At 59.2% G+C, this 109,615-nt stretch carries 118 protein-coding genes, 2 tRNA genes and 1 riboswitch (1 of these 121 cut by a window edge); of the genes, 55 read left to right on the top strand and 65 right to left on the bottom strand.

The features are described from left to right. Nucleotides 1-2: 2 nt before the first annotated feature. Both GRI43_RS01035 and GRI43_RS01030 read right to left on the bottom strand, forming a co-directional pair. On the bottom strand, nt 3-521 hold the full coding sequence (locus GRI43_RS01035; RefSeq protein ID WP_160729265.1) for a sterol desaturase family protein: 519 nt from the start codon (nt 519-521) through the stop codon (nt 3-5). Nucleotides 522-539: 18 nt separating this feature from the next. Further along, a complete protein-coding gene (locus GRI43_RS01030; protein WP_160729264.1) occupies nt 540-944 on the bottom strand; it encodes an acyl-CoA thioesterase in 405 nt (134 codons plus the stop codon). Between the two features lie 217 nt (nt 945-1,161). Between GRI43_RS01030 and GRI43_RS01025 the strand changes: the two genes are divergently transcribed. The 17 genes from GRI43_RS01025 (at nt 1,162) to GRI43_RS00945 (ending at nt 14,779) form a co-directional block, all read left to right on the top strand. Then, entirely contained in the window at nt 1,162-1,623 is a 462-nt protein-coding gene (locus tag GRI43_RS01025; protein WP_160729263.1) for a hypothetical protein, read from the top strand. Between the two features lie 73 nt (nt 1,624-1,696). Then, a complete protein-coding gene (gene leuC / locus GRI43_RS01020) occupies nt 1,697-3,130 on the top strand; it encodes a 3-isopropylmalate dehydratase large subunit (RefSeq protein WP_160729262.1) in 1,434 nt (477 codons plus the stop codon). A gap of 46 nt (nt 3,131-3,176) precedes the next feature. Further along, nucleotides 3,177-3,344: an isopropylmalate isomerase gene (locus tag GRI43_RS01015; protein ID WP_160729261.1), complete on the top strand. Its 168-nt coding sequence runs from the start codon at nt 3,177-3,179 to the stop codon at nt 3,342-3,344. Then, nucleotides 3,344-3,946, top strand: coding sequence for a 3-isopropylmalate dehydratase small subunit (gene leuD / locus GRI43_RS01010; RefSeq protein WP_160729260.1), 603 nt, complete (start codon nt 3,344-3,346; stop codon nt 3,944-3,946). The genes GRI43_RS01015 and leuD overlap by 1 nt, the downstream gene beginning before the upstream one ends. Beyond that, nucleotides 3,943-4,944 carry an NADPH:quinone oxidoreductase family protein gene (locus tag GRI43_RS01005; RefSeq protein ID WP_160729259.1) on the top strand — a complete coding sequence of 334 codons (1,002 nt, stop codon included), beginning with the start codon at nt 3,943-3,945 and terminating at the stop codon, nt 4,942-4,944. The genes leuD and GRI43_RS01005 overlap by 4 nt, the downstream gene beginning before the upstream one ends. Before the next feature lie 72 nt (nt 4,945-5,016). After that, complete coding sequence (locus GRI43_RS01000) at nt 5,017-5,340, top strand: DUF1476 domain-containing protein (protein ID WP_160729258.1); 324 nt, start codon at nt 5,017-5,019, stop codon at nt 5,338-5,340. A 4-nt stretch (nt 5,341-5,344) separates the two neighbouring features. After that, on the top strand, nt 5,345-5,581 hold the full coding sequence (locus GRI43_RS00995; RefSeq protein ID WP_160729257.1) for a BolA/IbaG family iron-sulfur metabolism protein: 237 nt from the start codon (nt 5,345-5,347) through the stop codon (nt 5,579-5,581). Between the two features lie 29 nt (nt 5,582-5,610). Continuing rightward, on the top strand, nt 5,611-5,940 hold the full coding sequence (gene grxD, locus GRI43_RS00990) for a Grx4 family monothiol glutaredoxin (RefSeq protein ID WP_160729256.1): 330 nt from the start codon (nt 5,611-5,613) through the stop codon (nt 5,938-5,940). A 321-nt stretch (nt 5,941-6,261) separates the two neighbouring features. Next, nucleotides 6,262-7,047 (top strand): NUDIX hydrolase, encoded by a 786-nt coding sequence (locus GRI43_RS00985; protein ID WP_160729255.1) that lies wholly within the window; start codon nt 6,262-6,264, stop codon nt 7,045-7,047. Nucleotides 7,048-7,196: 149 nt separating this feature from the next. Continuing rightward, on the top strand, nt 7,197-7,484 hold the full coding sequence (locus tag GRI43_RS00980) for a VirB3 family type IV secretion system protein (RefSeq protein WP_160729254.1): 288 nt from the start codon (nt 7,197-7,199) through the stop codon (nt 7,482-7,484). Continuing rightward, complete coding sequence (locus GRI43_RS00975) at nt 7,463-9,838, top strand: VirB4 family type IV secretion/conjugal transfer ATPase (RefSeq protein ID WP_160729253.1); 2,376 nt, start codon at nt 7,463-7,465, stop codon at nt 9,836-9,838. Before GRI43_RS00980 ends, GRI43_RS00975 begins: the two co-directional genes overlap by 22 nt. Then, nucleotides 9,838-11,043 (top strand): type IV secretion system protein, encoded by a 1,206-nt coding sequence (locus tag GRI43_RS00970; protein WP_160729252.1) that lies wholly within the window; start codon nt 9,838-9,840, stop codon nt 11,041-11,043. The genes GRI43_RS00975 and GRI43_RS00970 overlap by 1 nt, the downstream gene beginning before the upstream one ends. Further along, nucleotides 11,040-11,780, top strand: a complete 741-nt coding sequence (locus GRI43_RS00965; RefSeq protein ID WP_160729251.1) for a VirB8 family type IV secretion system protein — start codon at nt 11,040-11,042, stop codon at nt 11,778-11,780. The genes GRI43_RS00970 and GRI43_RS00965 overlap by 4 nt, the downstream gene beginning before the upstream one ends. Continuing rightward, nucleotides 11,777-12,496: a TrbG/VirB9 family P-type conjugative transfer protein gene (locus GRI43_RS00960; protein WP_160729250.1), complete on the top strand. Its 720-nt coding sequence runs from the start codon at nt 11,777-11,779 to the stop codon at nt 12,494-12,496. Before GRI43_RS00965 ends, GRI43_RS00960 begins: the two co-directional genes overlap by 4 nt. Continuing rightward, nucleotides 12,489-13,535, top strand: a complete 1,047-nt coding sequence (locus tag GRI43_RS00955) for a TrbI/VirB10 family protein (RefSeq protein ID WP_235903554.1) — start codon at nt 12,489-12,491, stop codon at nt 13,533-13,535. Before GRI43_RS00960 ends, GRI43_RS00955 begins: the two co-directional genes overlap by 8 nt. A 1-nt stretch (nt 13,536) precedes the next feature. Beyond that, a complete protein-coding gene (virB11, locus tag GRI43_RS00950; protein ID WP_235903553.1) occupies nt 13,537-14,520 on the top strand; it encodes a P-type DNA transfer ATPase VirB11 in 984 nt (327 codons plus the stop codon). 1 nt (nt 14,521) lies between these two features. Then, complete coding sequence (locus GRI43_RS00945; protein WP_160729249.1) at nt 14,522-14,779, top strand: TrbC/VirB2 family protein; 258 nt, start codon at nt 14,522-14,524, stop codon at nt 14,777-14,779. Between the two features lie 227 nt (nt 14,780-15,006). Here GRI43_RS00945 and GRI43_RS00940 read toward each other — a convergent pair whose 3' ends face one another. Next, on the bottom strand, nt 15,007-15,348 hold the full coding sequence (locus GRI43_RS00940; protein ID WP_160729248.1) for a hypothetical protein: 342 nt from the start codon (nt 15,346-15,348) through the stop codon (nt 15,007-15,009). Between the two features lie 175 nt (nt 15,349-15,523). Further along, a tRNA-Arg gene (locus GRI43_RS00935) sits at nt 15,524-15,600 on the bottom strand. Nucleotides 15,601-15,662: 62 nt separating this feature from the next. Between GRI43_RS00935 and GRI43_RS00930 the strand changes: the two genes are divergently transcribed. After that, the gene (locus GRI43_RS00930; protein WP_160729247.1) at nt 15,663-16,400 is read left to right on the top strand and encodes a queuosine precursor transporter; all 738 of its coding nucleotides are present in this window, start codon (nt 15,663-15,665) and stop codon (nt 16,398-16,400) included. 58 nt (nt 16,401-16,458) lie between these two features. On the opposite strand, the gene GRI43_RS00925 is transcribed toward GRI43_RS00930, so the two are convergent. From GRI43_RS00925 to GRI43_RS00870, 12 genes are all read right to left on the bottom strand, one after another. Then, entirely contained in the window at nt 16,459-19,353 is a 2,895-nt protein-coding gene (locus GRI43_RS00925) for a TonB-dependent receptor (protein ID WP_160729246.1), read from the bottom strand. Nucleotides 19,354-19,648: 295 nt separating this feature from the next. Next, a complete protein-coding gene (locus GRI43_RS00920; protein ID WP_160729245.1) occupies nt 19,649-21,181 on the bottom strand; it encodes a Ppx/GppA family phosphatase in 1,533 nt (510 codons plus the stop codon). Next, nucleotides 21,178-23,340 carry an RNA degradosome polyphosphate kinase gene (locus GRI43_RS00915; RefSeq protein ID WP_160730558.1) on the bottom strand — a complete coding sequence of 721 codons (2,163 nt, stop codon included), beginning with the start codon at nt 23,338-23,340 and terminating at the stop codon, nt 21,178-21,180. Before GRI43_RS00915 ends, GRI43_RS00920 begins: the two co-directional genes overlap by 4 nt. Nucleotides 23,341-23,473: 133 nt before the next feature. After that, nucleotides 23,474-24,484 carry a P-type DNA transfer ATPase VirB11 gene (gene virB11 / locus GRI43_RS00910; protein WP_160729244.1) on the bottom strand — a complete coding sequence of 337 codons (1,011 nt, stop codon included), beginning with the start codon at nt 24,482-24,484 and terminating at the stop codon, nt 23,474-23,476. Between the two features lie 19 nt (nt 24,485-24,503). Beyond that, nucleotides 24,504-25,622 (bottom strand): TrbI/VirB10 family protein, encoded by a 1,119-nt coding sequence (locus GRI43_RS00905; RefSeq protein ID WP_235903552.1) that lies wholly within the window; start codon nt 25,620-25,622, stop codon nt 24,504-24,506. Beyond that, nucleotides 25,622-26,395, bottom strand: coding sequence for a TrbG/VirB9 family P-type conjugative transfer protein (locus GRI43_RS00900; RefSeq protein ID WP_160729243.1), 774 nt, complete (start codon nt 26,393-26,395; stop codon nt 25,622-25,624). The genes GRI43_RS00905 and GRI43_RS00900 overlap by 1 nt, the downstream gene beginning before the upstream one ends. Continuing rightward, entirely contained in the window at nt 26,392-27,588 is a 1,197-nt protein-coding gene (locus GRI43_RS00895; protein WP_160729242.1) for a TrbL/VirB6 family protein, read from the bottom strand. Before GRI43_RS00895 ends, GRI43_RS00900 begins: the two co-directional genes overlap by 4 nt. Further along, nucleotides 27,585-30,026: a VirB4 family type IV secretion/conjugal transfer ATPase gene (locus GRI43_RS00890; protein WP_160729241.1), complete on the bottom strand. Its 2,442-nt coding sequence runs from the start codon at nt 30,024-30,026 to the stop codon at nt 27,585-27,587. The genes GRI43_RS00895 and GRI43_RS00890 overlap by 4 nt, the downstream gene beginning before the upstream one ends. Nucleotides 30,027-30,059: 33 nt before the next feature. Beyond that, on the bottom strand, nt 30,060-30,344 hold the full coding sequence (locus GRI43_RS00885) for a VirB3 family type IV secretion system protein (RefSeq protein ID WP_160729240.1): 285 nt from the start codon (nt 30,342-30,344) through the stop codon (nt 30,060-30,062). Between the two features lie 6 nt (nt 30,345-30,350). Further along, entirely contained in the window at nt 30,351-30,650 is a 300-nt protein-coding gene (locus GRI43_RS00880; protein ID WP_160729239.1) for a TrbC/VirB2 family type IV secretion system protein, read from the bottom strand. Further along, nucleotides 30,651-31,283 carry a lytic transglycosylase domain-containing protein gene (locus GRI43_RS00875; RefSeq protein ID WP_235903551.1) on the bottom strand — a complete coding sequence of 211 codons (633 nt, stop codon included), beginning with the start codon at nt 31,281-31,283 and terminating at the stop codon, nt 30,651-30,653. It abuts the gene before it with no gap. Between the two features lie 168 nt (nt 31,284-31,451). Next, complete coding sequence (locus GRI43_RS00870; protein WP_160729238.1) at nt 31,452-31,823, bottom strand: hypothetical protein; 372 nt, start codon at nt 31,821-31,823, stop codon at nt 31,452-31,454. A gap of 301 nt (nt 31,824-32,124) precedes the next feature. Between GRI43_RS00870 and GRI43_RS00865 the strand changes: the two genes are divergently transcribed. After that, nucleotides 32,125-33,708: a hypothetical protein gene (locus GRI43_RS00865; protein ID WP_160729237.1), complete on the top strand. Its 1,584-nt coding sequence runs from the start codon at nt 32,125-32,127 to the stop codon at nt 33,706-33,708. 110 nt (nt 33,709-33,818) lie between these two features. Continuing rightward, the gene (locus tag GRI43_RS00860; protein WP_160729236.1) at nt 33,819-36,503 is read left to right on the top strand and encodes a TonB-dependent receptor domain-containing protein; all 2,685 of its coding nucleotides are present in this window, start codon (nt 33,819-33,821) and stop codon (nt 36,501-36,503) included. A 116-nt stretch (nt 36,504-36,619) separates the two neighbouring features. Here the strand turns inward: GRI43_RS00860 and GRI43_RS00855 are convergent, their stop codons facing one another. Further along, nucleotides 36,620-37,291: a response regulator transcription factor gene (locus GRI43_RS00855; protein ID WP_338089990.1), complete on the bottom strand. Its 672-nt coding sequence runs from the start codon at nt 37,289-37,291 to the stop codon at nt 36,620-36,622. Nucleotides 37,292-37,441: 150 nt separating this feature from the next. Then, nucleotides 37,442-37,969 carry a flavin reductase family protein gene (locus GRI43_RS00850; protein ID WP_160729235.1) on the bottom strand — a complete coding sequence of 176 codons (528 nt, stop codon included), beginning with the start codon at nt 37,967-37,969 and terminating at the stop codon, nt 37,442-37,444. Between the two features lie 168 nt (nt 37,970-38,137). On the opposite strand from GRI43_RS00850, the gene ribB reads away from it, so the two are divergent. Then, a complete protein-coding gene (ribB, locus tag GRI43_RS00845) occupies nt 38,138-39,433 on the top strand; it encodes a 3,4-dihydroxy-2-butanone-4-phosphate synthase (protein WP_160729234.1) in 1,296 nt (431 codons plus the stop codon). 54 nt (nt 39,434-39,487) lie between these two features. Here the strand turns inward: ribB and GRI43_RS00840 are convergent, their stop codons facing one another. Then, nucleotides 39,488-40,276 (bottom strand): FadR/GntR family transcriptional regulator, encoded by a 789-nt coding sequence (locus GRI43_RS00840; protein WP_160729233.1) that lies wholly within the window; start codon nt 40,274-40,276, stop codon nt 39,488-39,490. A gap of 23 nt (nt 40,277-40,299) precedes the next feature. Beyond that, a complete protein-coding gene (locus tag GRI43_RS00835; RefSeq protein WP_160729232.1) occupies nt 40,300-41,463 on the bottom strand; it encodes an acyl-CoA dehydrogenase family protein in 1,164 nt (387 codons plus the stop codon). Nucleotides 41,464-41,566: 103 nt separating this feature from the next. Between GRI43_RS00835 and GRI43_RS00830 the strand changes: the two genes are divergently transcribed. Beyond that, nucleotides 41,567-42,442, top strand: coding sequence for an alpha/beta fold hydrolase (locus GRI43_RS00830; protein ID WP_160729231.1), 876 nt, complete (start codon nt 41,567-41,569; stop codon nt 42,440-42,442). A 480-nt stretch (nt 42,443-42,922) separates the two neighbouring features. Here the strand turns inward: GRI43_RS00830 and GRI43_RS00825 are convergent, their stop codons facing one another. The 3 genes from GRI43_RS00825 to GRI43_RS00815 are packed head-to-tail and all read right to left on the bottom strand — an operon-like array spanning nt 42,923 to nt 45,993. Then, complete coding sequence (locus tag GRI43_RS00825; RefSeq protein WP_160729230.1) at nt 42,923-44,065, bottom strand: acyl-CoA dehydrogenase family protein; 1,143 nt, start codon at nt 44,063-44,065, stop codon at nt 42,923-42,925. A 13-nt stretch (nt 44,066-44,078) separates the two neighbouring features. After that, nucleotides 44,079-45,227, bottom strand: coding sequence for a CoA transferase (locus GRI43_RS00820; protein ID WP_160729229.1), 1,149 nt, complete (start codon nt 45,225-45,227; stop codon nt 44,079-44,081). Between the two features lie 4 nt (nt 45,228-45,231). Then, the gene (locus GRI43_RS00815) at nt 45,232-45,993 is read right to left on the bottom strand and encodes a crotonase/enoyl-CoA hydratase family protein (RefSeq protein ID WP_160729228.1); all 762 of its coding nucleotides are present in this window, start codon (nt 45,991-45,993) and stop codon (nt 45,232-45,234) included. Nucleotides 45,994-46,140: 147 nt separating this feature from the next. Here GRI43_RS00815 and GRI43_RS00810 point away from each other — a divergent pair, with 147 nt between their 5' ends. Continuing rightward, complete coding sequence (locus GRI43_RS00810; RefSeq protein WP_160729227.1) at nt 46,141-47,406, top strand: acetyl-CoA C-acetyltransferase; 1,266 nt, start codon at nt 46,141-46,143, stop codon at nt 47,404-47,406. Nucleotides 47,407-47,434: 28 nt separating this feature from the next. Here the strand turns inward: GRI43_RS00810 and GRI43_RS00805 are convergent, their stop codons facing one another. The 5 genes from GRI43_RS00805 to GRI43_RS00785 all read right to left on the bottom strand — a co-directional run bounded on the left by GRI43_RS00805 (nt 47,435) and on the right by GRI43_RS00785 (nt 54,060). After that, nucleotides 47,435-49,057 carry an FAD-dependent oxidoreductase gene (locus GRI43_RS00805; protein ID WP_160729226.1) on the bottom strand — a complete coding sequence of 541 codons (1,623 nt, stop codon included), beginning with the start codon at nt 49,055-49,057 and terminating at the stop codon, nt 47,435-47,437. Nucleotides 49,058-49,206: 149 nt separating this feature from the next. Continuing rightward, nucleotides 49,207-50,148 carry a polyprenyl synthetase family protein gene (locus GRI43_RS00800; RefSeq protein WP_160729225.1) on the bottom strand — a complete coding sequence of 314 codons (942 nt, stop codon included), beginning with the start codon at nt 50,146-50,148 and terminating at the stop codon, nt 49,207-49,209. Nucleotides 50,149-50,178: 30 nt separating this feature from the next. Next, nucleotides 50,179-52,323, bottom strand: coding sequence for an FAD-dependent oxidoreductase (locus tag GRI43_RS00795; protein ID WP_160729224.1), 2,145 nt, complete (start codon nt 52,321-52,323; stop codon nt 50,179-50,181). After that, nucleotides 52,320-53,816 (bottom strand): NAD(P)/FAD-dependent oxidoreductase, encoded by a 1,497-nt coding sequence (locus tag GRI43_RS00790; protein WP_160729223.1) that lies wholly within the window; start codon nt 53,814-53,816, stop codon nt 52,320-52,322. Before GRI43_RS00790 ends, GRI43_RS00795 begins: the two co-directional genes overlap by 4 nt. Before the next feature lie 154 nt (nt 53,817-53,970). Then, a tRNA-Ser gene (locus tag GRI43_RS00785) sits at nt 53,971-54,060 on the bottom strand. A gap of 81 nt (nt 54,061-54,141) precedes the next feature. Here GRI43_RS00785 and GRI43_RS00780 point away from each other — a divergent pair. Next, complete coding sequence (locus GRI43_RS00780) at nt 54,142-55,224, top strand: peptidylprolyl isomerase (protein WP_160729222.1); 1,083 nt, start codon at nt 54,142-54,144, stop codon at nt 55,222-55,224. A gap of 6 nt (nt 55,225-55,230) precedes the next feature. Beyond that, entirely contained in the window at nt 55,231-55,548 is a 318-nt protein-coding gene (locus GRI43_RS00775; protein WP_338089989.1) for a DUF1905 domain-containing protein, read from the top strand. Here GRI43_RS00775 and GRI43_RS00770 read toward each other — a convergent pair. The 4 genes from GRI43_RS00770 to hemF all read right to left on the bottom strand — a co-directional run bounded on the left by GRI43_RS00770 (nt 55,545) and on the right by hemF (nt 60,874). After that, complete coding sequence (locus GRI43_RS00770) at nt 55,545-55,904, bottom strand: VOC family protein (RefSeq protein WP_160729221.1); 360 nt, start codon at nt 55,902-55,904, stop codon at nt 55,545-55,547. The two genes, GRI43_RS00775 and GRI43_RS00770, sit on opposite strands and share 4 nt — an antisense overlap. Further along, nucleotides 55,904-57,994, bottom strand: a complete 2,091-nt coding sequence (locus tag GRI43_RS00765; protein ID WP_160729220.1) for a RelA/SpoT family protein — start codon at nt 57,992-57,994, stop codon at nt 55,904-55,906. Before GRI43_RS00765 ends, GRI43_RS00770 begins: the two co-directional genes overlap by 1 nt. Before the next feature lie 68 nt (nt 57,995-58,062). Next, complete coding sequence (locus GRI43_RS00760; RefSeq protein WP_160729219.1) at nt 58,063-59,937, bottom strand: M1 family metallopeptidase; 1,875 nt, start codon at nt 59,935-59,937, stop codon at nt 58,063-58,065. 79 nt (nt 59,938-60,016) lie between these two features. Further along, nucleotides 60,017-60,874, bottom strand: a complete 858-nt coding sequence (hemF, locus tag GRI43_RS00755; RefSeq protein WP_160729218.1) for an oxygen-dependent coproporphyrinogen oxidase — start codon at nt 60,872-60,874, stop codon at nt 60,017-60,019. A 44-nt stretch (nt 60,875-60,918) separates the two neighbouring features. Here hemF and pdeM point away from each other — a divergent pair, with 44 nt between their 5' ends. Both pdeM and infC read left to right on the top strand, forming a co-directional pair. Further along, nucleotides 60,919-61,611 (top strand): ligase-associated DNA damage response endonuclease PdeM, encoded by a 693-nt coding sequence (gene pdeM / locus GRI43_RS00750; RefSeq protein ID WP_160729217.1) that lies wholly within the window; start codon nt 60,919-60,921, stop codon nt 61,609-61,611. A 148-nt stretch (nt 61,612-61,759) separates the two neighbouring features. Further along, nucleotides 61,760-62,281 (top strand): translation initiation factor IF-3, encoded by a 522-nt coding sequence (gene infC, locus GRI43_RS00745; RefSeq protein ID WP_160729216.1) that lies wholly within the window; start codon nt 61,760-61,762, stop codon nt 62,279-62,281. Nucleotides 62,282-62,351: 70 nt separating this feature from the next. On the opposite strand, the gene GRI43_RS00740 is transcribed toward infC, so the two are convergent. Next, a complete protein-coding gene (locus GRI43_RS00740; RefSeq protein WP_160729215.1) occupies nt 62,352-63,233 on the bottom strand; it encodes a hypothetical protein in 882 nt (293 codons plus the stop codon). 324 nt (nt 63,234-63,557) lie between these two features. On the opposite strand from GRI43_RS00740, the gene GRI43_RS00735 reads away from it, so the two are divergent. From GRI43_RS00735 to GRI43_RS00720, 4 genes are all read left to right on the top strand, one after another. Next, nucleotides 63,558-64,970, top strand: a complete 1,413-nt coding sequence (locus tag GRI43_RS00735) for an SLC13 family permease (RefSeq protein WP_160729214.1) — start codon at nt 63,558-63,560, stop codon at nt 64,968-64,970. Between the two features lie 139 nt (nt 64,971-65,109). Continuing rightward, complete coding sequence (locus GRI43_RS00730) at nt 65,110-66,429, top strand: cystathionine gamma-synthase family protein (protein ID WP_160729213.1); 1,320 nt, start codon at nt 65,110-65,112, stop codon at nt 66,427-66,429. Nucleotides 66,430-66,451: 22 nt separating this feature from the next. Continuing rightward, the gene (locus tag GRI43_RS00725; protein WP_202391563.1) at nt 66,452-67,333 is read left to right on the top strand and encodes an ATP-grasp domain-containing protein; all 882 of its coding nucleotides are present in this window, start codon (nt 66,452-66,454) and stop codon (nt 67,331-67,333) included. A 21-nt stretch (nt 67,334-67,354) separates the two neighbouring features. After that, a complete protein-coding gene (locus tag GRI43_RS00720) occupies nt 67,355-68,122 on the top strand; it encodes an SDR family NAD(P)-dependent oxidoreductase (RefSeq protein ID WP_160729212.1) in 768 nt (255 codons plus the stop codon). Between the two features lie 22 nt (nt 68,123-68,144). On the opposite strand, the gene GRI43_RS00715 is transcribed toward GRI43_RS00720, so the two are convergent. Then, nucleotides 68,145-68,681: a J domain-containing protein gene (locus GRI43_RS00715; RefSeq protein ID WP_160729211.1), complete on the bottom strand. Its 537-nt coding sequence runs from the start codon at nt 68,679-68,681 to the stop codon at nt 68,145-68,147. A gap of 181 nt (nt 68,682-68,862) precedes the next feature. Between GRI43_RS00715 and GRI43_RS00710 the strand changes: the two genes are divergently transcribed. After that, nucleotides 68,863-69,012: a hypothetical protein gene (locus GRI43_RS00710; RefSeq protein WP_160729210.1), complete on the top strand. Its 150-nt coding sequence runs from the start codon at nt 68,863-68,865 to the stop codon at nt 69,010-69,012. 59 nt (nt 69,013-69,071) lie between these two features. On the opposite strand, the gene pal is transcribed toward GRI43_RS00710, so the two are convergent. The 13 genes from pal to hisB form a co-directional block, all read right to left on the bottom strand. Continuing rightward, the gene (gene pal / locus GRI43_RS00705) at nt 69,072-69,584 is read right to left on the bottom strand and encodes a peptidoglycan-associated lipoprotein Pal (protein WP_202391562.1); all 513 of its coding nucleotides are present in this window, start codon (nt 69,582-69,584) and stop codon (nt 69,072-69,074) included. A 55-nt stretch (nt 69,585-69,639) separates the two neighbouring features. Next, nucleotides 69,640-71,019, bottom strand: coding sequence for a Tol-Pal system beta propeller repeat protein TolB (gene tolB, locus GRI43_RS00700; protein ID WP_160729209.1), 1,380 nt, complete (start codon nt 71,017-71,019; stop codon nt 69,640-69,642). A gap of 2 nt (nt 71,020-71,021) precedes the next feature. Further along, nucleotides 71,022-71,828, bottom strand: a complete 807-nt coding sequence (locus tag GRI43_RS00695) for an energy transducer TonB (RefSeq protein ID WP_160729208.1) — start codon at nt 71,826-71,828, stop codon at nt 71,022-71,024. A 9-nt stretch (nt 71,829-71,837) separates the two neighbouring features. Beyond that, nucleotides 71,838-72,317 carry an ExbD/TolR family protein gene (locus GRI43_RS00690; RefSeq protein WP_160729207.1) on the bottom strand — a complete coding sequence of 160 codons (480 nt, stop codon included), beginning with the start codon at nt 72,315-72,317 and terminating at the stop codon, nt 71,838-71,840. Continuing rightward, the gene (gene tolQ / locus GRI43_RS00685) at nt 72,318-73,037 is read right to left on the bottom strand and encodes a protein TolQ (RefSeq protein WP_160729206.1); all 720 of its coding nucleotides are present in this window, start codon (nt 73,035-73,037) and stop codon (nt 72,318-72,320) included. Further along, nucleotides 73,034-73,492, bottom strand: a complete 459-nt coding sequence (locus GRI43_RS00680; protein WP_160729205.1) for a YbgC/FadM family acyl-CoA thioesterase — start codon at nt 73,490-73,492, stop codon at nt 73,034-73,036. The genes tolQ and GRI43_RS00680 overlap by 4 nt, the downstream gene beginning before the upstream one ends. A gap of 81 nt (nt 73,493-73,573) precedes the next feature. Further along, nucleotides 73,574-73,951: an HIT domain-containing protein gene (locus tag GRI43_RS00675; protein WP_160729204.1), complete on the bottom strand. Its 378-nt coding sequence runs from the start codon at nt 73,949-73,951 to the stop codon at nt 73,574-73,576. Between the two features lie 11 nt (nt 73,952-73,962). After that, nucleotides 73,963-74,292: a phosphoribosyl-ATP diphosphatase gene (locus GRI43_RS00670; protein WP_160729203.1), complete on the bottom strand. Its 330-nt coding sequence runs from the start codon at nt 74,290-74,292 to the stop codon at nt 73,963-73,965. A 31-nt stretch (nt 74,293-74,323) separates the two neighbouring features. Next, on the bottom strand, nt 74,324-74,497 hold the full coding sequence (locus GRI43_RS00665; RefSeq protein WP_160729202.1) for a PEP-CTERM sorting domain-containing protein: 174 nt from the start codon (nt 74,495-74,497) through the stop codon (nt 74,324-74,326). A 68-nt stretch (nt 74,498-74,565) separates the two neighbouring features. After that, nucleotides 74,566-75,327 (bottom strand): imidazole glycerol phosphate synthase subunit HisF, encoded by a 762-nt coding sequence (gene hisF / locus GRI43_RS00660; RefSeq protein ID WP_160729201.1) that lies wholly within the window; start codon nt 75,325-75,327, stop codon nt 74,566-74,568. Further along, nucleotides 75,324-76,052, bottom strand: a complete 729-nt coding sequence (gene hisA / locus GRI43_RS00655; protein WP_160729200.1) for a 1-(5-phosphoribosyl)-5-[(5-phosphoribosylamino)methylideneamino]imidazole-4-carboxamide isomerase — start codon at nt 76,050-76,052, stop codon at nt 75,324-75,326. Before hisA ends, hisF begins: the two co-directional genes overlap by 4 nt. A gap of 13 nt (nt 76,053-76,065) precedes the next feature. Further along, entirely contained in the window at nt 76,066-76,692 is a 627-nt protein-coding gene (hisH, locus tag GRI43_RS00650) for an imidazole glycerol phosphate synthase subunit HisH (RefSeq protein WP_160729199.1), read from the bottom strand. Continuing rightward, on the bottom strand, nt 76,685-77,278 hold the full coding sequence (hisB, locus tag GRI43_RS00645; protein ID WP_160729198.1) for an imidazoleglycerol-phosphate dehydratase HisB: 594 nt from the start codon (nt 77,276-77,278) through the stop codon (nt 76,685-76,687). Before hisB ends, hisH begins: the two co-directional genes overlap by 8 nt. Before the next feature lie 106 nt (nt 77,279-77,384). On the opposite strand from hisB, the gene GRI43_RS00640 reads away from it, so the two are divergent. The 3 genes from GRI43_RS00640 to gmk are packed head-to-tail and all read left to right on the top strand — an operon-like array spanning nt 77,385 to nt 79,046. After that, nucleotides 77,385-77,888, top strand: coding sequence for an SspB family protein (locus tag GRI43_RS00640; protein WP_160729197.1), 504 nt, complete (start codon nt 77,385-77,387; stop codon nt 77,886-77,888). Between the two features lie 51 nt (nt 77,889-77,939). Next, nucleotides 77,940-78,350 carry a hypothetical protein gene (locus GRI43_RS00635; RefSeq protein WP_202391561.1) on the top strand — a complete coding sequence of 137 codons (411 nt, stop codon included), beginning with the start codon at nt 77,940-77,942 and terminating at the stop codon, nt 78,348-78,350. A gap of 60 nt (nt 78,351-78,410) precedes the next feature. Continuing rightward, nucleotides 78,411-79,046 carry a guanylate kinase gene (gene gmk / locus GRI43_RS00630; RefSeq protein WP_160729196.1) on the top strand — a complete coding sequence of 212 codons (636 nt, stop codon included), beginning with the start codon at nt 78,411-78,413 and terminating at the stop codon, nt 79,044-79,046. Between the two features lie 67 nt (nt 79,047-79,113). On the opposite strand, the gene GRI43_RS00625 is transcribed toward gmk, so the two are convergent. The 3 genes from GRI43_RS00625 to GRI43_RS00615 are packed head-to-tail and all read right to left on the bottom strand — an operon-like array spanning nt 79,114 to nt 82,260. Beyond that, the gene (locus GRI43_RS00625) at nt 79,114-79,920 is read right to left on the bottom strand and encodes an SDR family NAD(P)-dependent oxidoreductase (protein WP_160730550.1); all 807 of its coding nucleotides are present in this window, start codon (nt 79,918-79,920) and stop codon (nt 79,114-79,116) included. 15 nt (nt 79,921-79,935) lie between these two features. Further along, nucleotides 79,936-81,075 carry an acyl-CoA dehydrogenase family protein gene (locus tag GRI43_RS00620; RefSeq protein ID WP_160729195.1) on the bottom strand — a complete coding sequence of 380 codons (1,140 nt, stop codon included), beginning with the start codon at nt 81,073-81,075 and terminating at the stop codon, nt 79,936-79,938. Nucleotides 81,076-81,078: 3 nt separating this feature from the next. After that, on the bottom strand, nt 81,079-82,260 hold the full coding sequence (locus tag GRI43_RS00615) for an acyl-CoA dehydrogenase family protein (protein ID WP_160729194.1): 1,182 nt from the start codon (nt 82,258-82,260) through the stop codon (nt 81,079-81,081). Between the two features lie 192 nt (nt 82,261-82,452). Here GRI43_RS00615 and GRI43_RS00610 point away from each other — a divergent pair, with 192 nt between their 5' ends. From GRI43_RS00610 to GRI43_RS00570, 9 genes are all read left to right on the top strand, one after another. Next, nucleotides 82,453-83,298, top strand: coding sequence for an SDR family NAD(P)-dependent oxidoreductase (locus GRI43_RS00610; protein WP_160729193.1), 846 nt, complete (start codon nt 82,453-82,455; stop codon nt 83,296-83,298). Next, nucleotides 83,295-84,731 (top strand): MFS transporter, encoded by a 1,437-nt coding sequence (locus GRI43_RS00605; protein ID WP_338089987.1) that lies wholly within the window; start codon nt 83,295-83,297, stop codon nt 84,729-84,731. Before GRI43_RS00610 ends, GRI43_RS00605 begins: the two co-directional genes overlap by 4 nt. Nucleotides 84,732-84,760: 29 nt before the next feature. Further along, a complete protein-coding gene (locus GRI43_RS00600) occupies nt 84,761-86,092 on the top strand; it encodes an acyl-CoA dehydrogenase family protein (protein ID WP_160729192.1) in 1,332 nt (443 codons plus the stop codon). Then, on the top strand, nt 86,092-87,180 hold the full coding sequence (locus GRI43_RS00595; RefSeq protein ID WP_160729191.1) for a Zn-dependent alcohol dehydrogenase: 1,089 nt from the start codon (nt 86,092-86,094) through the stop codon (nt 87,178-87,180). The genes GRI43_RS00600 and GRI43_RS00595 overlap by 1 nt, the downstream gene beginning before the upstream one ends. An 11-nt stretch (nt 87,181-87,191) precedes the next feature. Continuing rightward, nucleotides 87,192-88,250 (top strand): phosphotransferase family protein, encoded by a 1,059-nt coding sequence (locus tag GRI43_RS00590; RefSeq protein ID WP_160729190.1) that lies wholly within the window; start codon nt 87,192-87,194, stop codon nt 88,248-88,250. An 81-nt stretch (nt 88,251-88,331) separates the two neighbouring features. After that, nucleotides 88,332-89,156 (top strand): 2,3,4,5-tetrahydropyridine-2,6-dicarboxylate N-succinyltransferase, encoded by an 825-nt coding sequence (gene dapD, locus GRI43_RS00585; protein WP_160729189.1) that lies wholly within the window; start codon nt 88,332-88,334, stop codon nt 89,154-89,156. 84 nt (nt 89,157-89,240) lie between these two features. Then, entirely contained in the window at nt 89,241-89,522 is a 282-nt protein-coding gene (locus GRI43_RS00580) for a hypothetical protein (protein WP_160729188.1), read from the top strand. Between the two features lie 57 nt (nt 89,523-89,579). After that, on the top strand, nt 89,580-89,807 hold the full coding sequence (locus GRI43_RS00575; protein ID WP_160729187.1) for a hypervirulence associated TUDOR domain-containing protein: 228 nt from the start codon (nt 89,580-89,582) through the stop codon (nt 89,805-89,807). Continuing rightward, complete coding sequence (locus tag GRI43_RS00570; RefSeq protein ID WP_160729186.1) at nt 89,807-89,992, top strand: DUF3008 family protein; 186 nt, start codon at nt 89,807-89,809, stop codon at nt 89,990-89,992. The genes GRI43_RS00575 and GRI43_RS00570 overlap by 1 nt, the downstream gene beginning before the upstream one ends. 77 nt (nt 89,993-90,069) lie before the next feature. Here the strand turns inward: GRI43_RS00570 and GRI43_RS00565 are convergent, their stop codons facing one another. Next, entirely contained in the window at nt 90,070-91,323 is a 1,254-nt protein-coding gene (locus tag GRI43_RS00565; protein ID WP_160729185.1) for a dipeptidase, read from the bottom strand. A gap of 158 nt (nt 91,324-91,481) precedes the next feature. On the opposite strand from GRI43_RS00565, the gene GRI43_RS00560 reads away from it, so the two are divergent. Then, nucleotides 91,482-91,880, top strand: coding sequence for a DoxX family protein (locus tag GRI43_RS00560; RefSeq protein ID WP_160730548.1), 399 nt, complete (start codon nt 91,482-91,484; stop codon nt 91,878-91,880). Between the two features lie 6 nt (nt 91,881-91,886). On the opposite strand, the gene GRI43_RS00555 is transcribed toward GRI43_RS00560, so the two are convergent. Continuing rightward, nucleotides 91,887-92,138 carry an SWIB/MDM2 domain-containing protein gene (locus GRI43_RS00555; protein ID WP_160729184.1) on the bottom strand — a complete coding sequence of 84 codons (252 nt, stop codon included), beginning with the start codon at nt 92,136-92,138 and terminating at the stop codon, nt 91,887-91,889. Between the two features lie 31 nt (nt 92,139-92,169). After that, complete coding sequence (locus tag GRI43_RS00550; protein ID WP_160729183.1) at nt 92,170-92,772, bottom strand: YbhB/YbcL family Raf kinase inhibitor-like protein; 603 nt, start codon at nt 92,770-92,772, stop codon at nt 92,170-92,172. Between the two features lie 278 nt (nt 92,773-93,050). Between GRI43_RS00550 and GRI43_RS00545 the strand changes: the two genes are divergently transcribed. Further along, nucleotides 93,051-94,514 carry a S41 family peptidase gene (locus tag GRI43_RS00545; protein ID WP_160729182.1) on the top strand — a complete coding sequence of 488 codons (1,464 nt, stop codon included), beginning with the start codon at nt 93,051-93,053 and terminating at the stop codon, nt 94,512-94,514. A 116-nt stretch (nt 94,515-94,630) separates the two neighbouring features. Here the strand turns inward: GRI43_RS00545 and GRI43_RS00540 are convergent, their stop codons facing one another. Further along, nucleotides 94,631-95,197, bottom strand: coding sequence for a fasciclin domain-containing protein (locus GRI43_RS00540; protein ID WP_160729181.1), 567 nt, complete (start codon nt 95,195-95,197; stop codon nt 94,631-94,633). A 161-nt stretch (nt 95,198-95,358) separates the two neighbouring features. Between GRI43_RS00540 and GRI43_RS00535 the strand changes: the two genes are divergently transcribed. Further along, entirely contained in the window at nt 95,359-95,808 is a 450-nt protein-coding gene (locus tag GRI43_RS00535) for a GFA family protein (protein WP_160729180.1), read from the top strand. 38 nt (nt 95,809-95,846) lie between these two features. Here GRI43_RS00535 and GRI43_RS00530 read toward each other — a convergent pair whose 3' ends face one another. Together GRI43_RS00530 and GRI43_RS00525 are read right to left on the bottom strand one after the other, a co-directional pair. Further along, a complete protein-coding gene (locus GRI43_RS00530; protein ID WP_160729179.1) occupies nt 95,847-96,089 on the bottom strand; it encodes a hypothetical protein in 243 nt (80 codons plus the stop codon). Between the two features lie 72 nt (nt 96,090-96,161). Then, a complete protein-coding gene (locus tag GRI43_RS00525; protein WP_160729178.1) occupies nt 96,162-96,368 on the bottom strand; it encodes a cold-shock protein in 207 nt (68 codons plus the stop codon). A 332-nt stretch (nt 96,369-96,700) separates the two neighbouring features. Here GRI43_RS00525 and GRI43_RS00520 point away from each other — a divergent pair, with 332 nt between their 5' ends. Further along, nucleotides 96,701-97,303 carry a hypothetical protein gene (locus tag GRI43_RS00520; RefSeq protein ID WP_160729177.1) on the top strand — a complete coding sequence of 201 codons (603 nt, stop codon included), beginning with the start codon at nt 96,701-96,703 and terminating at the stop codon, nt 97,301-97,303. Between the two features lie 43 nt (nt 97,304-97,346). Then, nucleotides 97,347-97,772, top strand: a complete 426-nt coding sequence (locus tag GRI43_RS00515) for an OsmC family protein (RefSeq protein ID WP_160729176.1) — start codon at nt 97,347-97,349, stop codon at nt 97,770-97,772. A gap of 17 nt (nt 97,773-97,789) precedes the next feature. Here the strand turns inward: GRI43_RS00515 and GRI43_RS00510 are convergent, their stop codons facing one another. After that, nucleotides 97,790-98,227 carry a COG3650 family protein gene (locus GRI43_RS00510; RefSeq protein ID WP_160729175.1) on the bottom strand — a complete coding sequence of 146 codons (438 nt, stop codon included), beginning with the start codon at nt 98,225-98,227 and terminating at the stop codon, nt 97,790-97,792. Between the two features lie 23 nt (nt 98,228-98,250). Continuing rightward, nucleotides 98,251-99,207, bottom strand: coding sequence for a hypothetical protein (locus GRI43_RS00505; protein ID WP_160729174.1), 957 nt, complete (start codon nt 99,205-99,207; stop codon nt 98,251-98,253). Between the two features lie 140 nt (nt 99,208-99,347). Between GRI43_RS00505 and GRI43_RS00500 the strand changes: the two genes are divergently transcribed. Beyond that, nucleotides 99,348-99,806, top strand: coding sequence for a YaiI/YqxD family protein (locus GRI43_RS00500; RefSeq protein ID WP_160730547.1), 459 nt, complete (start codon nt 99,348-99,350; stop codon nt 99,804-99,806). On the opposite strand, the gene GRI43_RS00495 is transcribed toward GRI43_RS00500, so the two are convergent. The 3 genes from GRI43_RS00495 to GRI43_RS00485 all read right to left on the bottom strand — a co-directional run bounded on the left by GRI43_RS00495 (nt 99,803) and on the right by GRI43_RS00485 (nt 102,191). Beyond that, nucleotides 99,803-101,284 carry a hypothetical protein gene (locus GRI43_RS00495; protein ID WP_160729173.1) on the bottom strand — a complete coding sequence of 494 codons (1,482 nt, stop codon included), beginning with the start codon at nt 101,282-101,284 and terminating at the stop codon, nt 99,803-99,805. The two genes, GRI43_RS00500 and GRI43_RS00495, sit on opposite strands and share 4 nt — an antisense overlap. A gap of 132 nt (nt 101,285-101,416) precedes the next feature. Further along, entirely contained in the window at nt 101,417-101,761 is a 345-nt protein-coding gene (locus GRI43_RS00490) for a hypothetical protein (protein ID WP_160729172.1), read from the bottom strand. Nucleotides 101,762-101,786: 25 nt separating this feature from the next. Further along, the gene (locus GRI43_RS00485) at nt 101,787-102,191 is read right to left on the bottom strand and encodes a GFA family protein (protein WP_160729171.1); all 405 of its coding nucleotides are present in this window, start codon (nt 102,189-102,191) and stop codon (nt 101,787-101,789) included. A gap of 266 nt (nt 102,192-102,457) precedes the next feature. Between GRI43_RS00485 and GRI43_RS00480 the strand changes: the two genes are divergently transcribed. Beyond that, nucleotides 102,458-103,060 (top strand): hypothetical protein, encoded by a 603-nt coding sequence (locus tag GRI43_RS00480; RefSeq protein WP_160729170.1) that lies wholly within the window; start codon nt 102,458-102,460, stop codon nt 103,058-103,060. A gap of 120 nt (nt 103,061-103,180) precedes the next feature. Next, a complete protein-coding gene (locus tag GRI43_RS00475) occupies nt 103,181-103,525 on the top strand; it encodes an alkylphosphonate utilization protein (protein WP_160729169.1) in 345 nt (114 codons plus the stop codon). 155 nt (nt 103,526-103,680) lie between these two features. Here GRI43_RS00475 and GRI43_RS00470 read toward each other — a convergent pair whose 3' ends face one another. Beyond that, nucleotides 103,681-104,073, bottom strand: a complete 393-nt coding sequence (locus GRI43_RS00470) for a DUF6632 domain-containing protein (RefSeq protein WP_160729168.1) — start codon at nt 104,071-104,073, stop codon at nt 103,681-103,683. A 189-nt stretch (nt 104,074-104,262) separates the two neighbouring features. On the opposite strand from GRI43_RS00470, the gene GRI43_RS14000 reads away from it, so the two are divergent. Continuing rightward, nucleotides 104,263-104,391, top strand: a complete 129-nt coding sequence (locus GRI43_RS14000; protein WP_268893562.1) for a hypothetical protein — start codon at nt 104,263-104,265, stop codon at nt 104,389-104,391. 121 nt (nt 104,392-104,512) lie between these two features. Further along, nucleotides 104,513-105,142 carry a DUF2726 domain-containing protein gene (locus tag GRI43_RS00465; RefSeq protein WP_160729167.1) on the top strand — a complete coding sequence of 210 codons (630 nt, stop codon included), beginning with the start codon at nt 104,513-104,515 and terminating at the stop codon, nt 105,140-105,142. A 204-nt stretch (nt 105,143-105,346) separates the two neighbouring features. Here the strand turns inward: GRI43_RS00465 and GRI43_RS00460 are convergent, their stop codons facing one another. From GRI43_RS00460 to thiC, 3 genes are read right to left on the bottom strand one after another with little or no spacing between them, the layout of a single operon-like run. Continuing rightward, the gene (locus GRI43_RS00460; RefSeq protein WP_160729166.1) at nt 105,347-106,396 is read right to left on the bottom strand and encodes a protein kinase domain-containing protein; all 1,050 of its coding nucleotides are present in this window, start codon (nt 106,394-106,396) and stop codon (nt 105,347-105,349) included. Next, the gene (locus GRI43_RS00455; RefSeq protein WP_160729165.1) at nt 106,389-106,847 is read right to left on the bottom strand and encodes a hypothetical protein; all 459 of its coding nucleotides are present in this window, start codon (nt 106,845-106,847) and stop codon (nt 106,389-106,391) included. The genes GRI43_RS00460 and GRI43_RS00455 overlap by 8 nt, the downstream gene beginning before the upstream one ends. A 23-nt stretch (nt 106,848-106,870) precedes the next feature. Further along, a complete protein-coding gene (gene thiC / locus GRI43_RS00450) occupies nt 106,871-108,775 on the bottom strand; it encodes a phosphomethylpyrimidine synthase ThiC (protein ID WP_160729164.1) in 1,905 nt (634 codons plus the stop codon). Nucleotides 108,776-108,827: 52 nt separating this feature from the next. Next, nucleotides 108,828-108,942: riboswitch (TPP riboswitch) on the bottom strand. Nucleotides 108,943-109,072: 130 nt separating this feature from the next. Here thiC and GRI43_RS00445 point away from each other — a divergent pair. Further along, nucleotides 109,073-109,615 carry the 5' end (the start) of an NAD(P)H-dependent flavin oxidoreductase gene (locus GRI43_RS00445; protein ID WP_160729163.1) on the top strand. It continues 576 nt past the right edge of the window, so the window shows 543 of its 1,119 coding nt (coding positions 1-543); it begins with the start codon at nt 109,073-109,075; its stop codon lies off the right edge, out of view.

The raw sequence follows: 109,615 nt of genomic DNA, 5'->3' as shown, positions 1-109,615 counted from the left end.
GATCAGCTGCCCACGCTCTCGCGCACAATCGCAATGCCTGCCTCGCGCTGTTTCTTGAGGTCAGCCTTCAGCTTCGCCGGATCGCGAGCGAGCAGGAAGCCAAAGCTGACGCCCCCTTCTTTTCCGATCGTGGCGTGATGCAGCTTGTGCGCCTGAACCAGCCGCTTGGCATAGCCGCGCTTGGGAACCCATTTGAAATAGCGCTGATGGACCAGACCGTCATGCACCAACGTATAAATGATACCGTAGGCCAGAATGCCGATGCCGATCCATGTCGCAGGCGGCCAGGCGTCACCGCCCAGCACCCATTCGCTGCCCAGGGCGAACATAGAAATGCTCATGACCGCGCCGACCACGCCGTATAGATCGTTCTTTTCCAGCAGGTTTTCATGCGGTTCGTGATGGTCGCGGTGCCATCCCCAACCCCAACCGTGCATGATGTATTTGTGGCTCGCCCATGCAACCCACTCCATCGCGGCGACGGTCGCAATTATGATCAGGATGGGGAGCAGGAATTCCATGGCCTCAGCCAATATAGTTTATTCCGGCTTGGAAAAGAAGAACCGGGAAATCTCTTCCCCGATGCGCGCCGGACGCAGAGTTTCCGCGTCGATGCAGCACCAGCTCGACTGGATTTCAGCCAGCACTTCTTCACCGCGCTGGATTACCGTGTTGTAGAATGCCCGAGCGCCCTTGATATGCTCAAGCACGGTTTCCGCAACCACATCGGTATCTTCAAGGAATGCCGGCTTGCGATAGGTAATCTCGTGCTTCAGCGCGACCCATGCGCGGCTCGCCACCGCATCTGCAGGCGCGATGTTGCGCCAGTGCGACAGCACGGCATCCTGTACCCATCCGAGATATCGGGCATTGTTCACGTGCCCCATGAAATCGATATCGGTTGGCATGATCTTGATCGGGAATGTGTAGGGCGCTGCTGACATGTTTGTCAGTTAGCCACTACAAGATGACTTTTCCATGAAGATGTTCACACACATCCTGCTCTGAAGGCGGGCTGTGACACAATGGCCGCTATTGCAGCATCCACATCATCACCCCGCTCCGATCATAACAGACACTGAAATCATGCATTCCGCTATTGTTCATATTCAGGGCCATAAACCTGAACAAACAGATGGCAGACAAACGAAAGGAGCCGCCATGACACTCTCGCTCAAGACATTGGCCCCAACAGCCGCAATGGCCCTTGCAATCGGTGTAGCAGCACCCGCTTATGCTGCCCCGGCAAACGGATGGTCGCAGCACCAGCAGACCACATATTCCGATGCCCGCTCCTATCGCGGATACGACCGCCAAGGGTATGACCGTCAGAGGTACAACCGGAAGGCCAACCGTATCGACCGCCGTATCGATACATTGAGGCAAGATTTCCGGCAGGCTCGTCGCAGCGGCGAACTCACTCGCGCAGAAACCCGCAGCGTCCGCGCACGGATCCACTCAGTTGAACGTGCATACGCCGCTTTCGCACGCAATGGCCTTTCGCGGCAGGATCGCAGCGCACTCAATTGGCGGATCGAACAGGCATATGATGCATTGAACCGCGCACAATACAATCGTAGCGCCCGTTACGACCAGCGCCGATCATATCGCAGCCGGTACTGACCGCTGATATCCATTGAGAGGGGTCAAGTTTTCCTCTCTTGCCCGGCGGGGGCGGCCAGCCTAGGCGCAAGTCATGGCCAGTCGCCCCCGCACCTTGTATGAAAAGATCTGGGATGCCCATGTCGTGGAAACCCGCGACGACGGGACCAGCCTGATCTTCATCGATCGCCACCTCGTTCACGAGGTCACCAGTCCGCAGGCATTCGAGGCATTGCGCCTTGCGGGCCGCACGGTCCGCAGGCCTGACCTGACGCTTGCAGTGCCCGATCACAACCTCCCCACGACCCCGCGCGTCGATGCTGCGGGCAACCGGATCCCGATTGCTGACCCACAAAGCGCAGCGCAGCTGGAGGCGCTTGAAACAAACGCGCCATCTTTCGGCATTCGCTATATCGGCGCGACCGCTGCAGAACAGGGAATCGTCCATGTGGTCGGACCCGAGCAGGGGTTTTCACTGCCCGGATCGACGATCGTTTGCGGTGACAGCCATACCGCGGCGCATGGCGGCGTTGGCGCGCTCGCTTTCGGGATCGGCACCAGCGAGGTCGAGCACGTGCTCGCCACGCAGACGCTTCTGCTGAAACAGTCGAAGACGATGGAAGTCCGCGTGAACGGCGAATTGGGGCCGGGTGTAACCTCCAAAGACCTGATCCTCCATATCATCGGTGTTATCGGCACTGCCGGCGGCACCGGGCATGTGATCGAGTATCGCGGCAAAGTGTTCGAGCGCATGAGCGTGGAAAGCCGCCTGACGGTATGCAACATGTCGATCGAAGGCGGCGCCCGGGCCGGTCTCATCGCACCTGACGAAACGACATTCGCCTATTTCAAAGGCCGTCCGCTTTCCCCCACAGGCGAGGATTGGGACAAGGCGGTTGAATGGTGGCGCGGCCTACATACCGATGATGGTGCGGTGTTCGACAAGTCAGTAACGATTGATGCCGCAGATGTGGAGCCCACCGTCACCTGGGGCACTAGCCCGGAAGACACCTCTGCAATCGGCGGCAGCGTTCCGGATCCGATGAGTTTCGCAGACCCGAACAAGCAGGAAGCCGCCCGCAAGAGCCTGTCTTATATGGGCCTCGAACCGGGCCAGAAACTGTCCGATGTCGAAGTCCAGAATGTCTTTATCGGCAGTTGTACAAACAGCCGGATCGAAGACCTGCGCGCAGCGGCCGATGTTCTGCGCGGACGCAAGATTGCAACCAATGTAAAGTGGGCGATTGTCGTGCCGGGTTCCGGCCTGGTGAAGCAGCACGCAGAAGCGGAAGGGCTGGACAAAATCTTCATCGACGCGGGCCTCGAATGGCGCGAACCCGGCTGTTCTGCCTGCCTCGGCATGAACCCGGACAAGGTGCCCGCCGGGGAACGCTGCGCCTCCACCAGCAATCGCAATTTCGTGGGCCGGCAAGGTCCGGGCGCGCGCACCCATTTGATGAGCCCGGCAATGGCCGCCGCCGCGGCGGTTACAGGCAAGCTGACTGATGTCAGGGAACTGGTGAAATGAGCCGAATGCCCTTGCCACGCCGCGCTTGCTTCACCATTGAAAAGTCATGACCAAGAAACTTCCAAAATCGCTCGGCGGGAAAGCCGCACTCGGTGCCGCCGCCATTGGTTCAGCAGCAGTTGCCGCCGCCTTGCTTTACGCATCCAAGCGCAAGGAAAAGAAGGCCGAGCAGCCCGGCACAATCCCTTCGGGCGAAAAACCGGAAACCGATTGATGGATCCTGTTTCCTCGATCGAAGGGCGGGCCATTCCTTACGGCGCGAAGAACGTCGATACCGATGTTATCATTCCCGCTGCTTGGCTAAAAACCATCAGCCGCGACGGGCTGGCGCAGGGCGCATTCGAAACCGTTCGCGCCCAGCCCGGCAACGTGATCGACGACCCGGAATATCAAGGCGCCCCAATACTGATCGCAGGTGACAATTTTGGTTGCGGATCCAGCCGCGAACATGCCGCCTGGGCACTGCTCGACATGGGCGTGACAGCTGTGATCGCGCCTAGTTTTTCCGATATTTTCTCAGGCAACGCCTTCAAGAACGGCATCCTCACGGTTGAATTGCCGCAGGAGCAGATCGACCGGCTGATGGAAGTCGCGAAGACCGATCCGATTTCCGTCGATCTTGAAAGCCAGACTGTCACGACTCCGTTCCAGGATCGCTTCACCTTTGAAGTCGATCCGTTTCGCAAGGATTGCCTTAGCAAAGGGCTCGATGAAGTCGGCCTCACACTCGAACGCAGCGATGCGATTTCGCAATATGAAAAGAACCAGGCACAAACGATGCCGTGGCTCGCAAAAGGGACGGAGATTGCCGCATGAAAGCACTGTTATCGAAAGAAGTAGGCGGGCCGGAAACTCTGGTCGTCGAAGAAATTGATGCGCCAACACCGGGCAAGGGCGAAGTCCTGATCAAGGTTGCCGCCTGTGCGATCAATTTCCCCGACACGCTGATCATCCGCGACATGTACCAGTTCAAACCACCCCGCCCGTTCGCACCAGGCGGTGAAATCTCCGGTACGATTGCAGCACTTGGCGAAGGCGTCGAAGGCTGGAAAGTCGGTGACAAGGTTCTCGCCGGGATCGGCAATGGCGGCTTGCAGGAAATGGTCGTTGCACCGGCGAACAAATTGTTCGCTGTGCCTGACTTCGTTGACCTGCCCGAAGCCAGCGCGCTGCTGATGACTTACGGTACAACCATTCACGGGCTGAAGGACCGGGGTGACATCAAGCCGGGTGACACCATGCTTGTGCTTGGCGCTGCTGGCGGTGTCGGCCTGTCCGCGGTTGAGCTGGGCAAGGCCTACGGCGCGCGCGTAGTCGCTGCGGTTTCCAGCGAGGAAAAGGGCGAGGTTGCCCGCAAGGCAGGCGCGGACGAGGTCGTGATTTACCCGCGCGCTCCGTTCGACAAGGATACTTCAAAGGCGCTGTCGAAAGCGTTCAAGGATGCGGTCGGGCCCGACGGTGCCGATATTGTCTACGACATTGTCGGCGGCGATTATTCGGAACCTGCATTGCGCGCGATCGCATGGGAAGGCCGCTTTCTTGTGGTCGGGTTCCCTGCTGGTATCGCCAAAATGCCGCTGAACCTCACTCTGCTGAAAAGCTGCGATATTCGCGGCGTCTTCTGGGGCGCTTTCACAATGCGCGAACCGCGCAAGAACGAAGCCAACATCGCAGAACTGTTCCGCCTTTGGAAAGAAGGCAAGATCAGCCCGCTGATCAGCGAAACCTATCCGCTGGAACGCGCCCACGAAGCGATCTCGAAGCTGGAAAACCGCGGAGCAATCGGGAAGCTGGTCGTCACCATGGATAGCTGATCCGGGATTTCGCGGCTTGCCGCGACTGACCTCCATGCCTATCTGCCATAGGTAACGATTTAAGAGGGACTTATGACCGATTTCAAAGACCGCGAAAAAGGCGAAGAAGCGAAATACGCTTTCGATGAAGAAAACGCATTCAAGATCGCTGCACGCCGCAACCGTCTGCTCGGCCATTGGGCTGCGGAAAAGATGGAACTGACCAGCGAAGAAACCGAAGCCTATGCGAAGGCCGTGGTTCAGGCCGATTTCGAAGAAGCCGGCGACGAGGACGTGATCCGCAAGCTGCTGGGCGATCTGACCGCTGCTGGTGTCGACATCGATGAAAGCGGTGTTCGCACTGCGCTCGAGCAAAAATCTGTCGAGGCTCGCCGCCAATTGATGGGCGAGTCCTGATCCGATGCCGATGTCCGGCACCGAAATCGAAACGATGATCAAATCCGCCCTCCCCGGCGCAGAGGTCGTAATGACCGATCTGGCCGGGGATGGTGATCACTGGGCAGCCAAGGTCACCGCACCGCAGTTCGCCGGCAAGAGCCGCGTCCAGCAGCACAAACTGGTCTACGAAGCGCTCGACGGAAAAATGGGCGGCGTCCTGCACGCCTTGCAACTGACGACGGTCGTTCCCACCTCCTGACCAGATAAGAATTACCCGGAAGTAGAAATATGTCTGAAACCAACGATCGCATTTCCAAAGTCGTAGGCGAAAACGATGTCGTCTTGTTTATGAAGGGCACCCCGCTCTTCCCGCAATGCGGCTTCTCCAGTCGTGCCATCGCGATTCTCGATCATTGCGGCGTGGGATATGAAAGCGTTGATGTGCTGCAGGACATGGAAATCCGCCAGGGTATCAAATCGTATTCCGACTGGCCGACCATTCCCCAGCTTTACGTCAAAGGCGAATTCGTCGGTGGCAGCGACATCATGATGGAAATGTTCGAAGCGGGCGAATTGCAGACACTGATGGATGAAAAAGGCGTTGCCAAGGCAAGCTGACCATCCATCCATTCGGTAGCAAAAAGAAAAAGGCTCCACCGCGATATGCGAGTGGAGCCTTTTCTTTTCGGGGAGGCCGAACCGGGAGACCAGGAAGGTTCCGCCTCATATCGAAGACCATTTAGACATGGAACATAATGCACAGAGCGTGCCAGTTTCATGCAGCCCCTCGATTGTACGCCTCACAGTGGTTAACAGGGATTAGCCGGACGGCGACGTGTAAACTCTACCGACACTCAACCAAGCACTTTGCATCAAGCGTTTCTGCAGCCCCGATCCATGGCACTTGGCAATAGTCCCAGTCTGCGGCACATGACTTACATGACCAATCAGAATGCGAACGAAGCGCCAGACGGCATCCCTGCAGCAACAGTCGTGGTATTTCGCCGCTCTCCTGATGGACTGCCGCCCGAAATCCTGATGGTCACCCGATCCCGTTCCATGTCATTCGCCGGCGGTGCCGCAGTGTTTCCGGGCGGCCGGGTGGACCAGGAAGACTTCGATCTGGCCCGAACGCTTGCCACCGATCTTGACCCGGACGAGGCCGCGCACCGTGTCGCAGCCATCCGGGAAACACTGGAGGAAACCGGGCTTGCCATCGGCATCCATGGCGAGGTCGATGCCGAACGCGCGAAAGCCGCGCGCAACCTGCTGCTGGAAAAACGCGAACTCGCCCCTGTCCTCGACGCTATGAGCTGGAAGATCGATCTGAATGAGGTCGTCCCGTTTTCACGCTGGTTTCCCAAGAACGAGAAGCTTCCACGTGTGTTCGACACCCGCTTCTACCTGGCCGATCTCGGCACCGGCGCGGTCGACATCACGGTAGACGAAACCGAGAATACCAAGCTTTACTGGATCACTGCCCAAGGAGCGCTGGATGCGGCGGCGGCGGGCGATTTGACCATCATTTACCCCACCAGACGCAACCTTGAACGGCTGGCCCAATTCACCAATTTCAGTGACGCTGCTGCTGATTGCGCGCGTCATCCGGTCAAGACGATTACGCCCTTCACCGAAGAACGTGACGGCACCCAGTGGCTGTGCATACCCGATGACGCCGGGTATCCGGTGTCGGGCGAACCGCTCGGCGATGTGATGCGCGGATAGATTTCGCGCCTTCGTGATTTAAGGTCAAGCTGTCCCGCGAATGGCCACAAGGGAGTAATCACATGACTCCGCGCGCGCCACGCGCTACCCCTGTTGCTTGAGGGCGAATCCAAGAGATTCCTAGAACCGGCTAATCAGAGGGGGCGCTGATGAGTGATGGATTGCGGCAGGATACACTGTTTGTGGCGTTAACGCGTCCGCAGATGTTCGCCGGTGTGACATACACATTCTTTGTCATCAATCTTATCGTTGCGGTTGAACTGTTTCTGGTTTTTCGCAGCATCTGGGTGCTGCTTGCTGCGCTGGTGCTGCACGGGATCGGTATGCTGATGTGCCTCCATGAACCACGTTTCTTCGACCTCTGGATCACCAAGGTGCGCAATTGTCCGCGCGTGAAAAACTACGATCTGTGGCGATGCAATTCCTACCGGCCCTGACCCGCGACCCCAAAGTTGTTGCGCGCGAGGCCCCTGCCGGCGCGCACCTTCCCTATGCACGGCATATCGATGACGTCACGATCGAGACACGCGACGGCCTGTTGATGCAAACCATCCGGCTGGGCGGCTTGCTGTTTGAAACGGCCGACAGCGATGAACTGAATTACCGTGCGGAATTGCGCGACGCGATGCTGCGGGCTGTGGGTACTTCTCGCTTCGCCCTGTATCATCACGTGGTACGCCGCCGCGCGGACGTGGCACTGGACGGGGAATACCGCGACGATTTTTCGCAGCGGCTCGACAAACGCTGGAAAAACCGGCTCGGCTCCAAGCAGCTGTATATCAACGAACTGTTTCTGACTCTCGTACGCCGGCCTTTGCAGGGCAAGATAGGTCTGGCGGACCGCGCGCGCAGCTGGTTCGCACGATCATCCTCCAACAAAGCCGCCAGTATCGCGATCGAGAAGCACGCGCTGGACAATGCCCGCGAAGCTCTGGTGGCGGCGCTCGGTTCATACGATCCGCATCTGCTATCTGCGTATGAAACGGACGATAGCCGGCGATCCGAACCGCTCGAATTCCTGTCCTATCTGTTCAATTCCGACATGCGGCCGGTCGGCATTCCGCACGGGGATCTCGGCCATCACATCCCTTCGCGCCGGCTAAGCTTCGGGCTCGATACGGTCGAGCTTGGGCGTAACGGCGATCAGCCGCGCAAGTTTACCGCGCTTGTTTCGATCAAGGATTACCCGGGCCGGACCATGCCTGGAATGTTCGATGAACTGTACCGGATGCCGTTTGAGCTGAATGTGAGCCAGAGCTTCGCATTCGTGGAACGCAGCGAGGCACTTGGCCGCATGAATCTGGCTCTGCGGAGAATGCGGTCGGCGGAAGATGAAGCGCTTTCGCTGCGCGATGAACTCTCTGTCGCCAAGGATGAAGTCGCTGCCGGCCGCGCCGGGTTTGGCGAACACCATACCACTATTGCCGTTCACGCCAGCGACCTTGCAAAACTGGACACCCAGGTCGCTGAAGTGATCGCGATGCTGGCCGATCTGGGCATCAATGCAGTGCGCGAAGATATTGCGCTGGAGCCGACCTTTTGGTCGCAATTCCCCGGTAATTTCAAGTATCTCGCGCGCAAGGGGCTGGTTTCAACGACCAATTTTGCGGGGCTCGCCAGTCTCCACAACTTCCCCGTCGGGCGGTTGCATGGCAATCACTGGGGCGAAGCGGTCTCGCTGTTTGAGACGACCGCCGCTGGACCGTATTTCTTCAATTTTCACCAGAACGATCTGGGGAATTTCACGATTATCGGCCCATCCGGTTCGGGCAAGACCGTAGTGCTCAATTTTCTGCTGGCACAGGCGCGCAAGTTCAAACCGCGCACCATCTTCTTCGACAAGGACCGCGGTGCGGAACTGTTTATTCGCGCAATTGGCGGCACCTACGACCGTCTCAGGCCAGAAGCGGCTTCCGGTCTGAACCCGCTCCAACTGCCCGACAATCCTGGAAACCGGCAATTCCTGATCGAATGGATTTCGATGCTGGCCGGTGCGCTCGACAGCAGCGAGCTGGAGCAAGTTCGCGACGCAATCGAGACGAATTTCCAGCAACCTGTCCCCAAGCGCCGGCTGCGTCACCTTGCCGAACTGTTCCGCGGGTCCGACCGGCCAAAATCGGGCGATCTGTATTCGCGGCTGCGGCCATGGTGGGGCGACGGGGAACGCGCCTGGTTGTTCGACAATGCACAAGACAAGACCGACCTGACCGCCGAAACGGTCGGGTTCGACATGACTGCCATTCTGGATGATCCGGTCGCCCGAACACCCGCAATGGCCTATTTCTTCCACCGCGTTGAAGAACGGCTTGATGGTTTACCGACGATCATCGTCGTCGACGAAGGCTGGAAGGCACTGGACGACGAGGTTTTCGTGCGCCGCATCAAGGACTGGGAAAAGACGATCCGTAAACGCAACGGGATCGTGGGCTTCGCCACGCAGAGCGCGCAGGATGCACTGGAAAGCAAGATTGCCAGTGCGATCATCGAACAGGCTGCGACGCAGATTTTCATGATTAATCCGAAAGCGCGCGCCGAGGATTATATTCACGGATTTGGCCTTAGCCCCCACGAATTCGACCTGATCCGGACACTGCCGGACAGCTCGCACTGTTTCCTGATCCGTCACGGCAAAGACAGCGTGGTTGCGCGGCTAGACCTCTCGGGGGAACGGGACCTTCTCACCATCCTGTCAGGCCGCGAAAGCACGGTGCGCATTTTCGATGAATTGGTGCCCAGAACCGGCACGGATCCGGCCAACTGGATGCATTTGCTGATCGAGAAGGCAGCCTGATGGCTTGTCCGGCAATCATCACCGGTGACCAATTCCTGCTGCGGGTAATCGGTCACATCGATTGTCAGACGCAATTGCTGGGCAGCTACGGCTATCAGGCGCTGGGCCAGCCGGGCTCAGTCGCAGCCACCCTTATGGCCGGCTTGCTGACCTTGTTCGTCGCGCTGTTCGGGATACGCTTGCTGTTCGGACCTGCGCCCGGAGCGCGCGATGTGATCGGTGACGTGATCAAGATCGGGATTGTTATCACTCTGGCGTTTTCGTGGCCTGCATTCAGGACAGTGGTGCATGACCTAGTCCTCGATGGGCCGGCAGAGATCGCCAATACTATGGTTTCCCCATCGCTTTCCGATGGCAGCAGCCAGTTTGCGGAGCGCCTGCAAAAGGTCGATGTTGCCATGGTCCGCCTCGCGGAGCTGGGCACGGGCCGAAACACTGGTGCTTTTCTGGAAGGTAGCGAAACGGGCGCGAGCTTTTCCGGCACAGCGCTGCAGGATGATACCGCCCTTGGATATGGACGCCTCGCCTATCTTGGCGGGATAATCACATCGCTGGGCTTACTGCGTCTCGCCGCGGCGTTGCTGTTGGCCTTGGCCCCGCTCGCGGCGGGGCTGCTATTGTTCGAACAGACAAGAGGCATCTTTGCAGGCTGGCTGCGCGGACTGGTTCTCGCCATGATCGGATCGATCGGGGTCACCGCCGTACTGGCGATGCAATTGTCAATTCTGGAACCGTGGCTCGCAGATGCCATAAGGGTTCGCAATCTGGGCTATGCGACCCCTTCCGCGCCAATGGAAATGTTGGCGATCAGCAGCGGATTCGCGGTCATCCAGCTGGCGATGGTCTGGCTCCTCGCGAAAGTCGCCTTCAATCGCGGCTGGATATCGGTGAATTTACCGGGCGCCGCGCCTGCCACAAACATTTTTACCAGCCAGTTTGAAACAAGTCCGGCGGCGGCCACAACGGTCTACCAAAGCCGTGCGGAGCGCATTTCGGATCATGTCGAAACAATTGTCCGCCGGGAAAATGGCAACACCGGAGGCCGCGCTCAATTCCGGTCTCTCGAAGCAGAACGGTCCGCCGCAGCGCCTTCCAACGGGCAACCAGCATCGCCTGCAACCAGCGCCGCCCGCTTGGGAAGTTCATACCGGCGAACCGCCCATCGCAGCAGTCAGGCAGTCCGCAATCGAGATAGCAGCCAATGAACCATTATGATCATCAGGACATCGACGATCTGGCAATCGACGATAGCTGGTCTCGCAGTGTGACCGACGATCTGGAAAAATCGAGCCGCCGTGCCTGGATCGTTGCCGCCGTCGCCGCTGCGATTGCGCTGCTGGAAGCGATCGCGCTTGTATACCTGATCCCGCTCAAGACGGTTGAGCCATACACACTGCTAGTCGATCGCCAGACCGGCAATGTCGAAGCGCTGGCGCCGCTGGATGCCCAGACAATCACCCCGGATGCCGCGCTGACCCGATCTTTCCTGGTCCAGTACGTGATCGCGCGCGAGAGCTTTGACGCAGACAGCGTGCAGGATGATTTTCGCAAGGTATCACTTTGGACCGAGGGCAGCGCACGCCAGCGCTACAGCAATCTGATGCAGGCAAACAATCCGTCCAGCCCGCTGGCATACATGCCGCGCGGCGGGACCATCCGAACCGAAATCACCAGCGTATCTTCATTGGCGGCAAACCGTTCGCTTGTCCGCTTTGCGACCACCCGCACCGACCCCGGCGGGCAGCCCCAGCCAATCGCCCGTTGGGCCGCAGTGATCGATTATCAATTTTCCAACTCAGAAATGAGCGAGGCGGACAGGCTGATCAATCCGCTTGGCTTTCAGGTGACCCGTTACCGCCGCGATGCGGAGGCTCTGCCGGAAACCTTCGTTACGCAGCAGCCTGCACGCCTGCGTGCGCAGCCGGGGGCTGTGCAGGAATGAGGCTTGCAGCATCTCTTGCCGCTATACTTGCGCTGAGTTCGGCGACGGCGAGCGCCCCCCTCGCCGCGCAAGTGCTGCCGCAGCCCAGCGCGGAAAATCCGCGCCTTCAAACAGTTCGCTGGACACCGGGGCAGGAAATCATCCTTACCGCGCTTCCCGATACGGGCCTGACTGTCGTGCTCGAACCCGGAGAGCAGGTTCGCCGCGTCGCAGTCGACGATCAGAACACAGTCGAGATTCGCGTGTCCGGAGAACTCGACAGTTTGCTGATCCTGCCGCAAGTCAGAAGCGTTGGCAGCGGGATTGTGGTACAAACAGATCGCCGCGATTACCGCTTCACCCTTCGCACCGACACCGGCCTGACCGCCGCATATCTGGTGAAAGTAGACTACGATGATCCGGGCATAAAGCAGCCGCAGGAGGTCACCGCGAAGCCAGCGGGGATTGTGTGGAGATACCGCGTGAAAGGCGACACATCTGTGCGCCCGGCCAGCATCAGCGACAACGGTATCCGCACCCGCATTGCCTTTGGCCCCGAACAATTGCTTCCTGCAGTTTTCTCGATTGGGCCGACCGGCAAGGAACAGGTGGTCAACGGCTATATGCGGGACGGAATTTTCGTGATCGACCGGGTATATTCGCAGCTCGTCTTCCGTATCGACAAGGACAAGGCCACGGCAAACCGCAACAAGAGCGGGGAGAAGACCGATGGCTGATGCGCAAAACATTGCCGATGCCGAAAACGATATTCGCCCCGTGGTCGCCACCGCGCCCGCCAGCAATGCCGGGATGTGGGTGTTCTTCGCAATTCTGCTGCTTGGCGGAGTATGGCTATTCAGTGCACTCAGCGCCAATCGGGCGCAGATTCAGGCACCGGCTACCGCGTTCCGCCCCGCGCCCGATGGAGGCCGCATTTCCGCGCCCCCGCCGCTCGCCCTGCCCAATGAGTTTTCGAACGCACAGCCAGTGGCAAGGCCTCGCACTCTTGCCCGGCCAATAGCCGCGCCGGTAACAGCTCAGACCTTGTCGCCGCCGCGTACGGCAATCATGCCAGCGCCGCAGCCTGCACCGCCAAACGATTATTATACGCCGGTCGATCCAAACCCGCGCCCCGCAGTGGTGTTCGATCAAACGTTGCGCGCAGCTGCGCCGGATAGTGAGCAGTCCGTCGCGGTTTCTGCAGATCGAGTTCGTGCTGGCCGGTTGGCCAAACCGTCGCAGACGATCCCGCAAGGTACGGTGATCCCGGCGGTCCTGGAAACCGCGCTCGATTCAACACGCTCCGGCGCAGCACGCGCCTTGGTCCAGCGCGACGTTTTCAGTTTCGATGGAACGCGCATCCTGATCCAACGCGGAAGCCGCCTGTACGGCGAATATGACCCGGGGCTTGAGCCGGGCCAAAACCGCGCCCTGGTTCAATGGACCCGCCTGATACGTCCGGATGGCGTCACGATCGCGCTCAATTCACCGTCATCTGATCCGCTTGGACGGGCAGGTGTGAAAGGCAAGGTCGACAGCAAATTCCTGCAACGGTTCGGCGGTGCAATCTTGCAAACCGTACTTGATCTCGGCGTGGCCGTTGGAACCAACGAGATTTCGTCCGGAGAAGGCGTGGTGGTTGCCTTACCCGGCAGCACGCAGAACATTCAGGTTCAGGACCGGGAACGCGTGCAGCGGACGTTGAAGGTAAAGCACGGCACAAGCGTGTCTGTGTTCGTCGCCCGCGACCTAGACTTTTCGACCGTGGATTCCTGAGATGGAAACTCAGGCGATGGAGACCGGTTACTATCTAGACAGTTTTCTCGCCCCGCTGGCGGGCGTGCTCGCGCGTACCGACGTAACCGATATCTTTATCAACCGGCCTGGCGAAATCTGGGTTGAATCGCTTGGCGGGGGGATCGAAGTGATGCCCGTGGAAGGGCTGGACGAGAAGTCTCTCAGCCGGCTCTCACGCCAGATCGCCGCTGCAAATTCGCAAGGGATCAACCGCAGCCAGCCGCTGCTTGCGGCATCGCTGCCGGATGGATCGCGGGTGCAAATTGTCGCTCCACCGGCAACCCGGCGCGGCCATGTGATAGCAATCCGGCGGCACGTCGCCTCCGACCTCAAATTGTCCGATTGGGAGGACGCCGAAGCTTTCGAGGGGCTGCAATCGGGCGAGGCTGCAATTGATAAGCAGCGAACCTACCGCTCTCTGTCGGGCGGCGAAGCAACCGGGTACCTACGGCGAGCAGTCCTTGATCGGCGCAACATCCTGATTTCGGGCGGTACCTCCACAGGAAAAACGACTTTTCTGAACGGACTGCTGGCGGAAATTCCGCAAGACGAGCGCTTGATCCTTATCGAAGATACAGAAGAATTGCGGCTCGACCATCTCAACGCAGTCGGCTTGCTGGCGGCGCGGGGCCGGCTGGGCGAAGCCGATGTCAGCGCAGAAGACTTGCTGATCGCTGCGCTGCGCATGCGGCCGGACCGGATCATTCTTGGGGAACTTCGCGGGAGCGAGGCCTTCACCTTCCTGCGCGCGGTCAACACCGGCCATCCCGGCTCTATCACGACCATCCATGCCGATACGCCGCAGCGCGCTATTGAGCAGCTTGCACTCCTGGTTCTGCAAACCGGGTCGCGCCTGTCCCGGGACGATGTGCGCCATTATGTCCGCGAGAGCATCGACGTGTTCGTGCAATTGGAAAGACGCTCGGGCAAACGCCGGGTCTCGCAGATCATGGTTGCAGAATAGGATGCTGGGTCATTTTTTCGCATCCGTTTCCTTGTTTGAAACGGACGGATCGCAGCCAATAGGTGCAGCAATCGACTGGATCACCGGCACAGCCCTCGGCAGCCTTGCGATTGGCCTATGCGTGATAGCGGTCGCGATTGTCGGATTGTTGTTGATGACCGGCAGGCTGGCGGTCCGTGATGCGCTGAGAGTGGTCCTGGGATGTTTCATCTTGCTCGGCGCGCCGGTTATTGCCGGGGCGTTCATTTCCGCAGTTTGAACCGGTATATGCGGGCAAATTTCGAAGAAGTCGTGGCGCCCCCGACATGAAAGTGATGGGCACTGTAATCATTGGTGAAGTCTAGCTCGCCTACCCTCATAACGGCAGCTTTACGCCTTCATTCCTGACATTCGAGGTCGATTTTATAGTTTGCAAAAGCAGACCTTCCGATTTTTCCCGCTTGGGAATCTCAGCCTATGTCCGGTTGTGGGGTGGAGAGCGGGCGTTCAGTCACGGACGGATGAGAGTTCCTCTGCCTCGCGCAGCAGCGCATTCAATTCCTCTGACCCGACATCTGGGAACTTGCTCGCTCGCTCTCTTATCGAATCTAGGCGCGTGTCTGCTATTTCAATTGAGACGAAATCGTCCCAGTCCCACTCTTCACCTGTCCCCTCTATGAAGTCACGAAGGTAACCTTCAACTTCTTCAGGTGTTCGCTTCATCGGGCGATCAAAGGGCAACATCACCAGCTTCAACAGTAAAGCAATCGGAATGACGATAGCTGCTGCCAGCACGCCCCAAACGTTCTGCCAAAGTGTGTTCTGAGGGGAGATAAGGCTCCTGCGCATCTCTGAGACTCTAGAGACTTCAACAACGTCCGCAATGTCGTCGTTAGCTGCCCGTCCGCTCTTAGGCACAAAGCTGGTAAAAGAGACATACGAAGGAAACAAACGGTCGTATGTTGCCCAGCATATTCTAGGCAGGTAATACCGAAGACTGCAGAACTCTGGATTTTCTCATGAGTGGCGCGCCCGGCAGGACTCGAACCTGCTGCCTCAAGATTAGAAGTCTCGCGCTCTATCCAGATGAGCTACGGGCGCGCGCCGGGCACGCGCATAGCGTGCTTTTCGCGGCCTGCAAATGCGGTTAGGCACTCGTCCCCATGAGCGACACACCAGAACCTATCGAACGCACAGCGGCTTCGGCGCGGTCTTTCCGCTATTATGACCTTGTGATGGCGGCATTCGTTGCGATCCTGCTGCTGTCCAATATCATCGGCGCGTCGAAACCATCTTACGTCACCCTGCCTGGCGGGTCTGAGTGGTCCTTCGGGGCAGGCGTGCTGTTTTTTCCAATTAGCTACATCATCGGCGATGTTCTGACGGAGGTGTATGGTTACGCCAAGGCGCGCCGGGTGATCTGGACCGGCTTTGCCGCACTGCTGTTCATGGCATTCATGGCGTGGGTGGTTGTTTCGCTGCCACCGGCTGATGGCTGGCCCGGGCAGGAATCGTATGAGTTCGTATTTGGCAATAGCTGGCGCATCGTTCTCGCCTCGATGGTGGCATTCTGGGTGGGGGAATTTGCCAACAGCCTGGTTCTGGCGAAGATGAAGGTCTGGACGGACGGCAAGATGCTGTGGGCCCGCACCATCGGATCGACCATTGTCGGACAGGGCTTCGACAGCGCGATTTTCTACCCTCTGGCGTTTTACGGGCTGGCCGGCTGGCCGCCGGAACTGATCTGGCAACTGGTCCTGTCGCAGTGGCTGATCAAGACGGCGTGGGAAGCGTTTCTGACCCCGGTAACCTATCTGGTGGTGGGCAAGCTGAAACGCGCAGAAGGGGTCGATATATTCGATACCGAAACCGATTTCTCGCCCTTTGCCAAAACTGGCTGAGCCATAAAAAAGGGCCGGACGAAACGCCCGGCCCTCCCCCTCTCCCAAAGGGTATTGGTTAGAACGACACGCCGACCGCGACACCATAACGGCGCGGATCGAGGGTGAAGATGTTGGTGAACAAGCCCGAAGAAGCATCGGTGACATACAGACCCGTGGTCGAGTTGCTGTCGAAGATGTTCTGGACGAACCCGCGAACAAACCACCGCTTGTCAGGCCCGTTCAGCTGCAGCTGAGCGTTGGCCTGCACGAATGGCTCGATACGGTTCACGTTGCCGTTGAAGACGTTACCGAACTGCTCGCCAGTGTAAGCAATGTCGAAACGGGGGACCAGGGTCATGCCGTTGTCGAATTCCTTGGTGTACTGGACACCGACCGACGCCTTCAATTCAGGTGCCTGAGGCAGCTTGTTGCCTTTCAGATTGACCTGAACACCGGGGCTGAGCACCTGAATACCGCCAAATGCACCGCCAATCGCCGCAGCCTGACCTTCGAGAACCGAGCAGATGCTGAACGCGCCTGCAGACTGAAGACCGCCATCTGCGGGGAATTCGGTCGTGCCCTGAAGGCCGAGGCCCGGATTGATCGCATTCACAAACGCATCGGGACCGCCGGGTGCAGCGCCGGTGACTGCGCAAAGTGCGCCGTTGGTGATGTCCTTGATGATCACCGCGTTGGCATCACCGCCGCCCGGATCGCGCGGATTGCTGAAGAACTGATCCCCGGCAACCTTTGCGTTCAGGAAGCTGAAGTTGACGTTGAACAGCCAGTTGTAATCGGGGCGAAGGATCGCCTCGATTTCAGCGCCGTAGATGTTGGCATCAATCGTATCGTTGACCGATGTACGGGCAATAATCCGGCTGAGCTGCAGGTCCTTGTATTTGTAATAGAAAGCTGTGGCATTGAGCTGCAGCGCACCGTTGCCAAAGGTGTTCTTGCTACCGATTTCGAACGCATCGATCGATTCCGGAGAGAAGCTTTCGGGAACCGAGAAGATCGGCTGCAATGGCGGGTTGATACCGCCCGACTTGTAACCGCGCGAATACGAAGCGTAGATCAGATTATCCGGTGTGAACTGGTAATCGATTACGAAACGCCCGGTGATTTCATCGAATGCGACCGAACGGGCCTGGATAGGCTGGATACCCGCTGTTCCCGGATCAGCATCGAACGAGCCGGAAAATGGCGAGTCGAAGGGATCGCCATCATTGCTGAACGGGTTGAGGAAGCTGGCCAGTGTGGAACGTGCGGTGATCGCCTTTTTATCGTTATTATATCGCAGACCAGCCGTGACTTTCAGCTTGTCCGAAAGTTCCAGATAGCCTTCCCCGAAGATGCCATAAGATTCCAGCTGGAAACTTCTGGTATTGTTGCGGAAGAACGAGGTTGCCAGATAGGATGGCGGCAATCCGGCACCAAGAGCTGTAAACGTTCCGAGCACACCGCTGATGTAATCAATGGCGAACGCGTTCACGTAGTAGCTGTTCTCAAGCACTTTCGAGTCGGCATAGATACCGCCAACCAGGAAGTTGAATGGTCCGTCAAAGTCGGACGAAATGATCGCTTCAACCGAGTAGGATTCGTTTTCCTGGTTCGATCTGTCGAACTGCGGCCCGTTGGGTGTGCAGACAGAGAAGCCCTCGAAAGAGCCGCGATTGTCCAACCGGGTGTCGGATGTGCACAGGTTTCCGCTGCCATCGAACAGAGCATCAATGATCGGCTGGAAATAGACGCCGGTGCCCGGCCCGGCAGCATTGTTGGCGAATGCCTGCAATGTACCGAATGCGAGCGCCGCATTGGGAATGGCGCCGATGCCGAGGTTGTAATCCTGACGGGAATCGACGCTGGTTTCCTGATACGTACCGGTCAGGCCAAGCTGGAACGAACCGATGTTCTGTTCAAGGTGCGCCTGGATCTGCAATTCGTCTGCGAAGTATTCAGGCGTAAACTCTGTCCGCACCTGGCGGACATCGGCCGGTTCCTGGAAGTTCGCATAGGCATCAGGCCCGTACAGGCTGTTGAGGCCCAGCGTGGATGGAATGCCATTGATCGCCAGGAATTCCGAAGAACCAAGCGTCCCTGTGAAGGTGGAATTCGAATTTGTGCTGTCAAAGTCGCGGCGGTTGTTCAGACAGCCGACAACGCCGGTCGGGTCACGCTGACACTGCTGCTTTTGAATACGCAGGCGGTCATCATCCTCGCGGAAATAATACCCCATAAGGTCCAGTGTGGTATCGGGGCTCGGCTCCCACCGCAGCGAACCGCGAACTGCATACATGTCGCGCCCGTCGATGCGGGTGTTGTTGGCCAGGTTTTCCGTATAGCCGTCGCGGTTGAGGTAGAAGCCCGCCACGCGCACACCCAGCGTATCGCCGATTGGCACGTTGACCATACCCTTGGCCTTGATGCTGTTGAAATTGCCGTACTCGAATTCTGCCTTGGCTGCGATTTCGGACAGGTCCGGCTTCGCCGAAACAACGTTGACCACGCCCGACGTTGCGTTGCGGCCGAACAGCGTACCCTGCGGGCCGCGCAGAACCTCGATCCGCTCAAGATCGAAATACTCGGTTTCGAACAGGCGGGTGCCGAACAGCGGGGCCGAATTCAGGTGGATCGCGGTCGCGCTGTCGCAGCTGACCCCGACGCACAGATCGCCGATCCCGCGGATCGTAAAGCTGGATGCGGTAAAGTTGCTTTTGGTGAAGGAGACGTTTGGCAGAGTAAGCTGAAGGTCGCTCGCATTCTCGATCTGCTGCGATTCCAGTGCTTCGGCCGAAAATGCGCTGACTGCAATCGGGACTTCTTGCAGGCTCTGGTCCTGACGCTGGGCGGTAACCACAATTTCAGTACCGCGATACCGCGGGGTTTGATCCTCATCTGCATCTTGAGCGTATGCCGGAAACGCGATCGCGCTGCCGCAAATGCCGGCAAGCAGGGTTGCTTTGACCCTCATAATCCTCTCCCATGTAAGCGGCCCATTTTCGGGTCCTGCAAACACCAAGCTAAATCAGTTGTGCCGCAAATAGCAAGAGTGTTGCGCATTATGGTGATTTCTACGCAACAATCATAAGCCGCAGCCTAGCTCTTCGCGTGTCCAATTCACGCCTGAAATCCCTAACCCTAGGTATTTGCGTGGTTTTGTGGCCGCAGAGATAATTCACGGCGAAGATGGCCGGTCATGCTGATTTCACAATCAGGTCTGGCTTATGAACAGTCGCGCCATCGCAAGCGCGGCCAATTGGCAACGCCTAGGCCGAAGTGCGCGCCAGCATTTCGGATTCGCTGATCACGCGCATTTCCGGTTTCAGGTTCAAGCGTTCGCCCAGAAGGGCCATATCCTTTTCGCTGGGCAGACCGAACAGGTCGGCATGGCTTTCCTCCAGCGAAAGGACCAGCTTGCCCGCTTCGACTTCCAACGTGCTTACATGGAAAAGTCGGCGCGAACGGCCGCCGAGCCTTCGGCAAAGGCGGATGGCAAGGCCCCAGCAGACTGCTTCTTCCAGTTGTTCCTCGCTGGCCAGACGGTACAGTTCGCGGTTCAGATCGCAGCGATTCCCGTTCCCGCAGACGGCAGCAGCCATCATTGCGCGCTCATCCGGCGCAAGACCCAGCCAGCGTTTCTGCAGCGCCCAATCGGTCGCAACGTCCATCCGCAGGTTGGGTTCGATCTGCATTGATGCGAGCGAAAGCATCGTTGCCGCCAATCGAACACGTTCGCTACCATGCAGCGACGGCGGCGCTGCGCCAACCGTCCATGCGGCGATGCGCGTTGCCAGGATCGGCGGGGTCCCGCGAGAGGCGGCGAATTCGCCCACCCCGGCAAGCAGCGGATCTTGCGAACGTGCGATGGCCGGCAACTCATCATACAGGATGCCTTCGCGAAGGCCCCACGATGAAAACACGATGCGGTCCGGCATCAACCGGTCGAGCAAGGCGTCCAGCAGGACGCCCGCATGGGGCAGATTGTCCGCCCGCATGCTGGAAATTCGCGGGTGCAGACGCAGTTCGTCAGGCTCAGCCTCGGCCACACGCGTTGCCAGCGCCTTCGCTTCGGCCAGCGGCAGGGTGAAGGCGTGCGGATCAGTCAGCGGGTAATCGCGGTCCTCCATCGCCAGCACGGCCATTGATCGCCATGTTCCGCCAACAAGATACAGCGTTCCGTCGACCGGCCCGATCTTGCCCGATGCCTCCAGCATGGCGTTCAGATTGCTATGGGTTTCGGCCCGGTCCGAACCAATGTGATCTGGCAGCCGCAGCGTTCCCAGCGGCAGGCTGATCCCCGGATCACACTCTCCCTCGGCAATATGCACGAGTTCCAGGCTGCCCCCGCCCAGGTCTGCGACAATACCGCGCGCACCGGGAAACGCGCCCATCACGCCCATGGCACTGATCCGTGCCTCTTCCTCTCCGGGAAGCAGGCGCGGCTCCAGCCCCAGCGCTCTGACCGCATCAAGAAATTCCGGTCCATTGCTCGCTTCGCGCGAAGCAGCGGTGGCCACGACGTCGACGATATCGATTTCCAGATCGCGCAGCAGCAGCGCATATCGGCGCAGTCCGCGCATGGCCAAATCGATTGCGTCATCGGCCAGCCGCCCGGTCTCCGCAATCTCGCGGCCCAGCCTTGCCGCGACTTTCTCGTTGAACAAAGTAACCGGAGCGCGCGGCGCGCCACCGTAGAGCACCAGCCGGACAGTGTTGGAGCCGATATCAATGATCGCCCGTTCCACGCGGTTGCCTGCAAAGATTCCCTGCCTGTCAGCCTTGCGTGCGCGGATCGTCATCCAGCGGCGCCCTTGCGTAGCGCCAGTTTGGGAACCCCGCCCGCCTCAAGCGCTCCGCCGCGCCCGGAAAGGGAGGGGTTGGTCATGAAATAGCGGTGGCAGTTGAACGGTTTTTCACCGCGATCGGCGCGCAGATATTCCCCGCCCGGCTGCTGTTCCCAGCTCTGCTCCGTATCGAGCAAATTGGCGAGCAGGACCTGTTGCAGAACCTGATCATGCACCGTCTTGTTTCGGATAGGGACGAGCACCTCTACCCGCCGGTTGAGGTTGCGGTCCATCGCATCCGCGGACGAAATATAGACCTTGGTTTTCGCGCCCGGAATTTCATCGCCATTGGCAAACGCCCAGATGCGGCTGTGTTCCAGAAACCGCCCGATGATCGATTTCACGCGGATGCTTTCTGACAGACCTTCGATCCCGGCACGCAGGCAGCAGATGCCGCGGATGACCAGCTGGATTTCCACCCCTGCCTGACTGGCCGCATAGAGCCGGTCGATCACGCCCTTGTCGGTCAGGGAGTTCAGTTTCGCCCAGATGGCGGCGGGCTTGCCTTGCCCGGCATTCTCAATTTCCTTGTCGATCCGGGCATACAGCTTTTCGCGAAGGTCGATTGGCGAAATTGCCAGCAGCCCGGTCTTGCGAGGCTCGACATAGCCGGTCACGAAATTGAACAGCTTGGCGGCATCGCGGCCCAGTTTCGGGTCGGCGGTGAAATAGCTTAGGTCGGTGTAAATCTTGGTCGTGATCGGATGATAATTGCCGGTGCCGAAATGGCAGTATGTGCGGAAACCCTGCTCCTCCCGGCGGACCACCATTGAAACCTTGGCGTGCGTTTTCCAGTCCACGAAGCCGTAGATGACCTGCACCCCGGCGCGCTCCAGCTCCGACGCCCACAGCAGGTTTTGCTCCTCGTCGAAACGGGCCTTCAATTCCACTACCGCGGTTACCGACTTGCCCCGCTCTGCCGCCGCAATCAGCGCCATGATCACGGGTGATTGGTCGCCTGCGCGGTAAAGCGTCTGCTTGATCGCCACGACATCCGGGTCCTGCGCAGCCTGACGCAGGAAATCGACCACCACCTCGAAACTTTCATAGGGGTGGTGGATGACGATATCCTTTTCCCGGATGGCGGCGAAGCAATCCCCGTCATGTTCACGGATCCGCTCGGGATAGCGCGGGCTGTAGGCGGCAAATTTCAGGTCGGGACGGTCTTCCGCGACGATTTCCGACACCCCCGCAACCCCGATCAGCGCCTCTGTCTTGATGATTGTGGTTCCCTGCGCCGAAAGTTGATCGAGCAGCATTTCCTCGGCATCGGGATCGAAATCATGTTCCAGTTCCAGCTGGATCACCTGGCCGCGCCGCCGCCGCTGGATTGCGCTGCGGAACGTGCGGACCAGATCTTCCGCCTCTTCCTCGATTTCGATATCGCTGTCGCGCAGGACACGAAACGCCCCGTCGCCCTCAATCCTGAAGCCGGGGAACATATGCTTGGCGAACCGGCAAATCAGGCTTTCGATGCTGATATAGATCGCCTGCTCGCCCGGCACCCTGACAAAACGCGGCAGGGCCGAAGGGATCAGGACCATCTCGATCACCTGCGCGTTGTCGGCTTCTCTCGTCAGATTGAACAGCAGCCCGACACCCTGGTTCGACACGAACGGGAACGGGTGCGCCGGATCGAGCGCCTGCGGCGTGATGACCGGCATGATCTCTTCGAGAAAGTAGGTCTTGAGGGAGGAATACGATGCCGGATCGACCCGGGTGTTGTCGGCAATCGTTATACCAGCATCATCCAGCAGGCCGCGCAATTCGGCCCAGCATTCGCGCTGCTCCGAATTGATCTTGCGCACCGATTCCCTGATCGCGGTCAACTGCTGCGCAGGACTGCGGCCGTCAATCGAAAGCCCATCGATGCCGCGCTGAACCATGCCGACCAGACCGGCCACGCGGATCATCATGAATTCATCAAGATTGCTGCCCGAGATCGACAGGAAACGCAGCCGTTCCAGCAGCGGATAGTTTTCGTTCCGCGCCTCTGCCAGCACCCGTTCGTTGAACGCAAGCCAGCTCAGTTCGCGGTTGATATACTTGCGCGCTGCCTCCTCGGGAGAGGATTGCAGTTCCTCGCTCTCAGTCAAATCTGCGTGATTGCTCATGGCCCTCGGCCGGCTCTGCGCCGGAATGGTAAGGTCGGAATGATCGATCACGCGATTGATGGGGCTTGATCCTTATGTAAATCTGCAAGCGTCCCGTGACATAAACCTGTCACAGGTCCGCGTCACGCGCATTTCACACCAGGGTATGGCTTTCAGCAATCTGGGTAATCCCGCGCTTGCCATTTGCATCGCGGCCAAGCTGCACGATGACATCGATGACCGACGCCGCATAGGCGATGGTGTCAGTCCGCGTCAGTCCGATACCGGTCTGCATGACCATCAATGACAATTGTTCGAGCGCGCCGCGCAAACTGTTCGCATGGATGGTCGAAAAACTGCCCGGATGACCGGTGTTAATCGCTCTCAGGAAACTGACGCTTTCCGCGCCGCGCAGCTCGCCCAGCACGATCCGGTCCGGCCGCAGCCTCAAAGCCGCCTGCAACAATTCGTTCGCAGTGACCTTTGCCTCGCCCAGCTCACCTTTCACGGCAACGAGGCCAACACCGTTTTCGCCCGGCAGTTTCAGTTCCGGCGTGTCTTCCACCAGCACAACCCGTTCATGCCCGGGTATTTCACCCAGCATCGCATTGAGGAAGGTCGTTTTACCGGTCGACGTGCCACCTGAAATCAGGATCGTGCGGCGCTGCCTGATCGCCTCACGCAGAAAATCGACAGGCTGTTGCTGCGGATCGGGCATTTCGGCTTCTGCCGGATCGGCGAGCGGGCCGGAATCGTAAGCGTCAAGCGGCAGATCTAGCCGCCGATGCCGCCTGATTGCCATGGTCCAGTGTTCGCGTGCTGCGGGCGGGCCGCAGAATTGCACACGCGCGCCGTCGGGCAGTGTCGCACCCAGCAAGGGGTGTTCGCGGTTGATCCCCTGATGGCTGACCCGTGCGACTTGTTCAGCAAGACGCTGGATCAAGCGGTCGTCTATTTCCGGCACATCCAGCTTCTGCATCCCCGGTGAAGCGGCATCTTCGATCCATACCTCGCCCGGCCGGTTGACCATGATTTCGGTCACAGTGTCTTTTTGCAGCCATCTGCGAAACGGCTCCAGATAGGCGGCAAGATAGACACTGCGTTCGGCGTTCACATCGCCTTGCGGTGTGCCGTCAGGCTGGAGCGGGTGGATATCGGCAGACATGGCTGGTGCTCTACCCCGCTCAGTTGACCTGAGAGAAATCCAGATCGCGGGCGGTAAATACCCGGATCGGTTCGCCCATACGCACGCGGATGGTGGGGCCGATCTGGCTATCCTGCTGCGCTGCGGCGGCAGCCGCCTGACCGCCCCCGCCAAGAACAACTGACGCGCCGCCCGTGCCGATAGCCGACAGGCCGCCAACGACTGACAAAAGCATTGCCGAACCGAAGCGCTGGAAGAAGTTTGAATTGACCTTGCCGGCAAGGCCCGTGGTCCCGTCGAAACCGACTGCCGGTGACTGAATGTTCACCGATGCCCCATCAGGCCGGATGAGCCGGGTCCAGATGACATAGGCGCGTTTTTGCCCATTCTGCAGACCCGACTGATATTGCCCGATCAGGCGCGAACTGCGCGGGACCAGCACTTTTGTACCGTCGAAGCTTCTGACATCCTGGCTTACCACTGCGCGGACATAGCCGGGCACATTGGTATCGATTGCGGTTTCCAGGATCGCCGGGATCAGGGTCCCTTGCGTCACGGTGGTTTGCGGATTGGTCATCGCGGTGGCCTGTGCCGGACCGCCGCCGACACCGCCGACCCGGCTGGCGAAATCATTGGCCGATCCGCCGCCCGGCACTGCGCCGCTTTCTGCTGCAGCAACCGCCGCTCCGCTGACAACGCCAACCGGCGCACCGCTGGTATCGTAAACCACGGTCGGTGTGGCATAAGGATTGGCTGCCGGCGCAGTGTTGGTGACTGGCTGATTTGCATAGACCGGCGCAGGTGCCGGATCGGCACGGCGCGGCACGGATTGAACGGTTTGTGGTGCAGCCACCGCAGGTTGAGTGGCCGCGCCAGGCTGGACCGGCTGCGGTGCCGGCTGCTGTCCGCCCACACCTTCGGGCGGTGCAACGCGCGCCGAATTCATGCCCCACAGAGTGACCGCACCGAGCCCTGCGACCAGCAAGACACCAGCGGCCAGGCCCAATCCGTCAGATGTGCCTTTGCGCTGGGTTACGGCAGGATAGGAATTGCGGCTGGCAAGGTCGATGATTTCTGCCGTTTCACCGTCGCGCGGATCGAAATTCTGCGCTGCGGTGTCAGCACCCTTTTTACCTGGAAGGCTCATCGCGAGGCGCATCAGTTATTCTCCCCAGTTCTGCGGGCATCCGAGGCCGCAAGGGCCGGACGCACAGGGCCGATATTTGTCAGGACGGCGCTATCCTTGCCAGACCGCAAGATGATCTCGCGCGGGACACCGTCGACAACAATTGTCTCGCCGCGAACGGCAAAATTGACCGGACCCTCGGTTCCCTTTGCGTCCTTGATCAGGATCGCAGGAACCGGCTCGCCCGATTTCCATGTCAGGAAGGTCGCGTTCCCATCATCGTACGTTTGCGCAGGAAGCAAGGCAGGGTCACCTTCGCGGGTCCAGTCGAAATTCAGTGCCGATGGATCGACCACCGCATAGGGATCGCTCGCAGCAGCCAGTTCCATTTCGTTTACCGCGCCAACAGGCGCAGCCTCTGGCTCCGGTTCTTCCGGATAGATGAAGCGCAGCACGTAAAGCGGCTTTGCCCGGGGGCTTGCTACCAGATCGAACAGGTAAGTGTGCCGATCGGTGATGACCGTCAGATTGGTCGTCGCTGTCGGGCTGAGCGGCTTGATAAACAGCAGGTTCGCGCGCTTGTTCGGGGTCACCTGCCATGCCTGGGAGTCGCCAATCGCGACATTCTCGATCCGCTCTGCAGGGTCGAACGCGATAGTCGCCTGGACCTTGGTCTGGCCTTCAATGCGGACCACCTGAGCCGGATCGTACAGCCGTTCAACCAGACGCGGATCGTCAGCCAAGGCTGGTGAAGACAGCATCGCCGCCATCAGCAGGATAGGCGCAGGGGTAAGCGCGCGGATCATTTCAATTTCTCCGAAGTCCGGTTCTTTGCAGGGCGAAAGCGGTTGCCGATACCGCGCGTTCGCGACGTGCCAGAGCTAAGCGGCTGGATCTGACCGCTGCCTGAAGATGTGGCAAACACCTTGGTTGTACGGTTGGTGGCCGCCGAAGCCAGGCCAGACGCGTCGTTCGCCGCCGGTGAAGGTGTCACGCCCGAAACGGAGATACGGCGTGGCGGGTTCGACATGCCCGCAGCCTGCGCAGTCGACATCGGCGCATTTCCTGTCGATGCCGGAGGCGTGGAGTGCGCGGTATCCACCGCTGCATTTGCCGTCTCGCTACCGGGGACAAGCCCGAAGACTTTCCAGCCCGAAACCATAGTTGCCGATACCTTCAGCACCATAATCATCAGTGCAGCATGGACTGCGCCGATCAGGAAGAACGCCATTGCCGATCGGGGGTCGATCTGGCCCGGAACCTGCGTAAGCGATGACAGGATCGGAACTGCAAGTTCCAGCATGACCCCGCCGCCAAGAACCGCGAAAAGCGGTGTCAGCGCGAGCATGACCAGCCCCTTGAGCCAGCCCGTGAACAGACCGCGGGTCCCATTGAACAGCGCCATCACGACAAAGATCGGCCCCAGCGCAACAAGGATCGCAAGCGCGATACGCGACGTAACCAGAACTCCTACCGTTCCAAGCAGGAACAGCAACGCGCCGAGCCACAAAATACCTTGCGGGGAAAATGCGGTAATCTCTCCGGCGCCCTGCGCGCCCTGCCCGCCAGCCGCCTCTGTTGCCTGCTGAACGGCCAGAAACACGATGTCGAGCTTGTCAGCAAATGTCGTTGTGGCAGAGCCATCGTTCCCGGTGAGAACGCTGGCGATGTAATCCGGGGCGGCCACAGTCAGGTTCCACACCACCGTCTGATAGGCGAACCAGCTGGTAGCGAACGTCATCACCAGACCCAGTGTAATCATCCGCGGAACGAGCGATCTTACGCTGAGGTTGGAACGGCCCAGCAGCAGCGCGATGGCGAAAAACGCGATGAACAGCGCGAGCAGGATCGTGAGCACGGATCCCATGGCGCCGCCGGGGGCGAACAGCCGCCCGAATGCAGCCGCGCTAACTTCGGATGCGGTGCAATCCACCGCGCGCAGCGCGGCAGCGACGCCGGAACCGACATCTTCCATCAAGGCGTCGCATTGCGTGCTCATTCAGCGGCCTGCCAGACGGGGAAATTCCCGTCATCGCCTTCGCCGCCGCTGCCCGGCCAGGCATGGCCAGTGAGCGCCGGATACCATTCGGACGGCTCATCACCGACTGCTTCGCGCAGCAGGTCGAGCCTGCGCACCGAAGATTCGCGCCCGGACAGCATGGTCAGCACTTCCGGCGCGTTGCCGAGGTCGAGCCGCACGACGACCGATGCATCAGGCTGACGAACGAGGAAGCACCGGCTGTGGGCCGGCAACGAACGGATCAAGGCCAGTTCGTGATCGGTCAGGCCGAAACCGTCGCAGTAATCTTCTGCTCGTGCGCGCGAATTGGGCATGAACACCATCGTCGCGGTCTGTTCGACCAAAGCAGTCGCAATCTTGCTGTCCAGCGCATCGCGGGCCGACTGGGTCGCAAAGCCAACCAAGGCGTTGCGTTTGCGCAGCGTTTTCAGCCAGTCGCGGATGCGCGCGGCAAACACTTCGTCGTCCAGCGCCTTCCACCCTTCATCGATCAGGATCATGGTCGGATGACCGTCCAGCCGTTCCTCGATCCGGTGGAACAGGTACATCATCGTCGGCGTGCGCAGCTTCGGATTTTCGAGCAGCGCGGTCATGTCGAAACCAAGCACTCGCTGGTCGAGATCGAGCCGGTCCTTGTCGTTGTCAAACAGCCAGCCATGTTCCCCGCCGTCTCCGGTGGAAGAACCGATCCACGCACTCAGCCGGTCGGCAAGGTCCCCTGGCTGCGGGCGGCGCGATCCGGCCAGCAATTCCTTGAAATGGCGCAGCCGGCGCAGCGATGGCTGGTTGGAATATGTGGCATCGACAGCCGTGCTGATAGTAGCCAGTTCTTCCGGCCCTTCTGCATTTAGCAAGACGCCGAGCCAGTCGCGAAGGAATGCCCTGTTTGTCGGGGTGTCCGGCAGTGCAAGCGGATTGAAGCCGGTCGGATCACCCGCATTGATCCGGTCATACCGCCCGCCAATGCCGCGAACGAACAGTTCCGCACCGCGATCCTTGTCAAACAAGATGGTGCGCGGGGCGAATTTCTGGGCCTGCGCAGCGAGGAAATTCATCACCACGGTCTTGCCCGAGCCACTCGGCCCGATGACCGAGAAATTGCCCAGATCGCCGTGATGGAAATTGAAGAAGAACGGGGTTGCGCTGGTCGTCTCCAGCAGCGTGACTGCATCGCCCCAGTGATTGTCCGCAGCCTGCCCCAGAGCAAACCCGTGCAGCGAACCGAAACTGGCCATGTTCGCGCTGGAGATCATTGCACGGCGAACGATATATTGCTCGTTCCCCGGGAACTGGGCCCAGAATGCAGGCTCCAAATTGGTATCCTCGCGCACCGCGATTGCCCCGGTATCTGCCAGCGCAGCAGCGCAGGCAGCGGTCGCATCGTCGAGCCGGGAGAGATTCTTCTCACGCACCAGCACGCTCAAATGATGGTCGCCAAAACTCACCGATCCGGTTCCCAACTCGTCCCGCGCGGCGATCATGTCTGCCCGTTCCGCCGCCGCATCTTCATCGGCTGAGCGCAAGCGGCGGATCGAAAGGTCCATCCTTTCGCGCGCCGTCTGCCGCTCTGAAGGAGCATAGCTTTCCGTTACGATCATTTCGTATGGCAGCCGCAGCAACCCGTCGAGCAGACCTGGCGATGTCGCGTCGGGGTAATCTTTCAGGCTCAGAATAGCGCTGAAATCGGGATCACCGGAACCGCGCAATTCCATCGCGTCGAGGCCGAAGCTGGCCCGGCGATAAGGCAACATCTGGCCGATATCGGTCGCCGCATCCGGTTGGCGCACGGGCCGCATCTCGCCATTGTAGAGAGCGCTGAGCAATTCGAGCAGCTCGTTATTGCGGCCGCCACTTGTACCTTCATATTCATCGAGGATCTGCGCGCCGTATGAACCGAGCGAGGCAACCAGCCCCGTCGCAGCAGCTTTCAGGCTGCGAATATCCTTGGGATCGGCCTCGATCTCTTTCTGGCCCTTGCGGTTCCACATCTTTGCCAGCCGCTCGGCGAGGCCCGCCTTGCCCCGCGCAGGACGGCGGATCAGGGTGATGAACTGGTCGTTGATGAACAGCGAGCCGTGACCCAACCGTTCTTTCCAGCGCTTGTCGATATGGGCCGAAAGCGGATCTTCGAAATCGGCGTCCAGTTCAACTTCGACCCGGCGGCGGACCACGTGGTGATACATCACGAACCGCGCATCGAGTGTCGAGCGCAGCATGACTTCCCGCGTTGCCGCATGGGCATTCAGCGCATCGCTATCTTCGGTTTCGAACAACAGGCCGGGCACCTGGATCGCAGTCATCACCGATCCATCGCGTAGCAGCATGGTGCCCGCGTCAAGCAAGCGGGCATAGGGCAGCCGGTCGCCAGCGCGGGCTTCCTTCGCGCTCCAGGCTGCAGCTCCGATCCACTTGCTCATTGTTACAGGCCCTCCTTCAGGCCGGCGCACCAACTACGGGGCGTAGCTGTTGCAGCCCCAACGCTTCCAGTTTCTGACTCGCGGACATTTGCTGACCTTGGTGATCCACAGGTCAAAAATGCGCGGTTCCCTGAGACAGGCGAAATATCCGATCGTGTGCATGATGACCGGCACCGGGATGATCCAGAAACTTTTCAGGATCAGGAATGCCTCCGCCGTGACCAGCATATTGAGGATGAAGAAATTCATCGTCACCCCGGCAAACATCTGCGGCCGGGTCAGCGCTCTGTGCACGGGGTGGCGGACGAGTTCGGTCATTGCAGCCTAGCCGGCGGCTCCCTGAATACCGGCGACGATGGTGCTCGCGCCGAACAGGATGAACAAGCCGATGATTACAGTCGCGCCGAAACGCCAGTTCATGCGCCCGGTCAACATCATGAAACCGACAGCCGCAACCGCCATCACCGCAATCGCAGTGGCAACATTGCCCAGCAAGGTGCCCTGCAGCCAGCCGAGCGCCGCAACGATCGGGCCCGACCCCTGCGGGTCGGCTGCCTGCTGGGCAAATGCCGCGCTTGGCATCACGGCAAACAGGGCAAGGGAAAGACGGGAAATCAGGTGCATTTAATTACTACTCCGGGAATGGTTCGACAGACGGCCGATGATGGCCGCCACATATTCTTGGGTTTCACGAATGCGCGGGATACCACCCGCCCGCTCGACCCGGCCGGGGCCGGCGTTGTAGGCCGCCAGCGCTTTTTCCAGATCGCCGTCAAACCGGTCGAGTTGTTCGCGTAAATAGCGTGCGCCGCCTTCGAGATTTGCGAAAGGATCATCGGGGTTTACGCCCAGTTCGCGGGCAGTGCTGGGCATCAATTGCGCCAGTCCGCGCGCACCAGCGGGGGATACCGCATTGGTGCGCCAGCGGCTTTCCTGCCACACGACCGCCTCCAGCAATGCAGGGCTCAGGTCAAAACGGCGGGCAAGTTCATGGACGGCCGCGTTGAATTCCGGCGGGATGGCCCGGGCGTGCAGAGCCGGATCGGCAACCGCATTCATGGGCACATGGAAATCAGCGCCAAGAACGGTCAGATCGTCCGATTGAACAGCGGTGTCGGCAGCGCGCAGCATGACCTGCTCACCGGTTACCCAGCGAGCGCCCTCTTCACCCACTTCCATCACGTCGGCGGATGCCGGAACGCTGATTGCAGCGAACGCCAGCGGTATCAAAATCCGACCTGTCCAATTGAGAATCATCAATAACTCCGTCCCAACCCCATGGGCACGATACATGACACTGCGGTGACAGCAAATCGAACAACATGACCATTGGCACTGAAACGAAGCGGGTCCGGCCAGCAACGCCGACCGAACCCGATAAAGTATGCCGTCCGCGAAAGACGGATCAGGCTTAGTATACAGGGCCTAGCGTGAAGCGACCCTGGCCGCCGAACCCAACTGCCCGCTATCGAGCATTGCAATCGCCTTCAGCGCAAGACGGCGCGAATCCACCCAGTCGCCGGAGGCCGTTTCCAGTTGGTATCGTGCGCCGCTGTGTACTGCCAGATCGAGCAACTCGCGCGCCTCGTCGGTGCGCCCCTCGCGTGCATAAGCGACTGCCAGATTGATCAGCCGCGCCGGATCGTCGCGATCAAGCGCGGCATTGCTTTCAATGCGCACGATCGCCTCGGAATTCCGGGCCGCTGAAAGTTCGTCGAACGCGACATCGACCGATTGGTCGGCGCTGGCCGGTGCCTGCAGCAGAGACAATGCGGCAACTGCAATTGTGAGCGACATTTCCACTCTCCTCTTCCTCAAGTGAGTGAAAAATGCAGTCGGCCCTCAAAAACTGCAACAAAAATGAGACAATGTCACTGAACTGTAATATTTGCCCGCCGCGATTGGATCGCTTGGCAAATAACAAGCGGCGAAAACGCGTTTTCCCCTGTCATATTTGTCGCATTAGTGACTGAATTCAGTCGCTTTCTTCAAACTGAAATCATGCAAGAAAACTGTCACGCAGCGGTCGTAGCGGGCGAGTCGCGACAACGCACCTGACACTTCTGATTCTCGGAAAACACTTGAGGGGACCACGCCCGTGACTAATCTTCAACGTTCATTTGTTCTTGGCTGTAGCGCACTTGCTCTTGCGAGCTGCGGCGCAGACGAAATCGCCTCGCCCGGCACTGGCGGAAATATCACCATCAACAATCCGGCAGCGCCAACACCGACCCCGACCACCACTCCGACAACGACGACCACGGCTGCTGCCGATTGTCCGTTCATCGCCGATCCGCAGGGCCTTACAGACCGCGGCACGATCAGCGGCCCGACCGGATCGTATCGCCTGTGCCAACTGCCAGCCCGCTTCAATCGCAGCTCGCAGCTGGCCTTCACTCCGGCTGACGCAGCTGTGCTTTACCTGATTGATGGTCAGGTCGACGTCGGCACCGATGGCGGCCCTGCTGCGGACGCATCGGACGGTCTTTCAGACACCAACATCGTTCTTACGATCGATCCGGGCGTGACGCTGGTCGGCCTCGACGCATCCTATCTCAACGTCAATCGCGGCAACCAGATTCAGGCAAACGGCACCGCCGCGCGCCCGATCATCTTCACCAGCCAGCAGAACGTTCGCGGTGAAAACACCGACACGTCTTCGGGCGACTGGGGCGGGCTGATCCTGAATGGCCGTGCGCCGATCACCGACTGCCTCTCAAACACCGCCGTTCCCGGCAGTGTCGATTGCGAACGCGAGGTCGAGGGTACGACCACACCGCCGCGCTATGGCGGCAACGATGCAAGCGACAGTTCGGGCAGCGTGTCCTTCGTCCAGTTGCGGTACTCCGGAACAGTGCTTTCCAACGGTGACGAGCTTCAGGCGCTGACCACGGGCGGCGTCGGATCGGGCACCACCTTCAACAACATCATGTCGTTCAACAGCGCGGATGACGGCGTCGAATTCTTTGGCGGCCGCGTGAACATCAAGGGCCTCGTGGTCGTCGGCGCAGAAGACGATTCGATCGACACCGACACCGGCGTGAAGGCGAATCTGCAATATGTGGTCGCTGCCCAGCGTGCGGACGTAGGCGATACTATCATCGAGGCGGATTCCTCGAACACTCTCGAAGAAAGCACCCCGCGCCAGAACACGCAAATTTCGAACGCTACCTTCATCCAGCGCAAGAATGACGATCAGGTTGTCCGCATCCGCGGCCGGGCCGATTACACGCTAGCCAACACCATCATCGTCGATGGTTCGTCAAACGGCACGGCCTGCCTGCGCGTCGATACTGCCGAAACCCTCAGCCGTGCAGCTGACGGGTCAATCGACGAAGCCGGTCCGGTCCGCTTCGAATCGGTCGCGCTCGATTGTGCCACCGCCTTCCGTGACGGCAGCGGCACTACGGCAGCCGGTGTCCAGGCACAATTCGATGCCGGTTCGAACAACAACGCAGCCTTCACCAACACGCTTTCGATGACGTACATCAACGGCGCGAACGAAGATGGACTGGTTGCTTTCGACCCGACTGCACTGTCGAGCTTCTTCGACAATGCCGGTTTCGTTGGCGCGGCTCAGGCGGGCGACACCCGATTCCAGGGTTGGACCTGCGATTCATCGACCATCGCGTTCGGCAGCAACACCGGCGCTTGCAGCTCGCTGCCGGTCTACACTTCGTAAGTACAAACCGATTGAGGTCCGGCCCCATCTGCGGGCCGGACCTCTTCTCGTATTTCAAGGGCACATGGCCCGAACCAATTTTGACCTTTGAACATGAAGGGTTCTTCGAAATGACAAAAAGCAAGCAGTTGGCGGGACTGCTCCTGCTCACTTCCGCGCTGGTATTTCCAGCCGCGGCGATGGCACAAGACACAGGGTTGCAGGACGCCGAGACAGCAGATGAAACCACTCTGGCTGACACGGCAGCGCCGCAAGAACCCGAGGATGAATTCGAAGAACCCGACATTTCCATCCCGGGCGGTGAAATCATCGTTACCGGCCGCCGTACCCGCGACGTGGCCCGCAGCTCGGCACAGGTTGTGTCGGTGCTGTCGGCAGAAGAAATCGCCCGAACTGGCGAAGGCGATATCGCGGGTGCGCTTGGCCGTGTTACCGGCCTGTCGGTGGTCGGAAACGGCAACGTGTATGTCCGCGGCCTGGGTGACCGGTATTCGCTGGCCTTGCTCAACGGCTTGCCGCTGCCTTCGCCGCAACCGCTCAGCCGCGTCGTCCCGCTGGACATTTTCCCGACCAATGTCGTTGCGTCTTCCCTGGTCCAGAAAACATATTCCGCAAACTTCCCCGGTGAATTCGGCGGCGGCGTGATCAATTTGACAACGCGCGCCGTGCCCGAAGAAAGCTTCGTAAAATTCAGCGCCGGGATCAGCGGCGACACCGAAACAACCTTCAGCAACGGGCTCGATTGTTACGGTTCCGATTATGACTGGTCCGGATTCGATGACGGCACACGCGATGTCCCTCCTGCGCTGCAAAACTTCTTCGACAGCGGGCTGCGCATCGGCGACCCGGCGATCGACCAGCAGGAAATCGTCAAGCAGCTGGGCAATCCAAACCTCGTTCTGGTCCAGAAAATTGGCAGCATTCGCCCCAATTTCTCCGGCGGCGTAACCGCGGGCACGGCATTTGACGTGGGCGCAGACGGCCGCCTTGGCATTATCGGCACCGCTTCACTCAGCAACAAGCTGCGCACCAAGGTGATCACCTCGCAGAATCCCTACACGCAGGATCTGCAACTGGATCGGGATTCGCGCAATTTCGTGACCGACAACCGGATTCTCGCCAACGCGATGCTCGGTTTCGGTCTGGAGCTGGGGGAACACAAGTTCCGCTGGACCAATTTGTTCATCCGCGACACGCTGAAACAGGCCAGCCTCGGCTTTGGTGAATTGCTGCTCGATGGTGACAGCCTGATCACGCAGAACACCGGCTGGTATGAACGCCAGCTTTTCGACACGCAGATCGTATCCGAGCTGGAGTTTGGCGATCTGTCGATCGACCTGCGCGGCGGCTATGCGCAGACGCAGCGCAAGGCTCCGTATGAGTATGAATTCGTCTACGTCCGCACGAACCAGGACAATCAGGATACCGGCGACATCCATATCAACGTGCTGGACCGCCAGCGCGGCAGCGCCTCGGTTGCATTCTCCGAACTGACCGAAGACCTTTATTACGGCGGTATCGATGTCAGCTACCCGCTCACCGATTGGCTTTCGGCCACGGCCGGCTATGCCTACACCGACACCAGCCGGTTTTCGGAGCGGCGCCAGTTCCTGATCGACGGGGACAACATTCCCCCCGGCGTTGGCGCGCTGCGTCCAGATCTCTTGCTTGGCGATGCGGTGATCGAATATTACAATATCGGCCTCAGCGAACCGACGCAGACCGACCCTGCGTTTCAGGCCGATCTTCAAATTCAGGCGGCCTATGCAAAGGCCAACATCGTCCCTCTATTCGGCGTCAGCCTCGATGTGGGCGTCCGTTACGAAGATGCGAAACAGACCGTTGCGACTGTCCAGCGGTTCGACCAGCCGTTCGTTTCGCTGGCCAACACCGCGCTAAACAACGATTATTTCCTGCCCGGCGGCACGCTGACGTGGGAAATCAGCGACACGTTGCAGGTCCGCGCGAGTGCATCGAAAACAATCGCCCGGCCGCAGTTCCGCGAGCTGATTTTCCAGCCTTACACCGATCCCGACAACCAGCGTCAGTATATCGGCAACCCGGCCCTGACCGACACCCGGCTGACCAATGCGGAAGCGCGGGTCGAATATTATTTCGACCGCGGCAGCCGCATCTCGGTCGCCGGCTTCTACAAGGATCTGGAAAGCCCGATCGAACCGTATGTCTCGATTGGCGCGGACACCAGCTTCACCACCCGGTTCGCCAATGCGCCGGGCGCGCAGCTTTACGGCGCAGAGGTAGAGTTTCAGCTGACCAAGGGGCTGTATGACTGGGGCGGCTGGTTCGATTCAAAGCAGATCGTTCTGGTTACCAACTACACCTACACCCAGTCCGAACTGAATGTGGATGCTGGCGATACGACGCGTATCTTTACTGCAGGTGTCGGCGCGATCGACAGCGATGCAGACCTGTTCTTCAACGACGGTGATCCGCTGACCGGCCAGTCGGACCATCTGGTCAACATGCAGCTGAGCCTGGAGGATGAAGATATCCTGCAGCAGTTCACGGTCCTAGTGAATTATGCAAGCGAGCGGGTCACCCGCCGCGGCACCGCAGGCCTGCCGGACATTGTCGAGGACCCAGGTTTCACGCTCGATTTTGTCGCACGCCAGCAATTGAAATTGTTCAAGCAGCCGCTCGAGCTGAAATTCGAAGCGCGAAACATTTTTGGGCGCGGCAACTTTGAATACCAGTCGACCGGCAGCGAGCGGATCGAAATCAATTCCTACGACGTGGGCACAAGCTTCAGCTTCTCGGTTTCGGCCGAATTCTAATCCTGCGAGGCTGAAACTAGGGGCCCGGCATTTCGGTGCCGGGCCCCTTTTTTGTTTGCGATGATCGTACGGAGGGCAGGGCCAAACCCGCATAAGGGCGCACCAGCTCTGCCCGTTCAATTGCTGTCGAAGACGTAGCCTAGCGAGCGGATCGTGCGCAGCGGATTACCGGCACCGGCGGACTTGAGCGCGCGGCGAAGACGGCCGATCCATACATCCACGGTCCGTTCGTCAACTGGTGGTTCTTGCTTGCCCAGGCCGGAAATCAGTTCTTCCCGCGACAGCACTCTGTCGGGATTTTCCGCGAAGAACCGCAACAGGCGAAACTCATTTGGCCGCAGTTCAATCGGTGTGCCCGCCCATGTCGAACGCAGCGCGGCCATGTCGATCGTCAATTGCCCGATCGCAAACAATTGCGCCGGGTGCCTTTGTTTATGCGATTGCAGGGCCATTACCCGGTCGAGAACAATCGTCCGGTCAAGAGGCCCGACGATGTAATCATCGGCACCCGCCCTCAAGGCACGGCGGCGATCTTCCTGATCGTCATTGTCGAGAACCATGGTGATATGCGCGTCGGCACAGCGGCTGTCCGCCCTGAGACGGCGGCATAGCTCCAGACCGGCGAGGTCATCCATGACCCATTCGACGAACACCCACATGGGGCCATCGACCAATTGCCTTGGGCCGTCCGGACCGATCCGGCCAAACACGAAACGGGTCGTATCATGCTCGAAATCTTCCAGCGTCTCGCCCAATTGGTCGGTCAGGAATATGCTGATCACATCCACGGTTGCCGTTCCCCTTCGGGAAACGGAATGCCTCGGCTGTATGACGCTCTGGTGACAAGATTGCCGCTAAATCCGGAAACAGCGGTTTCGCTGCAAGTTCTGAGCTTGCAGCTGTTCACCGCAGGCAGTTGACCCCTGCCTCTGGCGGCTTCAATCCAGCGAGCCGAAGCGGGCAAAGCCGCCTTCCATCCAACCCAGCGGGTCGGGTGTGTCGCCCTGATTGCTACGCACGTCGTAAACATTGCCAACAAACAGTTCGTGCGTCCCGTGGATCAGCGTGGTGCGCACTTCACAAAACAGGTTAGCCATCGCCGCAGGCAGGAAAGGAATCTGGTCGGAATATTCCCAGTCCGCCATGCTGAAACGTTCTTCGCGCTTCTGAAAATTGGAAAACGGTTCCACCAGCGCCGTCTGGTCGGTGCCCAGCAAGTTTATACAGAAGCGGCCCTGCCCTTCGATAGCGGCATGGCAGCGCGCATCACGGTTGACCGCAATCAGCATGGAAGGCGGGTCCATCGACACGGGGATTACTGCGGATGCGGCCATTCCGGCAGGCTTGCCGGTCTCCTTGTCATGGGTGGCCACGATGGAAACCGGACCCGGCAAACGCCGCATCGCCTGACGCAGGCCTGCCGAAAGGTCGTTTTGCGGGCTGGAATTGCCGTCTTGGTTACTCATCGAGTTTTACTCTTGATAGGTTGGAAGACCCCGAAGATCACACCAATGTTGACTAAAGCGTTGCTGCGAAACGCACAACCGGCAAAAAATATCCGCATTTCGCGCCGCTCTCACATTATAATGTGATACCGGCCTTGCCAAATCACATCGCCCTGCTAGATAAGCGGCATGACCGATCTTACAAGCCAATCCGTCCAAGAGAAAATCCGCGCCATTGTCGATTCGGGCAAAATGTCCCGCGCCGGAATTGCGCGCGCAGCCGGCCTTCATGCCAATTCGCTGCGCGACTGCACCGAAGGCAGCTGGAACCCGACTGCCGATACACTCGGCAAGCTGGAAGCATTCCTCAAGGCGAATGACGACCGGCCAGTGCTCGCCAGCATCGAGGAGATTATCGATGAAGCGCGCAATGGCCGGATGTATATTCTTGTCGACGACGAAGATCGCGAAAACGAAGGTGATCTGATCATTCCAGCGCAGATGGCGACACCTGCGGCGGTCAATTTCATGGCGACCCACGGACGCGGACTGATCTGCCTGTCGATGACCAAGGCGCGCAGCGATGAACTGCAACTCGAACCGATGAGCCGGAATAACCGGGAATCGATGCAGACGGCCTTCACCACCAGCATCGAGGCCCGCGAAGGGGTGACGACCGGGATCAGTGCAGGCGACCGCGCCCGCACGGTCAGCGTCGCAATCGACAGTTCCAAAGGGGCCGACGATATCGTGACCCCGGGCCATGTCTTCCCGCTGGTCGCGCGTGATGGTGGCGTGCTGGTTCGCGCTGGCCATACCGAGGCCGCAGTCGATATCTCGCGCCTTGCTGGGCTGAACCCGTCCGGCGTCATCTGCGAGATCATGAATGAAGACGGCACGATGGCGCGGATGGATGATCTGATCCAGTTCGCGCGCGAGCACGACATGAAAATCGGTACGATCCGCGACCTGATCGCCTACCGTCTGCGCCACGACCATCTGGCCGAAGTGCGCGCAGAAGCCCGCTTCACCAGCCGTTGGGGCGGCGATTGGACTGCCGTTGCATTCTACAACAAGGCAACCAAGACTGAACAGATTGTGCTGCGCAAGGGCCATGTCGATCCCGACAAGCCAACGCTGGTGCGGATGCACGCGCTCGATATGTTCAACGACATCTTCGGCATGGATTGCAGCGGTGACCGCATTCTGGCCAAATCGATGGAAATCATCGGCCAGGAAGGCGCCGGAATGATCGTGATGATCCCGCGCGCAAGCGGCGGCTTCATCGCCGACCAGGTTCGCAAGCTGAAAGGCGAGCCGTCTGAACCGATGGACGCGCTGCGCGATTACGGCGTCGGGGCGCAAATCCTGAACGAACTCGGCGTGCACGAAATGGAATTGCTGACCAATTCGGACCGTTCGCTCGTCGCGCTCGACGGATACGGCGTTTCCATTATCGGCAAGCGCCCTATCGACACCGACTAGGCGCGATCTGGCCGCGAGAGACTACCCGCGCCGCCCAAAGGCAGCAGCGGGCGATCAGCCAGCCAGAACTTCGCGCAAGGTGCGATCGCTACCCCATATCTTGTTGGTATTGTTGAGATGCAGCGTCCAGTGCTTCTCTGCTGCTTCGACATCGCCTGCTTCGATCAGATCGATCAGCTTGACGATCGACTTGACCCCTTTTTCGCGGCTACGCTTGCGCTCTGCCTCTTCCGAAGCGGTCGTTACGAAGCGTTTCTGATATTGGGCAATCACGTCTTCCAGCACGCGGGTCAGGAAATGCAGCGTCGCATTGCCGCCGACCTCCATCAACACGCTGTGAAAACGGGCAGACCCGATCATGTAATCGCGTTCGTTGTCGCTTTCGTCGAACCCCGCGAGGCGCGCGGCTTCTTCGCGCAGGCGGGCGATTGAGGCAGGCGCAGGATTCGATGCGAGCTTTCGCACGACATACGGCTCCAGCCCCAGACGCGCCTCGTAAATGTCGGCCACCTTCACCCCGCTCGCCTGCAGGTAATAGCTGGCATAGCGCGACACGCTTTCCACCTTGGGCAGGCTAACGCGCGCGCCGGACCGCGACCCGCGCTTGACGGTGATCAAACGCTCAGCCTCCAGAATACGGAACGCTTCGCGCAGCGAAGGCCGCGAGATGCCGAACTGTTCCATCAATTGCGCTTCGGGAGGCAGAGTGTCGCCTTCCGACAATTCACCCTGAATGATCCGCAGGCGGATTGAATTGGCAACCAGCTCGGCCGTCTTGGGCACGCGGAATGATGCGCCGGAAACGGCGGTTTCGTGCATGTCTGTCTGGCCGAGCTCGTTCATATTATGCGCTAATCTGCCTTGCGTTACAGCGACCGGGCGATGACCATTTTCATCACCTCGTTGGAGCCGCCGAAGATCCGCGCGATCCGCGTGTCACGATACATACGCGCGATCGGATAGTCATTGATGTAGCCCGCGCCGCCGTGGAACTGGAGGCACTTGTCCACGACTTCGCTCTGCAATTCGGTGACCCAGTACTTGGCCATGCAAGCGGTCGGCACGTCCAGCTCGCCCTTCAGGTGCTTGGCGATGCAATCATTGACGAAAATACGCGCTGCCGTTCCGCGCGCGGCAAGGTCCGCCAGGGTGAACTGCGTGTTCTGGAAATCCCAGATCGTCTGGCCAAAAGCCTTGCGGTCTTTCACGAATTCCAGCGTCACTTCGAGAGCCTTCTCGATCCCGGTCATGGCGCCCATGGCGATAATCAGCCGTTCCTGCGGCAATTCGCCCATCAACTGGTAGAAACCCTTGCCCTCTACCCCGCCGAGAACATTGTCGCCGGGGATGAACACATCGTCGAAGAACAATTCGGAGGTATCAGCCGCATCGAGACCGATCTTGTCGAGCTTCTTGCCGCGCTGGAACCCTTCCGCGCCCTCTGTCTCCAGGAGCATCAGGGAGATACCCTTGGCGCGCTCATTGGGGTCGGTCTTTGCCACGACGATGATGAAATCGGCGGTCTGGCCGTTAGAGATATATGTCTTGGCACCGTTCAGGCGGTAACCATTCCCGTCCTTCAGCGCGGTGGTGGTGATGCTTTGCAGGTCGGAACCCACGCCCGGTTCGGTCATGGCAATCGCGCTGACCAGTTCGCCGGTGACCAGTTTGGGCAGGTATTTCTTCTTCTGCTCCTCTGTCCCGTGGCGCACCAGATAGGGCAGGATGATGGTGTTGTGCAGGCTGGCGGCGAAACCTTCTACACCGTGTTTCGCCTGCTGATCAATCACCACCATGTCATGCCGGAAATCGCCGCCGTGGCCGCCATATTCCTCCGGCACCGACACGCCCAGCAGACCGGCCCCGCCCGCTTCGTTCCAGAATTCGCGTTCCACCTGACCGGCATCGCGCCATTGGAGGATCCGTTTCTCGGGCGCGTGCTGCTGATAGAATTTGCCAACCGCATCGGCGAAGATCGAGATTTCCTCGTCTTCCATGAATTCGGGCTGGGACACATTGATTGCTGGCATGATCGAAACCTCTCACTGGAATCTGTCTGTAGCGTTCTTGTATCACTTAGTTAGCTATGTGCAATGCTTGCATGAATCGCAACTTCGCATCAAAGCAAGCCGCATGGAACTGATCGGACCGACATCGCAAACCTACATCTCTCAGCGCACCCGGTTGCATTATGCCGACTGGGGAAATCAGGACGCGCCGCCGCTGATCCTGCTGCATGGCGGGCGCGACCATTGCCGCAGTTGGGACTGGGCGGCAGAGGAATTGCGCCATGACTGGCACGTCATCTGCCCAGACCTGCGCGGCCATGGCGACAGCGAATGGAACAACACCGGCTATTACCCGATGCTGGGCTATGTCTATGACCTGACCCAGTTGATTCATCAGCTGGAACTGGCACCGGTCACGATCGTGGCGCATTCGATGGGCGGCAATATTTCGATCCGCTATGCCGGGCTGTATCCGGGCAATGTGCGCAAACTTGTCGCGATCGAAGGGCTGGGTCCCAGCCCGAAAAGAATGAAGGAACTGGCCGAGACCCCGTATGACGGGCATCTGCGCAATTGGTTCGATGCAAAGCGCGATGCAAGCTCGCGCCTGCCGAAACGGTACGACACGTTCCAAACCGCGCTCGACCGGATGCACGAAGCGAACAGCTATCTCTCGCGCGAGCAGGCCGAACACCTGACCCGCCACGCCGTGATACGTAACGAAGACGGCACTTTCAGCTGGAAATTCGATCCGCATCTGCATGCGTGGCCGCCGGAGAATGTCGAGGATAGATCTGTCGAGCAGCTATGGGCGCAGATCACCTGCCCGACGCTGATGATTTACGGCAATGACAGCTGGGCATCCAACCCGGTCAAGGATGGCCGGATCAAGCATTTTGGCGACAATGTATCGGTCAGCGACTACGACCGCGCCGGGCACTGGGTCCACCACGACCGGTTCGATGATTTCATGGCCGAAATTAAGGCGTTTATCGGGTGAAGATCGATCCCCCTGCAACCAAGACAGAAGATCGCTGGATCAGATAGATATTCTCGGCAGGGGGAACGGGCGTCTCGGATTGCCAAATGGTAGCGGACTAGCGGTAGAGGTTAGGCAAGTTTTCGGTTCCAGCTGCGCGCCGCATCGGCGGTGCTGGTCCAGAGACACCATCAATAACACCCAGACAAACAGCACGAACGCCCCGCAAAGTGCGGCTCCGAGCACCCATCGGAGCCCCGTCTTCTGACGTGCCGTCCACCAAAAGACGGCGACCACTGCGAACACGCCAGAAATGGCGGTCGCATGACCAAGTTTGGCGGGAAAGTCTTCGACCAAGACCCACAAAGGCAGAAATGAGGCCAGCAAAAGCACGGCTGCGATAATAGAGGAAACGCTCTTGGACATCGCCACCCTTCGCTCTCTTCCCTCCAACCCTATGCCCCAGGCTTAAACCAATCACTGCGGAAAAGAGTGTGCCGTTCAAATCCCCCGGCTGATCACTTCCTTCATGATTTCGTTCGTGCCGCCGAAAATGCGCGTAACGCGGGCGTCGCGCCACAGGCGGGCGATGGGGTATTCGTTCATATAGCCCGCGCCGCCATGCAGTTGCAGCGCCTCGTCGCAGATGCGGTTTTGCAAATCGGTGTGCCACAGCTTGGCGGCGCTTGCTTCCTCTGTAGTCAGTTCGCCGGCCATGTGCTTTTTCAGCGCCCAGTCGATATGCGCCCAGCCAACCTGCAGTTCGGTCTGCATCTGCGCGAGACTGAATTTGGTATTCTGGAATTCGAACACGGTCTTGCCGAACGCTTTGCGCTCTTTCACGAACTTGACCGCCTCGTCGAACGCGCGCTGCGCACCGGCCTGACAGCCGATGGCGATGGACAGTCGTTCCTGCGGCAATTCTTCCATCAGATGGATGAAGCCGCGACCTTCCTGCCCCAGCATATTGGTTTTTGGCACGCGCACATCGTTGAAGAACAGCTCTGACGTATCGGCCGAATGCTGGCCGATCTTGTCGAGATTGCGCCCTCGCTCGAAGCCGGGTGTATCAGCATCGACCAGGATCAGGCTGGTGCCTTTTGCGCCCATGGTCGGGTCGGTCTTGGCCACCACGATCACCACATCGGCATGCTGGCCGTTGGTGATGTAGGTTTTCGATCCGTTGACGATCAGATGGTTGCCGTCTTCCTTGGCGGTCGTGCGAATACCCTGCAGGTCGCTGCCCGCGCCCGGTTCCGTCATGGCGATAGCGGTGATGATGTCGCCGCTGATCATGCCGGGCAGATATTTTGCCTTCTGCTCATCACTGCCGAGCCGCTCAAAATAATTGACCGTGATGTCGTTCTGCAGCGTGAAGCCGGCGGACGATCCGAGATAGGACAGTTCCTCCGCAATCACTGCGTTGTAACCGAAATCGAGGCCCAGACCGCCGTTTTCCTCCGACACAGTCGGGCACAGCATCCCCGCCTCGCCCAGCGCCTTCCATGCAGAACGCGGGACGATGCCGTCTTCCTCATGCTGATCCAGATAGGGTTCCATATGTTCGGCAAACACCTTGCGCACGGTGTCGCGGAACATGTTCTGATCATCATTGTAAGCGGTGCGGTTGGTCAGGTCGAGCATGTGCAGTGTTCCTTCAGGCAACCGTACCGGCATCGCGTAGTGCGGCCCGGTCGGTGTCGTTCATTCCCAGCGATTCCAGGATCGCATCGGTATCGTCGCCCGGCAGCGGAGCCGGTGCGGGGGTGGCTGTTTGCGTCCCACTGTAACGCGGTGCGGGCGCTGGCTGTTTGTCTCCGGCAATCTCTATGAAGGTTCCGCGCGCAACATTATGCGGGTGCTCTTTTGCCTCGCTCATGGTTAGCACTGGCGCATAGCAAACGTCCGTATGCTCCATCAGCGCGTTCCATTCGTCGCGGGACTTGCTTTTGAACAGCGCGGTCAGCTTGTCCTTCAACGGCCCCCAGGCGGCGCGGTCGTGCTGCGCATCGAAATCGGCGTCGTCCTCCAGCCCGGCAAGGCGGCGCAGCTCTGCATAGAATTGCGGTTCGATGCTGCCGATGGAAATGAACTTTCCGTCAGCGGTTTCATAAGTGTCGTAAAAATGCGCGCCCGTATCGAGCATATTCGCGCCCAGTTCTTCCGACCAGACACCCATATTGCGCATACCGTGGATCATACCCATCAGCGCTGCGGTGCCGTCGGTCATGGCGCAGTCGATGACCTGGCCTTCTCCGCCCCGTGCTACGCTCAACAGTGCGGAACTCATCCCGAACGCCAGCATCATGCCGCCGCCGCCAAAATCGCCGACCATATTGATCGGCGGGGTCGGTTTTTCGCCCTTGCGGCCATAATGCGCCAGCGCCCCGGCGAGCGCGATGTAATTGATATCGTGCCCAGCGGCGTGCGAATACGGGCCAGTCTGGCCCCAGCCGGTCATGCGGCCATAAACCAGCTTGGGATTGTCCTTCAGCAATTCGTCGGGCCCAAGGCCGAGACGTTCCATCACGCCCGGACGGAACCCTTCGATCAAGCCGTCGGCACTGGCACACAATTTCCGCGCAAGCGCCACGCCCTCTGCCGTTTTCAGGTTGATCGCGATGCTCTTGCGTCCGCGAGCGAGGACGTCTTTCGTGCTGAGCGGGGTGGAGCCGCCGCGGCTGCCGGATGCGCGGTCGATGCGGATCACCTCCGCCCCGTGGTCAGCCAGCATCATGCCGCAAAACGGGCCGGGACCGATCCCGGCGAATTCAACGATGCGAATTCCTGCTAATGGACCGGCCACGGGCTTACTTGCCTTTCCAGTTGGGTGCGCGCTTTTCAGCAAACGCCAGCGAACCTTCGCGTGCATCTTCGGACATGAAGACCTGCGGCAGCAGCTTCGCCTGTTCTTCGTAACGCTTGTCCAGCGGCCAGCCGCGCGATTCCTCGATGATCTGCTTGCTAACCCTGACAGCGAGCGGACCGTTCGCGGTAATTGATGCCGCCAATTCCTTGGCCGCAGACAGCGCATCCCCGCTGGTAACGCGGTTCACAAGGCCCAGCTCATAAGCGCGCGCGGTGTCGATGAAATCGCCGGTCAGCGCCAGCTCCATTGCGACTTTCGGCGGGATCAAATCGGGCAGCTTCATCAGCCCGCCCGCGGCCGCCGCAAGACCGCGCTTTGCCTCCGGTATGCCGAATTTCGCCTTGTCATTCGCCACGATCAGGTCGCAGGCGATCATCAGTTCCATGCCGCCGGCCAGCGCGTATCCTTCGACCGCTGCGATCAGCGGCTTGGCCGGGCCTTTTTCCGTCAGCCCGCCAAAACCGCGCCCCGGAACAGAGGGACTCTCGCCTTTCAGGAACCCTTTGAGGTCCATTCCCGAACAGAACGTCCCGCCCGCGCCGGTCAGAATGCCGACCCGCAGATCGTCTTCCGCGTCAAGCCGATCGAGCGCCGCGGCAATCGCCTCCGACGCGGCTTTGGTCATGGCATTTTTCGCCTCGGGCCGGTTGATCGTGATGATCAGGATACCGTCTTCTACCTGCGTCAGGACTTCTTCGGTCATTTCTCTCTCCGCTTGCGTATGCTTGTTATGCGTTGCTGCCGCGGCGTTCGGCTATTGCCGCCGCCTGTTGTCTGACATATATAACTAGGTGAACCAGCTTGTCCACGCTCGCTGACACCGAATTTTCACGCCGGAAGGAACATCATTATGGCCGAAGCCTATATCATCGACACAGCACGCACCCCCCGCGGAATCGGGAAAGTCGGCAAGGGCTCGCTTGCGAACGAGCATCCGCAGCATCTGGCCGCCACCGTGATGAAGGCGCTGAAGGATCGCAACAATCTCGATACCAGCACCGTCGATGATGTTATCTGGTCGGTTTCAACCCAGGACGGCAAGCAGGCGGGCGATCTGGGCCGGATGGCGGCACTGGATGCGGGCTATGACATTACCTCCAGCGGCACCACGCTGGACCGGTTCTGCGGCGGCGGAATTACCTCGGTAAACTTCGCCGCAGCGCAGGTGATGAGCGGGATGGAAGACTGCGTTGTCGCCGGCGGCACCGAAATGATGAGCCTGACTGCCCAGATGTCGAAGGAAAAGATGGCAGCCGGCCTGAAGCCGCCGATGATGGGCAGTTATAACGAGCGCCTGCAAAAGGTTCACCCGCAGTCGCACCAGGGCATTTGCGGCGATGCGATCGCCAGCATCGAAGGCTACACACGCGAAGAACTGGACGAGGTCGGCTATCGTAGCCAGCAACGCGCAGATGCCGCGATCAAGGCTGGTAAATTCGACAAGAGCGTGGTCCCCGTGCTGGACGATGAAGGCAATGTCATTCTGGACAAGGATGAATATCCGCGCCCGGAAACAACCCGCGAAGGCCTGGCTCAGCTGGAGCCAGCGTTCAGCAAGATCGCCAATGTGCCGCTGGATGCCAACGGCACCACGTTTGCCGGTCTGGTGAACCAGAAATACCCCGACCTCGAGATCAAGCACTTCCACCATGCAGGCAACAGTTCCGGTGTTGTCGACGGTGCGGCAGGTGTTCTGGTGACATCGGAAGATTATGCGAAGAAGCACGGCCTGAAGCCTCGCGCGCGGATCGTCGCAACCGCTAATATGGGCGATGACCCGACACTGATGCTCAACGCACCGGTCCCGGCGGCGAAGAAAGTGCTGGCGAAAGCCGGCCTGACCAAGGACGACATCGACCTTTGGGAAATCAACGAGGCATTTGCTGTCGTCGCCCATAAATTCGTAACCGACCTCGGCCTCAGCTGGGATAATGTGAATGTCAACGGAGGTTCGATTGCGCTCGGCCATCCGATCGGCGCAACTGGCTCAATCCTGATCGGCACAGTGCTTGACGAACTTGAGCGCACCGGCGGGCGTTACGGCCTCGTCACCATGTGCGCCGCAGGCGGCATGGCCCCCGCAATCATCATCGAACGGGTAGAAGACTTCGTCTGATTGAAAATGTGATCAGGCGGGGAGCGGCTTAAGGTCGGTCCCCGCCTGCATTCACGTGGTTCCATATCGCAGAAACAACCACCGAACCTTCGCCCACGCCAGAGGCCACCCGCTTGACGGACCCGGCCCTGACATCGCCGACCGCGAAAATCCCGTCCGTCGCGGTTTCGTATGGTGAATGCTGCCCGGCATCCTGACCGGTGATGACAAACCCTTTTTCATCCAGTTCGACCAGCCCCGACAGCCACGCGGAATTCGGCTCTGCTCCGACCATGATGAACAGGCCGCCGCAATCCATCTTCTCTTCGCCGTCCGGCGTTTTCAGCGTGACCGCCTCCAGCCAGTCATCACCGTGCAGGCAGGTCGCCTCTGTCTGATAGTGGACCGTCACGTTTTCTTCAGCATCGAGCCTTTCGCTAAGATACGATGACATCGACGACGCCAGACTTTCGCCGCGAACCAGCAAGTGCACATGATGGGCTGAACGCGCCAGATACATGGCTGCCTGCCCGGCCGAATTGCCGCCGCCGATGATCGCAACCGGTTTCTTGTGGCAGAACCGCGATTCCATGTCGGTCGCGGCATAGAAAACGCCAGACCCTTCAAACGCGTCACGGCCCTGAAGCGGCAATTTGCGATATTGCACGCCGGTCGCGACCAGAACCGATTTTGCGCAGACTTCGCCATTGTCATCCAGCTTTGCGCAGAATGATCCGTTCTCGCGTTTTTCCAGCGCAATCACCCGGCGCGGCATGGCAAATCTGGTACCGAACTTCAGCGCCTGGATTTGCCCGCGATAGACCAGGTCAGACCCCGATATTCCAGTCGGGAAACCCATGTAGTTTTCAATCCTGCTGGAGGTACCGGCCTGACCGCCGATCGCAGTGTCTTCAATAACCAGAGCGCACAGCCCCTCTGCCCCGGCATATACCGCTGCGGCGACACCTGCGGGCCCGCCGCCAACGATCAGCACGTCGACATCAATTCCTTTCTCGACTTCCAAGTCCAGGCCCAGCAAGCGGGCAATCTTGCGCGGCGACGGATCCTCCACGATGTGGTCCTTCGAATAGACCACCGATGGCTTGTGCTGCGACAAGTTGCACAGCCGAACAGCCTCTTCATCGCTATCCTCCAGATCAAACGACTGGAACGGCACGTGATTGCGCGCGAGGAAGCTGGCGATTTCCTGAACCTTGCCATCCCGCTCCGCACCAATGAGTTTTATCGAGCTACGGTGATCCTCGAACTGTTTGCGGCGGCGCGCGGAATAAACAGTGATAACGTGATCCGACAGTTCTGGATTCTCGCTCATCAGCTTGAGCATCTTGTCACGCGGTGCCTCCAGCGTGCGGGTATCCTTCGCAGCGCGCATCGGCAGAGTGAAAGTTCCCGAATTGAGGAACGCGATGTCGCCCATGAACTGCGTGGGCCCAAGGCTGGATTCCAGCCAGCGCTCACCGGTATAAGGATTGACGACCTCGATCTCGCCTTCGGTGACGTAGACGAACCGGTCCATCGGATCGCCGATTTCGGCCACGAACTCACCGGCCTTGTACGAGCGCTCGGTGGAAATCTTGCGGATCGCCGCCACGTGCTCTTCAGCCAGCGGAGTGCGCTTCATCTCTTCCAGATTGGCACCGATCGATTCCATTTTTGCCTCCGCAGACGGGCTTTACAAGATCATCAGCGCGGCATCCCGGCACAACGCTAAGCCCAAATTCAGGCCAGGCGGCGATAGCCAAACTAAGCGGCCCTGCCCACAAGAACCTGTCGGAAGGGAAACGCAGAAACCCGCCCGCTCTATCTGCGAGATAGCTCGCGCGTATAATCCACCAGTTCCTCAAGCACCTTCGGATCGGAGGTCTTCGTCTGCGCCTGCCACTTCGCATCTTTTGCCAACTTGTCGAGGTGTGCGTCGGCGGCTGGCAACTGAGCGATCATGGCGTGTTTGATCCGGTCGAGTTCCGCCGGTGACGGATCGGGCTTGCAGAACATATCGCAAATCTCGCGGTCCTGAATGGCAAGCGACGCTGGCAACGTCAGGATACCGTCACGCAGATCCTCCTCGCCTCCGCCGCCAAGCCCTTCCAACCCTTTGACATCGCCGACATCGTCACAGCCGTGATAGAGCATCCCGATGAGCCTGCCGAAACGCCGCAGGCTTTCGTCGCGGGTCGCAAGGCAGGCGCAGGTTTCGAACATCGAACCTGTATCCTCGCCCGCAATATCCTCCCAATCGGCAACGCCCAGCGGCTGCCTGCGCAATCGCCACTGCGCGCATTCAGCAACGCCCAGCCGCTTCACCAGATCGGCAAACAGGCGGATATCGTGCGGGTCTTCAGCCGACATTTCGAACCCTTCGGCCACAATGAAACCCGACGCCATCAGGGCCGGCAACATGCCGAACTTCGCATGGAGCGAGGGAATACCGCGCCGTTCGTCCGAATGATCGAGGATATCGTCCACGATCAGCGTCATGTTGTGCATCATTTCCAGCACCGCAGCAGAGCGGATCATACTGTCGGGTATGTCGCCGCCTATCGCTGCCCGGTAACAACCGAAAATCGTCAGGGGGCGGAAGTATTTCGACCCTTCCACGAATTGCCATTCCAGAAGCGGCTTCAGGTCTTGCCCAACCTGTTCGATCCAGCCGTTCAGCAGGTTGCGCACGCGGTCCATTTCATCCTCGAAACCGAGATCAGAAACGATGCCTGCAGTTACGGAGTCCAGTCCTGAGTTCACGATTTAAATCCTGTTGTCATAGCTTGTCTCTCAACGCTTTACGCGCCAGCGGCGCTGTCTCGGCGTTGGATCGGGCTGCGCCGGGGAACCGGTGCGGGAAAGGAAATCGGCGGTCATCCGCCCTGCCCGTCGGGCGAGCCCATCCAGCCCTTCGTCAGAGCCATCCTCAACCGCCGATCGGGATTTACCTTCCGCGCCCTCGGCCCTGCCCTCGGCGCATTTCTCGGTCGCATAGCTTGCGAATTCCCCGGCAACCATCAGCAGCGCAGCGCCAAGACCGATGAAATCGTCATCGCCATTGTTCCGCGGGCCGATTTTCTCGGGTCCCTCGTCACCCGTTAGCGCACTGTTCCAGAACCAGTAAGCGGTCGTCCACCAGTCGACGATATATTGCAGCGGCAACAGCGGAAGATGGTCGGATTGCAGTGAATTGCCGAGGTATTTCAGATCAGGTTTTGGCGGGCTTCCTTCAAGCAAGGTCCAGCCCTTGGCCAGATAGGCAAACGGCATCAGTGCCAATTTCGCCGCCCGCAGAGCGGTGTTGCCATAGGTCAGATGCTTAATCAGTTCGATTGGCTTGCCGCGCATTTGGCCAGTACGTTCAGCATCGAAAGCTTGCACCGCTGCGGCGGCCAGCACGCCGCTCTCGACCGCGCCTTCGATAGTGGCCATGTCAACATTGCTTTGCGCCAGATCGCCCGCGAAGAAGATGCCTGGCAAAGTACCGGGATAGGCAGTGCAAGGCCTCCAGTCCCAACCACCCACTTCATTCAAGAACAGGGCGTAATCGGTATTGGACCGGGCGTGCGTCTTGGCCCAGTCGATATCACAATCGGGATCGCCCCATTTCGTGCCGATATCGATGTCGGGATAGAATTTGCGCAGTTCCTGCAGCATGAACCATGCCTGCGCCTCGAAATTGTGCCCCGGCAATGCCTCCCCGTCCGAAGCGGCGATGACCAGCGCGGTGTTGCCGCCAAATTCACCTTCGGGCCAAAGCTGGGCGATATCGACGACCGACAGCCCGTAATTTGCGCCCGTCAGCCCGATGTTCTCCGGCGGAATATCGGGCAGCTTTCGATTGAGGTAGAGGTCGATCACAGGGATCGCGACCGAGCTGAGCCGCCGCACCTGCGCCAGGGATTGCTCCCTGTCGATCAGCCGGTCGCCCGCAAGATTGCGAGTACCGCCCATCACCAGATCGGTCAGCGGGGCACAGGGAACTGCAATTATAACCTCGTCAAAGCCGCCCGAGCTGCCGCGTCCGCTGGAACCTGCACTGCGCCAGTGAAGCACGGGCCGGTCATCCACCAGCCGCACTGCGGTTACCTCGGTAGAGGTCTTAACCGTACCCTTCATCTGCGCGATCAGGTCAGCGATCGGTTGCACCAGCCCGGTGTTCAAATCGTTCTTCAGCATGAACGCGAATGGTGCGCCGTTGGGGAAAGACAGCGTGTGCCGGATAAAGTCCTGATAGCTCGCGGCAGAGGTGCGCTCGCTGTTGATCGACCAGATCACCTCCAGCATGTAGTTTTCCAGTTCGGCAACCTCTTCAGTCGCGTAGCTGGTGGAATAGAGAAAGCCGTTCACGCTCTGCTTTTCAAGCTGGGCCATCCCCTCGCGGTCGAATGGATAGCCTGCAAGGTCGACCATGGAATATCCCATCAGGAACATTTCCGCTGGTGAAAGCGAGCCTGATTTCAGATTGGCGATGATCGCCTGCAGCGTCGTGGGATTGAGCAATTCATCATAGGTCTTGGACCCTTCGCGCAGTGTTTTCACCCCTGCGCGCGGTTCGAAATGATCATCCCTGCTCAGGCCAAGATCGTTCTCGTACAGGTCCCAGAAATTGTCGTACCAGTCGCAGAACATATGCGGATACACATCGTGCTCGACACCGGCGACTAGCTCGGACGAGGTATTCCCGCCGAGCCTTTCGTTCTGCTCGAAAATCGTCACTTCGAACCCGGCCTTCAGCAGCTTTATTGCAGAAGAAAGGCCAGCGATCCCGCCGCCCACCACCGCAACAGATTTGCCTTTGGCAGCTTTGGCCTTCGCTTTTGCGGGTTTTGCATTCGGCGTTCTGGCCACACGCTTAGGTGCGGCTTTCTTCGCTGCCTTGCCGCTCTTGGCGGGCATTGTCTTGGAGGTTTTTACGACTGTTTCATCCGTCATGATTCAAGCTCCGCTGCGAAGGGGCCTTTGAGCCGAGGATTTTCCTTGCGTGTAAACGATGGACCAAGTTTCATCGCCGCACGGACGATGTCAGCCAGCCATGACATGTGCCAGGCGCGGTCATCATCAACCGAGGCCCGCCAGCCGGATTGCCACAAATTCCAGTCGCCTACGAAACCGTCGCGCGGAATTCCGCGCCCGGCCACCAGATCAGCCAGCACTGCCGCGCCGCCTTCTGCAATGTGACGCGCAATGCCCGTCCAGAGCTGCGACGCGATCGCGGCCGGCTGAACATTCAAGCCGCCGAACCCGGTCCCGCACACGCGCGCAAATTCTCGGTCGGTCTGTGCCCGTTCGAAACCCTGCTGCGTCATGCTGAGGAAAAAATCACCGAAATGCCGGTTGCGCATCATGGTGGCGTAAAAACTCAGATACAGCATCCCGTGATCAAAATAGTCCCGGAAATCATCATCAAAGCGCGCAAAGTCCGCTTCCTCGAACGACTCCCGCTCCAGCGCCGCAGCAATCGTGCTAGCACCAATGATGGACGATTCCATGCCCTGCGTGATGCCTTCTGCGGTCATCGGATCGACGAAGCCGCCGGCATCCCCCACCAGAATCCCGCCGGCGAAGTGATTGCGGGTAATACCGCCATACATATGAACCGCCCCGCCCAGCGGCTTGGTCGCCATGACAGCGTTGGCGCAGCCGGGATGCCGGTATTTCAGACGGTCCATGCTTTCCCTGAAGGATTGCTGCAACGAGATGCCGAACCGCTCGGTCGTTTCGCTCAACATGCCCATACCGGCATTTGCGCGCCCGTTGCCGGTCGGGAAGACCCATCCGTATCCCGGGTAATGGTCTTCATCGAACCAGATGCATGCTTCGCTTTCATCCATCTCGACCCCATCGAGATAGACCCGCTGCGAAATGCCGATGTGACGTTTGTCATCGCGCCTCAGGCCAGCGTGTGCGGCAACCACCGACTGCACCCCGTCTGCGCCCACAACGACCGGAGCGGTAAAGCTTTTGTTGCCCTTGCCGACCTTGGCATCAACCCGCATCAGCCCGTCTTCGCGGTGCACTTCGCGCACCAGCGCCTGATGGATCACGTCTGCTCCGGCCTTCGCCGCATTTTCCAGCAAGGCAGTATCGAGTTCGTGACGCGGCACGATATGGCCGTGGGGCGGCATTCCGGCCTCGCCATCGTAATAAGCCACATCATTCTGGTACGCTATGTGCGGGCCGTAATAGGCCCTGACCTTGTCGATCTTCGCCCGTGATTTCAGGCCAAGCGCATCGGCGCAGCCCATCCGCTCGATGATCCGCAAACCGGCAGGTTCGACAAAGTCGCCGCACACCTTCTCTCGCGGGAAGCTGGCCCTTTCCAGAACCGCGACATCGATTCCCTGCTGCGCCAGCGCCCACGCCATGGTTGCCCCGGCGGGGCCGCCACCAACAACAATGACGTCATATCGCCCAGATGCCCTCATCGGATGTCCCCTGCGCGGCCAGCCCTCATTGCCCGCGTTGTTACGCTGACTTCACCAGAGCCCGATTGCAAGTTTGCAGCGCAATTGTTTGTGAATTCAAGGCATCAGGAAACCCGAACGCAACAAAAAAGGGCCCCTTGCGGGACCCTTTTTATGGCGGACACGGTGGGATTCGAACCCACGAAAGAGTTGCCCCTTTACACACTTTCCAGGCGTGCGCCTTCGACCACTCGGCCACGTGTCCGCGTGCCATTTCTGGCAGAAGGCGCGCACTAGCCGCGTGTCGGGCCTTTCGCAAGGCAGTTTCCTTTGCCAAGGTGCAGCCATGAAAAAGAACCTGACACTGGCCGCCGCTGCCGCCGCCTTCGCCGCGCCTTTCGCGCTCGCACTAACCGCGCCCGTATTGGCACAGGATGCGGGGGAACAGCCGGCCCCTTCGCCGAACGAGATAGTGGACGCTGCGCCTGCTGATGATTGGATACCGATTGCCGCAGAAGACCTGCTGGTGATGACACTCGCCCCCGATGCAGAGGGGAACGCACGCGAAGTGATCATCCAGCTAATGCCCGCTCCGTTCAGCCAAGGGTGGACCCAAAATATCCGGACTCTCGCGCGGGCCGGTTGGTACGACGATATCACCGTCAACCGGGTGCAAGATAACTACGTCGTCCAGTGGGGCGACCCGAATTATGACAATCCGGAGGCGGAAGGTGACGCAAAGCCGCTGCCCGAAGGGCTACGGGTGATGGAAGAAGACGATTATACATCTCCGGCGTTTGCTGCTGACGGCCCGTCAAAAATGCGTATTCAATCAGCTGCGACAATGGTTGGTTTGATTGCCGGCGGAGCCGATTTCGAAGTCTTGCAGGGGCTTGGTGAAGAGGATGCGCGCCAATACGCGCAAGCCACTTTCTCAGACCGGTATTCACAAATTGCCGTGATCGCGAATGGTTGGCCGATTGCCGGGCAAGACGAGCAGTTCTGGCCCGTACATTGCTATGGCATGGTCGGGGTTGGGCGCGGCTATTCCCCCGACACCGGATCTGGCGCGGAACTCTACACGGTTATCGGCCAAGCGCCCCGCCACCTTGACCGCAATATCGCGCTGGTCGGACGCATCATTTCCGGCATGGAGCACCTCTCCAGCCTGCCGCGCGGATCGGGTGCACTTGGATTCTATACTGAAGACGAAGCGGAGAAACGCACACCGATAATGTCGATCCGGGTCGCGAGCGACCTCTCCGCAGGCGAGCGGCCTGCATTCGAATACCTTTCCACGGAAGGTGAAGCATTCGCCCGATATGCGGATGCCCGGGCCAACCGGCGCGATCCGTTCTTCATCGTCCCAGCTGGCGGTGCCGATATCTGCAATATCCCCGTGCCAATCCGGCGCGCTGCCAATCAGTGACGGCCAGTGAGTGAAATCCTGACCTGCCGCACGCAAATGCGGCGCTGGCAGGGCGAACGCGGGACCTATCATCTTGTCTCGATCACAGGTGAGGATGCGCAAGCGATTGCTATGCACGAACGGCTGCTGCGTCTGGAACTCGGCGCGCGGCGCGGCTTCGGATCGGTGAAAGTATTCGCCAGCATTGGCGATACACGCTGGAAAAGCTCAGTGTTTCCGCAGAGCAAGTCCAGCGAATGGATTCTGCTAGTCAGCAAGAAGGTGCTGCGCGCTGAAGAGCTGGCTGAAGGCGATGCAGTTATGGTGCAGCTGGAACTGCTTTAAAGACGCTGCATCAATTCGATGCGGTTGCCGAACGGGTCGTAGGTGAAGAACCGTGCATATCCCTCGACCGGTTTGTCATCGCGTGTTTCGAAACCCGCTTCGTCCAGCCTTTGCCTTAGTTCCGCGAGGTCATCGACCAGCAGCGCAGGGTGTGCTTTGCCCGCAGGTGTAAAGTCCGGATCGACACCGACATGTATGGCAACGGATCCGCTTCCGAACCAGCAACCACTGGATGAAAGATTGCTGGGCTTCGGCACCTCTGCCATCCCGAGCAGACCGGCGAAGAATTCACGCGCGGCATCTTCACCGCCTGCCGGGATCGCGATCTGGACGTGATCTAACCCGACAACGCCCATCAGATACGTTCAGCCTGCGCCACCGCATCGCTCGCCCGAAGTGCGCTGAGGATGCGGGTAAGGTGCGCCAGATCCTGCACTTCGAGGTCTATCTCATAGACGCCGAAAGGGTGTTCTGTTTGTGACAGTTCCAGCGCGCGGATATTAGCCATGTTCTGCCCGAATATGCCCGCCATTTCCGCCAACGCACCCGGCCGGTCGTAAAGCGTGGCACGTAGTTTGCCGATCGCGCCTTTCGAGGCCTTGCCCCATGACAGGTCGAGCCAGTCAGCATCGATCCCGCTGGCCAGTTCGAAACAGTCGATTGCATGGACTTCTACGCCCTCGCCCGCCTTGCGCAGGCCCACGATGCGGTCGCCGGGCACCGGGTGGCAGCATTCAGCAAGTTTGAAACCGACACCGGCAGTCAGTCCGCGTATGGAAATTGCGCGTTCCTGCCGCGCCCAATCTTCGCCCTGCTCCATTTCGCTGGTGCATCCCGGGACGAGCGCTTCCATCACTTCGCGGTCTTCCAGCTTGGCCGCGCCAATCGCGTACATGAAGGCTTCTTCATCCTCCATCTCCAGCCGTTTGACAGCCTCGCGGATTGCCTTCTTCCCGATCTTGGCCGGGACGCGGGTGGCGATTTCATCGAACAGTTTCTTGCCGATTTCGGCGACTTCAGCGCGTTCTTTCAGCCGCACGGCGCGGCGGATCGCGGCCCGCGCCTTGCCGGTGACGACAAAACCCAGCCAGCTTAGCTGCGGTGCTGCGCTGGACCCTTTGATAATCTCGACCACATCGCCATTTCCAAGCGGCGTGCGCAGCGGCATGTGCCGCCCATTGATCTTCGCGCCGACGGTCTGCGCGCCCAGATCAGTATGCACTGCAAAGGCGAAATCGACCGGCGTCGAACCCTTGGGCAGCTGGAACAGCGCGCCTTTGGGCGTGAAGGCGAAAATACGGTCCTGATAGATCGCCAGGCGAGTGTGTTCGAGCAGTTCCTCGGCATCATGGCTGGCATCGACAATTTCGATCAGGTCGCGCAGCCAGCCGACTGCACCATCGGGCTTGTCGCCCTGTTTATAGGCCCAATGCGCGGCCAGGCCGAATTCATTTCGCTGGTGCATTTCGCGGGTGCGGATCTGCACCTCGACGCGCATGGAGTTTTCATAAATCAGCGAGGTATGCAGGCTGCGGTAGCCGTTATTTTTCGGGGTGGAGATGTAATCCTTGAACCGCCCGGGAATGAATTGCCACACGGTGTGCAGCACGCCCATGGCCGCATAACAATCCGCTTCGCTTTCGGTGATGACCCGGAACGCCATGATATCGGTGACCTGTTCGAAAGAGACATGCCGTTCGGCCATCTTCTTCCAGATCGAATAGGGGTGCTTTTCCCGTCCCGAAACTTCGACATTCAGCCCGGTCTCGGCCAGCGCCTGCTTGATTGCCAGGGCAATCGCATCAACCTGCCCGCCATCCTGCATCCGGATCTGTTCCAGCCGCCCGGTGATGGTGCGATACGCTTCCGGCTCCAGCTGTTCGAAAGCCAGCAGCTGCATTTCACGCATGTATTCATACATGCCCACCCGCTCAGCCAGGGGGGCGTAGATATCCATCGTCTCACGCGCGATGCGCTGGCGCTTTTCCTCCTTCTTGATAAAGTGGAGCGTGCGCATATTGTGCAGCCGGTCGCCCAGCTTCACCAGCAGGACGCGGATATCCTCTGACATGGCGAGCAGGAATTTGCGCAGGTTTTCAGCCGCGCGTTCGTTTTCCGGCATCGCTTCGATCTTGGACAGCTTGGTTACGCCGTCGACGAGGCGGGCAACCTCTGGCCCGAAATTCGCCTCGATGTCATCGATCGTGGCCAGCGTGTCTTCCACAGTATCGTGGAGAAGCGCGGTCATGATCGTTTCCTGATCGAGCTGAAGATCGGTCATCAGCCCGGCGACCTCTACCGGATGGCTGAAATATGGGTCACCGCTCGCGCGTTTCTGGCTGCCGTGCTTCTGTACGGTATACACATAGGCACGGTTGAGCAGCGCCTCATCGGCGTCGGGATCGTATTCGAGGACCCGTTCTACAAGTTCATACTGGCGCAGCATCTTGCCGCCGATTGTGGGGCAAAAGTCCTGCGATGCAACGCAAATTTTCTTGTGCGTCGAATTAGATGCTAGCCGTTCACCATCGCATCTACAGTGCCGCGCGTAACGGCGTGATAGCCGGACCGTGTCTTGGCGTAGATGCGCTTGGCGATTGGCTGGCCCCAACTGCCCTGATCCATCAGCGCTTCGAACAGAGGAGCGACGAACTTGCGGCGCCCGACCTCGGTCAGGAATTTCTCGGTTGTCGGTACCGCGGCTTCATACCGGTTCTGCATTGCCAGTTCGAGCCACAGGAACAATTCTTCGTTGTTGCCCGAACCCGACAGCGACAGCGCGTCGTCGAGCGCAGCAAGATCGGCATTGCTCATCTTGCGCGGTATCTTGGCAAGAAAACGCTGGCGTTCGGCTGACGTCCACTTGGCCCAGGATGCAGTGTCCAGAGTGCGGTCCGCCGTGAATGCCTTCGCTGCCGCGTCAACCTCTGCGAACGCGGCCGCGCCCGGACGCGCCACATTATCCGGCAAGCCGGGTTCGTAAATCCATTCCCGCAGCTTCAGCTTTTCCGCCTCGGCCTCGTCCTTCACCAGGTTTTCTTCCATGTCAGCGAGGATCATTGCGCTCGTCGCAGGCTGGAAAGCATGGTTGTCAAACCACTGCGTCAGCCAGGCATCAAACCGGTCGCGGCCGACGATGCCTTCGACAGTTCGCAAGAAGAATGCCCCCTTGTCATACACAATCGCGCTGCCCACCGGGTCGGTGTTTGCCGGTTGGTGCAAGGCGGTGCCCGGCGCATCGTTGCCAACTTCGGCCAAGGTTTCCTCGATCGCGGCGAAACTCAGCGCGGCCTCCTGATCGGCGCGCTTCTTGCCGTAGATTTCCTCGACAATCCGGTTTTCGAAATAGGAGGTCACACCTTCATTCAGCCAGCTATCGGTCCAGTTGGCATTGGTCACGAGGTTGCCGGACCAGCTGTGCGCCAGTTCATGCGCGACAAGGCCGGTCAGACTGCGATCACCGGCGATGAAGGTCGGCGTCAGGAACGTCATGACGGGGTTTTCCATCCCGCCATAAGGGAATGAAGGCGGCAGAACGATCATATCGTAGCGCCCCCAGCGATAGTCACCGTACAGCTTTTCCGCCGCATCGATCATTGCTTCCGTATCGGCAAGTTCAGAGGCAGCAGCGTCGATCATCGACGGTTCGCTCCATACTCCGGAACGCGGCCCCAGTTCCTTGAACACGATATCACCCGCGGCAATTGCAATCAGATAGGGCGCAACCGGCTTGTCCATTTCGAATGTGAACGCGCGGCGTCCATCGTCGAGCGTTTCCGGATCGTCTTCGGACAGGCCGGACATCACGACGGTCAGTTCCTCAGGCGCTGTAATCCGCGCGGACCATGTCTGGCGAATGCCTGGGCTGTCCTGCGTCGGGATCCAGGTGCGGTTCAGCGTCGCCTGCCCCTGACTGAGCAGGTAGGGATGCTTGCCTCCGGCAGTCTGTTCGGGTGCAAGCCATTGCAGCGCCGCTGCATCGCTGGCCGAATAGGTAATGGTAATTTCGCGTGCATCGCCCATCTCGACCGACAGCGGCGCGCCCTTGCCCTCGACAATGTCGCCGACCTTGTATTGCAGCGGTTTGCCGTCGGCATCGCTGATCGAATCGATCTTCAAGCCGTCGGAATCGAGGATAACCGTGTCGACGCCCTTGTCGGCGATGATATCCAGCATTGCGCTGCCGCTGACCATTTCCCGCTCGAAATCGAGATCGAGATCGAGATCGATATGTGTCACTCGCGCTTTTTCAGGCTCCGCAAACGTCTGGTCATCGCGCGCGTCTTCGGTGGTGAGTATCGGCGCAACCTTCGGCGCCGACGGATCGCCCGTTTCCGGGGGATTGCAAGCGGCAAGGAGCAGAAGGCTGAACGCGGAAAGGAAACGCATGGATAACTCCGGAGGAATGGTTGCGGCGGTGCGTGGCAGATGGTGGATCAATAGGCGATGAACAAGGTCGCCGGTTAAATCAGGTCCAGACAGCTTCTGGCGGCAGGCTCATCAGGATGGCGTCGATATTGCCGCCCGTTTTCAGGCCGAACAAGGTCCCGCGGTCATAAACCAGATTGAATTCAGCGTAGCGGCCGCGCCACTGCAATTGCTGCAATTTGTCCGCTTCGCTGAAATCGCTTTCCATACGGCGGCGCACCAGCTTGGGATAAACATCAAGAAACGTCTGGCCAACATCCTTTGTGAAGGCGAAATTGCGATCGAATGCGGCATCGTCATCGCATTCGAGATGATCGTAGAAAATTCCGCCGACACCGCGGTGGCATTTGCGGTGCGGGATGTAGAAATAATCGTCCGCCCATTTCTTGAACCGTTCGTAATAGGTCGGATTGTGGCCCGCACAGGCGGCGCGGAATGCGGCGTGAAATTCGTCCGTGTCCTCAGCATACGGGATAGGCGGGTTGAGATCGGCGCCGCCGCCAAACCACGCCTTGCCGGTGGTCAGGAACCGCGTGTTCATGTGCACTGCCGGAACATGCGGGTTGGCCATATGTGCGACCAGGCTGATTCCGGTTGCGGTGAAGCCGGGGCTTTCCGGGCTGGCGCCATTGACCTGCCCTGCAAATTCCGTCGAAAAATTGCCGCGCACGGTCGATACATTGACCCCGACCTTTTCAAAAACCTTCCCCTTCATCAGCCCTTGCGTGCCCCCGCCGGGATCGGGATTGCCCTCCTCCTCGCGTTGCCACTGGGTGAAGGCGAAGCTTGCATCGCTGCCCGCTTCGCGTTCGATCGCCTCGAACTCGTTGCAGATGTTGGTCCGCAGGGTTTCAAACCACTCTTTCGCGGCGCCAGTCTTGTCATTCCAATCGGTCATGAAACCGGCTTGCCATTATCGTATCGCTGCGGCAAGTGGGCTGAATGGTTCCCCTTTCGTTCGCACATCAGGAATTCGCGCTGACAACTTCCGGCGCGCTCTACTGGCCGGCAGAATCCGCGCTGCTGGTGGCAGATCTGCATCTTGAGAAAGCGAGCTTCTTTGCCAAGCACGGGCAGATGCTGCCCCCGTACGACAGCCGTGAAACGCTGGAGCGGATTGCGCAAGCGATTCGCGAGACGGGTGCGCGGCGCATTTTCACTCTGGGTGACAATTTCCACGACAGCGAGGGATCGGCGCGCCTTGAACCTCATGCAGCAGGGATGCTGTCTGCCCTGACCCGTGCGGTCGACTGGGTATGGATCACTGGCAACCATGACCCCCATATGGAAGCGCGAGCGGGCGGCTCGATAGCGGAAGAACTGGAGATATCGGGCACCGTTCTGCGGCATGAAGCAAAGCAGGGCGAAACGCGCCCGGAATTTTCCGGTCATTTCCATCCCCGCCTGCAGCTAAGTGTCAGAAAACGCAGGATTCGCCGGCCTTGCGCTGTTATCGCGAGCGGGGCTGAAACAGGCGGGCGGATGATCCTGCCGGCGTTCGGCACGCTGACCGGCGGAATGGATGCAGGGGACCCCGCAATTGTCAAAGCGTTGCAACCGGCGGACACCATCCGTGCGGTGCTGCCTGCGGGCGGGAAACTGGCGAAATTCACCCTGTGGCAGAAGGCAGCGTAGCGGCCAGCACACACTGCCATGTTTTTCCGCATCGCACCCCCGACGAGGCTAGCGTTTCAAGGCATTCGTCCCTAAGTAGCACCCACAAACAAGACACGATTACATTGGCAATTCAGGAGATAGCCCCATAGCCCGTCCACCCCGGCGCATGAACACGCCGCCCACCAAGAGCGGCCCGCGCTACGATAATTTCATCCAGAGCGACAAAGTTCGCGTGATCGACGACCAAGGCGAAAACCTTGGCGTCATGTACACCAACGAAGCAATCGAACAGGCGGCCAATGTTGGCCTGAACCTGGTCGAGGTCTCGCCCAACGCAGACCCGCCCGTGTGCAAATTCCTCGATGTCGGCAAGTACCGGTTCGAAGCGCAGAAGAAAGCAAACCTCGCGCGCAAGAGCCAGAAAACGCAGGACATCAAGGAAGTCAAAATGCGTCCGAACATCGACACGCATGATTATGACGTGAAGATGCGCAACGTTTTCAAATTCATCGACAATGGGGACAAGGTGAAGCTTACGCTCCGCTTCCGTGGACGCGAAATGGCGCACCAGGAACTGGGTATGAACCTGCTTCGCCGGGTGCAGGACGACACAGCCGAAGTGGCCAAAGTCGAAGCATTCCCGCGCCTCGAAGGCCGCCAGATGCTGATGGTGCTCGCACCGAAGTAAGGCCGCGCAAGGCAAAACTGATTGAAAAAGGGGCGCCGAAACAGGCGCCCCTTTTTTGTTGTCGTCGCAATCAGTTGAAGTGACCCACGCGGAGCCGCTCCTCAGATACTTCGATTGCCTTGGAGAATTCCGAACCCATTGAACGCAGCTTCGACAATGCGCCGCTGACCCTGCGCGCATGACCGCTGACCGACGATTCGAGTACAGCGATCTGCTTCTCATCCCAACCGTGGGCTTTGAGACGGTCGCGGATCGTCTGGATCATGCCTTCGTATGCACCGTCTTTCGCGATCCACTCATCCACCGTGAGCTTACCCTCGGCGAGGAGATCGGTGAGACCGGCCTGCAATTCCTTCATCTTTTTCAGATTGGCGGCATCGATCACCGCCTCGCCAAACTCGGCCTGATTTTTGATATCGTCGATGCTTTGCATCAGACGATAGTAAATTGCAGTGGAGGTCACTTCCTCAGAACCGAAGGTGTCCTCGTCGCGAATGTTGGTTGAAGTAGCCTTCAGAAAACCGAACATACCCGGCGCCAACCGGGTCATCGAAAAAGAAAGGCTCGACGAAGACTCCGAATTCGACTTCGCAGCCTCTGCGACTGTGTTCACGACATCGACATAGGCGTTGATCGCCTCTTCGCTCATCGCCGGCTTTTCAACGCCCGGCGCGCTTGCAGCGATTGCAGCTTTGAGCGCGGACACCACAACCCCTGCGATTTTGTCGAGGCTGAACTCGCTCGTATATTCGGTCTTGATGTCAGAGGCATACTCCAATTGCCTCGCATCAGTGATTTTCGCGTCGGCGAGATGAGTATCGATCTCGTCATAGAATTCTTTCTTCACCGCTTCAGATCTAGACTTCAGAGCGTCTTCCAGCTTTTTGACTTGTTCAGCGGCTTTTGTCGATTTGTCTGCCGCTCTTTCAACGGAACCTGATCTACAAACCATTTTAACTCTCCTGTTTTGCGATTTTACAATTGCGACTCGCAGGAAAGTCCCTCGATTTCTGTAAGACTAAGCACCCCTATTTATTTTGATTGTATAAAAGCGAAATATAACAAATCCTATTGGAACTTATTATTATCTCTTTGAAATATTGAATGCTTTTTTGGCTAAAACTATCTCGAGCATCACTTCTGCAGTCCGCAAGAAGTGGTTGACCAGACCGTCGGAATATCCAGGCTTCTTCCAACGCATCCGCAAGCTGTACGGATAAAGCTTTAAACGCGGCGGAACTTATGGTTTGGCTTCCACTCTGGAGGAGGGAAGTTTTTGACAGCAAAACAGATCGGTTTCGTCGCGGGCCTTGCGGCCTTCGCGCTAACGCTCGTTTTTCCTGCGCCTGCCGGTATGCCGGCGCAGGCATGGATGGTCGCCGGGCTGGTCGTCTGGATGGCTGCGTGGTGGATGACAGAGGCGATTCCCCTGACCGCGACCGCCCTTTTGCCGTTTGTCGTCCTGCCATTCGCAGGCGTTCTGACCGCTAAGGAAACAGCTGCCGCCTATTACGCGCCAATCCTGTTCCTGATCCTGGGCGGCGCATTCATAGCGCTGGCGATCGAACGCACCGGCCTGCACCGCAGATTGTCGCTGGCGATCCTGAAGATGGTCGGCAGCGGAGGCGGACAGGCCCGATTGCTGCTTGCCTTCATGATGAGCGCGGCGCTGCTTTCGATGCTGATTTCGAACACCTCGACCAGCCTGATCATGATGCCGATGGCACTTGCCGTGCTGGCTGGCGGCGGGCTGGCTGCAGAAGAGCAGGAGGGACTGGCCGGAGCCCTGCCCATGGGGATTGCGTTCGCCGCGTCAATTGGCGGCCTGGGCACGATTGTCGGGTCTCCGACCAACGGGATTGCGGTAGCCCTGCTCGACAACATGATCGGGCTTCAGATCAGTTTCGCGCATTGGACGGCTTACGGTTTGCCCATCGTTCTGGTGGGCATCCCCATCGCAGCCTTCATCATCGCCCGGGTCCAGCGCGTGGCATCGCATCCCTTCGATGTCGGCGCAGCACGGGCGGCGATCGACACTCACGCCGCATGGACAGTGCCCGAAAAGCGGCTCGTACCGCTGATCGGTGTTACATTCCTGCTGTGGATGACCGGACCTCTGCTGAAGGCATATCTGCCGGACGGGTCACTGACCGACGGGACGATTGCAATCGTGGCAGGTATATTGCTGTTCGTATTGCCTGACGGGACTGGCCGCCCGCTGCTGGTCTGGAAGGAAGCAGACCGCGCACCGTGGGGTGTCATCATGATGTTTGGCGGCGGACTGGCACTGGCTGCAGGTATGGGCGCATCGGGCCTTGCAGAATGGCTTGGCAACGCCTTGCTGCCGCTGTCCGCCGTCCCCCTGATCGTGACCGCGCTGGCGATTGTCGCGATGGTCGTGCTGATTACAGAGTTCGCCAGCAATGTCGCGACGGCCAGCGCAATCATCCCGGTCGTCGCCAGCCTGACGGTCGCTATGGGTGTTGACCCGGTCTTGCTGGCAATGCCCGCCGCGCTTGCCGCCAGCTGGGGCTTCATGCTGCCGGCGGGAACCGGACCAAACGCGATTGCATGGTCCACCGGCCGTATCCGGCTACCGCGCATGGTCGGTGCAGGCGTAATCCTAGATATCGTCGGTATTTTCCTGATCGTGGGACTCGTCTGGGCAGTCGCCATTCTCTTTGGTTGAAGCCGGTCGTTTCAAATGATACCGGATTGAATGAAAGATCGTTCGGAGATGCGTTCCTGCGGAGGTTAGGGACGGGGGGCCGAACGATCCATCTGGCTCCTGCCTTCCTAGGAGCGTTTGAATAGGAAGCGACATCGCAATGACCGATGCAACCGACGCCGTTGAAACTCCAACCCCGCGCCGCAATCCCAAGCCGAAAGTGAAAACCATCAATGGCCGCGAGCTGAAGCCGAGCACGCTGATGATGGGCCACGGTTATGACCCGGCTCTGTCGGAAGGCTCGCTGAAGGCCCCGATCTTCCTCACCAGCACTTTTGCGTTCGAGAATTCGGCCGCGGGCAAGCGCCACTTCGAAGGCATTACCGGCAAACGCCCGGGCGGCGCAGAAGGACTCGTCTATTCGCGGTTCAACGGGCCTAACCAGGAAATTCTGGAAGACCGCCTGGCGATCTGGGACGGTGCCGAGGATGCACTGTCGTTTTCCAGCGGAATGACTGCGATCACCGTCATGCTGCTTGCCTATTGTAATGCTGGTGATGTGATCGTCCATTCTGGCCCGCTTTATGCTGCAACCGAAGGCTTCGTCGCCAAGGTACTCAGCAAGTTCGGCATCACCTATATCGACTTCGCCGCCGGTGCCACACGCGCCGAAATCGACGCGGTTCTGGAAAAGGCCAAGGCGCAAGCAGCAGATCAGGGCGGCAAGGTCGCGATGGTCTATCTCGAAAGCCCGGCCAACCCAACCAACGCGCTGGTCGATGTGGAAGCGGTGAAGGCATCGCGCGATGCCATTCTTGATGCGGAAACCACCCCAATCGCGATCGACAACACTTTTCTTGGCCCGCTGTGGTCGCGCCCGCTGGATCATGGCGCGGATATCGTGGTCTATTCGCTGACCAAGTATGTCGGCGGCCATTCCGACCTTGTCGCTGGCAGCATCGCCGGGGCGAAAAAATGGATGGATCCTGTCCGTGCGCTGCGCAACACGATGGGAGGCATTGCCGACCCCAACACCGCATGGATGCTGATGCGCAGCCTTGAAACCGTTGAACTGCGGATGCAGCGCGCGGGCGAAAATGCAGCAAAAGTATGCGCATTCCTGAAAGACCATCCAAAGGTCGAAGGACTCGGCTATCTCGGCTTCATCGAAGACCCTCGCCAGCAAGACATATACGATCGTCATTGTCTCGGCGCAGGCTCGACCTTTTCGCTTTTCGTCAAAGGCGGCGAAGAAGAGGCCTTCCGATTCCTTGATGCGATGAAGATCGCAAAACTCGCTGTCAGCCTTGGCGGCACCGAAACGCTGGCGAGCTGCCCTGCTGCCATGACGCACCTGTCAGTGCCTGATGAACGCAAGGCGCAGCTGGGCATCACGCCCAACCTCGTGCGCATCAGCATCGGCATCGAAGACCCGGACGATCTGATCGCCGACTTCGGCCAGGCGCTGGACGCAGTCTGACGGTTTTGCGGGGCAGGCGGTAATGCATATCGGATTTCTCGCCTGCCCCGAAACCATGCCCAGCGCTGGCACGCGCCGCGGCGATGCGTTTGAACACGACCTCCAGATGGCAGCGTTACGCCCCGCCATCGAGGGGCGACGCGGCACGCTGACCGAAATCGAATGGCGAAGCCCGCTTGACGCGTTTGCCGGTATCGATCTGGTCCTGCTGGGCACCGCGTGGGACTATCAGGACCATGCAGCTGAGTTTCTTGCCGCGCTCGAAACTCTGGAAGAGGCCGGGATCGCAGTCTGCAACCCTTCATCGCTGGTGCGCTGGAACATGGACAAGCGCTATTTGCTGGACCTCGAAAGCAAGGGTGCGCGCATTATTCCAACCGTTTGGGCAAATAACCCCGGGCTGGCCGATATCGAGCAGGCGCTGGACCGGTTCGGCTGCGAAACCATAGTTGTGAAACGCCAGGTCGGTGCCGGGGGATTGGGCCAGCATCTGTTTTCGCGCGGGTCCATGCCCGCTGGCGATTGGACCATGGGCCGGGCCGCGATGATCCAGCCTTTCCTTCCTTCGATCAAGGATGAAGGCGAACTCTCTTTCGTGTTCATCGATGGCCGGTTCAGCCATGCAATTCGCAAGACTGCGGCAGGCGGCGAATATCGCATCCAGTCGCTATATGGCGGCAAGGAAACCAAATTCACACCTCAGCCAGAGGATATCAGCCAAGCCGCATCTGTGGTGGCTGCCATGCCCGGCGGCGCCCCGCTGTATGCCCGGATCGATCTGATCCGCGATGTGGCCGGGCATTTAATGGTGATGGAAGCGGAAGCGATCGAGCCATTCCTTTACCCCGTACAGGGTCCAGAATTGGGAGAGGCGATCGCCTCTGCTATCGCAAGCCGCCTGTAACACCTCGATACGGAGACGCACATGCCCGATCAGAAACCGGTTTTCCTAGTTCTGGGGGCGGGCGCCGGCATAGGCGGGCACGTCGCAAAACGGTTTGCCGCAGGCGGTTATCACGCCGTTCTGGCGAGACGTTCCGACGAGGCGGGACTGCGAAGGCTGGTTGATGACATTCGCGATTCTGGCGGGGAGGCGAGCGGCAAATTGCTGGATGCTTCACTACCGGATTCGATTGAGGATCTGGTGGAGGACGTAGAACGCAGTATCGGGCCCATCCACAGCGCACTGTTCAATCTCGGCGCGCAGATTGGCAACCGCCGGCTGGAAGACACCACTTACAAGGCGTTTGAACTGGGCTGGCGACTGGCAACCTTCGCTCCGTTTCGCCTGGCCTCTGCCCTGCTTCCGCGCATGGCGCAGCGTGGTACCGGCTCGCTTCTGGTCACCAGCGCAACTGCAGCGGTGCGGGGCAATGCCGGTCAGCATAGTCATGCGGCGGCGATGGGCGGGCGGCGAATGCTGTGCCAATCGCTGAATGCCGAATTTGCGCCCAAGGGGGTCCATGTCGCCCATATCGTGATTGACGGGCCAGTGGACGCACCCGACACACTAGGGAAAATGCTGGGCGACAATTTCGATGCGTACAAGGCCAGCAAGGGCGAGGACGGGATGATTGATCCAGCCGCCGTCGCAGAAACCTATTGGCACCTCGCACATCAGCCGCGCAGCGCGTGGACACATGAACTGGACATTCGCCCCTACACCGACACGCCGTGGTGGAACGACAATTGATCGCCGCAGCAAGCTAGCGCGGTCATCCCTTCCATTCGCGGCGTTCTTCAGCCTGCTTGAGAACTTCGTAGGCGACGGAGATTTTCTGGAATTCCTTGGCCGCTTCCTTGTCGTTCGGCTTCACATCCGGGTGTACGGCCTTCGCCTTGATCCGGAATGATCGCTTTATCAGTTCGAAATCAGCATCGGCTTCCAGTTCCAGAACTTCCAGCGCGAGCATTTCGTCCGCCGAGCGGTTGCCATCGCCCGTCCCGCCAGACCAGCCGTAATGCGATGCCTCGGCATAAGCGTCGGCGTCGCGCTGTTCGGTGCGCTGGCGTTCAGCAGCCTGTTCCTTGTCCAGCCCTTCGAAATAGTCCCAGCCCTTGTTATATTCTGCCGCGTGTTTCTGGCAGAAATACCAACGGTCCGGGCTGTTCGGCGATTTCGGAGCCGGACACAGTCCCGCATCGCTGCAACCATGCCGGTCGCATTCTCGCTGGGCCACGGTTTCTCGCGACGAGCCATAGCTGCGCCAGCGCGGGAAGCCCCAATCGTTCGAACGCCCCTTTCCGGTCACGATATCAGCACAGCGCCAGCCGCGCGGGAAGGTGTTGGTGGAATGGGCATGTCGTTCAGTCTAGGGATTATTGCGCGACTTTGAAAGGCCGGGAACCAAGTTGCTGATTGAAATGTTGCAATGCAACGAAGCTTTCATATATTCCGCCTAACGGCAGGTAAGTACACGGTCTAAAGGTATCATGAGCAAGCAAGCCTCCCTCTCCGCAACTATTTCTGCAATCACGATGGCGCTGTTCGCCGCATCGGCGCTGCTGGGCGGTTTGCAGGGTGATCTGCCACGCAGCGAGCTGCCTGAAATGTCGATCTCGGCGTCGGTCGAGCTGCCGTAATCATGAAAAAGGGCGGCCAAGCTGCTGCCCGGCCGCCCCTTTGCATTACCATAGAATAATCAGCTGATAACGACGCTAACCGCACGGCGGTTCTGCGCCCATGCCTGTTCATTCGATCCGGTCGCGACCGGGCGTTCCTTGCCGTAGCTGACCGTACGGATACGGTTTGCCGGCACACCAAGGCTGACCAGATAGTTCTTCGCCGCATTTGCCCGGCGTTCACCCAAAGCAAGGTTGTAGTCGCGGGTGCCGCGCTCGTCGCAGTGCCCCTCCACCGTGATGTTGATCGCCTGATTGCGCATCAGATACTGCGCCTGCGCCTGCAGGGCAGCGGCATCTTCGCCATCGATGTTAAACCGATCAGTGTCGAAGAAAATCACGTTCTGGCCGTTCACGCCATTGACGAAATGTTCCTGAGTGCCAAGCACCGGGCCAGCCGGCGCGGTGTTGTTCGGCGTGGTCTGGGTAGACGGACCGGGTTCAGGCGGAAGCACTTCTGGCGCGGTTGTCTTGCAGCCGGCCAGCGCGGCAGCACCTGCAAGCAGAGCAATAGTGGTGAAACGAGTATTCATCTGACGTCTCCTTACGCTGGGAATTTGCGACCCAGCTTACTCCAAATCAATGCATTCAGGGGAGAATCGGTCCCCATGCCGGATCCGACGCGTCGACTGGCGTCGGCAGCTTCCTTTCATTTCGGCCTGTCAGGTCGACTTGCCAGAGTGAGGTATCGCCCGAATTCCGAGCAGTCCGGAAAAACTGTACGATGCGGCCGTTTGGCGCCCAGGTCGGGGCTTCATCCTGCCAGCTATCGGTCAGATGGCGCAGATCGCCGCCGCGCGGGTTCATCACCGCGATGCGGAAATTGCCTGCAATATGGGTGAACGCGATCTGGTCTCCGCGCGGGCTCCATTCCGGCGTCGCAGCGCGGCCGCCAAAGAATGTCAGCCGCTTCTGATTGCGACCATTGGCGTCCATCACGTAGATTTGCTGACTGCCCGACCGGTCGCTTTCGAACACAATCTTGCTGCCATCGGGTGAATAGGAACCGCCGATGTCGATACCCGGCGTATTGGTCAGGCGCATGCTCGGCCCGCCCTCTGCGGACACGCGGTAGATATCGGTGTTGCCCGATACCGCCATGGAATACAGAATCCAGTTTCCGTCGGGCGACCAGCGCGGCGCAAAAGTCGGGTTCTCGCTCTGCGTGATCAGCGTCTGACGGCCCGTGCCGATGTCGTAGACGTAGATACGCGGATTACCGTCGACATAGCTGAGATAAAGAAGCTTTCGGTAATCCGGCGAATAGCGCGGTGTCAGCGCAGTAGACCGGCCGGTTGTGATGAAGCGGTGGTTTGCGCCGTCGCTGTCCATGATGGCCAGGCGTTTCGTGCGGTTATCCTTCGGTCCGGTTTCCGCGATATAGGCGATCCGGCTGTCGAAGAACGGGTCTTCGCCGGTCAGCCGCGAATAGACCAGATCGGCACATTTATGCGCCGCCCTGCGCCAATCCGCAGGCGGAACCACCCACCCGGCGCGTGCCAGTTCATCGCGCAGGGCAACATCATAGAGATAACAGCCCACGGTCAGCCGCCCGTCGGGACGTGCACGGACATAGCCATGCACCAGCATTTCTGCGCTACGGTTCGACCATGTCGGCCAGTTGGGCGCGGTAATCTGGGTAAAGCTGGGCTGCGGCAATGCATCGGGCCCTGTTGGTTTGAACAGGCCGTTATTGCGCAGATCGTTGAAAACCACCTGCGCCATCTGTTTGCCCAGCCCCGCAGTCCCCGAACTGCTGGCAGGCGTTTCAACGTCGCGGTCGGTTGCAAATCCGGCGATTGCGATACCCAGATCTTCCCAATCGCTTTCGTCGGTGACGCTGCCCGAAAGGCCGCCCTCCTGCTCGACAGTCTCGACCTCTCCGCCTTGCGGAACGGGGGTGCCAAGATCCTGCGCAGCGGCGGGCGCTGCTATGGTCAGGGCAATCAGGAAAGTCCAAATTCGCATTGTCAAAGCCTTCTGTCGAAACGCCAGTCGCGGATATAACTCCACTTATCGTAGAATTCGTCCGGCAGGTTGAATGGTGCGGCGAGTTGCACCGCACGTATGGCGCGCTCCGCATGAACCTGTGCCTGCGCGCGGTTTGCGTCGGTTATTCCGGTCTGGCTTACCACAGTGGGGGTGTTTGCGAGCGAGCCGTCGCGGTTCATCCGCCAGGTGAGCACTGTCACCAACCGTTCGGTTTCCAGCCCTTGCGGCGCGCGCCAGTGGGGCTTGAGCTGGCGATTGATTGCCTGGCTCAATGCCGCCTGTTCGGCGCGTCCAAAAGTGGCTGCCGGCGCGCGCGTTTCCGCTGTATTCGAACTTGATCCGGAACCCGGCAGGAAGTCCGCGCCGATCCGGCTGCCTCCGCTGCGCGTAGGGGTAGAGCGTGGTTGCGGCTGAGGTCGGGACTGCGGCCTGCTTTCAGGCCGGTCGGGCCGGCGGCGCGGCTCGCGCGATACAGCCGGGCGCGACGGCGCGCTGGTTGCAACCGGTCTTGGCGCAGGGATCGGCGGGGTAATCTGTGTCTCCGTCACTTCCGGCGCAGAGCTGTCGGACAATGTCGGGGCAATTGCCTCACGGCTTTCAGGCACCGGCTGCGGGGACATAGCCTCAAGCCCGACATCTTCGGCCAGACTGACCGTTACCCGTTCGGGCACCGGAACTGGTTCAGCCGGCGACCGGACCAGCATAACGACCACCAGCGCCAGATGCAGCGCCACTGCCGCGACCAGCGCAATAATTTCTTCGGTACGGAGTGCGGGCGCTGCCATACTAGCCAGCTATTGCTCCAACTCTGAACCGGAAATGACCGCCGGTTGCTGCGCCGTGCTGCTCGTCACCAGTGCAATCGAGTTAAAGCCTGCACGGTTCAACTCGCCCATGACGGCCATCATGCGCCCGTAATCGAGCATCCTGTCGCCGCGCAAGGTGACCTGTGGCTTCGTCCCGTCTGGGTTTGAGGTGATATTCGCCAGTCGGTCGGGCAATTCGCCGGGTGCCAGCGGCTCATTGCCGAGATAGATCACACCGTCAGATGCGACAGTGATCGTGACCGGGTCCTGTTCCTGCGGCAGTGCGGCGGCGCGGCTGTCAGGCAGTTCGACAGGAACACCGGATGACAGCAGCGGCGCGGTGACCATGAAAATGATCAGCAGCACCAGCATCACGTCGACGAATGGCGTGACATTGATTTCAGCCATCGGCGTCCGTTTTGAACGGCGGCCGCCCCGGCGCGATGAAGATGCGAGACCCATCGCCATTCAAAGGCGCTCCAGCTCTCGGCTGAGGCTGGCGTGGAACCGGTCCGCAAATCGCTGCAGACGCGATTCGAGCGAGTTCACGCCATGGCTGAAGCGGTTGTATGCGATGACCGCGGGGATTGCCGCAAACAGGCCGATGGCAGTTGCAAACAGCGCTTCGGAAATACCCGGCGCAACCACCGCGAGCGAGCTGTTTTCCTGTACGCCGATCTGGAAGAAGCTGTTCATGATACCCCAAACGGTCCCGAACAGACCCACAAACGGCGCGACTGAACCGACGGTGGCGAGGAAGTTGAGCCGATCGGCGAGGCTGTCTGCTTCCTGCGCGACTTGGCTCTCCATTGCGCCGGCCAGCCTTTGACGCGTGCCATCGCGGTCCAGCGGGCCGGTGCGCCCTTTTGCAGATCTGCGCCATTCGGACATGCCGGCAGCTGCAATGTTGGCAGACGGAATATCCTGGCGGGCACGCTGCTTCACCAAGGCATCGAAATCGTCGGCCTTCCAAAATTCCGTTTCGAACGCGGCGCAGCGTTTTTTCACCCGGGCAAGGCGCAGGCTGAAGCTGATGATGATCATCCAGACCCAGATGCTGGCAAGGATCAGGCCCAGCATCACCGCCTGAACCACGATGTCGGCGTCGAGGAACAATTGCATCGGGTTGAGCCTGCCCGAATGGACCGGCTCAGCAGAAACCGCAGCAAGGATAGGAAATAGGTTCATTCGTTCTCTTCTCGGGAAATGATCTTGGCAAATGCGTCGCGCCATTCTTCCGGCTGCCGGGTCGGGCGTCCGGTTGGCGCGACAAAACCCACCCGCAGGCTCGCTTCGCAGAGCAATTCTGAACCGCGCATTGCACGTTGGTGCATCAACACGCTGGCAGCCTTTATTTCGGTGCAGCGCGTGTGAATTGTTACATCGTCATCAAGTTTCGCCGGACGGGCATAGCGGATCTGGATATCGGCCACCGCATATGCGCCCTGCCCCGCTTCGATCGCGGCCCGCTGGTCTATTTCCAGCATTCGCAGGACATCCGAACGCGCCCTTTCAAACCAGCGCAGATAGTTGGCATGATAGACGATCCCGGAAAGGTCGGTGTCTTCATAATAGACGCGCACCGCATAAAGGTGCAGCGGGCCATCGAAGGTTCCCCCGGGCGGATTTGGCGTTTTGCTCATATTCACGCCCGCCTTAGCGCAGCGCGGAATCGCGCGGCAAGCGATTGTTGGATGCAGCCGGGATGCAGCGGCGAACGGTGCCTAGCGCGCGATCATCGGTCCCAGGAACTGGCGGCCAAACAGGTGCACATGCAGATGCGGCACTTCCTGCCCGCCATGCGCGCCAACATTGGCCAGCAAGCGGTAACCCGTCTGCACCAGATCGTGTTCACGCGCGACATTGCCGACCGCGCGGATGAAACCGGCGATTTCGGCGTCGGACGCCTTGGCGGAAAAATCGTCCCAGCTGACATAGCTTCCCTTGGGGATGACCAGCACGTGCAGTTCAGCCTGCGGATTTATGTCGGGAAACGCATACGCCCATTCATCTTCATACAGCTTGGTCGACGGGATCTCTCCGCGCAGTATCTTGGCGAAGATGTTCTGGTCATCATATGGCTGGGTTGCGTCAATCGGCATGTGGTTGCTCCCTATTCAGCCGGCCTGCTGGCTTTTTCATCAAGCCCCGACACACCTTCGCGCCGGTCAAGTTCGGCCATCACCTCAGCCAGCGAAACATCCTTTGCCGACAAGAGAACCAGCAGGTGGAACATGACATCGGCCGCCTCGCCGACCAATTCATCGCGATCTTCGGCAAGCGCGGCGACGACAGTCTCGACAGCTTCTTCGCCCAGCTTACGGGCGATTATGGGCAAGCCGCGCGAATGCAGTTTCGCAACATAGCTGGACGAAGGGTCGGCGCCCTTGCGCTGTGCAATCGTCTGTTCAAGCCGGGCGAGTGTATCGGGAATGCTGCTCATGCCCGGGCCATGCCGCGCATCGGGAAAACCGTCAATCGTCCTGCTGGTTCTGTTTCCGGCGGGCGATCATGCGGCCGACGATCAGGCCTGTCAGACCAAGCCCGAAAAGCGCCATATTGCTAGGCTCGGGAATGGGTGTTCCGCCGCCGGCATGGGCGGGCGATGCAATAACCGCGCCCGCAAGCAAAAAGATGCATGTCCTCATGCGGCGCACATGGACCGATGCCCATATTTCGCAACTGCAATATAACTCCCGTCCCGCAGAGGGACGTATCAGGCGCGGGCAGGAAGCCCGGCAGCGCGCAAGGCGGCGTGCGCCTCTGCTATCGTGTGTTCGCCGAAATGGAATATTGATGCAGCCAGCACAGCGCTTGCGTGGCCTTGTGTGACCCCCTCCACCAAATGGTCGAGCGAGCCGACTCCGCCGCTGGCAATCACCGGCACATCGACGCTGTCGGCAATCGCACGGGTCAATTCCAGATCGTAACCCGCCTTGGTTCCATCACCGTCCATCGATGTGACAAGCAATTCGCCCGCGCCCAGATCGGCCAGCCGCTTGGCGTGTCCAAGCGCATCGATCCCGGTCGGCTTGCGACCGCCATGGGTGAAAATTTCCCACTTGCCGGGCCCCGTTTTGCGGGCGTCGACAGAGCCGACCACGCATTGGCTGCCGAATTTGGCCGCAATCTCGGAGACGACCTCTGGCCGCTTGACCGCGGCACTGTTGATCGCAACTTTGTCTGCGCCCGCCAGCAGCAGAGCGCGTGCATCCTCTACTGAAGAAACGCCCCCGCCCACGGTCAGCGGCATGAAGCACACCTCTGCTGTGCGCTTGACGACATCGAGCAAAGTGCCGCGCCCTTCATGCGTGGCCGAAATATCGAGAAAACACAGCTCGTCAGCGCCCGCCGCATCATAGGCCTGCGCCTGTTCCACCGGATCGCCTGCATCGCGCAGATCGACGAAATTCACGCCTTTGACCACGCGCCCATCGGCGACGTCGAGGCAGGGGATAACGCGGATGCGGACTGTCACGCCCGCGCCGCCATCGCAATCGCCGCCGCCAGATCCAGACGCCCGTCATATAGAGCGCGCCCGGTGATCACGCCTTCAATCCCCTGGCTGGCCTGCATCGCGAGAATGTGAATATCGTCCAGCCCCTTGACCCCGCCGCTGGCAATAACCGGAAGGTCGGTGCGCTGGGCCAGTTCGACGGTCGCATCAATGTTGCAGCCCTTCAGCATACCGTCACGCCCGATGTCGGTGAACAGAAGGCTGGCGACGCCCGCATCCTCGAATCGGCGGGCCATGTCCGCGATCGGCACATCGGATACTTCCGCCCAGCCGTCGGTCGCGACCATTCCATCGCGCGCATCGACCGCCACGACGATCCCGTTTTCCCATTCCTTCGCCATCTGTTTGACGAATTCGGGATTCTTCAGAGCCGCAGTGCCGATCACGATCCGCGCGACGCCGGCATTGAACCATCCCTCTACATCGCCCGGTGTCCGAATGCCTCCGCCAAGCTGGACGTGGCCGGGAAACGCTTCGACGATCGCCTCGACAGCTTCGCGGTTCTGCGCGCTGCCGGCGAAGGAACCGTCGAGATCGACCACGTGCAGATGCTGCGCGCCGGCCTCGGCGAACAGCATGGCCTGCGCCGCCGGGTCATCCCCGTAAACGGTCGCGCGGTCCATATCGCCTTCTGCCAGACGCACGACTTCGCCGCCTTTCAGGTCGATCGCGGGAAAGACAATCATGCCAAAACTCCAATCAAGGGCGCCAGTCCAGAAACCGTTCGAGCAAGGCCAATCCGTAGGCCTGGCTCTTTTCAGGGTGAAACTGCACACCAACAATAGTGTCACGCGCTACCGCCGCAACCAGACCGCCGCCGTGATCTGTCATTGCGGCAATATGGTGCGGGTCGGATGCTGCGAAATGATAGGAATGCAGGAAATAGGCCTCGCCTTCCTCGAGCAGATCGTGGCTCGGCACATGGGTGGTCAGCGCGACGTCGTTCCACCCCATATGCGGCACCTTGATCGCCGGATCGGTTTTTTCGATTCGCTCCACTGCGCCTGCGATCCAGTTCAGGCCCTTTGTCTCACCGTGTTCGAGCCCGCGTGTGGCGAGCAATTGCATCCCCACGCAGATGCCCAGAAATGGCGCGCCGCCAATTTCGACCCGTTCGGTCATCGCCTCGACAAGCCCGTCGATGGATTTAAGCCCTTCGGCACAAGCCTTGAACGATCCGACACCGGGCAGCACGATCCGGTCTGCCGCGCGGACGACATCGGGATCGGCGGTAACGGCGACCTTCGCGCCGACCGCTTTCAGCGCGTTCTCGACCGAATGCAGGTTGCCCGCGCCGTAATCGATCAGCGCGATTGCTTCAGCCACCTAGCTGCCCCTTGGTGCTGGGAATTGCCCCGCCCTTGCGCTGGTCCAGTTCGACACCGGTGCGCATAGCGCGGGCAAAACCCTTGTAGATCGCTTCGCAGATGTGGTGGTTGTTGGTTCCGTAAATCAGTTCGATGTGGAGCGTGATGCCCGCGGTCTGCGACACGGAATGGAACCAGTGTTCGATCAGTTCGGTATCCCATTCGCCCAGCTTTTCCTGGCTGAAGCCTGCCTTCCACACCAGATAGGGGCGCCCTGAAATATCCAGCGCGACCCGGGCCAGCGTTTCGTCCATCGGGGAATAGGCCGTGCCATATCGCCCGATGCCCGCCTTGTCGCCCATCGCCTGCGCCAGTGCCTGCCCCAGGGCGAGCGCGCTGTCTTCGGTCGTGTGATGCTGATCGACATGCAAATCGCCGTCGATCTTCATCGTCACATCAATCAACGAATGGCGGCTGAACTGCTCCACCATGTGGTCGAGAAATCCTATGCCGGTCGATACGTCATATTTGCCGGTGCCATCGAGGTTTACTTCGACCTCGATCTTCGTTTCGGCGGTGTTTCGTTCTATTCGGGCTGTACGCATGCGGTGCGCTATACGCGCTCCAAATGGACGCGCAAGCATGAGGATTGATGACATTCCTCTATTCCCGCTTGACCATGCGCGTGCATCTCGCCACCTAGCAACCGATATGAGTGACGAAACGCCCGATAGCATGATCCCCTACGACGAGATCGTACAAGAAGCACTGCGTGCCGTGGTTGGCCGCGTGCTCGGACAAATCGTCGAAATGGGCAGCGAGCTGCCCGGCAACCATCATTTCTACATCACGTTCAAGACCGGCGCACCGGGCGTATCGATCCCCACCAGCCTGCGTGAACGCTTTCCTGACGAAATGACCATCGTCCTGCAGAACAAGTTCTGGGACCTGGGCGTTGATGATGACGGGTTCACCGTCGGCCTCAGCTTTAACGCGGTGCCGGCCAAGCTGGACATCCCGTTTTCGGCCATCACTGCGTTTGTCGATCCGGCGGTCGATTTCGGCCTGCAGTTTCAGGCAACTGTCGCCGACATGTCACCCGAAGAGCATGAAGATGCAGAGAATGACGTTCCGGAACCGGGCGAGCATCCAGCCGTTACAGAAAGCGAAGACGGCTCAAACGTCGTCACGGTCGATTTCGGCCGCAAGAAATAGGCGCAGACCGGCGGCAGCTTGGGTCCGCGCCGTGCAGGGGCGGATAAATCTATGGTCAAACATGTTTCAGAAAGCGGCGCAGATGCGATTGCAGAGGCGCGCGAACATACGCCGGGTGATGCCGCAGAGGTGCCCGGCCCCAGCACCAATCCCGCAACCAATCTGATCATGGCAGACATTGCCATGCGCGCCGGGTCGTATGTCCTGCGCAGCGCAGTTGAAAAAGGTTTCCTGAGCGGCCGTTATGGCAAGGAAACCGCCAGCAATATCGTCCAGAACAAGACGCTGGGGCAAAACATCGTTTCGTTTGCCTTGGCAAAGGTCGCCACACGGTCACTTCCGGGCGCGATCGTCGTTGGCGGCGGCGTGGTGGCCAAGACGCTGTTTGACCGCAGCCAGAAACGTCGCAAGTCCAAGCGTGCCGGAGACAAGGCGCTGATCGAGCAGTCGAAAGACAGCTAAGGGCGCGGATATTCCGCATCCGGCCTTGATTTCGCAGCTATGCCTGACGCATTAGCGGGCATGGCCGACCAAGAAGATCTCCACCGCCGCGGACTCATGTTCATTCTTTCCTCCCCCTCGGGCGCGGGAAAGACAACCATTTCGCACATGCTGCTGACAGCGGATGAGGAAATCAAACTCTCCGTATCTGCGACCACGCGTCCGCGCCGCGAAGGCGAGATTGACGGGATTGATTATCACTTCGTCAGCGAAGCCCAGTTCGATGAAATGGTCGAAAAAGATGATTTCTACGAATGGGCGCATGTGTTCAATCACCGCTACGGCACGCCGAAGGGGTATATCCGGTCGGGACTGAAAGAAGGGCAGGATTTCCTGTTCGATATCGACTGGCAGGGCACCCAGCAGCTTTATCAGAAAGACCAGCAGGATGTGGTGAGCGTGTTTATCCTGCCGCCCAGCCTGGTCGAACTTCGCCGCCGCCTCGAATCGCGCGGGACAGACACCGCCGATGTAATCGAAGGCCGGATGGACCGGGCCCGCGGCGAAATCAGCCACTGGGCAGAATACGATTATGTCGTCATCAATGACGATGTCGACCAGTGCTTCGTCAAGGTCCGCGAGATACTGCATGCCGAACGGATGAAGCGCACGCGCCAGACCGGGCTGATCCCGTTCGTGCGCGAATTGATGGAATAAGGCACTTCAACAGAAAAGGCCGCCGGATCGCTCCGGCGGCCTTTCTTGAATACGCATTTTGCAGCTATCAGGTGCCTGACGGATCAACGAAATTGCCTGCACCGATATTGGCGTTCACCACGCCTCCATCGATCGGAATAGTCGTACCCACGACATAGTCGCCTGCGCGGCTGAGCAGGTAGATCGCACCCGCAGCCATATCTTCGGTCACACCCACACGCCGCGAAGGGATGCCCTTTTCCACCAGGTCTGCATTGTCGCGTGCTGCACGGTTCATCGCACTGGGGAAGGCCCCCGGGCCGATGCCGTTGACGATGATATTGTGGCTAACCAGTTCTGCGGCCATCCGCCGGGTCAGGTGGATCAGGCCAGCTTTCGATGCCTGGTACGGGTAAGTCGGCCACGGGTTCGACTTCATCCCGTCGATCGAGGCGATCATCAGCACCTTGGCCGGACGTTCCTTAGTTCCCGCGGCCTTGAGCAAAGGCAGCAGCTTTTGCGTCAGAAAGAACGGTGTCTTCACGTTCAGGTCCATCGTCCGGTCCCAGCCGGCCTCTGAAAATTCCTCGAACGGTTCGCCCCATGCGGCACCGGCATTATTCACTAGCAGGTCCAGCTTTTCTTCGCGGCTGGCCAGATCGTCAGCCAACGCCTTGATCCCTTCCATCTGCGAAAGATCACCGGTCAAACCGATAACTTTATCGCCCAGTTCGGCAGAGGTTTCATCGACCTGCTCTTTCTTGCGGGCGACAATATAAACCTTGGCGCAGCCCGCTTCGAGCAAGCCTTCCACGATCATCTTGCCAATCCCGCGCGAGCCGCCGGTTACCAGAGCGATCTTGCCTTGGAGGCCGAACAAATCAGTCAGTTTCATCATCGTTCGTTCTCCTTAGTATCCGCTCATCTGGGCAACGCGCCCTGCGTGGTAATAGGCATCGCCCAGGAATTCCTGCAGCGCACGGTCGCGCTTCATATACAGGCCGATGTCATATTCGTCGGTCATTCCGATGCCGCCGTGCATCTGAACGCCTTCTTTCACCGCAAGGCCAGCCGCCTTTGCGACTTTTGCCTTGGCGACGGAGACCATCAGGTCGGATTGTTCGCTGCCTGCATCAAGCAGCTGCCCGGCCTTGATCGTCACCGCGCGTGCGATTTCGACTTCGGAATAAAGGTGCGCTGCACGGTGCTGAAGCGCCTGGAATTCGCCAATCAGCTTGCCGAATTGCTTGCGCTGCTTGAGGTAATCGATGGTCATGTCCATCGCGCCGCCTGCAACGCCGCAGCCTTCCGCTGCTGCGCCGAGCCGGCCTGCGTTGAGCACCTTGTTGAGAACTTCGCGTCCGCCATCGACTTCGCCGATAACCGCATCTCCATCCAGCTCGACACCGTCCAGCTTCATGTGCGTTGCGACAGAGCTGTCGACCAACCGGACAGCGGCATGATCGAGGCCCGCTGCATCCCTGGGCACCGCGAAAAGCGTGATGCCGTCCTCATCGTCATCCGAACCGGATGTGCGCGCAGCGACCACGATCATGTCTGCACTCGCGCCGTGAACGACAAAGTCCTTCTGGCCCGAAAGCTTGAAACCGTTACCCGATTTTTCCGCCTTTGTCTTGATCCTTTCGGGGCGGTGCTTCGCGCCCTCGTCGATCGCCACTGCAAAGACGCTGTCACCTGACAGCAGGCCCGGCAGATAACGTCCGCGCAGATCATCGCTTCCGTCTTTCAGCGCAGTCGCCGCAAGGACGGAGCTGGTGAGAAACGGAGACGGGGTGAGATTACGGCCGATTTGTTCAAGGACGATGCCGGCTTCGACATTACCCATGCCCATGCCGCCATCGTCTTCGTTCACCAGAATTCCGGTAAAACCCATTTCGGCGAACTGTTTCCACAATTCGTGGCCGAAACCGTCTTTGCAATCGCGGTCGCGCCAATGGCGCAGCTGTTTTGCAATCGCGCCTTCCTCAGCCATGAACTGAGCGGCAGTGTCGGCGAGCATCGCCTGATCTTCATCGTGATATAGCGGCATTGATCAGGCTCCCGGCAGGTCGAGGATACGTTTGGAAACGACGTTCAGCATCACTTCGCTGGTGCCGCCTTCGATGGAATTGGCCTTGGTGCGCAGCCAATTACGCGATGGCTTGCCGCCGCCGGTTTCTTCGCTGTCCCACTCCAGGCTGGTCGAACCGCCAGCCGACATCATCAGTTCGTGACGGCGCTTGTTCAGCTCCGTCCCGACATATTTCATCATGTTCGGCTGTGCGGGATGACCTTTGCCTGCCTTCATCTCGTCGAGAAATTTCTCGCCCATGGCGCCGTAAGCAAGCGCATCCACGTCGAACATGGCGAGCTCGGCTCGAAGAACAGCATCAAGCTCACCCGTTTGCCGCAGCATTGCTGCACCAATCGCAGACGTCCGATCACCCCCATCGGCACCGGAAATCATTTCACGTTCGTGCCCAAGAAGATATTTAGCGACGTCCCAGCCGCGGTTCACTTCACCGACCTGCGCAGGAATGCCTTCGCCGTATTCCTTCGGCACCTTCACATCGTCGAAGAAAGTTTCGCAGAACGGGCTGTTGCCGCTGATCAGCAGGATCGGCTTGGTCGCGACGCCTTGGCTTTCCATGTCGAACAGCATGAAGGTGATGCCCTGATACTTGTTCGTCTTGTCGGTCCGCACGAGGCAGAAAATCCAGTCGGCATGGTCAGCATACGAAGTCCAGATTTTCTGGCCGTTCACTTCCCAATGATCGCCCTTGTCCTCGCCAAAAGTCTGCATCGAGACGAGGTCCGAACCCGAACCCGGCTCCGAGTAACCCTGGCACCAGCGGATTTCGCCGCGCGCGATTTCGTTCAGGAAACGCAGCTTTTGCGCCTCCGTGCCGAACTTCAGCAGCGCAGGGCCAAGCATCCAGATGCCGAAGCTGGAAAGCGGCGGGCGTGCATTGATCCGGCCCATTTCTTCGCGCAGAATCTTCGCCTCGGGCGCGCTCAATCCGGCGCCGCCATATTCTTTCGGCCATGCCGGAACGGTGTACCCCTTGGCGACGCACGCATCGAACCACGCCTTTTGCGCATCGTTCTTGAAGGTGGCTTTGCGGCCGCCCCAATAAACGTCTTCTTCGTCCCTTACGGGCTGCCGCATTTCGTCCGGGCAGTTGGCTTCAAGCCAACTCCGTGTCTCTGCGCGGAAAGTTTCCAGATCTGCCATGATGTGTTCCTCTCGACTCGGTTTACAGGGCTGTAAAACCCCTCTCCAATTGCCGTTTACGTTAAGGGCAAAAGGCAGGGTCGTGCAAGCGGGAGCATGCTTTCGCGCCTTGCCGTAGCGTCAGCGAGTGCAGCGTTGACGAGACCCGCGCCAAGCCTAAGCTGGCAGCCATACAAACCTTGGGAGAGGTATATGCGATTCTCAGGCAAGACTGCTGTCGTAACCGGTGCTGCATCGGGCATTGGAAAGGCATCCGTGCTGCTATTGGCCAGCGAAGGCGCAACTGTCTTCGCTGCCGATATTGACGAAGAAGGCGGCGCGGAACTTGCCTCGCAGTCCAATGGCGCGATTCATTTCCAACACTGCGATGTCACCAGCACGGAAGATATCAAGGCGTTGATGGACCGTGCGGCTGCGGAAACCGGCGGCATCGACATCGTGTTCAACAATGCAGGTGCCGGGGGTGACGGCGCGCCGATCGACGAGATCGAGCCGGAAGGCTGGGACCGCACCATGGACCTGCTGTTGCGGTCCGTCGCGTTCGGCATCCGCTATGCCGTACCGCACATGATCGGGCGCAAGAACGCATCGATCATCAACACGTCGAGCGTTGCCGCGGTTGGCCCCGGATATTCGCCCAACGCCTATGCCGTGGCCAAGGCGGGCGTGCTGCATCTGACGAAGATGTCAGCCGCCGATCTTGCCAAGCACCAGATCCGCGTCAACGCGATCCAGCCGGGCTTCATCAACACCAACATCTTCACCAACTCGCTCGAGCTCAGCGGAGAGCAAGCCGAAATCGGCAAGAAAGCGATTGCCGCCATGTCTGCCGGCGCGCAGCCTGTCGCCCGCGGCGGTCAGTCGGAAGACATCGCCAATGCCATGGCCTTCCTCGCCAGCGAAGAGGCATCCTTCGTCAACGGCACATCGATCATCGTCGATGGCGGGATAACCATCGGTCCCAAATACTCATGGGATCCGAAAGAACCCGATATGTTCGAGGCCCTGCGCGCTTTGGCGGAGGCTAACCAGCAGTGACCGCTGAAACGCAAACCCAGACTCTGCCAATGCGGATCAAGCTGTTCCACGGCTTTGGCGCGGTGGCATTCGGGGTGAAGGACAACGGGTTCTCCGTTTTCCTGCTGATTTTCTACAACCAGGTGCTGGGCATGGAGGCGCAGCTGGTCAGTCTGGCCCTCGCCCTCGCCCTGATTATCGATGCGTTTGTCGATCCTTTGCTCGGCAACCTGTCTGACCGGACCTATACACGGTGGGGCCGCCGGCTGCCCTGGCTCTACGCAGCGCCCATTCCGCTTGCGATTGTGTGGGTGCTGCTGTGGCAGCCGCCGGTTGATGGCACCCCGAGCTTCTTCGGACTGCTCGGTTTGGCGGTGCTCGTGCGTCTGCTGCTTTCCGCGTGCGAAGTTCCCTCGACATCGCTGGTCCCCGAACTGACCAGCGATTACGACGAGCGGACCACATTGTTCAGATACCGGTTCCTGTTCGGATGGACCGGCGGATTGCTGATCCTGTTCCTGGCCTATCAGGTGTTTCTTGCCGACAGCCTGCTATCGGCAGATGGCTACGCGGCTTACGGCGTTTTCGGCGCGGTGGTGATGGCGGTGTCCGTGCTGCTGTCCGCGATGGGCCAGCACAGCCGGGTTGCAAAACTGCCAAAGGACAAGCCGCCGCCTTTCAGTTTCCGCACCGCCTTCAGCGAGATCAAGCAGGCGTTGTCGGAACGGGCGTTCCTCATCCTCGCAGGCGGCGCACTGGGCGCTTATGTGAGCCAGGGAATGACCTTCGCATTGTCGAATTACCTTTACCTGTTCGTGTGGCAGTTTTCCGAGAGCGATCTGTTCTATTATCCGATTGTCCTGTTCCTCAGCGTTGTCCTGACTTTTGTGACGCTTGGCCCTGCACATCGCAAATGGGGCAAACCGAAGGTTGCAGCGGCCGCCACGGTCATTTCGATGGTCATCTACCTCATCCCCTACGCCCTGTTCAGTGCCGGCGCATGGCCCGAACTGGGCACCCCCGCATCCACCATGCTGCTGTTCGGTTTCGTCCTGTTCAGCAACACATTCGGGGTCATGGTGATGATATCGGCATCCTCGATGGTCGCGGAAATCGTCGAGGCTTTCGAAGAGCGGACCCAGCGCCGGGCAGAGGGATCATTTTATTCAGGCTATTGGTTCATCCAGAAATGCGCGACCGGGGTTGGCATCTTCGTAACCGGCCTGATCGTCGCCATTGCGGGGCTGCCTGAAAAAGCCGTTCCGGGTCAGGTTGCGTCTCCGGTGATCGACAGTCTGATTCTGCAATATTGCATCCTGATCGTGGTTCTGGGCGTGACCTCTGCATTGTTCCTGCTCCGCTTCCCGATCGACCGCGCCGAACACGAAGCGCGCCTTGCCACTCTCAATGCCGCCGCACGTGCTGACGTCGACGGCGGCCAATTGATACCCTAAGCCATTCTTCGAATCAGAAAGGAATACTCATGAACTTCGACCTGACAGACCGGCAAACCCACTGGCGCGACCGCGTGCGCGATTTCATCGAAAAGAACATTCGCCCCAACACGGAAACGTATCGGCAGCAGGATGAAGAGGGTGACCGCTGGAAGGTCATTCCGATCATCGAAGACATGAAGGTGAAAGCCAAGGCGCAGGGCATCTGGAACCTGTTCATGCCGCCGCAGGGCCAGCTGAGCCATGTGGATGACAGCTTCGAATTCGAAGGCCCCGGCCTAACCAACCTCGAATATGCCCTTTGTGCAGAGGAAATGGGCCGCGTTGGCTGGGCAAGCGAAGTGTTCAACTGTTCCGCGCCTGACACCGGCAACATGGAAGTGTTCCACCGGTACGGCACGCGCGAACAGAAAGACGAGTGGCTCAAGCCGCTGATGAACGGTGAAATCCGTTCGGCCTTCCTGATGACCGAACCCTTCACCGCATCTTCGGACGCGACCAACATCGAAACACGCATTGAACGTGACGGTGACGAATATGTCATCAACGGCCGCAAGTGGTGGTCGTCGGGTCTGGGCGATCCGCGCTGCAAGGTGGCGATCGTCATGGGCAAGACCAATCCCGGCGCACAGCGCCACGCGCAGCAGTCGCAGGTTCTCGTTCCGATGGATGCGCCGGGCGTAAACATCCTGCGCCACCTGCCGGTGTTCGGTTACGACGATGCGCCGCACGGCCATATGGAAGTTGAACTGACCGACGTGCGCGTCCCCGTCAGCAACTTGCTGCTTGGCGAAGGCCGCGGGTTCGAGATCGCGCAGGGCCGCCTCGGGCCTGGCCGCATCCATCACTGCATGCGCACAATCGGCGTCGCAGAAGAAGCGCTGGCCAAGATGTGCCGCCGCCTTCAGGAACGCGAAGCTTTCGGCAAACCGATCTACAAATACTCGGTTTGGGAAGAGCGCGTTGCCCGTGCCCGCATCGACATCGAGATGACCCGTCTGCTGTGCCTCAAGGCTGCCGACATGATGGACAAGGTCGGCAACAAGGTCGCCAAGCAGGAAATCGCCATGATCAAGGTGCAGGCCCCGAATATGGCGCTGCAGATCATCGATGATGCGATCCAGGCCCATGGCGGCGGCGGTGTATCCAACGATTACGGCCTTGCCAGCGCCTATGCCCACCAGCGCACTCTGCGTCTGGCTGACGGTCCTGACGAAGTGCACGCCCGCTCGATCGCGCGCATGGAATTTGCCAAGCACATGCCGAACCCCGGCCCGACGGCAAACGCCCTGCGTGACGGCAAAGGCCCTGCTCCCACCGGCAGCGATATCAGCTCCGGCGACCTGGCGGCGACCCGCTAATGGTCAAGGCAGCTATCCTGGAGAAACCCGGTAACGGCCTCGTCATTGGCGAGGTCGAACTGGGAGAGCCGGCACCGCACGAGGTGCTGATCGACACCAAGGCTTGCGGGCTTTGCCACTCTGACCTGCATTTCATCGACGGCGCATATCCGCATGCCCTGCCCGCAATTCCCGGGCATGAGGCAGCGGGTGTCGTCCGTGCTGTGGGCAGCGAGGTGAAGACAGTGAAGCCGGGAGACCATGTCGTCTCGTGCCTTTCGGCATTCTGCGGCCACTGCGAATTCTGCGTCACCGGCCGGATGTTCCTGTGCCTTGGTGCTGATACACGCCGTCCGGCCGATGCACCGGTGCGCATCACCCGCAATGGCGATGAAATGGTCAACCAGATGCTCAACCTGTCGGCATTCAGCGAACAAATGCTGATCCACGAACATGCCTGCGTCGCCATCGACAAGGACATGCCGCTGGACCGCGCTGCGCTGATCGGTTGCGCCGTTACAACAGGGGCCGGCACGATCTTCAATGCGGCAAACCTGACACCGGGTGAAACCGTGGTAGTGATCGGGTGCGGCGGGGTTGGCCTTGCTGCGATCAACGCGGCCAAGATCGCCGGTGCAGGCATGGTCATCGCGGCCGATCCGCTGGAGGAAAAGCGCGAACTGGCCAAGGTGCTGGGTGCGACGCACACCGTCGACGCGCTGGCGCCCGATGCAGCAAAGCAGATCATCTCCATGACCAAGGGCGGCGTGCATTACGCGATCGAGGCCGTTGGCCGGCAGGCGTCCGCGGATCTGGCGGTCGCATCGCTCAGGCGCGGCGGCACCGCGATTATCCTCGGCATGATGCCGCTCGATTGCAAGGTCGGCCTCGGCGCGATGGACCTGCTTTCGGGCAAGAAATTGCAGGGCGCGATCATGGGTGAAAACCATTTCCCGGTGGATCTGCCGCGGCTGGTTGATTTCTACATGCGCGGTCTGCTCGACCTCGATACGATCATTGCCGAACGGATCCCGCTGGAAGACATCAACAAGGGCTTCGACCGGATGCGCGAGGGCCACAGCGCCCGCTCCGTCATTGTTTTCGACTGAGGGCAGACGAGATGGATTATGAAAAGGAAATGGTCGGCACCGTTGAGGTGCCCGACGCGGACAAGCTTGACGAAGCCAGGCTTACGGAATGGATGGAAGCCAATGTCGAGGGGTTTTCCGGCCCCCTGACATTGTCCAAATTCAAGGGCGGCCAATCGAACCCGACATACCGGATCGACACCCCTGACCGGTCTTATGTCCTGCGGCGCCAGCCATTCGGCAAACTGCTGCCCAGCGCACACGCGGTCGACCGTGAATACAAGGCCATGGCCGCGCTGGGTCCAACCGGTTTCCCTGTGCCCAAGGCCTATGGACTGTGCGAAGACCGTGATGTCATCGGATCGATGTTCTTCATCATGAGCATGGCCGACGGCCGCAGCCTGTGGGACGGTGCCCTGCCCGCATCCGACAAGGATGAGCGCACAGCCATCTATAACGCGATGATCGATACGCTGGCCGATCTGCACATGACCGACGTCGAAGCCGTCGGGATGAGCGATTTTGGCAAGCCGACCGATTATTGCGCGCGGCAAATCGCCCGTTGGTCCAAACAATACAAGCTGTCGGAAACAGAAGTGATTCCGGAAATGGACGAGCTGATCGAATGGCTTCCAACGACCATTCCAGAACAGCACGCCAGCAGCATCGTGCACGGCGATTACCGGCTCGACAACATGATCTTCCACAAGACCGAGCCCCGCGTGATTGCGGTGCTGGATTGGGAATTGTCGACCCTGGGCGATCCTATCGGTGACTTCAGCTACCTGATGCTCAACTGGATCAGTCCGGTCGATGGCCGCGCCGGAATTGGCGGACTGGATCACAAGGCGCTCGGCATACCGACAATCGAGGAAGCGACCGAGCGCTACGTGGCCCGCACCGGGTATCCCGTGCCGCCAATGGACTGGTATTTCGCATACAATCTGTTCCGCCTCGCCGGAATCATCCAGGGCATCAAGAAACGCGTTATCGATGGCACCGCATCGAGCGCGCACGCGAGGAAAATGTCCGATCGCGTAATCCCGCTGGTGGAACGCGCGCATCATTTTGCCAAGCAAGCCGGGATGTAATCCAGCCCGCTCTGCCTGCACCCTTGCCGCCGCTGGCGGCGAGGGCTAGCAGCGCATCCTGAAGCCACATCCGGAGCAATCATGACAGCCAATCTTGAAACCGCCATCGACGCCGCATGGGAAGACCGCGCCAATGTAAGCCAGGATAGCCGCGATGTGCGCGAGCACGTTCAGGCAGCGCTGGCTATGCTCGACAGTGGCGAAGGCCGTGTTGCAGAACCTGATGGCAATGGCGGCTGGAAGGTCAATCAATGGCTGAAGAAGGCTGTGTTGCTGAGCTTTCGGCTCAATGACAACATGGTAATGGACGGCGGTTCCGCCGGCCATCCTGCATTCGATAAAGTCCCGAGCAAATTTGCCGGGTGGGACGATGCGCGTTTCCGCGAAGCCGGCTTTCGGGTGGTGCCCGGCGCCATTGCCCGTGCCGGCAGCTATATCGCGCCAGGCTGCGTTCTGATGCCCAGCTTCGTCAATATCGGCGCGTATGTCGGCGAAGGCACCATGGTGGACACCTGGGGCTCGATCGGATCGTGCGCGCAGATCGGCAAGAATTGTCATATCTCTGCCGGCACCGGCATTGGCGGAGTGCTCGAACCGATGCAGGCCAATCCGACGATCATCGGCGATAATTGCTTCATCGGTGCACGTTCCGAAATCGTCGAAGGCGTTATTGTCGGCGAAGGCGCAGTGGTAGCCATGGGCGTGTTCGTCACTGCGTCGACGAAAATCGTGAACCGGCAAACAGGCGAGATTTCGCGCGGCTTCATTCCGCCCTATTCGGTTGTCGTACCAGGCACCCTGCCCGATCCGAATGGCGGCCCGTCGCTCGCCTGCGCAGTCATTGTAAAAACCGTTGACGCACAAACCCGCGAGAAGACCGGGATCAACGAATTGCTGCGCGACTGATCGCACGCTCCCGGAACCGGTCGGTCAATTGACCGTTCGATAGCTGTAACAGGGGGTCGCACCCTTTTCTCGGGAGCTAGAGACATGCATAAAGAAGGCGAAGAAATTCACATCGACGAAACGGATGCCAGCGGCGGCACCAAGACCGGCCATATGCGCTGGGTACTTGGTATCGGACTGTTCCTAGCAATTGCCATCATGTCGATCATCTGGATCACCGGCGCGCTAAGCCAAGGTGATGTCGAAGAAGAAGCCACAATGAGCGGGATTTCAGAATCCACCGTGGGCGAAGAACGCGCAGGCGACCAGACCGACAGTATTGTCAGCGACGATGCTGACGAAATCGATACCGGCATCGCAAACTAAGCTGCCGGGAGGCCCTTTTGGCCGGCTGATGGACGGGACAAACCATCGGAGAATTCAATGAGCAACTCGAATAGTTTCCAGACCGACCAGTATGTCAAATGGAACTGGGGCAACGGCGAAGGCAAGGGCCAGATCAAGGATCGGTTCGAGCGTGAAGTAACGCGCACGCTTCAGGGGACCGAGGTGACCAAGGTCGGCGACAGTGACAATCCGGCCTACCTGATCAAACAGGAAGACGGCGACGAAGTCTTGAAGCGCGGTTCAGAGCTGAAGGCGCAGGACTGATGCCCAAAGCCAGTTCGAAAGCGCAGCAGCAGGCTGCCGGTGCAGCGCTTGCCGCGAAACGCGGAGAGCAGGACAGTTCCGACCTGCAAGGCGCATCGAAGCAAATGTACGAGACCATGTCAGAGGATGAACTCGAAACGATGGCATCCACAGACAGGAGCGACTTGCCCGAAACGGCTGGCTGATACTCCCGCCAAAAAAAAAGGCCTCCGTCCTGACACAGGGACGGAGGCCTCTTTGTTTGGCCGTCACATGCGTCCGCTCACTCGGGGACTGGGGTTTCGATTGCAGGCATTGTGGCCACACTGGCCTTGTATGCTTCTGCGGCACGCAGCACGCGCATCATGTTGCCGAACGATATCTTCTCAAGGTCGGCTTGCGAATAACCGCGCCGCGCCAGTTCTGTGAACAGCGCGGGGTAACCGGCCACGTCTTCCATTCCGACCGGCCCAGTTGGCATCCCGTCGTAGTCTCCGCCAATTCCGATCGCATCGATCCCGGCCATCTTGCGCACCTGATCAATGTGATCAGCCATGTCGGCAATCGTCGCCATCGGCACCGGATTGGCCGCGTCCCATTCGGCCATGGCTGCCTCGACTGCGGCGGGTTGCCCTTGCCACAGGACTGACAGCCGCGTCTGTTCGGCCTCACGCGCCGAATACCATTGCCGCGCATCTTCGTTCAGGAAGCCTGGCAGGCCCACAATCATCACGATACCGCCATTTTCAGGCAGCCGTGACAGCACGCTGTCAGGCACGTTACGCGCGTGCCCATTGATCGCGCGCGCGCCCGAATGGCTGAAAATCACCGGAGCCTTTGCCACGTCCAACGCATCATGCATGGTTTTCTCGCTGACATGGCTGAGGTCGACCAGCATCCCGATCCGGTTCATTTCGCGCACCAGATCCTTGCCGAAATCCGTCAGGCCATCATGCTGCGGGGTGTCGGTTGCGCTATCCGCCCAGGGCGTGTTCTTTGAATGCGTCAGCGTCATGTAGCGCGCACCGATCTCGTAAGTCTGGCGAAGCACCGCGAGGCTCGATCCGATCGAATGGCCGCCTTCCATACCCATCAGCGAAGCGATGCGTCCTTCGGCGACCGCCTTTTCGACTTCGTCAGCGGTCAGCGCGAGCGCCAGATCATCGGGATAACGGGAAATGAGCCGCTTGGTCACATCGATCTGTTCGATCACCGCTTGCACTGCTTCGGGCTCGCTCAGTGCTGCGGTGACGTAAACCGACCAGAACTGCGCCCCAACCTTCCCTTCACGCAGCCGTGCAAGGTCGGTGTGCATTGTGCGCCCCTCGGAATGTTCGGGACCGGTGTCGGTTGTATCCTCGAAATCAAAATCGGCGATCACATTGCGAAACCGCCCGCGAAGCTGAATCGGGACGTCATTATGCCCGTCCCAAACCGGTGCAGCCTCCAGCGCTGCGGCAGCGATCTCTTCCGCAGACTGTGCGGCAGCGGGCGACGCCATCAGCGCGATAAGCGGGAGCAGTGCGAGCTTTTTCATTTACGATCTCGGTATCATGACCCTATGGTTTGGTTAAGTTCTATCGCATTCACAGGCGGTGGAAAGGGGGAGCAAGCGGAAATGAACATGGCTGTAGCCGTCACGATCGGACTAATCGGCGCTGGCAGGGGTGCGGCATCGTGAACAGGAAGTTCGCGATGCGGCCAATTCTGCGATGGGTTTTGGCCGCATTCTATGCTGCCGCCGGTTATTTTCACATCGCCGCGCCGCGGGGTTTTCTAACGATAATGCCCGGTTGGGTCCCCTATCCGGAGGCGGTCGTATTGTGGACCGGGATCGCGGAATTGCTAGGCGCGGCCGGGCTGATTCAGCCGTGGTCGCCGCGCTTGCGCATGGCAGCGGGAATTGGACTTGCCCTGTACGCGCTGTGCGTATGGCCGGCCAATATCAATCATTTTGGGATGGATCTTGCACGGGAAGATGGCGGTATGGGTCTCGCCAATCATGTGCCTCGTATGATTGCGCAGCCGCTTATCATCTGGCTTGCGCTGTGGGTAAGCGGAGCGACCAATTGGCCGCTCCGCCCCAAATCGTAAACGATCTTAGGTGAGGTGCTTCGAAACCGCAGCAGTCATCTTGAACATGGAAATCTGGTCTTTGCCGATTACCGCGCCAAGTTTCGCATCGGGATTGATCTGACGCTTGTCCTTGCTGTCCTGCAGGTCATTCGCCTTGATGTATTCCCAGACCTTCGAGGTAACCTGAGCGCGGGTCATAGGGCCCTTGCCGATTACGTTTTCGAGGTCACCCGAAAGAGTTACGGGTTTCTGAAGTGCATTGTTCTTGCCAGCCATGATAATGATCCTTTCCTAGTTGGCTTTAAAGTTATTCAAAGTCGTCATCCTCGTCCCATTCTTCGTCGTCACCTTCTTCGCGCTTATAGGTGCCCGTCAGCACCGCTGCAGCGACGACATGGCCTTCCATCGACTTGATCAGCTCGGCACTGCTGGCGCCAGGCATCAAGGTAAGTGGAAGGTCGAGCGCGAAGATCTGAAATACATATTGATGCGGCGCATCATTTTCCGGCGGCGCTGGGAGCTGCCATTCCGAATTGCGTTTTGAATTCTTGCCGACACGCGGCGGCGTCTCGCCTTCCAGCAGCATGCCCTTTTGTCCCGGCAAACCCCAGACAGACCAGTGGCAAGTCAGATTGTCGCCATTGGTATCGGCATCTTCCACCAACAGGACGATTTCCTGAGAGCCGGGAGGAGGCGCGCTCCATTCCAGAGGCGGCGCGACAGCGTCTTCCTCGTCAGCGGTAAAACATGGATCGAGCGCTTCGCCATTTTCAAAGGCAGGGCTCTTGAGAGAAAATCCGCCGCGTCCCAAGGTACGCCTGTCGGCCAGCCGGGCGACGGTAAGTTTCGCATGTCCCGCGTGCGGTTTGACCAAAGCAGGGGTCAGCCAGTCGGGTAGTTCAGCGGACATTTCCATTCTTCTCCTTGAATAAGGGTTCTAGGCCGCCGAGGCGGAGGCGGCGAGGCTTCGCAGGGGGAATTTGGGGCGAATTGGCAGGTTTTCCACCGCTCCGGTGTCATTTTCGGGCCGAAAAGTGCTTTGCGCACTGCCAATGTCGGAAATTTATGCCGGATTAAGCCTGATATTTGCTTGCCCACGCGTCTGACAGCGGTCATCCTTCGTCTAATTCTCCAGTTATTCCGGCCTGTTGGGGCCGGTACGGGGGATGTATCGGGAGCAAATTCGCCATGGGTATTGGTCGCAACCTATTGAGCATCACGCTCGCCGCTTCGCTCGTTGCTTGCGGAGGCGGGGACTCCGGGGGCAGCCCCATCACCGGCGGCGGCGCGACAGGCGGCGGAGGAGGAGGCACTGGCGGCACCCCCACCCCGACAGCTTGCTCTCTTTCCGCAAGGCAGGACTTCGCCTTCGCAGTTCTCGACGAATGGTACCTGTTCCCTGACCTGATCGACCGCACAGTCCAGAAATCCGCGCATGCATCCGTGCAATCCTACCTTGATGCACTGGTCGCCCCCGCCCGGGCGCAATCAAAGGATCGCGGCTTCACCTACATTACCTCGATCGAGGAAGAGAACGCGTTCTTCAGTTCCGGATCAAGCGCCGGGTTTGGCATCCGGCTCGGCTATGACACAGGGGCGAACCGCGTTTTCATTCTTGAGGCGTTCGAAAATGCCCCGGCATTTCCGCAAGGGTTCGACCGCGGCGTGGAAATCCTGACGGTGGGCACCAGCGCGGGAACCCTGGAATCCATCCAGACCATCATGGCCAATGAAGGGCCGCAGGGCGTGGTCAACAGGCTCGGCCCGTCCGATCCCGGCGTAGCCCGAACATTCGATATTCGCCTGAACGATGGAACGCAGCAGCAGGTTTCCGTCAGCAAGGCGGAATACCCGCTCGATCCAGTGTCGGACAGATACGGCGCGAAAGTCATCAATGATGGCGGCAAACTGGTCGGTTACATCAACCTGCGAACTTTCATTGATTCTGCAGACCAGGATCTGCGGACGGGTTTTGCCGATTTCCGCGCGCAAGGGATAACCGAAGTCATCGTCGACTTCCGCTATAATGGTGGCGGGCTCGTCCGGATCGCAGAATTGATGGGCGATTTGATGGGGCGTGACAATGTGGGGCAGGTGTTCAGCCGGACCACCTTGCGCCCCAGCAAGGCGAGCGAGAACGAGTCCACTCTGTTCGGCACGAATGTTTCTGCGATCGCACCCACGAAAATTGCATTCATCGGGCGCGGCGGAACGGCATCGGCCAGCGAACTGGTGACCAATTCCTTTATCCCGTATCTGGGCAACAACATGGCACTTGTGGGTGCCAACACGTTCGGCAAACCAGTGGGGCAATTCGGGTTCGACAAGGCAGAGTGCGATGACAGGATTCGCGCCGTGACCTTCAAAACCGAAAATGCCGATGGCCAGGGTGAATATTTCACCGGTCTTGCGTCTGTCGTGCCCAACACTTGTGCCGCCGAAGACGACGTAACCGCGCAGCTTGGCGATCCGGCAGAAGCGTCGGTCGCCCGCGCACTGTCATTCCTGCGTGACGGGGCCGCCAGCTGCACCGCGATCACCGGAACCGGGCTTACCGGCGCGCAGAATGAACGGATCAATCTGGACCGCCGCCAGCTGCTCCAGCCTGATCGCCCGACTGCGGCGCAGCGCGAGGTGCCCGGCCTGTTCTGAGAAACGAATGATGTTGGGCGCGCACCTGAGCGTACACCTGACATCATTTCACGCGCACAACAAAAAAGGCGGCCCCCGTAAGGGAGCCGCCTTTCAAGCAATTGCATATCGCTGGATCAGCCTGGCATTACGACAGTATCGATCACGTGGATCACGCCGTTCGATGCTTCCACATCGGTAGCGGTCACAGTCGCGGTACCGCCGGCTGCGTCGGTCAGAATGACGTTTTCGCCATCAAGCGTCGCAGTCAGTTTGCCGCCGTTTACAGTGCCGAGTTCATAGCTTCCGTCATTGTCGTTGATTGCCTGGACCAGGGCGGCTGCATTCGTTTCGCCCGGGACGACGTGATAGGTAAGAAGGCCGACAAGATCATCCTTCATTTCCGGTGTCATCAGACCGTTGAGGGTTTCTTCCGGTACCTTGGCGAACGCTGCGTTTGTCGGTGCGAACACGGTGAACGGACCATCGCCTGCCAAGGTGTTGCCGAGGCCTGCAGTCGTTACTGCTGTCACGAGCGTCGAGAAATCTTCATTGCCCGACGCAACATCGACAATGGTGCCGGTGTCAGTTGCTTCAGCCGAAACTGCTTCGGTATCAGCGGTTGTATCGTCCACTTCTGCCGGCGAACCACATGCGGCGAGAGCGAGAGCAGATGCAAGTGCTGGAATAGCAAATTTTTTCATGAATTTAATCCTTGGATTATTGAGGGGGAACCCCGGTTGGGGGTTTGTATGGTCAATGCACGCGTGGGTCGGTAGTTCCGAAAATTCTCGTTCCTCTACATTGCACAGGCCAACCGGATGGCTGTATCCTGGGATACGTCTCAAGGTACGGAGGATAGATCATGACGGATGCAAAGAAGGGCGCAATCGCGAGCGCTGAGGGCCATTGCCTTTGCGGCAAAGTATCGATCCAGTTGCATCAAGCGAAGCCGGTGGTCGATGTTTGTCACTGCGTGATGTGCCGCAGATGGGGCGGCGGCCCGTTCATGGGGATGAGCGGAGACAGCTTTGAGATTTCAGGGGAAGAACACGTCAGCAGCTACCCGTCATCCAACTGGGCGGAGAGGGCATTCTGCAAGAATTGCGGGAGCAATCTGTGGTACCGATTCACTCCGACGGACCACTACAGCTTCACGGCGGGGGTGTTCGATATCCGTGATGGGATCGAAATAGAGCAACAAATTTTCGTCGACGAAAAGCCCGCATTCTACGACTTTTCGCAAGAGACACCGATGAAAACAGGTGCCGAAATCATTGCCGAGGCAGAAGCGTCCGGCCTGTCGTTCGATTGATCAGGTGCGCTTCGTGCCGATAATAGGTGCCCAGCTAGTCAGGCAGTCAGGGGTTCGCTGATTTCTGCTGCTTCAGAGGCTGCCAGTTCGGCTTGGCGTTTCTCACGATCGACGCGTGCGGTTTCGCGATCGGCTTCCATTTGCTTCGCCCGGTCAGCCATTTCACGCCAGGCAGTTTCCGATCGGAGCGCGCGCTCACGAACATTATCAAGCGTGGCAGCGTTGGCTTCTGCGGCTGCCTCGTTGGCACGGGTATTGTAGAATTCGAAATTCTGACTCAACTCAGTCCTCCTGCGTTCCAGTTAGCGAAAAACCGGGCGCCGCACTTGGCGACGCCCGGTTTTCAAAAGCAATTACGCAGCGGAGAGATTTACCGCAGACGTCTTGCCGTTACGACCTGTTTCCAGTTCGAAATTGACGCGCTGTTCCTTATCGAGCGTCTGCATGCCAGCGGCATGGACAGCAGTGATGTGAACGAATGCGTCGTCGCCGCCGTCTTCAGGCTGAATGAAACCATAGCCCTTGTCGGCGTTGAAGAATTTTACTGTTCCGGTAGTCATATTGGCGTTCCTTTCGAGAACGTAGGACCGCTGCAGCAGTATCGCCGCTAGCGGGTATGCATCAGATCGTGAAATGAAAGGAAGTCGTCGCCAGCCGTGGTGAAATGGGGGCAAAAAGCCGCGCCGTCACCGTAGTCATAGTACCGAAGTCCGTCGCAAATTCGACGTCAGCGAAACTCTAGTAGCACGCGCGACGCCATTTACCTAACGATTGCTGCCTGCACCTTCACAAGCGCGCCCAATTTCGGCGAAATTTGCGGCTCCGACGACATAGCGCGGAACCGAAATCAGCGATCCCCATTGGTATGGTAAGAAGCAGCAAGGATCGCGAAATGCGCAAACTCTCGTTTATTTTCATTGGTGTGGCGGCCGCCATGACTTCTGGCGCAGTTGTTGGGACATCGATCGACACCGATCCACTGGCGCGCAAGACACGCGGCCTTGAGGCCGTTCCGCAGCATGGCGTTTCGCTTGCGGTTGGGCATGATGACGTATCCCGCCTCAGCCCCCCGCCGGGCCACGTCTCGGTAATGAAGGTGAACGGAGAGGTGCGCCATACAGCCCGCGCCGATTCGGCATATGCCGCAGCAGCCGACAAATATTTTGCCCGTTCCGAAGCCGAGCCGTTCGATCAGGCCCGCATCGATGGTTATACCGAAATGCGCACTGAAGATGGATACCGGCTGGTATCCAATGAAAATAACAACACATTGGCCAGCACACCGGCTTTGTCAGTCCATCCGCTGACCGGAAAGAGCATCGACAGCGCGAACGACGAGGCTCCCGCTGGCCGCGACCACACAATTTCAATTTACCAGACTCAGAGCATCGCCGCTTCGGGGCAGACCAGCGGCCGACCGGTCGTCAGGGTAGCCGAGAGATCAGGCGCCGCGACGATCACGGTACTTTCTTCGCCGCAAACTTCGCGCCGCTGAAGCCGCCGCGCGCCAACATCAGACATTACAAAGGAATCCAAACATGACCGTGAACACAGCATCAGCCAAATATGAAGGCCTCGGCAAGGATGGGAAAGGCCACGTCGCGACCAAGTCCGGCGCGCTTGACGCACCTTACGGGTTCAACACCCGCTTCGAAGATGATCCGGGCACCAATCCCGAAGAAATGATCGCCGCAGCGCACGCCAGCTGTTTTACGATGGCAACCAGCTTTGCCTTGGCGAAGGCCGGGCATGAGCAAGGCACGCTGGACACAACTTGCGACGTAACTCTTGAGAAGGACGGAGACGGTTTCACAGTGACCAAGTCAGCACTGAAGCTGTCGGCGAATGTTTCCGGCATCTCGCGGTCGGAATTTGAAGAAATCGCGGCCGGTGCAAAGGAAAACTGCCCGATCTCGAAACTTCTCAACTGCGAAATCACGCTGGAAACCACCTTCGAAGGCTGAGCCTTGAACGTTATTCGCTATGGACTCTCCGGACCGGAAAAAGGCTGTGCATCTGTCCAGCCGCAACCGGTCCGGCTATCTTCACCAATAACGAGTGTCACTGTGAACGGATAGGTGCGATCCGACATGGTATCGCTGCATTCGCCGGGTGTGACCGCCATGTCGAAGGAAGCACCGGCAAGCGTGCCGCTTAAACCAAGTCCGCCAAGTCCGCTGAACCGTTTGACGGTGATTTCCGAACCATCGGGATTTTCCGGTGTCGAATAAATCAAAGTGTCGCCCGTGGCTTGCCCGCCCCAGAATGGCTCGTTTCCAATAAACCGCAGCGTTTCGGCTTCGGAAATACCGTCGAACGATTGCGCGCTTTCGGCAGTGACAATCCCAGAAGCCTGATCATTGTTGCAGGCCCCGAGAGGCGCGGCCAGCAGTGCCGCGATCACGCAAAGTCTCTTCATTCCTGGCATGGTTGCAACCATCCTTATTCCGCTGGCGATTGGGAGGCAGCCGCCTCCTCTTCCTTTTCGACTATCCTGAAACGCTGCGCAAGGCGGGCTTCGCCTGCCAATTCGTCCAGCTCACGCTTCCCGTCCTGCATCTTGACCAATTGCTCTTTCGCCTTGGCAAGTTGCTCCTTCTTCTCATCGACCTTGGCGATGCGAAGCTCCGTTACATCGCGCATCCGCTGCACCCTGGTTTTCAGGCCCTTGCTGTTGGGCTTGCTCGCGGCCTTCGCTTCGATCTCTTGCTGCTTGACCTGCTGCTTTGCCAGTTTCTCCTCTGCTTTTTCCAGCTGGTCCTCGCTTGTCTTGACCCAGTTTTCCGCTGAAGAGATCTTGAACGCGGTCACATCGCCCGGCTCCAGACAATACTGCGCCGCGGGTTCGACGATTTGATCGGCAGTGAAGATGTCCAACTCGCGAAGCAGCCATTCACCGCTTTCGCGTTCGAACAGGCCGGTATAGACGCCCGCCACCGTATCATCGGGTGCCAGCACGGCCCACTGGCCTAGCGCTGTCATGTGATTGCCCGCGCGGTAGAACCGCAGCGCCTCTTGCTCCAGCCGATTGCCAGCCACAGCCAGCGGATCGCTCTGCGCGTTCAGCGTGTCAGCCCCGGCCACGATATCGCCAGCCTGCCAGCGCGTTTTCTTGCCAAGCTTGAACTGCGTGCTTTTCGGCCCGCCGTCACGCGCAGCATCGAAGTATTGCTGCATCACACGCGGCGCTGGCAAGCGCGCCTCATCCACTTCCTTGTCCGACATGGCGAGGCCGGTCATGCAGGTTGGCCCGCCCGCCGAAAAATTCATGTTTGCGATCGTCTGTCCGATGACATCGGCGATAAAGATGCTGTAATCCTGCGCGGCTGCCGGCGATGAGATGCCGAGCGTAAGTGCCCCGCCCAGAACGGCGATACTGTGTTTGAAACCTGTGACCATGCGACCCGATCCCCTTCCCCATTAATGCACGTGCTGCGGCACAGCGTGTCAAAATAATAGCCACTTCGTCTTGCAATGCCAGCCATTTGCTTCATCGGAAGGGTATATTTGGAGAGCTGATATTGGCTGATCGACCCAACATTGAAATACTGATTGATGCCGATGCGTGTCCGGTAAAGGCAGAGATTTACAAAGTTGCCGCAAGATACGGCGTCGCAGTGAAAGTCGTCAGCAATTCGCCGTTTCGCATTCCCGACAGCCCGCTGGTCTCGCGCGTTCTGGTGGATGACAGTTTTGACGCGGCCGATGACTGGATCGCAGAAAATTCCAACGCGCAAACCATCGTCATCACCGCCGATATCTTGCTTGCGGAAAGGTGCATTGGCGCCGGTTCTCAGGTACTGGGCCATAACGGCAAGCCGTTTACAGCCGATATGATCGGCAGCGCGATCGCAACGCGGGCGATCATGGCCGATTTGCGGTCAGGCATGGCAGCTGCTGACGGGATCGGCGGTCCGCCGCCATTCAGCAAGGCGGACCGCTCAAACTTCCTCCAATCGCTCGATCAGATACTGCACCGCCTGAAACGCGCAGGCTAAGCCAGCTCGCCCGCGCTCCAGCTGCGGGACCAGACCGGGGTATTGGTATCGACTTCGTAGAATTTTTCGGTGCATCCGCCATCAGACGACAGATCGACCACAGCGTACCCGTTTCGCATCCGCGTTTTTGCGTTATCGACTTTGCCATTGGGTGCTTTCGGATCGGGAGTGCGGGCAAAATATTCGATGTTGGGCAGCAAATTGCCGCTGCTGTCTTCCAGCCCCCAAGCTCTGCCAAATGGTATCGAACCATGACCGCAGCAGCGCCCCTTTGTCGGGCTCCCCCCGCCTGATCCGTCGAGCTGGGAATACACAATGCCGTTGTGCAGATGGCCCCAGTACCAGAGAGTGGGCCCCCGCCCCAGAGCATCCTTGACCTGCTGATAAAGCAGATTTGTCTGCGCCCCGGTGAGGTCGCAAGCCGTGTGGTGGGTCATCACCATGATTGGGCCGGTGTGCGTTTTGAACTGCGCCAGCCAATCGGTCTGCGCGGTATGCACGGGCGATCCTATCGCCCCCTCCATGTAGAAATTGTGCGGATGCGCTGGCGTGGCGTTGCCTGCGTCCGAGTAATATGCGGAATCAAGGCCAAGGATCAGCCATTCGCCGTATGTCAGCGCGAAATAGCTGAAGCCAGCCTGGGCGCTGAATTTGCCGCCAGACTGAAGCGCAGTGTTATAGTATCCTTCAGCTGCGCCATACATTTCATGGTTGGAATTGAGTGTGTAGCTTTTCCCGGCCCAGTCCTGCGGCCAAAGGTCATACAGGTTGTGTGTTTCCTCGTTGCTTGGGGCACGCCATGCCCCGGTTCCGGCGTAGTATGTATCGCCCAGATGGATGAAATAGTCTGCCGTCGTCACATCGCTATTGTCCATCTGGTCACGGACCCGGATAGCCGGACAGATTTCACCATTCGTTTCGGAATAACTGCCTGCCCCCCAATCTCCGACGATGGCCAGTGAGAGCGCCTCCCCGCCCGAAGACTGCAACGGAACCGGTGCAGGCAGATCAGGCTTGGCACCCTTTCGAAAAGTTTCCAGAGTGGAAGGGAACACCAGATTCACCGCGTAATTGATCGCGGCAATCGCCCATCTCGGGTCCAGTTGTTCATATTTGCCGGTTCCGATCATGGTTCCATCGGTCCATGCAACGCCGCCATCCGCAATTGCATCGGTCACCGCGTGATAATCCGCCTGGGTTATCTTTGACGCCGGTGCCATCTGCTGGAAACAGGTGAAGAACTGGTCCAGCACTGGATACTCCGCCAGCAAGGCGAGAAGCTCTACCGGGGGATGGTGGATCCAATACAGCATGAAGCCGAACTCAATGTTGCCCGATGGGGGCACGCGCGGCGGGTGCACAGGATTTTCGATGAACCCGAACAGGGCCATCACCTGCGCTTCATCTTCTTGCAGATGAGCGAAAAATGCCTCGATCTGGGGAATTCGCAGATGACCGCAATCAATCATCGAATTCATCACAATGTTTGAAGTATTTAGTGTGCCGTCTAAATTGCCTGCCATGCCATCCTCCCGTTGATTACATGCGGAAAGAAATCATTTCATCCGTTTCATTTATAGGACGATAGCGACATTGTCAGTTCCAGAACGCTAAGCGCGGCCCTCACCCTTCCCCCAAAGCAGGATCAGAAGAAAAGACAAGGTGAACAGCGCGTCACCCGTCAGAATCCAGCCGGTTGCTGCAGGAAGTGCGCCGCTGGCAACCTGCGGGGCGAGCATGGCGATGACCCCCGCCTTTCCGATCACTCCAGCCCATAACACCGGGCGGAAGCGAGCGATATCGTACGCACAGATCGCATAGACAATGCCGAAACATGCCACCAGCAGACCGGTAATCTGCATCTGGCTGCCCGGCTCCGCCGCGGCCATGTTGCCTCCGCCGATGACCAGATTATACAGCGCCGCAAGAGCCAGAACTGCGCGCCAGAAGTTCACAGGCTTTCTCCGGACGACTGCACATTCATGGATTGCGCTCAGCCGCAGGCACGTCGCCGGTTTCGAGCCAGCTTTGCTTGCTGACGCACCAGATATGCACCTGGGGCGTGAAGGCATCTGGATTGTCCAGCGTGCCAGTTTTCACCCACATCACCCCGGGTGATGCCTCGGCCTCGGTGAACAACGGCGATCCGCAGTCGCCGCAAAAGAAACGCTTCACGCTGCGCCCGCTTTCACCCTCATGCTGAAAAACCGACGGCTCTCCGTTGATCGTCAGTGCAGCCGCCGGGACGCCCATGATGGTAGAGCAGGCGCTGCCCGTCTGGCGCTGGCAATCTCGGCAATGGCACACCAGCTGACCGGCCGGCTCCCCCGCCACTGAATAGCTGATTGCCCCGCACAGGCAGCGGCCCTCTAGATGTTGCGTCATGGCGATTCCTCCCTTTCCTCTGCGCGCATCATTGTGCGCAAACCGGGCAATGACAAGGGCGCCCGAAACCATGCGCTGTCCTGATCATTCGCAACGCGCCAAGCCACTGGGCAGCCGGCGCTGGCGAGTCCGGTTTCGTATTTGTCCAATAAAAAGATCCGACTCGGACTAAGGGTTCTCCCATAGGCCGAGGAATCGCATCCGCATGAAGAAAAAGACAAATCTTTTTCTTAATATTTTTCAATATGTTTTAGAGGATGAGTGAAATGGATATTGCAGAAGCTAAAGCCCGGAAATCCGGCGTCGACCTGGCGGAAGAAAACAATGCTCCAAAAACTGCGGCTGTGATTGCTGACAAGAATTCGTGTTTCAACGATATTTTCAACAGTGCCGTCGATGAAATCGGTGCCCCGGCATTTCTGGAAGCTTTGAAGAAAGGCCCGCGGATCTGGTCGCAGATGGCGGTGCATCTGGAAACCGAAATGGGTGAACAACGCCAGACGCTGATCAACAACCTTGCCGCGACAGCAGACCCTCACGCAGCGCGGCCGGGCGAGCCTATTTTCCGTTTCGAACTGTTCCAGGGTGCCGCCGTCAGCGGGATCGTGCGGATCAACAAGACAGGCGATTACCGCAACCTGTTCAAGAACCAGGTCTATACCTTCAACCCGGCTGACCAGGGCATCGCACCGGGCACTGAAATGCGGTTCAATTTCGGCATTGAAGACGATGTCCTGATCGGGCTGGCCCCGGCGCAGCAGACATTCCCGTTCGACCCGAACAGCAACAAGATCGCCTATTATGCATCTTGGGGAATAGCGCCATCGCAGCAGTTCGCGTTCGAAAACCATCCGGGCGCGCATAGCTAGGGCCCTTCGCGGCACTTCGGGAACGGCGCGGCGCCTTGGCCAAACATCTGATTGGCGGCGCCGCCCACCCTTCCCATTGGCTGGCTCGACAAGCGATGCCGGTTGGCCCATATCGCGGCGATGAGCACAGAAGACCAGAACGCCGACGAAGATTACGTTTATGACGAGGACAGCGGCGAATGGATGCCGGCCTCGGAGCTCGCGGCAAAACAAGCGGCAGGTCTGGCGGACCCCGGCGACGACGATGATCAGATCGAGGTGCGCGATGCGGTTGGCAATTTGCTGGCCGATGGCGACCAGGTCACCCTGATCAAGGATCTTGAGGTCAAGGGCGCGGGCAAGACCCTGAAGCAAGGTACATTGATCAAAAGCATTCGCCTGACCGGTGACGCACAGGAAATCGATTGCCGATATCCGGGTATCAAGGGCCTCGTTCTGCGCGCGGAGTTCGTGAAGAAGCGCTAGCGCGCCGATCATTCGCGGCATGGGCCGTCCGGCGGAAACGGTCCGTTCGGCCTAACGACCAATCACCTCCACCCTCTTTCACGGCAGTCTGCCCGAACGCATGGCAGGCGGCACGGGCGTATCGCGGCCCGTGCCCCTGCCTGCGCGCGCTCGCTCTATCCGGCGGACGCTGGCTTTTCCGCCCCTCGCGTCAGCCACCACAGGACCACGGCGACCAGCAGCAGCGCCGGAACATCGCCCAGCAAATGGCCGCTATGCATCGGATCGCCATACGCCTGCACCGCCATGATCAGCGCGTGAACCACGCTCGACCAGATGGTGAAACGGATCAGCGAGCGATGCTCTGCCGGATTGCGCGCGGCGAGCATCAGCATAACCCCCAGCGTGAAGTACACGCCCAGGATCATCGCATAATAATGGTTGGATAGCGGCGGCCCCTCGTGCCACATCCAGCCTGCGGGCCAGACCAGCGCAAGCGGATAGACCAGACAGAAAATCGCGCCAAAAACCACCAGCGCGGCTTGCAGATATGTGTATTTGCCAAGCATAACGAAGCCCTCTCCAAGAGCGACCCCGGTGGACCGTGAGCTAGGCCGCCAGCTTGCGGCTGGCAAATCGTGCGGTGGACAAGTTCAGTTGATCGCCCTGCCCGATCACACCCCGGCCGATTTCATGCAAGCGTCCTGCGAAAAGGGCGTAGGCTGCGCGCGGGGCATTCCGCCCCGATTGGAAACACCATGTCCAAAGGACAGAAATCGAACCGCGAAGCCCGCAAACCCAAGAAGGAAAAGGTAAAAACCAACGCTTCGCAGCCTTCGACCAAGCCCGGCGCCATCAAGGGGCTGGAGAATATGAAGAACGCCTGAGACCACACGCAACTGATCGTTGGAGCACCGGGCGCGAGATGGTGTCCGGTGCCCCGCCAGCTCCCCCCGCACACACAGCCAGTTTCACTATTTCTCCAGATTTGCATAATATTCCGCGCCTATGGAGACTGCGAACTACTTGCTCGATCGGCCAATAGCCTTGCTGATCGTACTCGCGATTGGCGCAGCGATCGGGATGTTTCTTGAACGCGCCTTTGAAAAGGCCGACCGCGAAAAACGCAAAGCCTATTGGCGCGGGCGCAACGCCCGGAAGAAAGGCGGCCTCAGGGTCGTCAAGGCAGCTGAAAAGCGGCAGGCGAGCGCGGCCGATCTGGCTGGCGACCAGCTGAAAACGGTGATGCGGGCGGATTTCTCACCCCGCGCGCTGCTGAACCGGCCAGAGGCGAAAGTGTTTCAGGCGCTGGACAGCGCAGTGATCGCCCGCAATCCCGCATGGCAGGTGATGGCGCAGGTATCGCTGGGCGAATTTCTCGCCAGCGAAGACAAGGACGCCTATCTATGCGTCAATTCAAAACGCGTCGATTTCGCGCTGATGGACGAGAAATGCCGCGTCGTTCACGCGCTGGAATACCAAGGCAGCGGCCACCACCAGGGCAGCGCCGCCGCCCGCGATGCGGTGAAGAAAGAAGCTCTGCGCAAAGCAGGCATCGGCTATCACGAGATTGTCGCCGGGCACACGACGCCGAGCGAGCTGCGGGCGTTGGTGGAGAAGCTGGTGGTGGCGGCTTAAGTATAATGTCCCCGGAAATCCCTGGGAACTCCTTGGAAGGCTAATCTACCAAGCTGATATAACCCAAAGGATCCATAGGTTCGGTGGCCAACTTCGATCTCCGCCTCGCAACCTTTTTTCGGTTGGTATTCAATCCCTTTGCGCCGACAGAAACGAGTTTCGAACGCGTCAAATAGGACTTTGGCTGGTTCCGAATGGCCTTTTTCACGAGGCTTCGCCGAGTGCAGTCCGAATTTCTCTGTTAGTCATACCGCCGCTGCAGTACTTTCGGATGCGCCGTGCGGCACCATCATTCACCGATTTTGTCATTTCCGTGACTCCAGTCGGTTGAACCACAAATTCGTACCCTGTTCCCCCTACGTTCTTTTTCCAAGTTCTACAACCCTCGTTCTCCGTGTACGCCCAATCCATGCAGGAAAGGTCAACCTTCGCGAGATCATTGCTGACTTGAACGGCAGACTGATATCGGTCGTCGGGATTTGGAGAGAGGCACTTCTTACAAACTCGGCGCAATCGCTCAGGTATATGTTCCAGAAAGCACCCTCTATCCGGGAAGCGGCCATTCCTAACGTCAAACTTGAATGCATCTCTGTCAAATTGGCCGGCATCGTCAAAAAAGGTGCCAAACTGGCCGTAAAATGCATCGTCCCCGTTCAACATGCGATAAAGCGACAGCCCGAACTGATATATGTCAAAGGTCGGACCGAACTCGTAACCGCCTCGAAGGGCTTCGGGGGGCCTATTCTTGAAATAGAAACGATCCTGCTCTGCTGCCCCATTGGCAGCCATAGCTTTCGCGAGCCCGAAATCGGATAGAACAGCTTCACCTCTATCGGTCAGCAGAATGTTGTCCGGTTTTACGTCGAAATGAACGAGGCGCTTGGAGTGCACGTTGTGCAACCCGCTGAGCACTTGGCATGATAGCGAAACGACCTCTCTGACGGTGAGATACCGTTCAGAGATTAAAGACTTTACCGATCCATTTTCTAGGTACGGCATTGCTATGTAAATCTTATCGTCGTCCTGACACGCATAAAGGATAGGGACGACATTCGGATGTGAGGAGCGATACATCGTTTGAGATTCAGCGAAGTACAACTCCTCCTCTATTTTTGCTTTCTCGATTACCTTGATCACTATTGTCGCGTCAATTTGCGGATCGTAGGCTACATACGCTTCTGAATTTTTGCCTTCGTCGCCAATAGAATCACGGAGGTCGAAATCCACCTGTGCGCGGGTGTAAGGTTTAAACACGACTTGCCCCCACTGCAGCCAGTATGGCTTCCCGTTGATTGGCCTTCATCTCGCCCCAGTTTTCGATTCCTAAAACATTTTCACCGCCGACAGCAGGCTTAAACTGAGTGCGATCCATCCCAAGCAGGCGCGAAATCACAGCTATGGGGCCAGCGTAGAAACCGAGAAGCGAACTGCTCGCGAACGCCTCTTGAATCACGCCTTCGATGTGTATTCTCCGAAAATCTATCGATTGGGCGGCGGGTTCGGTCAGGCGAATCCCAGCATACTCCACTGAGTATTCGCGAAGAATGTCTAATACATTAGAACGTACAAATTTTAGCGCCTGCGGCTCATCAAAGGCCATCGGTACAAGTAGGGTTTCGACATTCAAAACCCGCCGATCATCTGAATCGTAAACCGCGAAGCTGACTTCTTTCGGCGAAGACCGAAAGCCGATAGTAATCGTCATATCTCTGCCTTTAATCGGAAATTCTAGCTAGACTCTTCCTCCGGCAAATACAACCGCTCGCCCTTCTCCTTATAAACCTGCGCCATCTCGCGCATCCCCTCTTCAGCCGCCAAGCGGCTCGCCTCGGCGGTGTCCGCGCCCAGTTTTTCGCTGGCGAGGAAGCCTTCGGGGGACTGGTTCTGTTTCGCCGCGAAGTCGCGTACTTCCTGGCTGATCTGCATCGAGCAGAATTTCGGCCCGCACATGGAGCAGAAATGGGCGGTCTTTGCGCCTTCTGCCGGCAGGGTCTGGTCGTGATATTCCTCTGCCGTTTCGGGGTCGAGCGACAGGTTGAACTGGTCGCGCCAGCGGAATTCGAAGCGGGCTTTTGACAGGGCATCGTCGCGGACTTGCGAGGCCGGGTGCCCCTTTGCCAGATCGGCGGCGTGGGCGGCCAGTTTGTAGGTGACAACGCCGACTTTCACATCGTCACGGTCGGGCAGGCCGAGGTGTTCTTTCGGTGTGACGTAGCAAAGCATGGCGGTGCCGTACCAGCCGATCTGCGCCGCGCCGATGCCGCTGGTGATGTGGTCGTAACCCGGCGCGATATCGGTGACGAGGGGGCCGAGGGTGTAGAAAGGCGCTTCGCCGCACACGCTCAGCTGTTTTTCCATGTTTTCCTTGATCTTGTGCATGGGCACGTGGCCCGGCCCTTCGATCATGACCTGCACGTCTTCTTTCCAAGCGCGGTGGGTCAGTTCGCCCAGCGTGTACAGCTCTGCAAACTGCGCCTCGTCATTGGCATCGGCGATGCTGCCGGGGCGCAGGCCGTCACCCAGCGAATAGGCGATGTCATACGCCTTCATGATTTCGGTGATGTCGTCGAAATGTTCGTAGAGGAAGCTTTCCTTGTGATGCGCGAGACACCATTTCGCCATGATGCTGCCGCCGCGCGACACGATGCCGGTGACGCGTTTCGCCGCCATCGGCACGTAAGGCAGGCGCACACCGGCGTGGATGGTGAAGTAATCGACGCCCTGTTCGGCCTGTTCGATCAACGTGTCGCGGAAGATTTCCCACGTCAGGTCTTCGGCCACCCCGCCGACTTTCTCCAGCGCCTGATAGATCGGCACGGTGCCGATGGGGACGGATGAATTGCGGATGATCCATTCGCGGGTGTCGTGGATGTTGCGGCCTGTGCTCAGGTCCATCACCGTATCCGCGCCCCAGCGGGTGGCCCAGACCATCTTGTCCACTTCGGATGCGACATCCGATGCGACTGCGCTGTTGCCGATATTGGCGTTGATCTTGACCAGGAAATTGCGCCCGATGGCCATCGGTTCTGTTTCCGGGTGGTTGATGTTGTTGGGGATGATCGCACGGCCGCGGGCAACCTCGTCCCGCACGAATTCGGGGGTGATCAGGCCAGGGATGCTGGCGCCCCAGCTCTCGCCGCCGCTCGCCGCCTCGCGCGCCATTTCACGGCCCAGGTTTTCGCGCACGGCGACATATTCCATTTCGGGCGTGATGATGCCTTTGCGGGCATAGTGCATCTGGCTGACATTGTGGCCGGCCTTGGCGCGAAGGGGACGTTTGACGACGTTCGGATAACCGGGAACGCCGCCGCTGCGATCAGGGCCAAGCTGGCCGTTATCTTCGGGCTTCACTTCGCGCGCGTCATATTCCTCCACATCACCGCGGCCCATGATCCAGTCGCGGCGCAGCTGGGGCAGGCCCTTGTTGATGTCGATCTGCGCATTGGGATCGCTGTACGGGCCGGAGGTGTCATAAACCTTCACCGGCGGTTCGCCGCTGGTCGGTTCCAGTTCGATCTCGCGCATGGCGACTTTCACGTCGGGGTTGCGGGGGCTTTCTACATACACCTTGCGGCTGCCGCGGATCGGCCCGGTGGTTACGCCAATTTCGATGTGCGAGTTGATGTCGGCCATGTCAGTGCTCTCCATTGCGGGAGAACGGATGCCCGGTTCCCTCCGCCTGGCGCAGGAAAGGCCTTCCGCTCCCTCCGCCGATGCTAATCGGTTCAGGTTCAACGGGTCGGGCAGCGCAACCTGCCCCTCTCAGCCAATCAACAAAGCTGGCTCCCCGGGGATGCCAGCAATGGTAGGGGCTTGCGCCCATCCAGTCCAGCACAGGATTCAGCGTCCGCGAAATGCGCGGCGGCCGTCATCCTTGACGCGGGGCCAATTCGAACGGATCACGGCGCAGCAGGCCAAAGGGAGAGAGAAATGCCGTTCCGGATGACAGAGATGGTGGGATGCGAATTTCCGCTGTTCGCGTTTTCGCATTGCCGCGATGTGGTTGCCGCAGCCAGCCGCGCGGGCGGTTTTGGAGTCCTCGGTGCGGTAAGCTACACCCCTGAGCAGCTGGAACACGAACTCGCCTGGATCGACGACAACGTCGAAGGCAAGCCATACGGCGTGGATGTGCTGATCCCCGAGGTGCAGGCGGTCGACAATTCGGTCAGCGCCGATGCGATCATCGCGCAGATCCCGGCTGAATACCGCGACTTCACCCGCAATTTGCTGCGCGAATGCGGGATCGGGGACGATACGGGCGCGCCGCAGGGCGGATCGCAGGCACCGAACACTTCGCTGGGCCAGGAATTGCTGGAAGTCAGCTTCAACCATCCAGTCCGCCTGATCGCCAACGCACTGGGCACCGCCCCGCCCGCGATGATCGAGGCGGGCAAGAAACACGGTATCCCGGTGGCTGCGCTGGTCGGGGCGAAAGAACACGCGCTGAAACAAGTGGAGGCAGGCGTCGATATC

The sequence above is a fragment of the Pontixanthobacter luteolus genome (assembly GCF_009828095.1).
Taxonomy (GTDB): Bacteria; Pseudomonadota; Alphaproteobacteria; order Sphingomonadales; family Sphingomonadaceae; genus Pontixanthobacter; species Pontixanthobacter luteolus.
Note: the sequence above shows the minus strand (reverse complement) of the source record. Positions and strands in the feature narration are given on the sequence as shown.

What these genes read in the sequence shown, in the direction of transcription:
- GRI43_RS00730 (WP_160729213.1), top strand. Translation starts at nt 65,110, where the DNA reads ATGACCGATGCAACCGACGCCGTTGAAACTCCAACCCCGCGCCGCAAT.
- GRI43_RS00850 (WP_160729235.1), bottom strand. Translation starts at nt 37,969, where the DNA reads ATGAGTAACCAAGACGGCAATTCCAGCCCGCAAAACGACCTTTCGGCA.
- GRI43_RS00625 (WP_160730550.1), bottom strand. Translation starts at nt 79,920, where the DNA reads ATGAAACTGACTGATTTGTTCGGCCTCCAAGGCAAGATCGCTCTGGTA.
- thiC (WP_160729164.1), bottom strand. Translation starts at nt 108,775, where the DNA reads ATGGCCGACATCAACTCGCACATCGAAATTGGCGTAACCACCGGGCCG.
- tolB (WP_160729209.1), bottom strand. Translation starts at nt 71,019, where the DNA reads ATGCGAATTTGGACTTTCCTGATTGCCCTGACCATAGCAGCGCCCGCC.
- GRI43_RS00885 (WP_160729240.1), bottom strand. Translation starts at nt 30,344, where the DNA reads ATGACCGAACTCGTCCGCCACCCCGTGCACAGAGCGCTGACCCGGCCG.
- GRI43_RS00540 (WP_160729181.1), bottom strand. Translation starts at nt 95,197, where the DNA reads ATGAAAAAATTTGCTATTCCAGCACTTGCATCTGCTCTCGCTCTCGCC.
- GRI43_RS00975 (WP_160729253.1), top strand. Translation starts at nt 7,463, where the DNA reads ATGCAATTCCTACCGGCCCTGACCCGCGACCCCAAAGTTGTTGCGCGC.
- GRI43_RS00765 (WP_160729220.1), bottom strand. Translation starts at nt 57,994, where the DNA reads ATGCTGCGCCAGTATGAACTTGTAGAACGGGTCCTCGAATACGATCCC.
- GRI43_RS01000 (WP_160729258.1), top strand. Translation starts at nt 5,017, where the DNA reads ATGACCGATTTCAAAGACCGCGAAAAAGGCGAAGAAGCGAAATACGCT.
- virB11 (WP_160729244.1), bottom strand. Translation starts at nt 24,484, where the DNA reads ATGTCTGCCGATATCCACCCGCTCCAGCCTGACGGCACACCGCAAGGC.
- GRI43_RS00945 (WP_160729249.1), top strand. Translation starts at nt 14,522, where the DNA reads ATGCTGGGTCATTTTTTCGCATCCGTTTCCTTGTTTGAAACGGACGGA.
- gmk (WP_160729196.1), top strand. Translation starts at nt 78,411, where the DNA reads ATGGCCGACCAAGAAGATCTCCACCGCCGCGGACTCATGTTCATTCTT.
- leuD (WP_160729260.1), top strand. Translation starts at nt 3,344, where the DNA reads ATGGATCCTGTTTCCTCGATCGAAGGGCGGGCCATTCCTTACGGCGCG.
- GRI43_RS00825 (WP_160729230.1), bottom strand. Translation starts at nt 44,065, where the DNA reads ATGCTCGACCTGACCAACCGCACCGCTTACAATGATGATCAGAACATG.
- GRI43_RS00965 (WP_160729251.1), top strand. Translation starts at nt 11,040, where the DNA reads ATGAACCATTATGATCATCAGGACATCGACGATCTGGCAATCGACGAT.
- GRI43_RS00980 (WP_160729254.1), top strand. Translation starts at nt 7,197, where the DNA reads ATGAGTGATGGATTGCGGCAGGATACACTGTTTGTGGCGTTAACGCGT.
- ribB (WP_160729234.1), top strand. Translation starts at nt 38,138, where the DNA reads ATGACCGATCTTACAAGCCAATCCGTCCAAGAGAAAATCCGCGCCATT.
- GRI43_RS00875 (WP_235903551.1), bottom strand. Translation starts at nt 31,283, where the DNA reads ATGATTCTCAATTGGACAGGTCGGATTTTGATACCGCTGGCGTTCGCT.
- GRI43_RS00690 (WP_160729207.1), bottom strand. Translation starts at nt 72,317, where the DNA reads ATGGCGATGGGTCTCGCATCTTCATCGCGCCGGGGCGGCCGCCGTTCA.
- hemF (WP_160729218.1), bottom strand. Translation starts at nt 60,874, where the DNA reads ATGACCGATTGGAATGACAAGACTGGCGCCGCGAAAGAGTGGTTTGAA.
- pdeM (WP_160729217.1), top strand. Translation starts at nt 60,919, where the DNA reads ATGGTTCCCCTTTCGTTCGCACATCAGGAATTCGCGCTGACAACTTCC.
- GRI43_RS00985 (WP_160729255.1), top strand. Translation starts at nt 6,262, where the DNA reads ATGACCAATCAGAATGCGAACGAAGCGCCAGACGGCATCCCTGCAGCA.
- GRI43_RS00880 (WP_160729239.1), bottom strand. Translation starts at nt 30,650, where the DNA reads ATGCACCTGATTTCCCGTCTTTCCCTTGCCCTGTTTGCCGTGATGCCA.
- GRI43_RS00510 (WP_160729175.1), bottom strand. Translation starts at nt 98,227, where the DNA reads ATGAAGAGACTTTGCGTGATCGCGGCACTGCTGGCCGCGCCTCTCGGG.
- infC (WP_160729216.1), top strand. Translation starts at nt 61,760, where the DNA reads ATGAACACGCCGCCCACCAAGAGCGGCCCGCGCTACGATAATTTCATC.
- GRI43_RS00545 (WP_160729182.1), top strand. Translation starts at nt 93,051, where the DNA reads ATGGGTATTGGTCGCAACCTATTGAGCATCACGCTCGCCGCTTCGCTC.
- GRI43_RS00740 (WP_160729215.1), bottom strand. Translation starts at nt 63,233, where the DNA reads ATGGTTTGTAGATCAGGTTCCGTTGAAAGAGCGGCAGACAAATCGACA.
- GRI43_RS01005 (WP_160729259.1), top strand. Translation starts at nt 3,943, where the DNA reads ATGAAAGCACTGTTATCGAAAGAAGTAGGCGGGCCGGAAACTCTGGTC.
- GRI43_RS00610 (WP_160729193.1), top strand. Translation starts at nt 82,453, where the DNA reads ATGCGATTCTCAGGCAAGACTGCTGTCGTAACCGGTGCTGCATCGGGC.
- GRI43_RS00955 (WP_235903554.1), top strand. Translation starts at nt 12,489, where the DNA reads ATGGCTGATGCGCAAAACATTGCCGATGCCGAAAACGATATTCGCCCC.
- GRI43_RS00535 (WP_160729180.1), top strand. Translation starts at nt 95,359, where the DNA reads ATGACGGATGCAAAGAAGGGCGCAATCGCGAGCGCTGAGGGCCATTGC.
- tolQ (WP_160729206.1), bottom strand. Translation starts at nt 73,037, where the DNA reads ATGAACCTATTTCCTATCCTTGCTGCGGTTTCTGCTGAGCCGGTCCAT.
- GRI43_RS01035 (WP_160729265.1), bottom strand. Translation starts at nt 521, where the DNA reads ATGGAATTCCTGCTCCCCATCCTGATCATAATTGCGACCGTCGCCGCG.
- GRI43_RS00470 (WP_160729168.1), bottom strand. Translation starts at nt 104,073, where the DNA reads ATGCTTGGCAAATACACATATCTGCAAGCCGCGCTGGTGGTTTTTGGC.
- GRI43_RS01025 (WP_160729263.1), top strand. Translation starts at nt 1,162, where the DNA reads ATGACACTCTCGCTCAAGACATTGGCCCCAACAGCCGCAATGGCCCTT.
- GRI43_RS00565 (WP_160729185.1), bottom strand. Translation starts at nt 91,323, where the DNA reads ATGAAAAAGCTCGCACTGCTCCCGCTTATCGCGCTGATGGCGTCGCCC.
- GRI43_RS14000 (WP_268893562.1), top strand. Translation starts at nt 104,263, where the DNA reads ATGTCCAAAGGACAGAAATCGAACCGCGAAGCCCGCAAACCCAAGAAG.
- GRI43_RS00635 (WP_202391561.1), top strand. Translation starts at nt 77,940, where the DNA reads ATGGTCAAACATGTTTCAGAAAGCGGCGCAGATGCGATTGCAGAGGCG.
- GRI43_RS01015 (WP_160729261.1), top strand. Translation starts at nt 3,177, where the DNA reads ATGACCAAGAAACTTCCAAAATCGCTCGGCGGGAAAGCCGCACTCGGT.
- pal (WP_202391562.1), bottom strand. Translation starts at nt 69,584, where the DNA reads ATGAATACTCGTTTCACCACTATTGCTCTGCTTGCAGGTGCTGCCGCG.
- GRI43_RS00995 (WP_160729257.1), top strand. Translation starts at nt 5,345, where the DNA reads ATGCCGATGTCCGGCACCGAAATCGAAACGATGATCAAATCCGCCCTC.
- GRI43_RS00680 (WP_160729205.1), bottom strand. Translation starts at nt 73,492, where the DNA reads ATGAGCAAAACGCCAAATCCGCCCGGGGGAACCTTCGATGGCCCGCTG.
- GRI43_RS00930 (WP_160729247.1), top strand. Translation starts at nt 15,663, where the DNA reads ATGAGCGACACACCAGAACCTATCGAACGCACAGCGGCTTCGGCGCGG.
- GRI43_RS00570 (WP_160729186.1), top strand. Translation starts at nt 89,807, where the DNA reads ATGCCCAAAGCCAGTTCGAAAGCGCAGCAGCAGGCTGCCGGTGCAGCG.
- GRI43_RS00495 (WP_160729173.1), bottom strand. Translation starts at nt 101,284, where the DNA reads ATGAATTCGATGATTGATTGCGGTCATCTGCGAATTCCCCAGATCGAG.
- GRI43_RS00780 (WP_160729222.1), top strand. Translation starts at nt 54,142, where the DNA reads ATGAAAAAGAACCTGACACTGGCCGCCGCTGCCGCCGCCTTCGCCGCG.
- GRI43_RS00870 (WP_160729238.1), bottom strand. Translation starts at nt 31,823, where the DNA reads ATGTCGCTCACAATTGCAGTTGCCGCATTGTCTCTGCTGCAGGCACCG.
- GRI43_RS00940 (WP_160729248.1), bottom strand. Translation starts at nt 15,348, where the DNA reads ATGCGCAGGAGCCTTATCTCCCCTCAGAACACACTTTGGCAGAACGTT.
- GRI43_RS00465 (WP_160729167.1), top strand. Translation starts at nt 104,513, where the DNA reads ATGGAGACTGCGAACTACTTGCTCGATCGGCCAATAGCCTTGCTGATC.
- GRI43_RS01030 (WP_160729264.1), bottom strand. Translation starts at nt 944, where the DNA reads ATGTCAGCAGCGCCCTACACATTCCCGATCAAGATCATGCCAACCGAT.
- GRI43_RS00760 (WP_160729219.1), bottom strand. Translation starts at nt 59,937, where the DNA reads ATGCGTTTCCTTTCCGCGTTCAGCCTTCTGCTCCTTGCCGCTTGCAAT.
- GRI43_RS00640 (WP_160729197.1), top strand. Translation starts at nt 77,385, where the DNA reads ATGAGTGACGAAACGCCCGATAGCATGATCCCCTACGACGAGATCGTA.
- GRI43_RS00920 (WP_160729245.1), bottom strand. Translation starts at nt 21,181, where the DNA reads ATGACGATCCGCGCACGCAAGGCTGACAGGCAGGGAATCTTTGCAGGC.
- GRI43_RS00455 (WP_160729165.1), bottom strand. Translation starts at nt 106,847, where the DNA reads ATGACGATTACTATCGGCTTTCGGTCTTCGCCGAAAGAAGTCAGCTTC.
- GRI43_RS00915 (WP_160730558.1), bottom strand. Translation starts at nt 23,340, where the DNA reads ATGAGCAATCACGCAGATTTGACTGAGAGCGAGGAACTGCAATCCTCT.
- GRI43_RS00620 (WP_160729195.1), bottom strand. Translation starts at nt 81,075, where the DNA reads ATGCCGCTATATCACGATGAAGATCAGGCGATGCTCGCCGACACTGCC.
- GRI43_RS00670 (WP_160729203.1), bottom strand. Translation starts at nt 74,292, where the DNA reads ATGAGCAGCATTCCCGATACACTCGCCCGGCTTGAACAGACGATTGCA.
- GRI43_RS00600 (WP_160729192.1), top strand. Translation starts at nt 84,761, where the DNA reads ATGAACTTCGACCTGACAGACCGGCAAACCCACTGGCGCGACCGCGTG.
- GRI43_RS00525 (WP_160729178.1), bottom strand. Translation starts at nt 96,368, where the DNA reads ATGACTACCGGAACAGTAAAATTCTTCAACGCCGACAAGGGCTATGGT.
- GRI43_RS00475 (WP_160729169.1), top strand. Translation starts at nt 103,181, where the DNA reads ATGAGCACAGAAGACCAGAACGCCGACGAAGATTACGTTTATGACGAG.
- GRI43_RS00925 (WP_160729246.1), bottom strand. Translation starts at nt 19,353, where the DNA reads ATGAGGGTCAAAGCAACCCTGCTTGCCGGCATTTGCGGCAGCGCGATC.
- GRI43_RS00790 (WP_160729223.1), bottom strand. Translation starts at nt 53,816, where the DNA reads ATGAGGGCATCTGGGCGATATGACGTCATTGTTGTTGGTGGCGGCCCC.
- GRI43_RS00725 (WP_202391563.1), top strand. Translation starts at nt 66,452, where the DNA reads ATGCATATCGGATTTCTCGCCTGCCCCGAAACCATGCCCAGCGCTGGC.
- GRI43_RS00840 (WP_160729233.1), bottom strand. Translation starts at nt 40,276, where the DNA reads ATGAACGAGCTCGGCCAGACAGACATGCACGAAACCGCCGTTTCCGGC.
- GRI43_RS00520 (WP_160729177.1), top strand. Translation starts at nt 96,701, where the DNA reads ATGCGCAAACTCTCGTTTATTTTCATTGGTGTGGCGGCCGCCATGACT.
- GRI43_RS00595 (WP_160729191.1), top strand. Translation starts at nt 86,092, where the DNA reads ATGGTCAAGGCAGCTATCCTGGAGAAACCCGGTAACGGCCTCGTCATT.
- GRI43_RS00515 (WP_160729176.1), top strand. Translation starts at nt 97,347, where the DNA reads ATGACCGTGAACACAGCATCAGCCAAATATGAAGGCCTCGGCAAGGAT.
- GRI43_RS00890 (WP_160729241.1), bottom strand. Translation starts at nt 30,026, where the DNA reads ATGAGCAAGTGGATCGGAGCTGCAGCCTGGAGCGCGAAGGAAGCCCGC.
- GRI43_RS00720 (WP_160729212.1), top strand. Translation starts at nt 67,355, where the DNA reads ATGCCCGATCAGAAACCGGTTTTCCTAGTTCTGGGGGCGGGCGCCGGC.
- GRI43_RS00795 (WP_160729224.1), bottom strand. Translation starts at nt 52,323, where the DNA reads ATGACGGATGAAACAGTCGTAAAAACCTCCAAGACAATGCCCGCCAAG.
- GRI43_RS00900 (WP_160729243.1), bottom strand. Translation starts at nt 26,395, where the DNA reads ATGATCCGCGCGCTTACCCCTGCGCCTATCCTGCTGATGGCGGCGATG.
- virB11 (WP_235903553.1), top strand. Translation starts at nt 13,537, where the DNA reads ATGGAAACTCAGGCGATGGAGACCGGTTACTATCTAGACAGTTTTCTC.
- GRI43_RS00485 (WP_160729171.1), bottom strand. Translation starts at nt 102,191, where the DNA reads ATGACGCAACATCTAGAGGGCCGCTGCCTGTGCGGGGCAATCAGCTAT.
- GRI43_RS00675 (WP_160729204.1), bottom strand. Translation starts at nt 73,951, where the DNA reads ATGCCGATTGACGCAACCCAGCCATATGATGACCAGAACATCTTCGCC.
- GRI43_RS00710 (WP_160729210.1), top strand. Translation starts at nt 68,863, where the DNA reads ATGAGCAAGCAAGCCTCCCTCTCCGCAACTATTTCTGCAATCACGATG.
- GRI43_RS00805 (WP_160729226.1), bottom strand. Translation starts at nt 49,057, where the DNA reads ATGGAATCGATCGGTGCCAATCTGGAAGAGATGAAGCGCACTCCGCTG.
- GRI43_RS00905 (WP_235903552.1), bottom strand. Translation starts at nt 25,622, where the DNA reads ATGCGCCTCGCGATGAGCCTTCCAGGTAAAAAGGGTGCTGACACCGCA.
- GRI43_RS00580 (WP_160729188.1), top strand. Translation starts at nt 89,241, where the DNA reads ATGCATAAAGAAGGCGAAGAAATTCACATCGACGAAACGGATGCCAGC.
- GRI43_RS00770 (WP_160729221.1), bottom strand. Translation starts at nt 55,904, where the DNA reads ATGGGCGTTGTCGGGTTAGATCACGTCCAGATCGCGATCCCGGCAGGC.
- GRI43_RS00970 (WP_160729252.1), top strand. Translation starts at nt 9,838, where the DNA reads ATGGCTTGTCCGGCAATCATCACCGGTGACCAATTCCTGCTGCGGGTA.
- hisA (WP_160729200.1), bottom strand. Translation starts at nt 76,052, where the DNA reads ATGATTGTCTTTCCCGCGATCGACCTGAAAGGCGGCGAAGTCGTGCGT.
- GRI43_RS00695 (WP_160729208.1), bottom strand. Translation starts at nt 71,828, where the DNA reads ATGGCAGCGCCCGCACTCCGTACCGAAGAAATTATTGCGCTGGTCGCG.
- GRI43_RS00665 (WP_160729202.1), bottom strand. Translation starts at nt 74,497, where the DNA reads ATGAGGACATGCATCTTTTTGCTTGCGGGCGCGGTTATTGCATCGCCC.
- GRI43_RS00960 (WP_160729250.1), top strand. Translation starts at nt 11,777, where the DNA reads ATGAGGCTTGCAGCATCTCTTGCCGCTATACTTGCGCTGAGTTCGGCG.
- hisB (WP_160729198.1), bottom strand. Translation starts at nt 77,278, where the DNA reads ATGCGTACAGCCCGAATAGAACGAAACACCGCCGAAACGAAGATCGAG.
- GRI43_RS00560 (WP_160730548.1), top strand. Translation starts at nt 91,482, where the DNA reads ATGCGGCCAATTCTGCGATGGGTTTTGGCCGCATTCTATGCTGCCGCC.
- dapD (WP_160729189.1), top strand. Translation starts at nt 88,332, where the DNA reads ATGACAGCCAATCTTGAAACCGCCATCGACGCCGCATGGGAAGACCGC.
- GRI43_RS00555 (WP_160729184.1), bottom strand. Translation starts at nt 92,138, where the DNA reads ATGGCTGGCAAGAACAATGCACTTCAGAAACCCGTAACTCTTTCGGGT.
- GRI43_RS00480 (WP_160729170.1), top strand. Translation starts at nt 102,458, where the DNA reads ATGGATATTGCAGAAGCTAAAGCCCGGAAATCCGGCGTCGACCTGGCG.
- GRI43_RS00860 (WP_160729236.1), top strand. Translation starts at nt 33,819, where the DNA reads ATGACAAAAAGCAAGCAGTTGGCGGGACTGCTCCTGCTCACTTCCGCG.
- GRI43_RS00590 (WP_160729190.1), top strand. Translation starts at nt 87,192, where the DNA reads ATGGATTATGAAAAGGAAATGGTCGGCACCGTTGAGGTGCCCGACGCG.
- GRI43_RS00505 (WP_160729174.1), bottom strand. Translation starts at nt 99,207, where the DNA reads ATGGTCACAGGTTTCAAACACAGTATCGCCGTTCTGGGCGGGGCACTT.
- GRI43_RS00810 (WP_160729227.1), top strand. Translation starts at nt 46,141, where the DNA reads ATGGCCGAAGCCTATATCATCGACACAGCACGCACCCCCCGCGGAATC.
- GRI43_RS00615 (WP_160729194.1), bottom strand. Translation starts at nt 82,260, where the DNA reads ATGGCAGATCTGGAAACTTTCCGCGCAGAGACACGGAGTTGGCTTGAA.
- GRI43_RS00575 (WP_160729187.1), top strand. Translation starts at nt 89,580, where the DNA reads ATGAGCAACTCGAATAGTTTCCAGACCGACCAGTATGTCAAATGGAAC.
- leuC (WP_160729262.1), top strand. Translation starts at nt 1,697, where the DNA reads ATGGCCAGTCGCCCCCGCACCTTGTATGAAAAGATCTGGGATGCCCAT.
- grxD (WP_160729256.1), top strand. Translation starts at nt 5,611, where the DNA reads ATGTCTGAAACCAACGATCGCATTTCCAAAGTCGTAGGCGAAAACGAT.
- GRI43_RS00815 (WP_160729228.1), bottom strand. Translation starts at nt 45,993, where the DNA reads ATGACCGAAGAAGTCCTGACGCAGGTAGAAGACGGTATCCTGATCATC.
- GRI43_RS00835 (WP_160729232.1), bottom strand. Translation starts at nt 41,463, where the DNA reads ATGCCAGCAATCAATGTGTCCCAGCCCGAATTCATGGAAGACGAGGAA.
- GRI43_RS00830 (WP_160729231.1), top strand. Translation starts at nt 41,567, where the DNA reads ATGGAACTGATCGGACCGACATCGCAAACCTACATCTCTCAGCGCACC.
- GRI43_RS00550 (WP_160729183.1), bottom strand. Translation starts at nt 92,772, where the DNA reads ATGTCCGCTGAACTACCCGACTGGCTGACCCCTGCTTTGGTCAAACCG.
- GRI43_RS00895 (WP_160729242.1), bottom strand. Translation starts at nt 27,588, where the DNA reads ATGAGCACGCAATGCGACGCCTTGATGGAAGATGTCGGTTCCGGCGTC.